Consider the following 115,343-nt stretch of genomic DNA (forward strand, 5'->3'; position numbering starts at 1 on the left):
GGCGGGGTGCCCCGGCGGTGCGACCCCCCCCCGGTCACCCGGCCGCCTTGTGGGCCGCCGGGGGGGGGCCCCCCCGCGGGGGGCCCCCCGGGGGGGGGCCCCCCCCCCCGGGGGGGGGGGCCCCGCCGCGCCCGACGCGCGCTCAGGTCACCGGCGTGCCCTGCTGCGGTCCAGTGCCGCGATCCCCAGCGCCGCCAGGGCGATCTGGATGAACCACTCGATCCAGTCCGGACCCTTGGTGTCGGCCACGCCGAAGCCCGCCGCGAGCGCGGAACCCAGCAGCGCCGCCACGATGCCGACGACGATGGTCCACAGAACGCCGACGTGCTGGCGGCCGGGGACGACCAGGCGCCCCAGCACACCGATGATGAGTCCGATGACGATGGCGCTGATGATGCCCGAGATCTCCATGTCCGCCCCTCTTCGTCTGTACTCCGCTGCTGTCCAATCTGCCCGCTGAATCCGGCGGCAGTCCCGTCCGGTTGTTACAGCGGTTTTCTGTTCACCGACCAGACATGCCATGTACCTTTCAATGAGTTGACGCGTGTAGAAATCTCAAGCACGTTCTACGCGCGCAGAGTTGGCGCCCGCACCGCCTCTACCCCACCCCCTCACGGAGGTTCGCCGGATGCTTGGATCCAGCAGATCCCGCCACAGACTCACCACCGCCCTCGCCGGGTTCGGGCTGCTCGTCACGGGAGCCGCCCTCCAGGTGGGCACCGCGGCCGCCCCCGCCCACGCGGCCACCACCTACCGCGTCCTGTTCGACGACGGCCACGCCGAGGAGGCCGGCAACGCGGACTGGATCATCTCCACCAGCAAGCCCGACCCGCTCGCCCAGGACTCCTCCCCGTCCTCGGAGACCGACTGGACCGGCGCGCTCTCCTCGTGGGGCGTGGCCCTCCAGAAGACCGGCAGCTACAGCATGAAGACGGCGACCAGCGCGCTCACCTACGGCGGTTCGTCGACGACCGACCTGTCGAACTTCGACGCGCTGGTGCTGCCCGAGCCGAACACGCTGTTCACGACCGCCGAGAAGACGGCGATCATGAACTTCGTGAAGAACGGCGGCGGTCTCTTCATGGTCTCGGACCACACCGGGGCCGACCGCAACAGCGACGGTGAGGACGCCGTCGAGATCCTCAACGACCTGATGACGAACAACAGCGTGGACTCGACCGACCCGTTCGGGTTCTCGATCGACTCGCTCGACATCAGCTCCGGCTACCCGGCCGCGATCAGCGACAGCAGCGACCCCGTGCTGAACGGCTCCTTCGGCACCGTCACCAAGAGCCTGATCGCCGACGGCACCACCGCGACGCTCAAGCCCTCGGACAACTCGGCCGTCAAGGGCCTGGTCTACCGCAGCGGCTACTCCGGGAACACCGGCGCCTTCTTCGCCACCAGCACCTTCGGCAGCGGCCGGGTCGCGTTCTGGGGCGACAGCTCCCCGATCGACGACGGCACCGGCCAGTCCGGCAACACGCTGTACGACGGCTGGAACGACACCGGCGCCACCAACGCCGCCCTCGCCCTCAACGCCACCGCCTGGCTCACCGGCGCCAGCAGCGGCAGCAGTGGTGGCGGAGGAGGGGGCGGCGGTGGCACCTGCACCTCCGCCCAGCTCCTCGGCAACCCCGGCTTCGAGTCCGGCAACACCACCTGGACCGCCAGCAGCGGAGTCATCACCAACTCCAGCAGCGAGGCGGCCCGCACCGGCTCCTACAAGGCCTGGCTCGACGGCTACGGCTCCGCCCACACCGACACGCTGTCCCAGTCGGTGACCATTCCGTCCGGCTGCTCCGCGACGCTCAGCTTCTATCTGCACATCGACACCGCGGAAACCACCACCAGCACCGCCTACGACAAGCTGACGGTCACCGCCGGATCCACCACCCTGGCCACGTACTCCAACCTCAACGCGGCCTCCGGATACGTCCTCAAGAGCTTCGACGTCTCCTCCCTGGCCGGCACCACGGCCACCATCAAGTTCTCCGGTGTCGAGGGTTCGACCCTCCAGACGTCCTTCGTCGTCGACGACACCGCGCTCAACGTGAGCTGAGCGGGACGGACGGTTCCGGCAGCCCCGCCGGAACCGTCCGCTCCACCGCGTTCCAGCCGGATACCCGCACCTGGGGCGTGGAGCCGTCCAGGTCGGCGGTCCGGTAGGTGACCGTCAGGGTCGCCGACTCGCCCGGCCACAGACTGACCTCGTTGTCCGACCACCGCACCGGCAGCACGGGCCTGCCGTTCGCGTCGACCAGATGGACGTCCGTCAGCAGGGACGGGGTCTTCCCGGTGCCCGTGTTGCGGACGGTGACCGTGGTGGTCGACGTGCCGTCGGCGTCCGTCGTCGACGCCGTCGCGGTGACCGGGACCTGGGCCATGGAGGAGAGTCCGGTCAGGTCGGCGTAGCCCGTCGTCGGCGTGTGCCACCAGTCGGTCTTCGCCCAGTCGAGGGTGTCGGACCTGGCGGAGAGCCAGTAGACGTTGCGGCTCACCTCCTTGCCGTCGGCGTCGGTGAGGACCAGCCGGGCCAGGTAGGTGGACGACAGCCCGGACACCGATGACGGCAGGGTGAGCGCGGTGCTGTGTGCGCCGTCGCCCTGGACCGAGACACCGGTGACGGTCTTGTCGTACTTCTGGGTGCCGTCGGGGTTGAAGAGGGTGGCCCGTACGGTGAGTCCCGAGGCCGGCGTGTGCCGGTTGTTCAGTACGGCGACCGAGCGGTCGTCGTAGGAGTACTGGACGTGCAGCGGCTCGTTGGCCTTCTTCGCGCCGAAGTAGGCGCCGCCCTGGTCGAGGTAACGGTCCATGAGCTGCCAGTGAAGGGACGTCCAGCCGCTGTTGAACATCCAGTACACGACCCCGGTGGACGGCTTCGAGGCGTCGGTCTGGTTGCGTTCGTACGCCTCGTACTGGGCGCGGACGTTCTCGTACTGGGCGAGCTGGGCCTTCCTGACGTAGTCGGTGAGGCTCTTCGGGGCGCCGTAGCGGCCGGTGAGGGCGGCGTCGTAGACCTTCAGGGTGCCGAAGGTGGCGGACGGTGAGCGGTGGTACTGCTTGGCGTCCGGGTCCTTCCAGAGGGTGTCGAGTTCGGCCGGGGGCATCATCCGGCGCAGGGTGTCGAGGGTGGGGATGTCCGGGCCGGCGCTGGTCTCCGAGTTGAAGCCGGTGGCACCGCCCTCGCGCTTGGCGTACCAGTAGCCCGGCGGGACCCAGTCGTAGGGGCCGGTCATCTTCATGCCCGAACTGCCCAGCTGGGGAGCCGACTTGTCCGAGGCGGCGGGCACCACCGGGACCGCCCAGTCGGCGGCGTCCAGGGCGTCCAGATAGTTCTTCTCGATCGTCGCGTCGGGCGCGGCGTCGCTGCCGATCAGGAAGGAGACCACGCTCGGGTGGTCCCGCAGCCGGGCGGCCTCGGCGGCCATCGAGGCCTGGGCGACCTGGTAGTCGGCAGCGGTCCACTTCTCACCGCTCTCGCCGGGGTTGGTCTGCCCCTCCCACTTGTCGCAGCACTCCCAGCCGGGCAGCGTGAGGACGCCGAGGCGGTCGGCGAGGCCGAAGAACTCGTCGGGCTCGATGTGGCCTTCCAGCCGGATCGCGTTGAGGCCCAGGTCGAGGGCGTACTTCAGGCGGTCCTCGGCATAGGTGCGGTCCCAGCGCAGGAACTCGTCCGGTGACCAGCCGCCGCCCTTGATCAGCAGCCGGCGGCCGTTGACCGAGTACTGGCGGGCGCCGTCGGAGTTCAGCGGAGCCTTGACGTCCCGGATGCCGAAGGTCTCGTGCGCGGTGTCCGAGGCCGTGCCGCCGACGGCGGCGGTGAGGTCGAGGTCGTAGAGCGGCTGGCCGCCCATGCCCGCGGGCCACCACACCTCGGGGGAGGTGAGGTGCAGACCGGGGGTGTCGGCGGGGGAGAAGGTCACGGTCCTGGTCTGGTGGGCCGCCAGCTCGACCGACCTGGTGAGGGTCACCCCGGCGACGGTGCCGGAGACCTCGGCGGTGACCGGAGCGTCCGAGTCGTTGCGGGCCTGTGCCTTCACCGTCAGGTCGGCCGTCGCGAGCGACGGCACCGCGAGCTTCGTGACCACGTGTGCGTCGCGCAGCGCGACCGGGCCGCCGCGCCGGACCAGGACGTCACGGACGATGCCCATGTTCTGGTCGGGTGGCGGCTGGAGCCAGTCGAGCCAGCCCATGGTGAGGTTCTTGTTCGGGTTGTTGGGCTGGATGCGGAAGGCGACCGTGTTCGTGCCGGCCGTCACGAGCGAGGTGACGTCCAGTTCGTGCCGGGTGTAGGCGCCGGTGACGTCGGCGGCGGTCGCGACCTGACGCCCGTTCACGTACACGTCGGCCGCCGAGATCACCCCGCTGAAGTCCAGGTAGGTGCGGTGCGAGGGGTCGGCCACCGTGAAGTCGCTGCGGTACCACCAGGGCACCTGGAAGGGCGACTTGGGGATCTTCTGGAGGTTGGTGGAGACGAACGGGTCGTCGTGGACACCGTCGGCGAGGAGTGCGGCCAGGACCGTGGAGCGGGGCCCCGCCGGATACCAGCCCTGCGTCGGGTAGCCGGGGGAGGAGACCGCCGCCGCGGAGTCGGCCACGTCCGCCGTCGACCGGATCGCGTAGCCCGACAGCGGGGTCTCGGACCCGGCGGCGGACGGCACACGGGTGATCCGGCCGGGCCCGTGGGCCGGGTCGCGGGCCCCGGCCCAGGCGCTGGTGTTGAGTGAGCAGAGCAGTCCCAGGGCCACGGCGGCCGTGGCGAGGCGGTGTCCGGGGGCGCGGCGAGGGAACACGATGGTCTCCAGGCTCGTAAAGTTAGGAAACTTTACTAACCCGGCTCAAGCTAGGGTGCCACGGAGGCGGTGTCAATCACCGTGGGGCCCGCGCGAGTTGGCGCCGCCGCGGTCAGGAAGCGCCCGACCGGCGCTCGAACACCAGGTCACGGGCGGTGCCCAGGGCGGTCGCCACCGCGCCGAGCAGCACCGCGTCCTCGCCGAGCCCGCTGGGTGCCAGCTTCGGGCGCAGCGGGGTGAGTGTGCGCAGGTGGTCCCGTACGGGGCGCAGCAGGAGGTCGACGCTGTGGCCGACGCCGCCGCCGAGCACCACCAGGTCGGGGTCGAGGACGGCCGCGGCCGCCGCCACCGTGTGCGCGATCCGCTCGCCCTCCAGGCGTACGGCCTCCACCGCGGCCGGATCGCCCTGGCGGGCCGCGTCGAACACGGACTTCGCGGTGAGCTGCCCGGTCATCCCCAGCCGTCGCGCCGTCTCCACCACGGCCACCCCCGACACCGCGTCCTCCAGCCGCTCCGGCCCCCGCTGCTGCCCCGGCCAGGGCAGGAACCCTATCTCCCCGGCCAGCCCGTGCGCCCCGGTGAACAGCCGCCCCTCGCTGACCACGCCCATCCCGAGGCCGGTGCCGATCATGATGTACGCGAACAGCCGGCTGCCCGCCCCGACGCCGTACGTGTACTCGCCGAGGGCCGCCAGGTTGGCGTCGTTGTGCACCTCCAGCGGGACGCCCAGCTCCTCGCGCATCCGGTCGAACAGGCCCGCGCGCCCCCATCCGGGCAGATGCATCGCGTACCGCACCCGGCGCTGCCGCTCGTCGTAGACGCCGGGCGTGCCCACCACCCCGTGCACCACCTCGGCCGGATCCACCCCGGAGTTGGCGACCACCTGCCGGGCGGTGGCGACCAGCAGGTCGGCCATCGCGCCCGAACCCCGGGCCCGGTTGCGCACGTCGGAGCGGGCGACCAGGGTGCCGTCGAGATCGGCGACCGCCACCCGCAGCCAGCTCCGGCCCACGTCGATGCCGAGCGCGAACCCGGCCGCCGGGTCCGGTGCGTACAGGACGGCCGTGCGGCCGCGCTCCGGCACGTGGGTGCCGACCTCGTGGACCAGGCCCGCCGACTCCAGCGCGGCCAGCGCGCTGGACACCGTCGGCTTGGACAGGCCGGTCTCGCGGGCCAGTTGGGCGCGCGAGGCGGAACCGAGCAGGCGCAGCCGGTCCAGCAGCAGCCGCTCGTTGGCGCTGCGCAGGCGCCGCCGGCTCCAGGGCTGCTCCTGCTCCTCTACGACGTCGCTGGCGGCCATCGCACCATTCTCACCGATTCCCGACGCATACTTGACGCATCTAGTAAGGCTCCTTAACTTTATCGGCCATCCGCCGAGTCGGCACCCGCCCGTCGTACGCGCCCCCGCCCGCCTCCCCGTGTCTCGCTCAGGAGCCCTCATGTCTGCAGGTCCCGGTAGTCCCCCCGTCTCGGGCAGTGCGCCGCCGGACGGCGGTTTCGTCCGCCGCGTCGGCCTGTTCCAGGCCACCGCCATCAACATGAGCCAGATGTGCGGCATCGGTCCGTTCGTGACCATCCCGCTCATGGTCGCCGCGTTCGGCGGCCCGCAGGCCGTCATCGGCTTCGTCGCGGGCGCGGTGCTCGCGCTCTGCGACGGCCTCGTCTGGGCCGAACTCGGCGCCGCGATGCCCGGCTCCGGCGGCAGTTACGTCTATCTGCGCCAGGCCTTCCAGTACCGCACCGGACGCCTGATGCCGTTCCTGTTCGTGTGGACGGCGATGCTCTTCATCCCGCTGATCATGTCCACCGGCGTGGTCGGCTTCGTCCAGTACCTGGGCTACCTCGCCCCCGGCCTCGGCCAGACCTCCGGCGACCTGATCGGGCTCGGCGTCATCGCCCTGGTGGTGCTGCTGCTCTGGCGGGGCATCGAGCACATCGCCCGGATCACCGCCGTCATGTGGACGGTGATGATCGCCTCGGTGCTGCTGGTGATCGTCGCCGCGGCGACCGACTTCAGCCCGCACCTGGCCTTCACCTACCCGGCGCACGCCTTCGACCTGACCAGCGACCACTTCTGGCTCGGCTTCGCCGCGGGCCTGACCATCGGCATCTACGACTACCTCGGCTACAACACGACCGCGTACATGGGCGCCGAGATCAAGGAACCGGGCCGCGTCCTGCCGCGCTCCATCCTCTTCTCGATCCTCGGCATCATGGCGATCTACCTGCTGCTCCAGATCGGCACGCTCGGCGTCGTCGACTGGCACCGCATGACGAACCCGGACGACATCGCCTCGACCTCCGTGGCCTCGGCGGTTCTCGAGAAGACCTGGGGCAAGGGGGCCGCCGACACGGTGACCGTGCTGATCCTCATCACGGCCTTCGCCTCGGTCTTCACCGGCCTGCTCGGCGGCTCCCGGGTGCCCTACGACGCGGCCCGCGACCGCGTCTTCTTCCGCCCCTACGGGAAGCTGCACCCCAAGCACCGCTTCCCGATGCTGGGGCTCGCCACCATGGGCGTGATCACCGCCATCGGCTTCCTGATCGGCCGGCACACCGACCTGGCGACCCTGATCCAGCTGCTCACCACCGTGATGGTGATCGTCCAGGCGCTGGCCCAGATCGTGGCGCTCACCGTGCTGCGCCGCCGCCAGCCGGCCCTGAAACGGCCGTACCGCATGTGGCTCTACCCGCTGCCGAGCATCGTCGCCTTCGCCGGCTGGTGCGTGATCTACGGCTACGCCGACCGGAACTCCCCGGGCCGCCACCCCATCGAGTGGTCCCTGGCCTGGCTGGCCCTCGGCTGTGTGGCGTTCGTGGTCTGGGCCCGGCTGGAGAAGGTGTGGCCGTTCGGCGCGAAGGAGGTCAGCGAGGAGTACCTGACGCCGGAGGAGCCGGCCGTGGTGTAGTGTGCCGATCACACGTCAGCCTCACCCGGCGGTCAACAGCCGCCGGATGAGGCTTTTTTCATGACCGAACCCACTGCTGCGGACGTCGTCGTCCGTCCCGCCGTTCCCGAGGACCGGCCCGTCGTCGACCGTCTGTGGCTGATGTTCCGCCACGACCTGTCCGAGTTCCGTGGACTCCTGCCGAGGCCCGACGGCTCGTTCCGCGACGAGCGCGTCGCGGACGCGTTCTCCGCCCCCGGCTGGGCGCCCTACCTCTTCGTCCGGGGCGGGCACCCGGTCGGCTTCGCCTTCGTCCGCGCGCTGGATACGCCCGTGCGGGTGCTCAACAGCTTCTTCGTGGTGCGCGGCGCGCGGCGGACCGGCATCGGGCGGGCCGCCGTCCGCGAGGTCCTCGCCCGTCATCCGGGCCGCTGGGAGATCGCCTTCCAGTACGAGAACCCGGGTGCCGTCGCCTTCTGGCGGCGGGTCGCGGCCGGTGCCGCCGGCGACGCCTGGACGGAGGAGTCCCGGCCGGTGCCGGGCATGCCGGACCTGTCGCCGGACGTGTGGATCTCGTTCGGCACGACTCCCTGAACCGCACCGCACCGGCGGCCCGCGTTGACATGCAGGCAATCGACTGCATAACTTTGGGTAGTGCGATCAGAGGACGACACCGGGATGGACCAGGTCTTCAAGGCGCTGGCCGACGACACCCGCAGACGGCTGCTGGACCGGCTGCACGAGCAGAACGGCCAGACCCTGGGCGAGCTGTGCGAGCGCATCGCGATGACCCGGCAGTCGGTGACCCAGCACCTGGCCGTCCTGGAGGCGGCCAATCTGATCAGCACCGTGCGCAGGGGGCGGGAGAAGCTGCACTACCTCAACCCGGTGCCGCTCCACGAGATCCAGGAGCGGTGGATCGACAAGTTCGAGCGCCCGCGCCTGCGCGCGCTCGGCGACCTGAAGCGAAGAGCCGAGGAAGCCATGAGCGACCAGCCCAGCTATGTCTACGTCACCTACATCGCCAGCACCCCCGAGAAGGTCTGGGACGCCCTCACGGACGCCGACCTGACAGCCGTCTACTGGGGACACTCCAACGTCTCCGACTGGCGCCCGGGATCCCGCTGGGAGCACGTCCGCACCGACGGCTCCGGCGTCGCCGACGTGGTCGGCACCGTCGTCGAGAGCGACCGCCCGACCCGGCTGGTCACCACCTGGGCAGCGCCCGCGGACGAGGGCGACCGGGGCCGGCACTCCCGGGTCACCTTCGACATCCACCCGCACGCCGACATCGTCAAGCTCACCGTCACCCACGAGGACCTCAACGACGAGGGCGAACTCCGGGGCATCTCGGCCGGCTGGCCGGCCGTGCTCTCGAACCTGAAGTCCCTCATCGAGACCGGCAGCCCGCTCCCGCAGCAGCCCTGGCTGGTCCCCGGGCACTGAGCGGGCGCGCGGCGGGGCCGGTCCGCCGTCATCGGACCGGCCCCGCGTCCTCCCTTCCAGGGGATGTCCGGTGTGCCTAGGTCACAGGCGTCCGCTTGGCCGCCGAAGCGGCGCACACCAGCCCGAGGCAGAGGGCCAGTGCGCCGATGATGACGTTGTTGATGATGACGCCCTTGTCCGGGCTGCTGCCGACCACCCAGGGGGCGATGATCATCCAGATGCCCAGCGCGCACATGGCCCAGCTGAGGCCGTACATGCGCTCCGGCGCCCTGGTGAAGCCCAGTGCCAGCAGACCTATCGCTATGCCCATGATCAGGTTGTGGGTCACGAGCGCGGGCTGGCTGGCCGTGTAGTGGAGGATCCACGGCGACGCCGCGCAGTACAGACCGAGCAGGAACACCGGTCCGTCCACGAGCGCCACATCACGGCCGCCGAGCATGCGGGCGTAGCGCTCCCGCATCTCGGAGACATCGGGGTGGCTGGATATGTCACTTCTGCCGTGCGAGACGTTGGCCATGACTCGTCTCCTTCTCGACTAACAGGCCTGACCGCGTCTGGTGCGTGCGGTATACGCCGCTAGATAGCATTCTGCTCTTATTTCTTCTTTATGTGTAGTTATGGGCTCCGTCGCGCTCCCGCGCCTGCCGGAACCGGGCGAGACCGTCCGCCAGATCGACGATCGGCTCCGGGTAGCCGAGCGCCGCCCGGTCGGGGCCGCCCCGCTTCCCCGGCTCGTGCACCTTCGCCCCCGGCAGCCCCGCCAACTCCGGCACCCAGCGCCGTACGTACGCGCCGTCGGGGTCGTAACGCTTCGCCTGGGTCACCGGGTTGAGGACCCGGTTGGGGCGGGTGTCGGTGCCGGTGCCCGCCACCCACTGCCAGTTGAGCTGGTTGTTCGCCACGTCCCCGTCGACCAGCAGCTCCAGGAAGTGCCGGGCGCCCACCCGCCAGTCGACGTACAGCGTCTTGGCCAGGAAACTCGCCGCCAGCAGCCGTCCCCGGTTGTGCATCCAGCCCTCGTGGCGCAGCTGGCGCATCGCCGCGTCGACGACCGGGTAGCCGGTGCGGCCCGCCCGCCACGCCTCGGCGTCCTCGTCCGCGGCGCGCCCGGTGCGCCAACGGTCGTGTCTCGTGCGGTAGTCGGCCGTGGCCGCGGCGGGCCGCGCGGCCAGCACCTGCCGGTGGAAGTCCCGCCAGGCGAGCTGCCGTACGAATGCCTCGGCGCCCGGCCCGCCCGCCTTCCGGGCCCGGTGGACCAGCTCGACGGGGGAGAGCGTCCCGAAGTGGAGATGCGGCGACAGCCGGGAGGTCGCGTCGCCCGCCAGGTCGTCGTGCCGGTCCTCGTACGACCCGATGCCCGTACGCAGCCAGGCCGCCAGCCGTCTGCGGGCCGCCGCCTCGCCACCGGCGGCCAGGCCCTCCGACACGCCGGACAGCCGGTCGCGGCGCGGCAGCGGCTCCGATCCGAGCCCGTCCGGGACCCGCAGCAGGCGTGGCGCGGCCACGGCCGTCCGCAGCGGCTGCCGCGACCACTGCCGGAAGTACGGCGTGAACACCGCGTAGTGCGCCGAACCGGCCGGGGTCACCGCACCGGCCGGGACCGCCGAGGCCACCGCGTCGTGGACGTGCAGCCGCCGGCCGTCCGCCGCCAGGGCGCGGCGCAGCCGCTCCTCCCGGCGCTGCGCATACCCGCTGACGTCGGCCGCGAGGTGCACCGTGGCGGCGTCCGCCTCGGCCGCCGCCTTGCACACCTCCTCGACGAGGTCACCCGAACGCACCACCAGTCGGCCGCCGCGCTCACGCAGCCCCGCGTCCAGATCGCCGAGGCAGTCGGCGAGGAACGCCAGCCGGTTGGGCACCGCGAACCCGGCCCTGTCCACCGCGCGGTCCCGCACGAACAGCGGCACGACCTCGTCCGAGCCGTCCAGGGCGGCCCGCAGCGGCGGATGGTCGTGCAGGCGCAGGTCGGCGGTGAACAGGACGACCGAGACGGTCACGGGGCGGCTCCGGGGCGGTGCGGCGGCAGGCTGCGACGGCCCCACGCTCCCACCTCCCCGGGCTCGCGCGACGGACCGGCGGCCGCCCTTCCGGCGTTTCCGGCATGTCCGCGTCGATCGGGGGCAGCCGCAGGGAAAGGCGAAGACCGACTCGGGAGGTGCAGGACCACTATGAGCGCGAGGGTGCTGGAGCGATTTCCCGCCGGGGCTCCCCGGGGTTCGTGGCCGGCCGAGGAGTACGCGGCACGGTGCCGGGCCGAGGGCGGGCGGGCGACCGTGGTGATGGACCTCGGCTCGGACGCCTTCCTGGTCGTCGTGCCCGGCCCGGACGACGACCGGCCACCGTCCGCGGCGCGCGCGTCAGCCGGGAAGTGACTGCTCGGCCCAGATGGTCTTGCCGCGCGGGTTGTACCGCGTCCCCCAGTTCTGGGCGAGCTGGGTGATGAGGTAGAGGCCGCGGCCGCCCTCGTCGGTGTCCCGGGCATGCCGCACATGGGGCGTGGTGCTGCTGCCGTCCGAGACCTCGCAGATCAGGCTCCGGTCCCGGATCAGGCGCAGCGCGATCGGCGCACCGCCGTACCGCAGCGCGTTCGTCACCAGCTCGCTCACGATGAGCTCGGTGGTGAACGACTCCTCCGCCAGCCCCCACCGCGCCAGCTGACGTGCGGTCAGCTCCCGTGCCCGGCCGACCATCTGCTCCTGTGCCTCGATCGCCCAGGTGACATGGGCGTCCGGGGCCAGACCGCTCATCCGGGCCACCAGTACCGCCACGTCGTCCTGGTGGCCCGGCGGCAGCAGCTCACCGACCAGCGTGTCGCACACGTCCTGCGGAGCGGCCGACGCGGGGGTGCGGGAGAGTGCGGCGCGCAACCGGCGCAGCCCGGTGTCGAGGTCCTGCGCACGCGACTCCAGCAGCCCGTCCGTGTAGAGGACCAGGAGGTCCCCGTCGGTGAGGGCGATCTCGCGCTCCTCGAACACCACGCCGCCGAGCCCGAGGGGCGGCCCGCCGGGCAGGTCCACCAGGTCGACGGCGCCGTCCGCCGAGACGACCGCCGGGGGCGGATGACCGGCGCGCGCCAGCTGGCACAGCCGTGTCACCGGGTCGTACACCGCGTACAGGCAGGTAGCCCCGGTCACCAGGGAGGCCTCGTCGCCGCGCTCGTCGAGGAACCGGTTCATCTGGTCGTCCAGGTGGGCGAGGAGCTCCGCGGGGGACAGGTCGAGATCCGCCAGGGTGCGGACGGCACCGCGCAGCCGGCCCATGGTCACCGCCGACTGCAGACCGTGCCCGACCACGTCGCCCACCACGAGCGCCACCCGGGCCCCGGACAGCGGGATCACGTCGAACCAGTCCCCGCCCAGCCCGGTGTGCTCGCTGGCCGGCAGGTAGCGGGAGGCCGTCCGCACCGCCGACGGCGACGGCAGCCGCTGGGGGAGCAGACTGCGCCGCAGGGTCCTGGCCGTCGTCCGCTCCCGGTGGTAGCGGCTGGCGTTGTCGACGCACACCGCGGTGCGGGTCACGATCTGCTCGGCGAGCAGCACGTCCTCGGGCTCGAACCGGCGGTGGCTGCGCGAGCGCATGAAGAGGGCGGTGCCGAGTGCGACACCCCGCGCGAGCATGGGCACGAGCAGCCAGGAGTGCACGTCCGGTCCGGCGCCCGGTGCCCGCAGGGGGTCCGCGGCGGCGGGGCGCAGCTGCTCGTCCGCGAGAAGCACGGACTCGCCCTTCGCCAGGGCGTCGAGGAACGGCGAGCCGGGTGCCGTCGCCACCGTGTCGAGGTCGCCCACCCGCACCGCCCGGACCCCGTCGGTGCCCGGGTCCGCGGTGGTCACTCCGTCGGACGCGGCCCGGCGAAGCAACGGGTGGCGGGGCCGCGCGTCGTCGGCAGGCTCCCGGCCGTCCGCGTCGAGGCTGTCGGAGAAGACGGAGTCCAGCAGGTCGACGTGGCAGGCGTCGGCGAACCGCGGCACCGCGACCTCGGCCAGCTCCCGGGCCGTCTGCCACAGGTCCAGGGAGGTGCCGATCCGGGTGCCCGCATCGTTGGCCAGGACCAGCCGCTCGCGCGAGCGGACCCGGTGGGTCACGTCGGAGATCACATGGGCCAGCGCGATCACCGTCCCGGACGGGTCCCTGAGCGGCAGGATCGACTCCGACCAGACGTAGTCGTCGGGCGAACCTGGCACGGGGTGACCGACGACCTCGGTGTCGAGCAGCGCCTCGCCGGTCTCCAGCACCCGCCGCTGCCGCTCCTCCAGCGCGTCGATGTCCAGCAGGCCCGGCGGGGCCATCTCGCGCATCGTGTGCCCGGAGTACTCGGCGTCCCGGAACACCCCGGCGCGCCGCTGCGCGAGGTTCTGGGCGATGAACCGCTGCCGTGTGTCGAAGAGGTCGATGTGGAAGGGGATGTCGGTGAACAGTCCCTGCAACAGGGCCCGGCCGAACTCGAACGTGCGGTACGACTGCGCGCCGGCCGCCTGGACGAGCCACCGCTGCGCGCCGTCCGCGGCGGTGAGGGAACGCACCCAGACCTGGACCTCGACCGGTTCCCCGCCGCGCCGCCGCAGCACCAGCGGCCCCTCGCGGACCCCCTCCGCCCAGCGCCGGACCAGGTGCGCGGCCTCGGCGGGGTCGTGCAGCAGGCCGTCCGCGCGCCGCCCGAGCACCTCCCGCGCCGGGTGACCGAGCAGTTTCTCGGCGCCCGCGCCCCAGGCCGCCACCCGGCCCCGTGCGTCCAGCAGCGCCTCCGCCTCGCCCCCGGGCTCCGGGAGCTCGTCGCGGTCGTCGAAGGTGATGTCGCGCATCCTCACCTCGGGCACATCCGTGCCGGACTCGGGATGTGGGGGTTTGTGGTGTTTGCGGAATAAATGATACCTGCGGGTGCGCTGCCGGCCCCCGGGCGCGCGGAGGAGGCCTGTGCGGGCCAGGCGCGGAGCCGCCGACGGATTCTTGACCCGCGGTTCGGCCTCCGCGATGCTGTGTTGCGAAACATGAGATGTGTGCCGTATTGAGCAACATCTCGCCACCTCTTTCAGTCGAGGAGCGGCCATGTCCCAGCAGGTCCGTGCCGTCGTCGCGCGGAGCAAGGGCGCCCCCGTCAGCCTGGAGACCATCGTCGTGCCCGACCCCGGTCCGGGGGAGGCGCTGGTCGGGATCGAGGCCTGCGGGGTCTGCCATACCGATCTGCACTACCGCGAGGGCGGCATCAGCGACGACTTCCCCTTCCTGCTCGGCCACGAGGCGGCGGGGGTCGTCGAGGCGGTCGGCGACGACGTCACCGACGTGGCACCCGGTGACTTCGTGATCCTCAACTGGCGTGCCGTGTGCGGCCAGTGCCGGGCCTGTCTGCGCGGGCGGCCCTGGTACTGCTTCAACACCCACAACGCGAAGCAGAAGATGACCCTCGCCTCGACCGGCCAGGAGCTCTCCCCGGCCCTCGGCATCGGCGCCTTCGCCGAGAAGACGCTGGTGGCGGCGGGGCAGTGCACCAAGGTCGACCGGCGCGCGTCGGCGGCGGCCGCCGGGCTGCTGGGCTGCGGCGTGATGGCGGGCCTCGGTGCCGCACTCAACACGGGCTGCGTCGGCCGCGGCGACAGTGTCGCCGTGATCGGCTGCGGAGGTGTCGGGGCGGCAGCCGTCCTCGGCGCGGACCTGGCCGGCGCGGCACGCGTCATCGCCGTGGACGTCGACGACCGCAAGCTGGACACCGCGCGCGGGCTGGGTGCCACCCACACGGTCAACTCCAAGGAGACCGACGCCGTCGCGGCGGTGCGCGAGCTGACCGGCGGCTTCGGTGCCGACGTCGTCATCGAGGCGGTCGGGCGCCCGGAGACGTACCGGCAGGCCTTCTATGCCCGCGACCTCGCCGGCACCGTCGTCCTGGTCGGCGTGCCCACCCCCGAGATGAAGCTGGAACTGCCGCTCCTGGACGTCTTCGGCCGCGGCGGCGCGCTCAAGTCGTCCTGGTACGGGGACTGTCTGCCCTCCCGCGACTTCCCGATGCTCATCGACCTCTACCTGCAGGGCCGCCTCGACCTGGACGCCTTCGTCACCGGGACCGTCCGGCTCGACGAGATCGAGAAGGCCTTCGAGCGCATGCACCACGGCGACGTGCTGCGCTCGGTGGTGCTCCTGTGACGCGCGACCGCGGTCTCTGACCGGCCGCCGGCGAAGCGGCCCTGCCCCGGTGACGGCACCGGGGCAGGGCCGTACCCGCACCTCGTGCAGGGCCCGTTCACCCTGCTCACGCCTGCTTTGGAGGGCGCTGTGGCGGGTGCGGGGGCCACTGCCGAGACCGGTGCGAACCGGCGCGTGAACTCCTTGACAACGCTTCGCGGCGGCCCCCAGACTGACGTTGCGCTAACCGCAATCCGTTTCGCTATACGCACCGAGGTGTCATGATGATTCCCGCGTGCCGTCTCGCGGATCTGCCGCGAGGCGAGGCCCACCGGCTCGACATCGACCCGCCCGTCTCGGTGTTCCACACCGATGACGGCGAGCTCTTCGCCATCGACGACACCTGCACCCACCAGGACGCCTCGCTCGCCGACGGCTGGCTGGAGGGCTGCGAGGTCGAATGCCCCCTGCACGCCTCCAAGTTCGACCTGCGCACGGGCGCCGTGGACGCACCCCCGGCCAAGCGCCCGGTCCGCACCCACGAGGTCGTCGTGGAGGACGGAACGGTCTACGTCCGGCTCTCCGCCGACGCGCCCAACCTGCCGCCGTGCGTCACCGCCCGCCTGGCCGGGGACGCGGCGTGAGGACCGTCGCCGTGGTGGGCGCCTCGCTGGCCGGACTGTCGGCCGCGCGCTCGCTGCGGCAGCGGGGGTACGACGGCCGGCTGGTCGTCGTCGGCGACGAGCCCCACCGCCCGTACGACAGGCCGCCGTTGTCCAAGGAGTTCCTGGCCGGCGCCCTCGGCGAGGCGGACCTGGCACTGGAGCGCGCCGACGAGGACCTCGGGGCGCAGTGGCTGCTCGGCTCCCGGGCCGTCGGTCTCGACCGCACCCGGCGGGCGGTCCGTCTCGCCGACGGCCGGGAGGTCCGGGCCGACGGCCTGGTCCTCGCCACCGGCGCCGCCGCCCGTACCCTGCCCGGCACCGCGGGCCTCGCCGGTGTCCACACGCTGCGCACCCTCGACGACGCCCGCGCGCTGCGGGCGGACCTCGCCCGGGGCGGCCGTCTGGTGGTGATCGGCGGCGGGTTCGTCGGCGCCGAGGTCGCCTCCACCGCGTACGCCCTCGGCCTCGACGTCACCGTGATCGAGGCGGCCCCGACCCCGCTGGCCGCACCGCTCGGCGCGGCCATGGGCGCCGTCGTCTCCGCGCTCCACGCCGACCACGGGGTACGGCTGCTGTGCGGGGTGGGGGTCAAGGGGCTGAGCGGCGAGCGACAGGTCGAGGGCGTGCTCCTGGCGGACGGGCGCAGCGTGCCCGCCGACACCGTCGTCGTCGGCGTCGGGGCCCGTCCCTGCGTCGAGTGGCTGCAGGACTCCGGCGTCGTCCTCGACGACGGCGTCAAGTGCGGCGCCGACGGCCGCACCAGCGTGGCCGGAGTGGTCGCCGTCGGCGACTGCGCCAACTGGTACGACCCGCACACCGGCACCCACCGCAGGATCGAGCACTGGACCGGCGCGCTGGAACGGCCGGACACCGCCGTCGCCACGCTGCTCGCGCACGGTGCACGGGAACCGGGCACACCCCGGCCGCCGTACTTCTGGTCCGACCAGTACGGCGTGAAGATCCAGTTCGTCGGCCACGCCGCCGGGGCCGACAGCGTCACGGTCGAGGAGGGCTCGACCGACGACCGCAGCTTCCTCGCCGTGTACCGGCGCGCGGGCCGGCCGGTCGCCGTGCTCGGGATGAACCAGCCGCGGCTGTTCACCCGGGCCCGCAAGCAGTTCGGCACCGCCGCGTCCTGACCCGGCGCCCGCGCCATCCCCCCGATCCACGACGTCCTCCGAGGAGTGCACCGTGACCTCGACCAGCCTGCCGGACAGCCTGATCGCCACCCTCCCCGGCGCCGCCTACACCGACCCCGGGATCTTCGCCCAGGAACAGGAGCGCATCTTCGAGACGATGTGGTTCTGCGTGGCCCGCGCGGCCGACCTGCCGAAGCCCGGCGCGTTCCGTACCGTCGAGGTGGGCCGCGAGTCCATCCTCGTCACCCGGGCCCGGGACCGGTCGATCCGCGCCTACTTCAACGTCTGCCGGCACCGGGGCGCCAAGCTCTGCACCGAGGAGGCCGGCGAGGTCGCGCGGGCCTTCCAGTGCCCGTACCACGCCTGGACCTACGGCCTCGACGGCAAGCTGGTCGCCGCGCCCAACCTCACCAAGATGCCCGACGTCGGCCGTACCGAGTTCGGCCTGGTGAACGTGGCCGTCCGGGAGTGGCTCGGCTATGTGTGGGTGTGCCTCGCGGAGCACCCGCCGTCCTTCGAGGAGGACGTGATCGGGGCGGCGGTCGAGCGGCTGGGCGACGTCGAGTCGATCGAGCGCTACGGCGTCGAGGAGCTCGCCGTCGGACGGCGGATCGTCTACGACGTGAAGGCCAACTGGAAGCTCATCATCGAGAACTTCATGGAGTGCTACCACTGCGCCACCATCCACCCCGAACTCACCGAGGTGCTGCCCGAGTTCGCCGACGGCTACGCGGCCCAGTACTACGTCGGGCACGGCGCCGAGTTCGGCGCGGACGTCCAGGGCTTCACCGTCGACGGCTCCGAGGGACTCGACCGCATTCCGGGGGTCTCGTCAGACCAGGACCGGCGGTACTACGCGATCACCGTCAAGCCGCAGGTGTTCATCAACCTGGTCCCGGACCATGTGATATTCCACCGGATGTACCCGGTGGCCGTGGACCGCACGATCGTCGAGTGCGACTGGCTCTACCTCCCGCACGTCGTCGAGACCGGCAAGGACGTCAGCCGGTCCGTGGAGCTCTTCGACCGGGTCAACCGCCAGGACTTCGAGGCCTGCGAGCGCACGCAGCCCGGCATGAGCTCACGGCTCTACGCCAAGGGCGGGGTGCTGGTGCCCAGCGAGCACCACATCGGCGCCTTCCACGACTGGGTCCAGGGGCGGCTCGGCGCGCGGCAGCCGGGGTGACGCCGTGGCCCGCGCGCGAGGGGCGGACGCGGGCCCCACGACGGTCGGCCGGCGGGTGTTCAGCCCAGGAAGCCCATGCGGTGGCTGATCTCCTCCGCGCCCTTCACCAGCACCGGAGCCAGCTCGTGCATGCGTTCCTCGGTGAACCGGTAGGACGGCCCGGAGGCGCTGATCGAGGCGATGACCACCCCGTCCCGGTCCCGGATCGGCGCGGCCATCGCGTGCAGCCCGATCTCCAGCTCCTCCAGCGTCCAGGCGTAACCGCGCTCCCGGGCCTCGGCGAGGTTCTTCTCCAGCTTCGCCTTCGAGGAGATGGTGTGCGGGGTCAGCTTCTTCAGGCCCCCGTCCGAGATCAGTGCGGCGCGCTCCGCGGCGGGGCGATGGGCGAGCATGACCTTGCCGCTGGAGGTGGCGTGCAACGGGGTCAGCTGGCCGACCCAGTTGTGCGCGCTGACGGCGGCTGCGCCGCGCACCTGGTAGAGGTTGATCGCGTAGTGCTCCTGCATCACCGCGATGTTGACCGTCTCGCCGATCTCCTCGGCCAGCCGCTCGCACACCGCCCGGCCCTGCTGGGTGACGTCGATGCGTCCCGTCACGGCACCGGCCAGGCGTACGATGCCGAAGCCGAGCGAGTACTTGCCCCGCTCGCCCGACTGCTCCACGAGACCGCGCGCCTCCAGGGCGCCGAGCAGCCGGAACGCGGTCGACTTGTGAACATCGATCTCGGCGGCCACCTCGCTCACCCCCGCCTCGCCGCGCTGGGCCAGGATCTCCAGGACGCTGATGGCGCGGTCGACGGACTGCACGCCCCCGGACGATGAGCCGTTCGTTTCGGTATCCGGACTGAAGTTGCTCATAGCGAAACTATACGCGCAGTAAACAACGCACTCCAAGTAACGCGATGTGAACAAAGATCTTACAAGTTGCGTTGTTCGCAACCTGGTGCGTATAGCGATACCCGTACTAGCATGCCGCGCAATCGACGGCGCGAGCGAGACGAGGCACCATGGCTCCCTTGCAGTACGACTTCGTCATCGTCGGCGGCGGCTCGGCCGGCAGCGCGCTGGCGAACCGGCTCTCGGCCGACCCCGGCAACCGGGTGCTCGTCCTGGAGGCGGGCCGCCCCGACTACCCGTGGGACGTGTTCATCCACATGCCCGCGGCGCTGACCTACCCCATCGGCAGCCGCTTCTACGACTGGAAGTACGAGTCCGAGCCGGAGCCGAACATGGGCGGCCGCCGGATCTACCACGCCCGCGGCAAGGTGCTCGGCGGCTCCAGCAGCATCAACGGGATGATCTTCCAGCGCGGCAACCCCATGGACTACGAGCGCTGGGCCGCCGACCCCGGCATGGAGAACTGGGACTACGCGCACTGCCTGCCGTACTTCCGCCGGATGGAGAACTGCCTCGCCGCCGACCCGGACGACGAGTTCCGCGGCCACGACGGCCCGCTGGTCCTGGAGCGCGGCCCGGCCACCAACCCGCTCTTCTCCGCCTTCCTCGAGGCCACCGAGGAGGCGGGTCACGCGCCCACCGACGACGTCAACGGCTACCGGCAGGAGGGCTTCGCCAAGTTCGACCGCAACGTGCACCGCGGCCGGCGGCTGTCCGCGTCGAAGGCGTACCTCAAGCCCGCCAGGAAGCGCCCCAACCTCACCGTGCAGACCCGCGCCCTGGTCACCCGCGTCCTCTTCGAGGGCAGGAAGGCCGTCGGCGTCGAGTACCGGCGCGGCAAGGGCGCCCTCCAGCAGGTCCGCGCCAAGGAGGTCGTCCTCTGCGGCGGCGCGATCAACTCCCCGCAGCTGCTCCAGCTCTCCGGCATCGGCAACGCGAAGGAACTCACCGCCCTCGGCATCGACGTCGTCCACGACCTGCCCGGCGTCGGCGAGAACCTCCAGGACCACCTGGAGGTGTACATCCAGTACGCCTGCAAGCAGCCCGTCTCCATGCAGCCTTACCTCGCGAAGTGGCGGGCCCCCCTCATCGGCCTGCAGTGGCTCTTCCGCAAGGGCCCGGCCGCCACCAACCACTTCGAGGCCGGCGGCTTCTGCCGCAGCAACGACGACGTGGACTACCCCAACCTGATGTTCCACTTCCTGCCCGTCGCGGTCCGCTACGACGGCTCGGTGCCGGCCGGCGGCCACGGCTACCAGGTCCACGTCGGCCCCATGTACTCCGACGCCCTCGGCTCGGTGAAGATCAGGAGCAAGGACCCCGGCGAACACCCGGCCCTGCGCTTCAACTACCTCTCCACCGAACAGGACCGGCGCGAGTGGGTCGAGGCGGTGAGGGTCGCCCGCAACCTCCTCAACCAGCCCGCCCTCGCCCCCTACAACGACGGGGAGATCTCACCCGGCCCGTCCGTGGCGACCGACGAGGAGATCCTCGACTGGGTCGCCAAGGACGGCGAGACCGCCCTGCACCCGTCCTGCACCTGCAAGATGGGCACCGACGAGATGTCCGTCGTCGACCCGAACAGCCTGCGGGTGCACGGCGTGGACGGGCTGCGCGTGGTGGACGCCTCGGTGATGCCGTACGTCACCAACGGCAACATCTACGCCCCGGTGATGATGATCGCCGAGAAGGCGGCCGACCTCATCCTCGGCAAGGAGCCCCTGCCGCCCTCCGAGGCCGTGTACTACCGGCTCCGCGACGCCCAGAAGCAGGCCGGGTAGACCGCCGTGGGCGCCGAGGCGCTGCGGGCGCTGCTCGCCCGTGTCCGCTACGAGGTGCTGCCGGCGCGGGCGACCGAGGAGAAGGTCCTCGCCCACGTACCCCGGGACGTTGTGGTCACGGTCACGGCGTCGCCGGTCAAGGGCCTGGAACCGACCCTCGGCCTCACCGAGCGGCTCGCGGCGCACGGCTACCGGGTCGTCCCGCACGTCCCGGGGCGCCTGCTCCGCGACGACACGCATCTCAAGGACGTCACCGAGCGGCTGCGCGCGGCCGGCGTCGACGACCTCTTCGTCCCGGCGGGCGACGCCGATCCGCCCGCCGGGACGTACGAGGGAGCCCTGCCGGTGCTGCGCCGGCTCACCGAGACGGGCAGACCCTTCGCGGAGACGGGGATCACCGGCTACCCGGAGAGCCATCCCCTCATCCACGACGACCTCACCATCCAGGCGATGTGGGACAAGCGGGCGCACGCCACCTACATCGTCAGCAACCTCTGCTTCGACCCGCGCGTGCTCGGCGACTGGCTCACCCGCATCCGGCGCCGTGACGTCACCCTGCCCGTGTACCTCGGGGTGGCCGGACCGGTCCAGCGGGCTGGACTGCTGACGATGGCCACGAAGATCGGGGTGGGGGAGTCGACCCGCTTCCTCACCCGGCACGCCTCCTGGTTCCTGCGCCTCGCCGCACCCGGCGGATACGACCCGGAGCGGCTGCTCGCCCGCGGTGCGGAGGCGTTCACCGCGCCGTCGGCGGGCGTGGCGGGCCTCCACCTGTTCACCTTCAACCAGGTTGCCGAGACCGAGCGGTGGCGCCGTGCGCTGCTGGACCGGCTGGGCGGCTGACCCGCCCCCGAGGACGCCGTTTTCGCGGCCGAATCGGGATACGCGGAGACCTTGACGGGTGTCGGCACATTCGGTCAGGGTGTTCCACCAAAAGCAATCCAATGCACAATGCGCAACGAATTCGGGCTCGAAGGGCGCGGCCGTGGCAGATCTGTATGTGGGTGGGAAATGGCGCGCGGCGGTGGCCGGCGGCCACCGCGAGATCCGCTGTCCGGCGGACGGCACCCTCGTCGCGACGGTCTCCGAGGCGACCCGCCCCGACACGGAGGCCGCGATCGCCGCCGCCCGCCGTGCGTTCGACGAGGGCCCCTGGCCGCGCACCCCCGAACGCGAGCGCGGCACCCTGCTGCTCCGCACCGCGGACATCATCGAGCGCGATGCCAAGGAGTTCGCCCGCGCCGAGTCCCTGGACACCGGCAAACGCCTGGTGGAGAGCGAGTACGACATCGCCGACGTCGTCTCCTGCCTGCGCTACTACGGCGGCATCGCCGGCACCGGAGCGGGACGCGTGATCGACACCGGACGCGAGGACGCCGTCAGCCGTGTGGTCTACGAGCCGGTGGGCGTGTGCGGGCTGATCACCCCCTGGAACTACCCGCTGCTGCAGGCAAGCTGGAAGGTCGCGCCGGCCCTGGTCGCGGGCAACACGTTCGTCCTGAAGCCCAGCGAGCTCACCCCCTCCACGGCGGTCCTGCTGCTGAAGGCGCTGGAGGAGGCGGGACTGCCGCCCGGCGTCGGCAACCTCGTGCTCGGCGCCGGGCCCGCGGCGGGCGCCGCGCTCGCCGAGGACCCCGCGGTCGACATGGTGTCCTTCACCGGCGGCCTGGAGACCGGCAAGCGGATCATGGCCACCGCCGCGGCGACCGTGAAGAAGGTCGCCCTCGAACTCGGCGGCAAGAACCCCAACGTGGTCTTCGCCGACGCCGACTTCGACACCGCGGTCGACTTCGCGCTCACCGCCGTCTTCCTGCACTCGGGCCAGGTCTGCTCGGCCGGGGCGCGGCTGATCGTCGAGGACTCGGTCCACGACGCCTTCGTGGACGAGGTCGTGCGCCGCGCCCGGCTCATCCGGCTCGGCGGCCCCTTCGACCCCGGGGCCGAGACCGGCGCGCTGATCTCCGCGCAGCACCGCGAGAAGGTCGAGGCGTACGTCGCCACCGGCCTCGCCGAGGGCGCCGTACTGCGCTGCGGCGGCACCCGCCCCGACGACCCCGCGCTCGCGAACGGCTTCTACTACCCGCCCACCGTCCTCGACGAGTGCCGCCAGGACATGCGCGTGGTGCACGAGGAGTCCTTCGGACCCGTGCTCACCGTGGAGCGCTTCCGGGACGAGGACGACGCCGTCCGCATCGCCAACGACACGGAGTACGGCCTCGCGGGGGCCGTCTGGACGCAGGACGCGGGCAGGGCCCAGCGGGTCGCCCGCCGGCTGCGTCACGGCACCGTGTGGATCAACGACTACCACCCCTATGTGCCGCAGGCGGAATGGGGTGGCTTCGGGCACTCGGGCGTGGGCCGCGAGCTGGGACCGACCGGCCTGGACGAGTACCGAGAGCCCAAGCACGTCTGGCAGAACATCCAACCCCGGCCGCAGCACTGGTTCCGCGGCTGACGCCGAAGAGAGGTCCCCACCATGCCCCCAGCCCAGACCGAGGCGTCGCAGCGGCGCGACACGTCCGAGGAACCCCGGGACCGCACCCCGGTCATCTCCGTGCGCCGGCTGTGGAAGGTGTTCGGGCCGAAGGCCGACGAGGTGCCGGGCTCCGAGGAGCTGTGCGGCCTCACCCGCCGCGAGCTGATGGACCGCACCGGCTGCACCGCGGCCGTCCGGGACGTCAGCTTCGAGGTGTCGCCCGGCGAGGTCTTCGTCGTCATGGGCCTGTCCGGGTCCGGCAAGTCGACCCTGGTGCGATGTCTGACCCGGCTGATCGAACCCACCGCCGGCGAGATCGTCTTCGAGGGCGAGGACATCCGGGACGCCGACGCCCGGCGCCTGCGCGAGCTGCGGCGCAGCAAGTTCTCCATGGTCTTCCAGCACTTCGGCCTGCTGCCGCACCGCAAGGTCGTCGACAACGTGGCGTTCGGCCTGGAGATCCGGGGCATGAGCAGGGCCGAACGCGTGAAACGCGCGATGGAGACCGTCGAACTCGTCGGCCTCGCCGGCTACGAGAACTCCTACCCCGACCAGCTCTCCGGCGGAATGCAGCAACGGGTGGGCCTGGCCCGGGCGTTGGCCGGCGACCCGGACGTCCTCCTCTTCGACGAGCCGTTCTCCGCACTCGACCCGCTGATCCGCCGTGACATGCAGAGCGAGGTCATCCGCCTGCACCACGAGGTCGGCAAGACCATGGTGTTCATCACCCACGACCTCTCCGAGGCGCTGAAGCTCGGCGACCGCATCCTGATCATGCGGGACGGCAGAACGGTCCAGTGCGGCACCGGCGACGAACTCGTCGGCGCCCCGGCCGACGACTACGTGCGGGACTTCGTCAAGGACGTGCCGCGCGGCGACGTCCTCACCCTGCGCTGGATCATGCGGCCCGCAGAACCCGAGGACGCGCTCGACGGACCGGAGCTGGGCCCGGACGTCGTCGTCCGCGAGGCCACCCGGGCCGTCCTCGCCGCCGAGAAGCCGGTCAAGGTCGTCGAGAACGGCAAGCTGCTGGGCATCGTCGGCGACGAGGAGATCCTCGCCGTGGTCGCCGGGCAGGACGGCGGCGCCTGATGGCCGCCGTCGCCGACGCGACCGCGCCGGTCGCGACGCTGCGCGAGAAGGTCACCCGGCCGATGGTGGTGGCGGCGATCCTGGTCCTCTGGCTGGTGCTCTTCGCCGCCTTCCGGGGCCGCCAGACGCTGACCCTGGCCGCCGCCGACCTCACCGGCCTGCACCGCTGGCTGAACGACGTCAACGACAGCATCGGCGCGAACCGCAACTCCAACCCGGTCTTCCTCTACTTCTTCAACGAGATCCGGCTGGCCATCGACAACCTGGTCACCTTCGTCCAGTCGCTGATCTCCCAGCCCGCCGGCGGCCGCCCGGTCCCGCAGATCGGCTGGCTCGGCGTCGTCGGCATCGCCGGCTACGTCTCCTGGGCCGTGGGCAACTGGCGGGTCGCGCTGCTGGCCGTCGCCGGGTTCACGTTCTTCGGGCTCCAGGGCCTGTGGCAGGAGAGCATGGACACCCTGGCGCTGACCCTGTCGGCGGTCCTGGTGGCCCTGCTCATCGGCATCCCGCTCGGCGTGTGGGCGGGGCTCTCCGACCGGGTCAACCGGATCATGACGCCCTTCCTGGACTTCATGCAGACGATGCCGACCTTCGTCTACCTCGCCCCGCTGACCCTGATCTTCCTCATCGGCGGCGCCTCCGCCGTGATCACCACGGTGATCTACGCGGCCCCGCCCGCCATCCGCATCACCGCGCACGCCATCCGCTCCGTCCCCGAGACCACGGTCGAGGCCGCCGACTCGATGGGCACCACCCGCACCCAGCAACTGGTGAAGGTGCTGCTGCCGATGTCGAAGCGCACCGTCGTCATGGGCGTCAACCAGACCATCATGGCCGCCCTGGCCATGGTCACCATCGCCGCCCTGATCGACGCGCCCGGCCTCGGCAAGACCGTCGTCCAGGCCCTCCAGTCGCTCGACGTCGGCACCGCCTTCAACGCGGGACTCGCCATCGTCGTCATGGCGATCGTGCTCGACCGGGTCACCACGGCGGCCGCCGTCCGCACCGAGACCCGGCGCACGGACGGGCGGTTCGCGAGGTGGCGCCGCCCGCTGCTCGGGGCGGGCGGGATCGCGGCCGTCGTCCTGGTCTACCTCTCCCACACCTACGTGTGGGCGGCCGAGTTCCCCGGCGACGGCACGGTCGGCAGCCACATCGCGAGCGCCGCCGACACCGCGACCACCTGGCTGCAGGACCACCTCTCCGGCCTCACCAACGCCCTGCGGGACGCTCTGACCAACGGCCTGCTCAACCCGTTCCAGACCCTGCTCACCGACTCCCCCTGGTGGCTGGTCGGCGCCGTCCTGGTCGCGCTCGGCGCGGTCCTGGGCGGCCGGTGGGCCGGGGCGACGGCCGCCGTGTGCGTCGGGCTGCTGGTCGGCACGGGCCTGTGGTCGGACAGCATGACCACCCTCGCCTCGACCGCCGTGGCCACCGTCCTGGTGATGCTGGTCGGCGTCGTCTTCGGCGTGTGGATGGGCCGCAGCATGCTGGTGGACCGGCTGATCCGGCCCACCCTGGACGCGGCACAGGTCATGCCGCCGTTCGTCTACCTGGTGCCGTTCCTGGCGCTCTTCGGCGCCACCCGCTTCACGGCGATCGTCGCGGCCGTCGTCTACGCGGCACCCGTCGCCGTCAAGATCATCGCGGACGGGGTGCGGAACGTCTCCGCGTCCACCGTGGAGGCGGCGACCTCCGCCGGGTGCAACACCTGGCAGATCATCACCAAGGTCCAGCTGCCGATGGCACGCAGCGCCCTGACCCTCGCGACCAACCAGGGTCTGATCTACGTGCTGTCGATGGTTGTGGTGGGCGGCCTGGTAGGGGCCGGCGCCCTCGGCTACGACGTCGTGGCCGGTTTCTCGCAGGGCGAGCTGTACGGCAAGGGGCTGGCGGCAGGGCTCGCCATCGTACTGCTCGGAGTCATGTTCGACCGGATCACTCAGGCTGCGGCACGACGCACCAGGGCATAAGGAGCTCGACACCATGGCACAACACTGGCGAGCCGGCGCGGCCGGCCTGGCCGTCCTCGGACTCACCCTCACGGCCTGCGGCGGCGCGAAGGTCGGCGAGAGCAGTTCCGCCGGCTCGACGTCCTCGGGCGGCAAGTGCGGCACCTTCAACCTGGCCGTCAACCCCTGGGTGGGCTACGAGGCGGACGCCGCGGTCGTCGCGTACGTCGCGCAGCACGACCTCGGCTGTACGGTCGACAAGAAGGACCTGAAGGAGGAGATCGCCTGGCAGGGCTTCGGGACCGGCGAGGTCGACGCCGTCCTGGAGAACTGGGGCCACGACGATCTGAAGAAGAAGTACATCACCGGACAGAAGACGGCCGTCGAGGCCGGCTCCACCGGCAACAAAGGCATCATCGGCTGGTACGTGCCGCCGTGGCTGGCCAAGGCGCACCCCGACATCCTCGACTGGAAGAACCTCAACAAGTACGCGTCCCAGTTCAAGACCTCCGAGTCCGGCGGCAAGGGCCAACTGCTCGACGGCGACCCGTCGTACGTCACCAACGACGCCGCCCTGGTGACGAACCTGAAGCTGGACTTCAAGGTGGTGTACGCGGGCAGCGAGACCGCGCTCATCCAGGCCTTCAGAACGGCCGAGAAGAACAAGCAGTGGCTGATCGGCTACTTCTACGAACCGCAGTGGTTCCTGTCCGAGGTGCCGCTGAAGAAGGTCTCCCTGCCGAAGTACACGACGGGCTGCGACGCCGACGCGGCGAAGGTCGCCTGCGACTACCCCGTCTACGACCTCGACAAGATCGTCAGCGCGAGCTTCGCCAAGTCGGGCAGCCCGGCGTACGACCTGGTGAAGAAGTTCAACTGGACCAACGACGACCAGAACACCGTGGCCAAGTACATCGCCGTGGACAAGATGTCGGACGACGCGGCGGCCAAGAAGTGGGTCGACGCCAACCCCGAGAAGGTCAAGGCCTGGCTGAAGTAGCGCAGGCCGCGAGAGCAGTCGTTCCGGGACGCCCGGCGGGCGGTGCGCAGCTGTGCGCACCGCCCGCCGGGCGTTGCCGTTTTCCGTCCGCGACCCGGCTGTTCCGGGAGCTGTTCCGCCGGGTCGCCGCCCCCTTGACACCCCTCCTCGGCGGCGGGCACATTGAGTTGCGCAGCCTGAATCACGTTGCGCACAAAGCAACTGCACCGGTCTCAAGTTCGGAGGTTGGGCGATGGCGGGACCCCGAGTGGTCATCATCGGAGCGGGCGTCGTGGGGGCGGCCCTCGCGGACGAGATCTCCGCACGCGGCTGGACCGAGGTGACCGTGGTCGACCAGGGCCCCCTCCCGGCCACCGGCGGCTCCTCCTCACACGCTCCCGGCCTGGTGTTCCAGACGAACCCCTCGAAGACCATGACGGAGCTGGCCCGCTACACCGTCGAGAAGTTCTGCTCCCTCGACGTCGACGGCAAGCCCTGCTTCCTCCAGGTCGGCGGCCTCGAAGTGGCCACCACCCCCGAGCGCCTCGCCGAACTCCACCGCCGGCACGGCTGGATCACCGCCTGGGGCATCGAGGCGCGGATCCTCACGCCCGAGGAGTGCGTCGCACAGCACCCGCTGGTCAACCCCGACCGGGTCCTCGGCGGCCTCCTCGTCCCCACCGACGGCCTCGCCAAGGCCGTCCTCGCCGTCGAGGCCCAGATCCGCCGCGCCAGCGAACGCGGCGTCCGCTTCCTCGCCCGCCACGAGGTCCTCGACGTGAGCCGGAGCGAAGGCGCCGTCACCGCCGTGGTGACCGACCAGGGCGAGATCCCCGCCGACATCGTCGTCTGCTGCGCCGGCATCTGGGGCCCGAGGATCGCCCGCATGGTCGGCATGAACCTCCCGCTCACCCCGCTCGGCCACCAGCTCGCCTGGACCGGCCCGGTCCCCGCCCTGGCCGGCCAGACCGAGGAGGCGGTCCGCCCGATCCTGCGCCACCAGGACGCCGACCTCTACTACCGCGACCGCTTCGACACCCTCGGCATCGGCTCCTACGGCCACCGCCCGATGCCGGTCTCCGCCGACGACATCCTCTCCGTCGACGAGGCCGACCAGATGCCCTCCGTCATGGAGTTCACCGAGGAGGACTTCGAGGACGCCTGGACCGAGACCCGTTCCCTCCTCCCCGCGACCCGCGAGGCCAAGATCGAGGAGGGCATCAACGGGCTCTTCTCCTTCACCACCGACGGCTACCCGCTGCTCGGCGAGTCCCCGGACGTCAAGGGCTTCTGGGTCGCCGAGGCCGTCTGGGTCACCCACTCCGCGGGCGTCGGCCGCGCGGTCGCCGAATGGCTGGTCGACGGCCACTGCTCGTCCTTCGACCTGCACGAGTGCGACGTCAACCGCTTCGAGCCGCACCAACTCGCCCCCGAGTACGTGCTGGCCCGCGACTGCCAGAACTTCGTCGAGGTCTACGACATCCTCCACCCCCTCCAGCCGTCCGGGAAGCCGCGCCCCATCCGCACCAGCCCCTTCCACGCCCGCCAGCAGGAGCACGGCGCGTTCTTCCTGGAGGCGAACGGCTGGGAGCGCCCCCAGTGGTACGAGGCCAACGCGGGCCTGCTCGAAGGCCGTTCGATCCCCACCCCCAACGACTGGGCCGCCCGCTACTGGTCCCCCATCGTCGGCGCCGAAGCCCAGGCCACCCGCGAGACCGTCGCCATGTACGACATGACGGCCCTCAAGCGCCTGGAGGTCAGCGGCCCCGGCGCCGCCGACTTCCTGGAGGGCCTGGTCACCGGCAAGGTCGCCAAGTCCGTCGGCTCGGTGACGTACACGCTGCTCCTCGACCACGACGGCGGCATCCGCAGCGACATCACCGTGGCCCGCCTCGCCCCCGACCTCTTCCAGGTCGGCGCCAACGGCAACCTCGACCTCGACTGGTTCGCGCGGCGCCTGCCTGCCGACGGCACGGTCCAGGTCCGCGACATCACCCCCGGCACCTGCTGCATCGGCCTGTGGGGCCCCCTCGCCCGCGAGGTCCTCCAGCCGCTCACCGACGAGGACTTCTCGGGCGACGGCCTCAAGTACTTCCGCGCCAAGCGCGCCTACATCGGCTCGGTGCCGGTCACCGCGATGCGGCTGTCGTACGTCGGCGAACTCGGCTGGGAGCTGTACACGACCGCCGACCAGGGCCTGAAACTCTGGGACACCCTCTGGCAGGCGGCCGAGCCGCTCGGCGGGATCATCGCGGGCCGCGGCGCCTTCAACAGCCTCCGGCTGGAGAAGGGTTACCGCTCCTTCGGCACCGACATGACCTACGAGCACGACCCCTACGAGGCCGGCGTCGGCTTCGCCGTCAAGCCCGACAAGGGCGACTTCGTCGGGAAGGCCGCGCTGGAGCGGCGCAAGGCGGACGTGCGGCGCCGGCTCAGCTGCCTCACGATCGAGGACCCGGCCGCCGTGGTGATGGGCAAGGAGCCGGTGTACGACGGTGAGCGGGCCGTCGGGTACGTGACCAGCGCGGCGTACGGCTACACGATCGGCAAGGGGATCGCGTACGCGTGGCTGCCGGCGGAGCTGGCGGTGCCCGGGACCGGGGTGCAGATCGGGTACTTCGACCAGCGCGTGGAGGCTGTGGTGGCCGAGGAGCCGTTGTTCGATCCGGGGATGAGTCGTCTTCGTGGGTGACAGATCCGGGTGGCGTCGTGGTTCGGCTGCGGGTGCGTTGTGGCTGGTCGCGCAGTTCCTCCCCCAGCCTTCGGCCGGGGGTACCCCCAGCGCCCCTTACGGGGCGCCTCGCCAAGGTCGTTGAAAGGATCAGGAAGCCCCTATGAACGCGCTGAACACGCCCCTGGCCGAGCTCGACCCCGAGGTTCATGCCGCGCTGCGTGCCGAGCTGGACCGGCAGCAGTCCACGCTGGAGATGATCGCCTCCGAGAACTTCGCGCCCGTCGCCGTGATGGAGGCGCAGGGATCGGTCGCGACCAACAAGTACGCCGAGGGGTACCCCGGCCGTCGCTACTACGGCGGCTGCGAACACGTCGACGTCACCGAGCGGTTGGCGATCGAGCGGGTCAAGTCGCTCTTCGGGGCCGGATTCGCCAACGTGCAGCCGCACTCGGGCGCGCAGGCCAACACGGCTGTCTTCTTCGCCCTGCTGAAGCCCGGCGACACGGTCCTCGGCCTCGATCTCGCGCACGGCGGCCACCTCACCCACGGCATGCGCCTCAACTACAGCGGCAAGATGCTGAACGTCGTGCCGTACCACGTCTCCGAGACCGACAACCTCGTGGACCTGGACGAGGTGGAGCGGCTCGCCAAGGAACACCGGCCGAAGATGATCATCGCGGGCTGGTCGGCGTACCCGAGGCAGCTCGACTTCGCGGCCTTCCGCCGGATCGCCGACGAGGTGGGCGCCCTCCTCATGGTCGACATGGCGCACTTCGCGGGCCTGGTGGCGGCGGGGCTGCACCCGAGCCCGGTCCCGCACGCCCATGTGGTCACCACGACCACGCACAAGACCCTCGGCGGACCGCGCGGCGGCGTCGTCCTCACCAACGACGCCGACCTGGCCAAGAAGATCAACTCGGCGGTGTTCCCCGGCATGCAGGGCGGCCCGCTGGAGCACGTCATCGCCGCGAAGGCCGTCTCCTTCAAGGTCGCGGCCACCCCCGAGTTCGCCGAGCGCCAGACCCGCACCCTGGCCGGCGCCCGCATCCTCGCGGAGCGGCTGACGCAGCCCGACGCGGCCGCGGCCGGGGTGAAGGTGCTGACCGGCGGCACCGACGTCCACCTCGTCCTGGTCGACCTGCGCGACTCACCCCTCGACGGCCGCCAGGCCGAGGACCTCCTCCACACCATCGGCATCACCGTCAACCGCAACGCCGTCCCCTTCGACCCGCGCCCGCCCATGGTCACCTCCGGCCTGCGCATCGGCACCCCGGCCCTGGCCACCAGGGGCTTCACGGCCGAGGACTTCGCCGAGGCGGCCGACGTCATCGCCCTCGCCCTCCAGCCCGGACCGGACGTACCCGCGCTGCGCGCCCGCACCGAGGCCCTGGCCGCACGGCACCCGCTCTACCCCCACCTCTCGCACGCCCACTCGCCCGACGGAGCCGTCCGATGAGCCCCCGCACCCCAGGCGCCGACCTCCCCGACCACCCGGACTTCCTCTGGCGCACCCCCGAGCCCCGGCGGTCGTACGACGTCGTCGTCGTCGGCGGCGGCGGGCACGGCCTGGCCACCGCCCACTACCTGGCCAGGAACCACGGCATCACCAACGTGGCCGTCCTGGAGAAGGGCTGGCTCGCCGGCGGCAACATGGCCCGCAACACCACGATCATCCGCTCCAACTACCTCTGGGACGAGAGCGCCGGCATCTACGAACACGCGCTGAAACTCTGGGAGGGCCTGGAGGAGGAACTGGACTACCCGATCCTCTTCTCCCAGCGCGGCGTCCTGAACCTCGCCCACAGCCCCCAGGACGTCCGCGACAGCGTGCGCCGGGTCGAGGCCAACCGCCTCAACGGCGTCGACGCCGAGTGGCTCGACGCGGACGGCGTCAAAGAGGTCTGCCCGATCGTCAACACCTCACCCGACGTGCGCTACCCGGTCCTCGGCGGCACCTACCAGCCCCGTGCCGGCATCGCCAAGCACGACTACGTCGCCTGGGGCTTCGCCCGCTCCGCGGACGCGGCGGGCATCGACATCATCCAGAACTGCGAGGTCACCGGGCTGGACGTGGTGGGCGGCCGGGTCGTCGGCGTCCGGACCACCCTCGGCCCGATCGCGGCCGGCAAGGTGGCCCTGTGCTCGGCCGGTCACACCTCCGTCCTGGCCGCGATGGCCGGCATCGAACTCCCCCTCCAGAGCCACCCCTTGCAGGCCCTCGTGTCGGAGTTGCTGGAGCCCGTCCACCCCACCGTCGTCATGTCCAACGCGGTGCACGTCTACGTCAGCCAGGCGCACAAGGGCGAGCTGGTGATGGGTGCCGGCATCGACGCGTACAACTCCTACACCCAGCGCGGCGCGTTCCACATCATCGAGGAGCAGATGGCCGCCGCCCTCGAACTCTTCCCGGTCTTCGCCCGCGCCCACGTACTGCGCACCTGGGGCGGCATCGTCGACGTCAGCCCCGACGCCTCACCGATCGTCGGCCGCACCCCGGTGGCCGGCCTCTACCTCAACTGCGGCTGGGGAACCGGCGGTTTCAAGGCCACCCCGGGCGTCGGCTGGGTCTACGCCCACACCATCGCCCACGACAGCCCCCACCACCTCAACGCCCCCTTCTCGCTCGACCGTTTCACCACCGGCGCGCTCGTCGACGAGCACGGCGCGGCCGCGGTGGCCCACTAGGGAGCCCCACCATGCTGCTCATCCCCTGCCCGTGGTGCGGGCCCCGCGACGAGGCCGAGTTCCACTACGGCGGCCAGGCCCACGTGCCGTACCCGGAGAACCCGGCCGCCCTCACCGACGAGGAGTGGGCACGGTACCTGTTCTTCCGCGACAACCCCAAGGGCCCGTTCGCAGAGCGCTGGAGCCACGCGGCAGGCTGCCGGAGGTGGTTCAACGCGGTCCGCGACACGTCGACCAACGAGTTCCTGACGGTGTACAGGACGGGCGAGCCGCGGCCCGTGACCGTCGAGTCCCGTCCACCCGGTCCAGCCCGTCCGGCGGGGCCTTCTCGGCCGACGCCGCTGTATTCAGCCCGTCCGGCGATTGAGGACGAGGCCGTTCAGGCCGAAGGGGGGTCCGGGGGCGCAGCCCCCGGCGGGGTGGAAGGGGCGGCGCCCCTTCAGGACGGGACGGGCAGGGGCGGCGGGGGCGACCATCCCCACCGCACCCCCACCGGCGGCCGCATCGACCGCACCACCCCCCTCACCTTCACTTTCGACGGCACCGAGTACCAGGGCTACCGAGGCGACACCCTCGCCTCCGCCCTCCTCGCCAACGGCGTCATCCAGACCGCCACCAGCATCAGGCTCGGCCGCCCCCGCGGCATCTTCTCCGCCGGCGCCGAAGAACCCAACGCGGTCGTCCAGATCGAGGCCCCGTTCCCCGAGCCCATGCTCCCCGCCACCACCGTCGAACTCCACGACGGCCTGGTGGCGAGCAGCCTCCCCGGCCAGGGCCGCCTCGCCACCACCCCCGACCCGGCCCGCTACGACGCCGTACACGCCCACTGCGACCTGCTGATCGTCGGCGCCGGCCCGGCCGGCCTCGCGGCGGCAGCGGCCGCAGCCACCACCGGCGCCCGTGTCATCCTCGCCGACGACCAGCCGGAACCCGGCGGCAGCCTGCTCGGCACCGGCGAGCACCTCGACTGGGTCGCCGCGACCCGCGCCCGCCTCGAAGCCGCCCCCGAGACACGGTTCCTGCCCCGCACCACCGTCTTCGGCCATTACGACGACAACCACCTCCTCGCCGTGGAGCGCCGCACCCAGCACCTCGGCGCAGACGCCCCACCGCACGTCTCCCGCGAACGCGTCTGGCGGATCCGCGCCCGGCACGTCGTCCTCGCCACCGGCGCCCACGAACGCTCCGTCGCCTTCGGCGACAACGACCGCCCCGGCGTGATGCTGGCCGCCTCGGCCCGCACCTACCTGCACCGCTACGCCGTGCTGCCCGGCCGCCGGGCCGTCGTGTTCACCACCAACGACACCGCCTACGCCGCCGCCCTCGACCTCGCCGCGGCCGGTGTGACCCTCGCGGCGATCGTCGACACGCGCCCCGAACCGGGGGAGTGGGCCGCCCGCGCCCGGTCCGCGGGCATCGAGGTACTGGCCGGCCACGCGGTCACCGGCACGGAAGGCGCGGAGCGGCTCACCGCCGTCACGGTCGCCCCCTGCGAAGGCACGGTCCCCCGACGCGAGTTCGCCGCCGACCTCCTCCTCGTCTCCGGCGGCTGGAACCCGGTCGCGCACCTGTTCAGCCAGGCGGGCGGCCGGCTCCGGCACGACGAGGCGCTCGGCACGTTCGTGCCCGACGGCTGCCGCCAGGCGGTGGCGGTCGCGGGCGCCGCGAACGGGGCGTTCGACCTCGCCACGGCCCTCGTGCAGGGCACGGCCGCCGGCACCCGCGCCGTGGCGGCTGAGGGCTACACCGCCGAGATGCCCGCCCTCCCCGCCGTCGCCGCACAGCCGTACACCCCGCCCATGCCGGTCTTCACCGTTCCCGGCGAGGGCCCCCGCTTCGTCGACCTCCAACGCGACGTCACGGTGGCCGACCTGACCCGCGCGACCGGCGCTGGCCTGCGTTCGGTGGAGCACACCAAGCGCTACACCACGGCCGGCACCGCCAACGACCAGGGCAAGACCGGCGGCCTCCTGGCGAGCGGTGTCGTCGCCGAACTCCTCGGCGTGGACGTCTCGGCGCTCGGCCTGCCGACCTTCCGGCCGCCGTACACCCCTGTCTCCTTCGCCGCCCTCGCCGGGCGCGACCGGGGTGCGCTGCACGACCCGGTGCGCACCACCGCGCTGCACGGCCTGCACGTCGAACACGGCGCGCTGTTCGAGAACGTCGGGCAGTGGAAGCGGCCCTGGTACTACCCGCGGGACGGCGAGGACATGGCGGCCGCGGTGCTCCGCGAGTGCCGTGCCGCCCGCGAGGGTGTGGCCTTCATGGACGCCTCCACGCTCGGCAAGATCGACGTGCAGGGCCCGGATGCCGCGCGCTTCCTGGACCTGCTCTACACGAACATGATGAGCACTCTGAAGGTCGGCATGATCCGCTACGGCGTGATGTGCCGCCCGGACGGGATGGTCTTCGACGACGGCACGGTCATCCGGCTCGCCCCCGACCGGTTCCTGGTCACCACCACGACCGGCAACGCGGCGGCCGTCCTGGACTGGATGGAGGAGTGGCTGCAGACCGAGTGGCCCGACCTGCGGGTGCACTGCACCTCGGTCACCGAGCACTGGGCGACCGTCGCCCTGGTCGGCCCCGACTCCCGCGCGGTCCTCGGCTCGCTCGCGCCCGAACTGGCCGTGTCCAACGACGACTTCCCGTTCATGGCCTGGCGGGAGACCTCAGTCGCCGGCATCGACGCCCGCGTGTGCCGGATCAGCTTCTCCGGCGAACTCGCCTACGAGATCAACGTGTCGCCGTGGCAGGCGGTCGCGCTCTGGGAGGCGCTGATGGAGGCGGGCGCCCCGTACGGCATCACCCCGTACGGCACCGAGACCATGCACGTACTGCGCGCCGAGAAGGGGTACCCGATCGTCGGCCAGGACACCGACGGCACCGTCACCCCGCAGGACCTCGGCATGGGCTGGGCGGTCTCGAAGAAGAAGCCCGACTTCATCGGCAAGCGCTCCTACGCGCGTGCCGACACCGTCCGCCCCGACCGCAAGCATCTCGTCGCCCTGCTCACCGACGACCCCGCCGCCTTCCTCCCGGAGGGCACGCAGCTGGTCGCCGACAGCGAACTGCCGGCCCCGCCCGTGCCGATGCTCGGCCATGTCACCTCCAGCTACCGCAGCGCCGCGCTCGGCCGGACCTTCGCCCTCGCCCTGGTCAAGGGCGGCCGGGACCGCATCGGAGAACGCCTCTACGCCCCCGTCGGCGGACAGCTCCTGCCGGTGACCGTCGCAAGCCCCGTCCTCTACGACCCCGAGGGAGCCCGCCGCGATGGCTGACATCGCCCCGACCGCATCCCGGCGCAGCCCCCTGGCCGACGCCGCACCCCGCCTGGCCGCGGTGACCCGTTCCTCCAAGGGCGCGCTCCGCCTCGCCGAACTCCCCTTCCTGGCCCAGGTGAACATCCGCCTCGACGCCAAGAGCCCGGCGGCGGGCGCCGTCGGACTGGTCCTGGGACTGCAGCTGCCCCTGGAACCCGACACCGTGGTGCACGCGGGGGAGGTGACCGCGGTCTGGCTCGGCCCCGACGAATGGCTGGTGGTGGGCCGGCCGGGCACCGAGCGGGACCTGGAGGGCCGGATCCGCACGGCCGCCGGGGACGCTCCGGGCGCCGTTTCCGTCACGGACGTCTCCGCCCAGCGCACCACCCTCCTCGTCGGCGGCCCGCGCGCCCGCGACCTGCTCGCCCACGGCTGCGCCCTGGACCTGCACCCCCGCGCCTTCGGGCCCGGCCGCTGCGCCCAGACCACGCTGGCCCGCACCCAGGTGGTCCTGGTCGCACGGGACGAGGCCAGGGCGGGCTTCTGGGTCCTGGTGCGCTCCTCCTTCGCCGGCTACCTGGCGGACTGGCTGCTGGACGCGGCCGTCGAACACGCGTGAGGCAGCACCGGGAGCGGGCCGTCACCTTCCGGGTGGCGGCCCGCTCCCGGTGGCCGGTGTCAGCGGAAGACCACCGTGCAGCGGCCGTTGACCAGGACCCGGCTCTCGCTGTGCCAGCGCACGGCTCGGGCGAGCACCTGGGCCTCCACGTCACGGCCGAGTGCGACCAGCTCGTCCGGGGCGTGCGCATGGCTCACCCGGACGACGTCCTGCTCGATGATCGGGCCCTCGTCCAGGTCGGGTGTCACGTAGTGCGCGGTGGCGCCCACCAGCTTGACGCCGCGCCGGTGCGCCTGGACGTAGGGCCTGGCCCCCTTGAAGCTCGGCAGGAAGGAGTGGTGGATGTTGATCGCCCGGCCGTCCAACTGCTTGCACAGGTCGTCGGAGAGGACCTGCATGTAGCGGGCGAGCACCACCAGGTCGACGTCCAGCTCGCCGACGAGCCGCAGCAGCCGGGCCTCGGCCTCCGCCTTGGTGTCGGGTGTCACCGGGATGTGGTGGAAGGGGATGCCGTAGGTCCGGGCCAGTGGCTCGAAGTCGCGGTGGTTGGAGACGATCGCCGGGATCTCGATGTTGAGGGCGCCCGTGGACCTGCGGAACAGCAGGTCGTTCAGGCAGTGGCCGAACTTCGACACCATGATGAGGGTGCGGGTCGGGGTCGACGCGTCGGTCAGCCGCCAGGTGATGCGGTGCTCCTCGGCGACCGCGACGAAGCCGGTGCGCAGCGCCTCCAGGGAGACGGCCTCGTCCGGGACGTCGAAGTGCACCCGCATGAAGAAGCGGTCCTGCAGCCGGTCGTCGAACTGCTGGCTCTCCAGGATGTTGCCGCCGTGGCCGACCAGGAACCCGGTGACGGCGTGGACCAGACCGGCCCGGTCGGGACAGGACAGGGTGAGGACGAACTCGCGGCCGGGCTGCGGGCGAGGAGACATGACACCCTCCTGATGCGCATCGCGCAACGACATGAGTGATGCGCAACATCGTCCAGCCAAGGAGGGTGACGGGTCAAGAGGTCGCGTTCTATTTGGCGCACCGCATTGTGCGATGCGCAACACGCGTGCGGGCTGGTCCGATGTGGCGCGCGGGGACGCCCTCCTGGCCGACGCGCTCGGCGGCGGGGGAGCGGAGGCCGTCGGCGAGTTCCCGGGCGCGGGCGACGAGCGGATGCGCGGCGACGGCCAGGGAGAAGATTCCCTCGGTTCCGCGGTGCGCGGTGTCGATCCGGCGGCCTGCCGTTCGTGTAGAAGGCGAACACACCCCGCGGAACACCGCACGACGACCGAGGAGAAGGTCATGAAGCACTACCTGCTGAGCGTGGTCCAGCCGGCCGACGCCACCCCGCCCTCCCCCGACGCGCTCGCCGCGATCATGCGCGACGTCGAGGCCTTCAACGACGAACTGCGCGCGGCCGGCGCCTGGGTCTTCGCGGGCGGGCTGCACGGTCCGGAGACGGCCACGATGCTGCGGCCCGAGGGCGGGGACGTCCTGATCACCGACGGGCCGTACGCCGAGGGCAAGGAGTACCTGGGCGGCCTCTGCCTGATCCGCGCCGAGGATCTCGACGCCGCCCTGGAGTGGGGCCGCAGGGCCGCTCTCGCCACCACCCTCCCCATCGAGGTACGGCCCTTCGTGGACCAGCACTGATGGCGGAGCCCGCCGACGTCGAGGCCGTGTTCCGTACCGAGTACGGGCGCGCGGTCTCGGTTCTGGTCCGCTTCCTCGGCGACATCGACCTCGCCGAGGAGGCGGTCCAGGACGCCTTCACCACCGCGCTGGACAGCTGGCCGCGCACCGGGGTGCCGCCGAGCCCGGCCGGCTGGATCATCACCACCGCCCGCAACCGTGCGATCGACCGGCTGCGCCGCGAGTCCTCCCGGGCCGCCCGGCACGCCGAGGCCGCCCGCCTGCACGCGCCCGACGCACCGGCCGAGGAGGGCCCCGTGCGCGACGAACGGCTCCGGCTGATCTTCACCTGCTGCCACCCCGCCCTCGCCCTCCAGTCCCGGGTGGCCCTGACCCTGCGCCTGCTCTGCGGTCTCAGCACGGCCCGGATCGCCCGCGCCTTCCTGGTCCCCGAGCCCACCCTCGCCCAGCGCGTGGTGCGCGCCAAGGCCAAGATCCGCGACGCGGGCATCCCCTACCGGGTGCCGAAGGACGCCGACCTCCCCGACCGGCTGAACGGGGTGCTGGCCGTCGTCTACCTCGTCTTCAACGAGGGCTACGGCGGCGATCCCGCGCTGTGCGCCGAAGCCGTACGCCTGGGCCGGCTGCTGCACGGACTGATGCCGGACGAGCCGGAGGTGGCCGGACTCCTCGGGCTCATGCTGCTCGTGGAGGCCCGGCGGCCCGCCCGGGAGCCGGCGGCCGGAGAACTGGTGCCGCTGCCCGAGCAGGACCGCGGGCGCTGGGACCGGCAGCTGATCGCGGAGGGTCAGGACCTCGTCCGGCGCTGCCTGCGGCGCAACCGACCCGGGCCGTACCAGATCCAGGCCGCGATCAACGCCGTGCACAGCGACGCGCCGAGCGCAGGCGCCACCGACTGGCGTCAGATCCTGGCCCTGTACGACCAGCTCATGGCCATCGCCCCGAGTCCGGTGGTGGCCCTGAACCGGGCGGTCGCGGTGGCCGAGGTCCAGGGGCCCGGCGCGGCGCTGGAGCAGGTCGACGCCCTCGACCTGCCCGGATACCACGTGCTGCACGCCGTCCGCGCCGACCTGTTGCGCCGGCTCGGCCGGGGCCGCGAGGCGGTGGCGGAGTACGACGCGGCCATCGCGCTCACCGGCAGCCTGCCCGAACGGGCACACCTCGCACGGCGGCGGGACGGACTCACCGGCTGACCAGGTGTGACCTTTGTCAAGAGCAGTAGTTTCGGGGCGCCGGAATTTACTTCGGAGCATGAATGGTTGCAGAGTACATCTGACCGTTCGAGACCGTAGCCGGGCCCCGAGGCCCATGCGCACCACCAGCGAGGCATCCGTGAACCAGCCCACCCCCGAGCAGCCCGCCGAGATCGTGGCCCGGCTGCGCGCCACGTTCCGCACCGGCCGCACCAGGCCCCTCGAGTGGCGCACCGGCCGGCTCCGCCGGCTGCGCGCCATGCTCACGGAGCGCGGCGACGAGATCGCCGCGGCCCTCCACGCGGACCTGGGCAAGAGCACGCGCGAGGCCTACGGCTCGGAGATCGACTTCACCGTCCGGGAGATCGACCACACCCTCGACCACCTGGCGGAGTGGCTGCGCCCCGAGTCCGCGCCGGTCCCCGAGCACCTCGGCGACGACGCGACCGCCTGGACGCAGTTCGACCCGCTCGGCGTCGTCCTCGTCATCGCCCCGTGGAACTACCCGGCCCAGCTGCTCCTGGCCCCCGTGGCCGGCGCCCTCGCCGCCGGCAACGCGGTCGTCGCCAAGCCCAGCGAACTCGCCCCAGCGACCTCGGCCACCCTGGCCCGGCTGCTCCCGGCCTACCTCGACACCGAGGCGGTCGCCGTCGTCGAGGGCGGCATCCCCGAGACCACGGCGCTGCTCGCCGAGCGCTTCGACCACATCTTCTACACCGGCAACGGCATGGTCGGCCGTGTCGTCATGCGCGCCGCCGCCGAGCACCTCACCCCGGTGGCCCTCGAACTCGGCGGCAAGTCCCCGGCGTTCGTCGACCGCGGCACCGACCTCACCGTGGTCGCGCAGCGGCTGGCGCGCGGCAAGTTCCTCAACGCCGGGCAGACCTGCGTGGCCCCCGACTACGTCCTGACCGACCCCGAGACGGCCGCGGCTCTGGAGCCCGCCCTCGCCGAGGCCGTCCGGGGCCTGTTCGGCAGCGAGCCCAAGGAGTCCGGCGAGTACGGCCGGATCGTCAACGAGCGTCACTTCGACCGGCTCAGCGCACTGCTCGGCTCGGGCCGGGTGGCGGTCGGCGGCGGCACCGACCGGGCCGCCAGGTACATCGCGCCCACCGTGCTCGCCGACGTCGACCCGGACTCCCCCGTGATGCAGGAGGAGATCTTCGGCCCGATCCTGCCCATCGTGACCGTCCCGGACCTCGACAGCGCGATCGGGTTCGTCAACGACCGCGACAAGCCCCTCGCGCTCTACGTGTTCAGTGAGTCCGACGCCACCCGGCAGCGGATCGCCGCCGAGACGTCCTCCGGCGCCCTCGGCCACGGCCTGCCGCTCGCCCATCTCACCGTCTCCGACCTGCCGTTCGGCGGGGTGGGGGAGAGCGGCATGGGCAGCTACCACGGCCGCTACTCCATCGAGACGTTCAGCCACCGCAAGGCGGTCCTCGCCAAGCCCCTGCGCTGACTCTCCACCACCCTCCGGGCCCGACCGCACCGCAGCGGCCGGGCCCGGCCGCTGCCGTGACTCCGTGCACGACGGCGCCGGTTGACTGGTCTACACCCTTGACTGGTACAGACCAAGGCAGTTGAGTGTGCCTCACACCCCCCACCGCGGCCGCACCCCCTTCGAGGGGCGCGGCCGTGCTCCGCAAAGGAGTTGATCCGTGTCGAGGCGACGTATCGCTGCACTCCTGACCTCACTGGCCATAGGCGGCTCCGCCCTGGTGCTCCAGGCGGCCCCCTCGGCCTCCGCCGCCGGCTTCGTCGTCAGCGAGGCCCAGTTCAACCAGATGTTCCCGAGCCGGAATTCGTTCTACAGCTACAGCGGCCTCACCGCCGCCCTCAGTGCCTACCCGGCCTTCGCCAACACCGGCAGCGACACCGTCAAGAAGCAGGAGGCGGCCGCCTTCCTCGCCAACGTCAGCCACGAGACCGGCGGACTCGTCTACATCGTCGAGCAGAACACCGCCAACTACTCGCACTACTGCGACAGGAGCCAGTCGTACGGCTGCCCCGCGGGCCAGTCCGCCTACTACGGGCGCGGCCCCATCCAGCTCAGCTGGAACTTCAACTACAAGGCCGCGGGTGACGCGCTCGGCATCGACCTCCTCAACAACCCCTGGCAGGTCCAGAACAACTCGGCCGTCGCCTGGAAGACCGGGCTGTGGTACTGGAACACCCAGAAGGGCCCCGGCACCATGACCGGCCACAACGCCATGGTCAACGGTGCCGGCTTCGGCCAGACCATCCGCTCCATCAACGGCTCCCTGGAGTGCGACGGCAAGAACCCGGCGCAGGTGCAGAGCCGGGTCAGCGCCTACCAGAAGTTCACCCAGATCCTCGGCGTCCCGGCCGGCGGCAACCTCTACTGCTGACCCCGCCGTCAGGAGCACCGTCAGGTTCGTGTGCCAGACTCCGTCGATGACCTCCGAAACGATCACCGCGGACGCCTCCGGCACCTGGCGACTCGGCGACCTGCCCGTCCACCGCCTCGGCTTCGGCGCGATGCGGCTGACGGGCAGTGCCGCCTTCCACCACGGCGCCCCGAGCGACCGCGACCGCTCGATCGCCGTCCTGCGCAAGGCCGTCGAACTCGGCGTGAACCACATCGACACGGCCGCCTTCTACTTCTCCGCCCTGCGCTCCGCCAACGAACTCATCAACACCGCCCTCTCCCCGTACCCCGACGACCTGGTCATCGTCACCAAGGTCGGCCCCTACCGCGACTACTCCGGGGAGTGGGCCACCTCCGCCCGCCCCGACCAGCTGCGCGGGCACGTCGAGGAGAACCTGCGCCAGCTCGGCCGCGACCACCTCGACGTCGTCAACCTCCGCCGGATGCGCCAGGAGTCGATCGCCGAGCACTTCGGCGCCCTCGCCGAACTGCGCGAGGCCGGGCTGATCCGGCACCTCGGCGTCTCCGACGTCGAACCGCGCCATCTCGACGAGGCGCTGGCCATCGCCCCCGTGGTGTGCGTGCAGAACCGCTGGGGGCTCGACGCGGCGAACCCGGCCACCGAGGAGGTCGTGCGCGTCTGCGGCGAGCGGGGCATCGCCTTCGTGCCGTTCTTCGCCGTGGCCGGAGACGCCGGGGCGCTCGGCGCCACCGAGAGCCACGACGACGAGGTCCTCGCCGTCGCCCGCGCCCACGACGCCACCCCCGCCCAGATCCGCCTCGCCTGGACCCTGCACCAGGGCCCGCACGTGCTCGCCATCCCCGGCACCGGAAACCCGGACCACCTGGCCGAGAACGTGGCGGCCGGCGCCGTCCGGCTCACCGAGGACGAGCTGACCCGGCTGAACGCCGTGCACGCCAAGGCGGGCTGACCCGCCGGCTCGGAGCGCCCGCACCCCGTCCCGCACCGGCTGCCGCCGCGCAGCTCGTGCTCCCCGTGCCCGGCCTGCTCCGCGATCACCCGGCCGGTGACGGAACCTCTCCCGCGAGGGGCTTCGCATAATGGGTTCACGGGTACCGGCCGCCGCCGGGCTGACTACACTGCCGTAGACGGTCTGCTGGCCGAGGACGAGTGAGGGGTGAGGGACCTTCCATGGCCGACGGGAAGGACGAACGCCGGCCCGCCGGCGAACTGGAGGCGAGTGTCATGGCGGCTCTGTGGGCCGCGGGGGCGCCCCAGACCCCCGGACAGGTGCAGCGGAGCCTCGCCACCGACCTGGCCCGCACGACGGTGACCACGATCCTGACCCGGCTGCACGACAAGGGCGTGGTCGAACGGCACCGCCAGGGGCGCGGCTACGCCTACGTCCCCGTCCAGGACGCGCAGGGCCTCACCGCGAAGCGGATGCACACCGAACTCGACCGGGACAGCGACCGGGAGACCGTGCTCGCCCGGTTCGTCGCCCAGCTGAGCCCCGACGACGAGCGCGTGCTGCGGACCCTGCTCGAATCCGGCGAACAAGCCGCTCCGTCATGACCGCGCTGCTGCTCCTGCCCCTGCTGGTGCCGTTCGCGCTGCCGGCCCTGTCGCGGCGGGCCCTGGACCGGCTGGCGCCCGGCACCGCGCTGTGGGTGATCACCGCCTCGGCCGTGGCCCTCGCGGCCTGCTGCCTGGCCGCCCTCGGCGCGTTCTTCCTCGCCGGACTCCTCAGGCTGCCGTTCTTCGCCGCGCTCGGTGAGCTGGTCCGGCCCCTGCACACCGCCTCCGACCGGTTCGTGCTGCCGCTCGCGGCCCTCTCGGCCGGCGGCCTCGCCGGGTGTGCCTGGACCCTCGCGCGGTCGGCGCTCCGGCAGGCGCGCGCCTTCCGCGCGGCCCGCACGGAGGCGGGGCGCCTGCCTGCCGCGGGCGACCTGTGCGTGGTCGACTCGCCGTGCCCGGACGCGTACGCGCTGCCCGGACGTCCGCACCGGATCGTCGTCACCACCGGAATGCTGCGCAGCCTCGACGGAGCCGAGCGGGAGGCACTGTTCGCCCACGAACGGGCGCACAACACCGGCGGCCACCACTTCTTCCTCGCCGCGGCGGAGCTCGCCGCGCACTGCCACCCGGCGCTGCGGCGGGTCCGGTCCGTCGTCCGGCTGGCCGTGGAGCGGGCCGCCGACGAGGCCGCGGCGGGCGCGGTCGGGGACCGCCGGCTGACCGCCCGCGCGATCGCCCGCGCCGCGCTGGCGGGGCAGGGCGCCGTCGTCGAGCGGCCGGCGTTCGTGTCGGGCGCCGCGTCCGGGCCGGTGCCGCAGCGGGTCGAGGCGCTGCTGGCGCCGCGGGGGCGGCGGCGGGCCGGCGGATGGGTCGCGGTGCTGCTGGTGGCCTGCGCCGGGTTGTCGTGCGTCGCCTCGGCGACCGGAGTGGTCGATTTCCATCATCGGGTGGAGGTCGCGCAGGGAGAGGCGGAGTAGGGGGCGGCCGGTCCTGGCCTGCGGGTCGGTTGCCGCTGGTCGCGCAGTTCCTCTCCCCGGCCGAGGGCCGGGGGTACCCCCGGCGCCCCGAAAGGAGCGCTTCGGTCCCCCCTCGGTCACCCTCGGAAAAGGTGACTGGCATCCCGCGAGTTTTACGTATAACCTCTCCCGCTAAACGCTCCACCGAAAGGCCCCCATGCGACGCGTCGCCCTGGTCACCCTTGTCGTCGGCGACTACGACGAGGCCATCCGCTTCTACACCGAGGCCCTCGGCTTCCGGCTCGTCGAGGACACGCCCCGGCCGGACGGCTCCCGCTGGGTCGTCGTGGCGCCCGGCGCGGCGGGGGACGGCACCGGGCTGCTGCTCGCCCGCGCCAAGGACGAGGACCAGCGCGCCCGCGTCGGCGACCAGACGGGCGGCCGGGTCGGCTTCTTCCTGCACACCGACGACTTCGCCCGCGACCACGCCCGGATGACCGCCGCCGGCGTGACCTTCCTGGAGGAGCCGCGGCACGAGCCGTACGGCAGCGTCGCCGTCTTCGAGGACCTCTACGGAAACCGCTGGGACCTGCTCCAGCCCGCCGCCTGACCGACCACTCCGAACCACCTGCCGAGGACAGCTCCACCATGACTGCTACGCGCGTAGACACAGATGTGATCCGTCGCCTCCCCAAGGCCGTCCTGCACGACCACCTCGACGGCGGCCTGCGCCCCGCCACCCTCGTCGAGCTCGCGGCCGAGGTCGGTCACACCCTGCCCGCCACCGACCCCGACGAGCTGGCCGCCTGGTACTTCGAGGCCGCCAACTCCGGCGACCTGGTCCGCTACATAGCCACCTTCGAGCACACCCTCGCCGTCCTGCAGACCAAGGAGGGGCTGCGCCGGGTCGCCGAGGAGTACGTCCTGGACCTGGCCGCCGACGGTGTCGTCTACGGCGAGGTGCGCTACGCGCCGGAGCTGAACGTCACGGGCGGGCTCACGCTGAACGAGGTGGTCGAGAGCGTGCAGGAGGGGCTCGCCGCCGGTATGGCCAAGGCCGCCGCAGCCGGTGCGCCCGTCCGCGTCGGCACCCTGCTCTGCGGGATGCGGATGTTCGACCGGGTCCGCGAGGCCGCCGAAGCGGCCGTCGCCTACCGGGACGCCGGTGTCGTCGGCTTCGACATCGCCGGTGCCGAGGCCGGCTTCCCGGCCGCCGACCACCTGGACGCCTTCCGGTACCTGCGCGACGAGAGCGTGCCCTTCACCATCCACGCCGGTGAGGCCTTCGGTCTGCCCAGCATCCACCAGGCGGTCCAGGCGTGCGGTGCCCAGCGCATCGGGCACGGCGTGCGCATCACCGAGGACATCGTGGACGGCAAGCTCGGCCGCCTCGCCGGCTGGGTGCGCGACCGCCGGATCGCCCTGGAGATGTGCCCCACCTCCAACCTCCAGACCGGCTGCGCCACCTCCATCGCCGAGCACCCGATCACCGTGCTGAAGGAGCTGGGCTTCCGGGTCACCCTCAACACCGACAACCGGCTGGTCTCGGGGACGACGATGACCCGGGAGATGTCGCTGCTGGTCGAGGAGGCGGGCTGGACCGTCGAGGACCTGCGCACGGTCACGGTGAACGCCCTCAAGAGCGCGTTCATCCCGTTCGACGAGCGCAGGGCCCTCATCGAGGACGTCGTCCTGCCGGGTTACGCCTCCGTGCTCTGAAGCAGCCCCCGCAGATAGGCGGCCTGTCCGACGTGCTGAAGGTCGTCGGACAGGACGCTCACCAGCCGCACGCCCAGCGTGACCGGCGGATCGAAGCGGGTGTCCACGATCCGTTCCAGGTCCTTGGCCGGGAGCTCGCGCAGCACCCCCAGGGTCTGCTCGTGCACCGCGTCGTAGTAGCCGGTCAGCAGGTCGGCGGAGTCCACCGTGACCTTCGCGACGTCGGCGGGCGTATGGCCGTACCCGTGGTCACCGGGCGGCAGGCCGAGGCCGAAACGCTTCTCCCAGCCCTGGGCCGGCCACACCTGGTCGAGGTCGAAGGCGCCGGCGATGTGGTCGTCCTGGATCCGGGTGAGGTGCCAGACCAGCCAGGTGATGGAGTTGGCGTCGGGTGCGGGGAGCCTGTTGAGCAGGTCGGGGTCGGCGCCGTCGAGGGCGGCATGGACTTCTTCCTGGATGCGGCCGAAGCCGTCGATGAGGATGTCCCTTGCATGCATGCGACCACGATCGCGCATCGCCGGTCGTCATGCGTCCGGAATCCAGCTTCCGTGAAAGCCCAGCGGTACCCGGCCCGGCAGGTGCACCCGGGCCAGCGGCTCGCCGGTGAAGTCCTGCGCGGCGAGGATCAGCAGGTCGGCGGCGCCCCGGTCCGGATTGTGGACGTAGGCGATCGCGTACCCGTCGTCCTCCCGCCGTCCGTGTCCGCCCGGCACGAACACCGCCTCGCCCGCCGCCGCGCCCCTCGGCAGCCGGTGCACCTCGGCCGTGCCGCGCGCGAGGTCGTGCTTGAAGAGGGCGTCGGAGAAGGCACGGTCCGGTGGGTTGCCGTCGCCGGCCAGATAGGCGACGGACATCTCGGCGGCCGCCGCCGAGTAGCCGTAGCGGTGCCTGCGGGACACCAGCTCCTCGTTGACGCGCGGGAATTCCTGCGGCCGGTCGTCGAGCGTGCGCCTGCGGACCTGTCCGCGGTGCAGGTCGACGGTCCAGCGCTCCAGCCTGGCGGTGCCCACCGCGTGCGGTCCGTCGGTGGTGCGGCCCGCGACGTCGAACGGTGCCGGATAGGTCGTCAGGTCGATCACCACGGACCCGCCCTCGTCGTACGCGTTGAGGGTGTGCGAGTAGAAGACCGGGTCCACGCCGAACCACCGGACGGCGCCCCCGGACCGGGGCAGCACGCCAACCCGCGCCGGGTGCTCACGGTTCCAGACGTACGGCACCGGCGCGCCCGCCCCGGCGGCCGCCGCGTCGAAGGTGACCGGGACGTCGAAGACGACCACGTGCTTCTCGGTGAGCGCGAAGTCGTGCATCATCGGCGCGTCCTCGACCGGGATCCGGGTGGTGCGGGCGAGCCGGCCGGCCGGGCCCACGACCAGGTGCCGGACGTGGTCCCAGGTCGGGTAGTAGGCGATCGCGTGCAACTCGTCCGCGTGCGCGTCGTACTTGGTGTGCGCGGTGAACGCGCCCTCCAGGGAGCCCCGGAAGTCGTAGGCGCCCACGGTGTTGAGTTCGCCGTCGAGTTCGTACGGCAGCGGGCCGCTCTCCTGGAGCGCGAGGATCCGCCCCCGGTAGGGGATGACGTGGGTGTTGCAGGCGAAGTCGTCCGGCGGGACCGGCCCCGGGTACGTCTCGCCGAGCTCCGCCGTCACCTGTGCGGACCGCACCCAGCGGTTGCGGTACCACTCGGCGCGGCCGTCGCGCAGCCGTACCCCGTGCACCATGCCCGCGCCCAGCATCCAGTGGTGGGCGCGCGGATCCTCCAGACCGAGCACGTTGGGGCCGTTGCGCAGGTAACGGCCGTTCAGGTCGTCCGGGACACGGCCGGTGACCGGCAGGTCGAAGGCCGTCAGTTCCTCGGTGACCGGGGCGAACGCGCCCTCCAGGAAGGGATACCGGCGATCCGCCGGATCCGGTGCTGCCGCCGCCGGACGGCTCCCCGCTCCCGTCAGCGCGCCCGCCACCGCGATGCCCGCCGCCCCGCGCAGCACCGTACGCCGTGTGTGTTCCGCCATCTCCGCACTCCCCGTCGTCGTCGTGGACGTTCACGAGTCTGCGGCGGCGGGCAGCCGGGGTCAGGAGGGGCAGGGCCCGTCCGGGGGTGTTGCCAGGCCCCCTGTTTCGAGGAGGGTGATCAGCGCCCTGGCCGCCGGACTGGTGGCCGTCTCGGGCGGCAGCAGGGCGACCGTCTCGTACGCGGTCTCGTCCGTGTCCTTGAGCGCGAGCGCGGTCAGCGTGGGGCGCTTGTGGCGGAAGTGGCGGGGTACGACGGCGATGCCGAGGTTCTCGTCGACGAGGTCGAGGAGGCTGTGCACGTCGTTGACCTCAAGGGCGACCGTGCGCCGCACGCCCGCCCCGGCGAAGGCCGCGTCGGTCGAGCGGCGCGGCCCCCAGTCCGGGTGGAAGTCGACGAACACCTCCCCGCCGAGGTCCTCCGGGGTCACGGCCGGGCCGGCCGTCGCCAGCCGGTGACTGGGGTGGCACAGCACGGTCATCGGCTCGGCGGTCAGGGACACCGAGCGCAGCTGGTCGGTGTCGTCCTGGGTGCGGTAGGCGAAGGCCAGGTCGAGCCGGCCCGCCGCCACCTCCTCGGCGAGCGCGCCCGAGCCGGCCTGCCGCAGCCGGATCTCCACGTCCGGGTGGCGGCGCCGGAACGCGGCGAGCAGCCCCGCCACGTGCACCCCGGCGATGCACTGCTCGGTGCCCAGCGCCAGCGTCCCCCGGAGCACGCCCTGCACCGCGGCCACCGCCTCGTGCGCGGAGCGCACCTGGGCGAGGATCCGCTCCGCCTCGCCGAGCAGCGCCCGGCCCGCCTCGGTCAGCGTCACCCGGCGGGTCGTGCGCACGAACAGCGGCGCCCGCAGCTCCCGCTCCAGGGCCCGGATGGAGGCCGACAGACCGGACTGGGACACCATCAGCCGTTCGGCGGCCCGGGTGAAGTGCTGGTCCTCGGCGACGGCGACGAAGTGCTGGAGGTGGCGCAGTTCCATGATTGAGCAGCTTAGTCGCACAATTCCATCGGATTCTCCTGTTGGACCACTGCCCGCGGCGCGGGAAAGAGTGGCATCGGTAGATCCTGTGCCCACCCCTCTGGAGTCGCGTTGTACACCGCACACCCCGACCGCTACGCCGACATGCCGTACCGCCGCAGCGGCCGCAGCGGCCTGAAGCTTCCCGCGCTGTCGCTCGGCCTGTGGCACAACTTCGGGCCCGACCGGCCCGTGACGACCCAGCGCGCCATCCTGCGCCGCGCCTTCGACCTCGGCGTCACCCACTTCGACCTCGCCAACAACTACGGCCCGCCGCCCGGCGCCGCCGAGTCCGCGTTCGGCGAGGCGCTCCGGGCGGACTTCGCGAGCTACCGGGACGAGCTGGTCGTCTCCACCAAGGCGGGCTACCTGATGTGGCCCGGCCCGTACGGCGAGTGGGGTTCGCGCAAGTACCTGCTGTCCTCGCTGGACCAGTCCCTGACCCGGATGGGCCTGGACTACGTCGACATCTTCTACTCGCACCGCCCGGACCCGGAGACTCCCCTGGAGGAGACGATGGGCGCCCTGCACTCCGCGGTCCAGCAGGGCAAGGCGCTCTACGTCGGCATCTCCAACTACTCGGCGGAGCAGACCCGCGAGGCCGCCCGGATCCTCGGCGAGCTCGGCACCCCGCTCCTCATCCACCAGCCGCGCTACTCGATGCTCGACCGGCGCCCGGAGACCGGGGGCCTGCTGGACGCCCTCGACGAGCTCCAGGTCGGCTCCATCGTCTTCTCCCCGCTGGAGCAGGGCCTGCTCACCGGCCGCTACCTCGACGGCATCCCGGAGGGGTCGCGGGCCGCGAGCGACAGCCCCTTCCTGAACTCGGACGCCGTCACCGCGGACCTGGTCGCCCAGCTGCGCGACCTCGACGACGTGGCCAAGGGCCGCGGCCAGACCCTGGCCCAGCTCGCCCTGTCCTGGGTGCTGCGCGGCGGCCGGGTGACCTCCGCGCTGATCGGCGCGAGCAGCCCGCAGCAGGTCGAGGACTGCGTCGGCGCCATCGGGAACCTCGACTTCGACGCGGAGGAGCTGGTGCGGATCGACGCGATCATCAACCGCTGAGCCGCCCGGTCGTCGCCCGGTGACCGACCCGAATCGGCACCCGGCGACCGAGCCGACCCGTCGCCGGGCGATCGACCCGAATCGTCGCCCGGCGACCTGCACGCCAGTCGGCCGGTCATCGCGGGCGCCGGCTCACGCCCCGGCCGGAACCCGGTCCAGGAAACCCAGTACCCGGAGGATCCGGCCGTCCTCACTGAGCGTGACCACGTCAAAACCGGCCACCGGAGCCGAGCCCTCCGCCTCGTTCACCAGCTCCCAGCCGAAGCGGGCCGTGTCGTGGTGGCCGTCGACGGCCCCGAGCGGACGGAAGACGAAACCGGGGAACTGCTCGTGCGCCGCCGCGATCACGGCCGTGATCTGCGCATGCCCGGAGACATCCGCGAGCGGGTCGGTGTAACTGCCCTCCGGCGCCCAGGCCTCGGCGACGGCCTTGCCCAGCGCCGCCGGCTCGGTGGCGTTCCAGGCCTCGAAGTAGCGGGCGGCGGCGGTCTGGTAACGGTCGGTGTTCACGGACATGGTGAATCAGCCTCCATCGAGGTCGTCACTGCTGGTCAGGGGCTGGATCGCGGTGTGCGGCGATCCGTTGGCACCACCATGCCCCGGTCCGTGCGGCGGGTCGATTACCCCTCGGGTAATGAAGGCCGGCCGGTGCAGCTCGCGCATTTCGGCCAATTCGCAGGGGGAATATGCCAAGAGACTGGCCGGAAAGGTGTGGTGACAGTGTTTCGAAAGTGAACATACTCGAATGTCAGGAGCACTTCACCGCACAGGAGCCGCACGGAAACCCGGCCGCGACGGCACACCGGCGAGCTACGGGGGAGTGATCGTGCACGACGAATTCCTGTGCCATGTCACGGCATACGGCATGTGCGGCGGGCAACGCATCGGCGTTCCGCTCGGCACCTACCGTGCGCCGACCCTGGCACTGGCGCTGTGGTGGTTACGGGACCGGGCCTCCTGGATCGCGGAACGCCTCGACCCCTTACCCGAGAACCCCAGATTCCCGCAGGGGTCGCTGGTCCCGGTCGCCGGGACCGTCTCCGACATACCCGGCCTGCTGCGCGCCTGGTGCGCCGACGCGGCCCGGCAGGAACTGGTCGCCGACGAGCTGGCCGGCGGGCGGCTGGTGCGGATCGCGCTCCAGGACGACACCACGGAGTACGAACTGCTCGCCGAGTCCATCGACGCCCTGCGGATGCAGCGCACCATCCCGGCCCTCGTCGTCCCCGTCGCCTGACCCGTGACGGCCGCCGCCCGGCGGCCCTGACCAGGCACAGAAGTGGGCGGATCGGTAGAATTCTCGCCATGGCGGAGTGGCCGGTCGCCTCGACGGCGCCCGAACTCGTCCTGGAGACGGACACGGGATCCACGGTGATGAGCCCGGGCCGCGACTACCACGTCGGGCGGGACCCGTTGAGCGACATCGTCATCGACGATGCCCGGGTCTCGTGGCACCACGCGGTGCTGCGGCCCGACGACGGCCACTGGACGCTGGAGGACGAGCAGAGCACCAACGGCACCTACGCCGACGGCCGCCGCATCCGGGAGTGGGAGGTCGGACCGGGCACGGTGATCCGCTTCGGCAGCCCCGCCGACGGGCCGTCCGCCGTCCTGAGCGGTCGCCCGGCACCCGCCGCGGACCGCCCCTCGGCCGTCTCCATGCCCGCCAGGACCGGCACCTTCCGGCAGCCCTCCTCGGTACGGCGGCTCCCGGCCCGCACGGTCCGCATCGGCCGTGCCACCGACAACGACATCGTCGTCGACGACCTGATCGTCTCCCGCCACCACGCCGAACTGCGCAGCAACCCCGACGGCAGCCACGAGATCGTCGACCTCGACAGCCACAACGGCACCTACCTCAACGGCAGCGCCGTCACCCGCGCTCCACTCGGCCCCCGGGACGTCGTCGGCATCGGCCACTCCGCCTTCTGCCTGGTCGACGGCGAGCTGCAGGAGTACGTCGACACCGGCGAGGTCTCCCTCGACGTCCAGGAACTGACCGTCGCCGTCGACCACGGCCGCAAGATCCTCCTCGACCACGTCTCCTTCCCGGTCGGCGAGAAGTGCCTGCTGGCGGTGGTCGGACCGAGCGGCGCCGGCAAGTCCACCCTGCTCGGCGCGCTCACCGGCCAGCGCCCCGCCGAGCACGGCACCGTCCTCTACGACGGCCGCGACCTCTACCGCGACTACGCCGAGCTGCGCCAGCGCATCGGACTGGTCCCGCAGGACGACATCCTGCACGTCCAGCTGACCGTGCGCAGCGCCCTCACCTACGCCGCCGAGCTGCGCTTCCCCCAGGACACCGCGAAGACCGAGCGCCGGCAGCGGGTGGACGAGGTCATCCGGGAACTGGGCCTTCAACAGCGCGCCGAGCAGCCCGTGCACAGCCTCTCCGGCGGGCAGCGCAAGAGGGTCAGCGTCGCCCTGGAGCTGCTGACGAAACCGTCCCTGCTCTTCCTGGACGAGCCGACCTCCGGACTCGACCCCGGGATGGACCGCTCGGTGATGAACATGCTGCGCGGCCTCGCCGACGACGGCCGCACCGTCATCGTCGTCACCCACAGCGTGCTGAGCCTCGACGTCTGCGACCGCCTGCTCGTCCTGGCACCGGGCGGCCGGACGGCCTACTTCGGGCCGCCCGGCGACGCCCTCGGCTTCTTCGGGTTCGACGAGTGGCCCGAGGCGTTCGAGGCGTTCGAGCGGGACACCGGCCGGGACTGGGCGGGGGAGTACCGCGCCTCGTCGTACCACCGGAAGTACATCGTGAACTCCAGCGCACAGCCGGTGGTGCCGCGCTCCGGGCCGGTGACCGCGGCCCCGCCGCCCAGACCGCGCAGCTGGGGCGCCCAGTTCTCGACGCTGGTGCGCCGCTACACGGCCGCGCTCGCCGCCGACCGGACCTTCCTCGCCATCATGATCGGGCTGCCGTTCGTCATGGGCGCGATGGCCCGCGCCGTGGCCGGCAACAGGCTCACCTTCGACACCGCGACCAACGCCCTGCTCACCCTGTGCGTGGGCGGCGTGCTGACCGGCGCGGCCAACGCCGTGCGCGAACTGGTCAAGGAGCGGGTCATCTACCAGCGCGAGAGAGCCGTGGGCCTGCCCAGATCGGCGTACGTGATGTCGAAGATCGTCGTCCTCGGCGCCATCACCGTGCTCCAGGCGATCGTGCTCACCCAGGTCGGCCTGGCCGGCGTCGCCCTCAACGCGCCCGGCGGCGACGGGGTGCTGATGCCGCCGCTGCTGGAGATCACCGTCGCGGTGGCCGTGCTCTCCTTCACCGCGATGATGCTCGGCCTGCTGATCTCCGCGCTGGTCCGCAAGGAGGAGGTGACGATGCCGCTCCTTGTGCTGCTCACCGTCGTCCAGGTCGTCTTCTGCGGGACCCTGCTGAAGCTGGACGGCGTGCCCGGCCTCGAACAGGTCGCCTGGCTGGTGCCGTCGCGCTGGGCGCTCGGCGCGATGGCCGGCACCGTCGAACTGCACCGGATCGTGCCCGGCACCCTCACCGCCGACCCCTTCTTCCGGCACTCGGCGGGCGTCTGGCTGCGGAACATGGTCATGCTGGTGGTGCTGTCGGTGGTCTTCGGCTGTGTGCTCTCCCGGCTGCTGCGCCGGCACGAACCGGCCGTGATGCGGAAGTAGGCGACCGATGACGACGACGCCAGGATTCCGGCCCACCCATGTCGTCCCCGGCGACGGCATGCCCGCCTGGGAGGCCCCCGACCCGGCCCGGCCCACCGTGCCCCTCGACCCGCTGCTGCCGGTCCAGCTCGTCGAACGGCACGGCGACTGGGCGCACATCGGCTGCGCCAACGGCTGGTCCGCCTGGGTCGACGGCCGCTACCTCGTCGCCGTGCCCCAGGACCCGCCGGTCACCGGCGGCCCGCCCACCGAGGCAACCGACCCGCGCCCCCTCCTGGCCCGCGCCGCCGAGGCGCTCACCGACTACCGGGCCGCGGTCGAGGAACTGGCCGCCGGCGGCCTCGACGGGGAGTCGTTCCGCGGCCGCACGCACGGGCTGCGCATCGGCGTGGTGGTCGACGGGGAGTCGGTGTGGCTGTACGACCCGGCCGGGGGACGCTGGCTGTACGGCGACGGCCGGCGGCTGTCCACGTACGTCACCGACCGCACCGGCCCGGGGCGCGACGGTCCCGGCCGCGAACCGACCCGGGTGGTCGCCCCCGGCGGTGACCTCTGACGGCGGGCTGCGCTCAGGCCGCCACCTCGCCGCGCCGGTGCACCGGACGGGCCAGCAGCGCGCCCAGGAACCCGGCGAGCAGACCCCAGAGCGCGCCCAGGCCCAGCGCCGGCCAGAGCACGGGCTCCAGCAGCAGTTCCCCGGACAGGTTGCCGCCCAGGTCGCCGATGCCGAGCAGGGAGAGGCCGTAGTGGGCGGAGATCCGCCCGGTCAGGCACAGCGTGAGCATGGTCAGCGCGAGGGCGACCGCCAGGTGCAGGGCGTGCTGCCAGGCGCGGATCCGGGCCGGGGAGCGGGCGGCCATCAGGAACGCGGCGGCCAGCAGCAGCACGGCGGCCACCGAGGCCAGCCACCACCAGCGGCCGTCGTGGGCGGTGACCGTGCGCAGGTTCAGCGTCGAGACGTCCGGTGTGCGCAGCACCTCGGCGAGCACCTTCGGCACCGGCAGCCCGAACGGCCCGTCGACCCTGCCCTTCCAGGTGGCGCCCAGGCCGAGCGTGAGGGCCGTCCAGGCCAGGTTGGGCAGCCCGAGCAGGATCACCGCGAGCGTCTCCCTGGCGTGCCCGCGGGTCACCATCGTGGCCAGGGCGATCACCAGGGCCAGCGCGACGTAGGCCAGCAGCAGCACGACCATCGCGTGGGCCGCCGGGCGCACCGAGGCCTGGAAGCGCAGCAGGCGCCCCGGCAGCGGCGCCCCGCGTGAGACCAGCAGCGCCAGCAGCAGGACGCCTGCCAGCCAGAGCAGCCCGAACCCGGCCGTCTGCGGCACATCGCCCGTGAAGCCGGCCTCTGGTGCGGCGCCGAGCGCGCCGGTGATATCGCTGAGGGTGCCGCTGCCCACGTCCACCGCGAAGGTGTGCCGGGCCCCGGCCGCGAGCCCGACCAGCGCGAGCAGCCACAGCACCGCGATCCGCGCCGCCCACCCGGCCAGTTCCGCGGCCCCGGCCACCGCCCGGTGCCGCAGCGGCCGCAGGAAGCCCCCGGCGGCGACCAGCGCCCCGACCAGCGTCACCGACAGCGGAACGACCGTGAGCCCGGCGTTCGTGCGGGCCAGGTCGCTCGCGTTCCCCGACAGCTCGACGGCGCCGCCGACCGCCGTCACCACGGCCGCGAGCACCACCGGCAGGAACGCGCCCCTCGGCAGGTCCGCCGCGCCCGCCGCCCACAGCCCCACCGCGGCCACCACGAGCATCGCGACCGACGCGGCCAGCACCACGGCCAGGGCCGGCACCCAGCCGTGCCGCGGCACGGGCCGGCCGGGCGGCGCGGCCACCGGCCGCTCGGAGACGATGGGGGGACGCACGCTGTCACGCTAGGCAACCCCCGCACCCGCCGCCCGCCGGGTGGTCCGTCCGCGTCGGCTTGCGGGCGGTGCCGCACCGGCGCACATTGGCCTCGATATGCCCCGAATGAGGCATTTTTCGCCCATGCTGTTTACCGCACTGGGGAGATGAGCGCGTGAGTGTCGAACCGCCGTCGTCCGGCCGCCCCACAGGACCCCCCTCCGGCCCCCTGTCCGGGCCCCCGGGGCCACCTCCCGGACCCCCCTCGCAGCCGACCGGCGGCGACGGCCGGGGCGACGAGCCGCACCGGCCGTGGTGGCGGTCGGCACCTCGGGTCGCGACGCTCACCACCGCTGTGCTGGTCGCCGCGGCCCTGGCCGTGGTCCTCACCCGTTCGGGCGACAGCTCCGGCCGGCGCGGCGAGGTCTTCCTGCAGGCCGCCAACAGCTCCGGCCAGGACCCGTTCACCGAGTCGACCGCCGCGAAGAGCTCAGCCGCGCAGGTGTCCGCCGCCCCGGTCGCCTCCGCCGCGTCGGCCAACGAGGTGCGCGGCGTGAGCGGCGGGGCGCCCGGCCTCTACAGCGGCACGAAGAACAGCACCAGCTGCGACGTCGAACAGCAGATCAGGTACTTCCAGGCTGCGCCCTCCCGCAACAGGGCGTTCGCCTCGCAGGTCGGCGTCCGGCCCGCCGCGGTCCCCGCCTACCTGCGCTCCCTCACCCCCGTACAGCTGCGCGCGGACACCCGGGTCACCGCCCACGGCTACCGCGACGGCAGGACGACCACCTACCAGTCCGTCCTCCAGGCGGGCACCGCCGTCCTGGTCGACGGGCACGGCGTGCCCCGGCTGCGGTGCGCCTGCGGCAACCCGCTCGCCCCGCCGGTCGCACAGCCGACCACCCCGAGGACCGTCGGCACCGCCTGGGCCGCCTACCGGCCCGCGAACGTGGTCGTCGTCGCACCCGCCGCGCAGGTCGTCAAGGTGTTCGTCGTCTTCGACCACGAGCACGACGACTGGTTCGGCCGCCACCGCGGCGACCACACCGGCCACGACGACCGCCCGGCCAGGCCCCCGGCCGACCCGGACCCCATGAACCCGCCGCCGCACCACGGCTGCCCGCCCGCGTCCGGCAGACCCGGGTCGGCCGGCACCACCCCGTGCCCGCCGGCCTCGTCCGGCCCGTCGACGCCGGCGAGCCCGGGGAACGGCTCCAGGCCCCCGTCGTCGAAGCCGCCGTCCCCGAACTCCCCGTCGCCGAACTCCCCGTCCGCGCAGTCGCCGGGGTCGAAGCCGCCCTCGTCCGAACCGCCGTCCTCGAAGCCGCCGTCCTCCGAACCGCCCTCCTCGGCGCCTCCGAGGAGCGAGTCACCGAAGACCGAGTCGCCCCGTACGGAGTCCCCGCAGTCCCAGAACCAGTCCCCACGCACGGAGTCCCCGAAGACCGAGTCGCCGGCGTCACAGCCGCCGAAGTCGCAGGGACCGGCCTCCGAGCCGCCGTCCTCCGCGCAGCCGCTCGCCCCGCAGTCCGCGCAGTCCGCGGCGTCGCCGGCGTCGCACGGTCCCGGGGCCGCCGTGTCGTCCGCCGCCCCGGCGTCCTCGGCCCGGCAGGTACCGTCCGGCTCGGCCGGCCCCGGTTCGCCGGGGCTGTGACCAGCGCGACGTGAGATGTGCGCGGTCGGCGAACAGCGCCGGGGACTGTCGGGGCGCACTCGGGGTACGAGCATGGATGCAACAGCGACGGGCCGGGCCGGCCTCCTGGAGAGACACGCATGATCGAAAACCTGGGCGGGGCAGTGATACCCACTGGCTTCGACGTACCCGTGGAGCCGCTGCGACGCGCGGCGCACTACACCGGTGAGCCCGGCTGCATCGCCGAGGCGCGCGACTTCGCGGCCGGCTTCCTGGAGCAGCTCAGGACCGAGTGGTGCGCCGCGATCGATCCCCGGGCCGACGGTGAGCTGCTGCTCGTGGTGAGTGAGCTGGTGACCAACGCGGACCGGCACAGCAACGGCCCGTACATCCTCGAACTGGAGGGCACGGACAGCGCGGTCCTGGTCTCCGTGTACGACAGCAGCGCCGCCCTGCCCCGGCGCTTCCCCAGGGACCCCGAGCGGGTCGGCCGGCACGGGCTGGAGATCGTCCATGCCCTGGCCGCGGAGGTGGTCGCAGAGCGGGTGCCGGTCGGCAAGCGGGTACGCGCGCTGGTGCGCTTCCCCGGGTGAAGCACGTGAACCTCCGGTCACCAGGTGAACCCCCGGTGACCAGGTGAACCCGGTGACCGTCACCACGGGCGCCGCCCCACGCGCCGGTGCGGGGCAGCGCCCGTGGATCTGCCGTCAGGCGCAGCCGAGCTCGCCCAGCATCCCCTGACGCAGCCGGGTGATGATCCGCTTGATCAGGCGGGAGACATGCATCTGGGAGCAGCCGAGCCGTTCACCGATCTCGGCCTGGGTGGCCTCCTCCACGAACCGCAGATGGATGATCTCCCGGTCCCGTTCGCTCAGCTCGGCCATGAGCGGGGCCAGCGACTGGAAGTCCTCCACGAGCCGCAGGCCTTCCTCCTCCACCCCGATGAAGTCGGCCAGTACCGCCTCGCCGTCCTCCGGGCCGTCCCCGGTCAGCGCGGCGTCCAGGGAGGAGGAGTTGTAGCCGTTGGCGGCCAGCTGGCCCTCGACCACCTCGTCCTCGGACAGGTTCATGAGCGTGGCGAGCTCGGCGACCGTCGGTTCCCGGTCCAGGCGGCTGGAGAGCTCCTCGCGCGCCTTGGCCAGCTCCACACGCAGCTCCTGGAGCCGGCGCGGCACGTGAACCGCCCAGGTGGTGTCCCGGAAGAACCGCTTGATCTCGCCCACGATGTACGGCAGCGCGAAGGAGGTGAACTCGACCTCGCGCGACAGCTCGAACCGGTCGATGGCCTTGATCAGGCCGATCATCCCGGTCTGGACGATGTCCTCCATGTCGTCGCCGCGGTTGCGGAACCGCCCGGCCGCGAACCGGACCAGCGACATGTTCATCTCGATGAGCGTGTTGCGGGCGTACTGGTACTCGTGCGTGCCCTCCTCCAGCTCCCCGATCCGGTGGAAGAACTGGCGGGAAAGCTCGCGTGCGTCACGCGGGGCGACGGTCTTCGGGTCCTCGATTCCTGGCAGTGCCCCCTCCGGCGTCCACGCCTCGACGGGGTGAGCGGTGTTCACTGCTTCCGACCGGATCCCGGCGGTGTTCATTGACTCTCCCAGGTCACTCACATTGCGGCGGCTGCCTCTTCGGCCGGGTGTCGTCCCGGCCCTGTCCAGGTGGCTCCCAGCCCCGGGTACCCGGAACCGGACGTCTCATGCGTGCCTCGAAGCTCGGGTACCCGGGGTGACGCGACGCATGCGCCCCGTTTCCCGCCCTGGCGGAAAACCGCCGGTGGCGGGCTGTGGACAAGGCGGCTACGGCCCGCCGCGTACGGCTGTGACCAGCTCGTGCCAGTACCGCTTGGTGACGGCACCGCCGTACCGGGAGTCGATCAGCTCGCGGATGCCCGCGAGCAGCCCGTCCCGGGCGGCCTGCGGGAGTGCGCGGTGGTTGGAGTAGGTGAGCAGCACGTCCAGGTACTGCTCGGTGGTGTACGTGATCTCCTGGGCGTGGCCCTGCACGGCGACGTCGGTGACGTACGGGGACCCGGTGAACTCGGCCGTGTCGGTCGCGAGGTCCGCCTCGCGGGTCTGGCGCAGGCCGGGCGGGGTGGCCGGATCCCATCGCTCGTAGCACTCCTGGACCTCGGCGAAGAAGTCCTCGGTGCCGCCCGCCACGTGGTGGGTGGTGACGATGCCGAGGACGCCGCCAGGGCGCAGTGCCCGGGCCGCCTTCGGCAGCCGCACCGCCGGGTCGAGCCAGTGGAAGGCGGTCGCGCAGACCACCGCGTCGAACGGCTCCGGCGGCAGCTCCCACTGTTCGAAGGCCGACACCACCACGTCCACCCGGGGGAACGGCGCCAGCTGACGGCGGGCCACGGCGGCCATGCTCGGGCCGATCTCCACGGCGGTGATCGAACAGCCGGACCGCGCCACGTCGGCGGTGAGCTTTCCGGTGCCCGCGGCGATCTCCAGCACCCGGACGCCCGGCCCGGCCCCCGTGACCCGGACCAGCTCCTCGACCAGCGTGGCGGGGTAGCGGGGCCGGGCCCGTTCGTACCGTTCGGCGTCCTGGTCGAAGATGTCCCGCAGCCCGGGGTCCTTCACCCTGAATTCCAGTGCGTCCACAGTGGGCAGGATGCCCCTGCCCCTGCCCCGGGGCCAGCGCTTTTCGGCGGCCGCACGCCCCGCCATGCTCCCGCAGCCGCCGGCAGAACGCCCGGACGTCGCCCGCCGGCGGATCCGGCTCCTCCTTCGCCGCTCAGCGATGAGTTTCTCGGCGATCGGGGGTCGGTAGACATGACCGCGTTCGCCGCTCCCAGGAGGTGTTCATGACCACCGACGGATTCACCACGTGTCTCTGGTTCGACGGGCAGGCCGAGGAGGCCGCCCACTACTACGTGTCGATCTTCAAGAACTCCAGCATCGGGAAGGTCGGCCGGTACAACGAGGCCGGGCCGGGGGAGGCGGGGTCGGTGCTCGCCGTCGACTTCACGGCCAACGGGCAGAAGTTCGTCGCCATCAACGGCGGCCCGCAGTTCAGGTTCACCGAGGCGATCTCCTTCCAGATCTACTGCGACGGCCAGGAGGAGGTCGACCACTACTGGGCCAAGCTCACCGAGAACGGCGGAGAGCCCGGTCCCTGCGGCTGGCTCAAGGACAGGTACGGCGTGTCCTGGCAGGTGATCCCGGACGGGCTCATCGAGATGATCGGCGACGCCGACCCGGAGAAGGCGGCGCGCACCACCCGCGCCATGTACGCGATGGGCAAGCTCGACATCGCCGCGCTGCAGAAGGCCTACGCGGGCGAGTGAGCCGGACGGGGAAGGGGGCGGTGCCCGCGGACACCGCCCCCTCGTGGAACCGCCGTCGGGTCAGATCCGGTCGGCCACGATCAGCAGGTACTGGAAGCTGCCGTTCTTGTACGCGGTGAGGAACGCGTCCTCGATCCCCGTCACCAGGTGGTCGGCCTGCTTGCGCAGTTCCCAGTACGGGATCGTCGCCGCGGTGAGGTCCTCCACATGGACCGGCACCAGGCGGTTGGCGGCCATCGCCCGGAAGTACTCCGACCGCGGGTGGATGTCGCAGATGTAGTGCGCGTTGATCAGGGACACCTCGCGGGACGCCTGCCCGTAGGCGTTGTTGTAGCAGCCGGTGATCGTCACGTAGCGGCCGCCGCGGCGCAGCAGCCGGGCGTGCTCGGCGAACAGCAGCTCCAGTTCGACGTACATCGTGGACTCGTTGTTCCACGAGGCCGCGTACGCGCCCGTCTCGAAGCCGGTGTCCAGCATGTTGCGGTGGTGGTAGCGGACCTTGTCGCCGACCTCCCGCTTGCGGGCCATCTCGTTGGCGAAGTCGGCCTGCTTGGCGGAGATGGTCACCCCGTCGGAGTGGCAGCCGTAGCGCAGGTTCGCCACGACGCTGCCGCCGCCGCGGCCGCAGCCCGCGTCGAAGACCCGGTCGGCCGGCGTGAGGGCGCCGAGGTGCGAGGCGAGCAGCTCGGCCTGGGCGTGCTCCAGGCGGTGCAGCTCGGCGGTGACGCGCTCCTTGCGCAGCGCGGGGTCGGTCTCGTCGAGCACCGACCAGTCGGCCTCACCGATGCCGTAGTGATGGTGGTAGAGGTCGTCGATCTTTCCGAGTTCGAGGTTGACCGGGTTCTCCTCGGCGTTCCAGTACTCCGCGACGCTGTTCTGGTACCTGGACTGGGTCGGCACCGGGGCTGACGTGGTGGTCTTCCGAGCGACAGGGGCGGTGGTCAACAGGTTCTCCTCGACGTGTTTCTGACGGTGTTTCGGATGGAGTTCGGGGCTACCAGTAGTCGGGCAGGTGGTAGCGGCTGGAGTTGGTGGCGTGCCACTCGTGGTTGCCGGAGACCCAGGCGGCGAGCCCCTCGGCGTAACGGGCGACCAGCGCAGAAGTGGCGGACACGGCGGCCGACTCCTCCTCGAAGGCGTCCATGACCCGGTTGTGGATGTCGACGGACTTCAGGTACGCGGCCTTCAGCCCGCGCCGGTCGTTCGCGGCCACCACCTGGGGCAGGTTCAGGTGGTCCGGGTCGCTCGCCAGCTCCTTCGTGAAGGAGTACAGATCGTTGACGATGGTGGTGGCGTTGCAGGCCAGGGCCGTGATCCGCTGGATCTCCGGGCGGGCGTAGAGCTGCTCGGGCAGTTCGTATCCGTCCACCGCGTCGACGATCGACAGGCACGGCCGGAAGTTGTTGAACTGCCGCATCACCAGGTACTCCCAGACCCGCGGCACATACCCGGTCTCCATCCACGCGGCCTCGCCGAGGTAGCCGAGGTGCAGCCGGGCGATGTCGTGGACGAACCGGTCGGTCTGGCTGGGCGTGGCGAAGGCCGCGAAGTCCGTGAGGGCGAAGTGGTACGACCGCAGGGGGCCGGTGGCCCGGATGCCCTCGCGCCACTCCTCCTCCAGCTCCGGGATGCCGTGGAAGGGGTCGAGCGCCGACTGGGCGATGATCAGCGGGCCGCCGAGGCCCCGCCGGGAACCGCCCCGCCCCTCGTCCTCCTCGCAGTAGCAGGAGTCCACGATGTTCTCGGCGAGCAGCAGCTTGCCGGCGGCGGTGAGCCGGTCGAGGTCGAGGCCCCCCGGGTGCTGGAGGGCGACGGCCCGGCCGAACTGGAAGTCGGAGAAGTCCCCCTTCCAGGCCGCGGGGAACAGGTCGAGCTCGCGCGCCCAGGCCTCCAGCCTGCGGTCGAGTTCGGCGGCCTTCTCCGGGTCGGCGGGCACGGCCGGCCGGTAGTGCAGTCCGGGGACCGCCCCGGTGCGCCTGGCCGGGCGCAGCCGCTCCGCGATGTTCGGCGGCCCCGGCAGGGCGTAGGAGGTGGTGGATGTGCTCATGGATGTGCTCCAGGCCGTCAGTCGGCGGTGCGGCCGAGCTGGACGTTCTCCAGGATCCCGGCCGCGTCGGGGACCAGGACGGCGAGCGAGTAGTAGGCGGTGACCAGGTAGTTGACGACCGCCTGTTCGTTGACGCCCATGAAGCGGACGTTGAGTCCGGGCTGGAACTCCTCGGGGATACCGGTCTGGTAGAGGCCGATGACCCCCTGGTCGGCCTCGCCGGTGCGGAGCGCGATGATGCTGGTGGTGTGGTCGTCGCCGATCGGGATCTTGCTGCACGGGTAGATCGGGACCCCGCGCCAGGCCGGGATCTCGTGCCCGTCGACGTTCGTGGACGGGGGGACGAGGCCGCGCCGGTTGCACTGCCGGAAGAAGGCCGCGATCGCCTTGGGGTGCGCCAGGATGACCTTGGTCTTGCGGCGCATGGAGATCAGCTCGTCCATGTCGTCCGGGGTCGGCGGCCCCGTGAAGGAGCTGATCCGCTGCCCGTAGTCGATGTTGTGCAGGAGCCCGAACTCCCGGTTGTTGACCAGCTCCCACTCCTGGCGCTCGCGGATCTCCTCGACCGTGAGGCGCAGCTGCTGCTGGGTCTGGTCCATCGGGTGGTTGTAGAGGTCGGCGACCCGCGAGTGCACCCGCAGCACGGTCTGGGTGAGCGACAACTCGTACTCGCGCGGCGCGAGTTCGTAGTCCACGAAGCCGCCCTGCAGGGTCGGCTCGCCGGTGTGGCCGGCCTGCACCGGCACCTCGGCCTCACCCTTGCGGTTCATCGGAAGCCGCTGCCGGTCCACGTAGGCCTGCAGATGGGCGCCGAGCGACGGCACCCGGTCCATGATCTCCTCGGCGACCGCCCAGGGCAGTGCCAGGACCACGCCCGCGGTCTCCGCCCGCACCGAGGTGAGCCAGAGCGGATCGGTCTGGCCGACCGCCTCGTCGCCCATCTGGTCGCCGTCGGTGACGACCCCGACGACCTCCTCCTCGCCGTACTTGCCGGCCGCGTACCGGATGAACCGGCCGTGCACCACCAGGTAGGTCTCGGTGACCGGCTGCCCGGCCTCGAACAGCACCTGCCCGGCGCGCACCTCGCGGGGCTGGAACCGGTCCGCGAGCTGGGTCAGCGCCTCCTGGTCGTCGTAACCGCGCAGGATCGGCAGCTCGGTCAGGGTTCCCGGGATGACCCGGATGTCGTCCCCGCCGTTGTGCTCGAAGCTCACCCGGCCCCGTCCGGTGCGCAGTTGGAGGCGCCGGTTGACCCGGTAGGTGCCGCCCTTGACGTCCACCCACGGCAGTGTCTTCAGCAGCCACCGGGAGGTGATGGCCTGCATCTGCGGTTCGGACTTGGTGGTCGTGGCGAGCTGGCGTGCCGCCCGGGTGCTCAGGCTGGTGAGCTGTCCGTCGGCGGTCGGATCCGGCTCGGGTTCGTCGACGGCGGAGCCGATGACGCTGTCCGGTGTGGACACATTCCCTCCAGCAGAGAGGTGAACAACGGTGACCCGGAGGGTCGGTGGTGTGCGAGGTGGTGGTGCGCACGGACAAGCCAAACAGCCCTGGTGATCTACGGATACGGCGCGAAAGGGGCGGTTGCATGCCTTAGTTGCGCAAACCTGGAGTTCGGGGTGGAAAGGGTTGCGTTTCCCGCTCGTGCGCCGGTGGCCCGCTCTCGTGCCCGGGGCGGCCGGGGGTTGGACTCAGGAAAGGTCGTTGACCAGCACCGCGGCCCCGTCGAAACGCCCGGCCTTCAGGTCCCGCAGGGCCCGCGGGGCCTCCGACAGCGGGTAGGCGTGCGTGGTGGCGTGCACGCCGTGCCGCTCGGCGAGGGCGAGGAACTCCCGCCCGTCGGCACGGGTGTTGGAGGTGACGCTGCGCAGCTCCCGCTCGTAGAACAGCTCCCGCTCGTAGTTCAGCGACGGCACGTCACTGAGGTGGATGCCCGCGACCGCCAGCACCCCGCCGCGGTCCAGGGCACGCAGCACGACCGGTACCAGGTCGCCGACCGGCGCGAACAGGATCGCGCTGTCCAGCGGCTCGGGCGGCGCCTCGTAGGCGTCCCGCGCCGAGGCCGCGCCCAGCTCCACGGCCAGCCGCCGCGCCTCGGCACCCCGGGTGAGCACATGCACCCGCGCGCCCTCGGCGAGCGCCACCTGCGCGCACAGGTGGGCGCTGCCCCCGAAGCCGTACAGGCCGAGCCGGCCGCCCGCCGGGAGCGACGCCCGGCGCAGCGCGCGGTGGCCGATGATCCCGGCGCACAGCAGCGGCGCGAGCGCGACGTCGTCGAGGACGCCGGGCAGCCGGTAGGCGAAAGCGGCAGGCACGGTCGTGTACTCCGCGTAGCCGCCGTCGGCGTCCCAGCCGGTGTACTCCGAGTGCGGGCACAGGTTCTCGGCGCCCCGCAGGCAGTAGGCGCATGTCCCGTCCGTGCGCCGCAGCCAGGCGACCCCGACCCGGTCGCCGGCCGCGAAGTCCGTCACCCCGGCGCCCGTGCCCGCGACCGTGCCGACGACCTCGTGGCCCGGAGTCACCCCGGTCCGGTGCACCGGCAGATCACCCTCGGTGACATGAAGGTCGGTGCGGCACACCCCGCAGGCCCGCACCCGCACCAGCAGCTCGTCCGCCCCCGGCACCGGCACCGGCCGCTCCACCAGCCGCAGCGGATCCGCCTCGACCGGTCCGGGCCGCTCCACCGACCACGCCCGCATCACGTCCGCCATACCGCGCCCCGTCCGCCGAAGGCCGCCGACTCCCTTCCCAGTGTCCGCCGGAGTCCGGCGTTCGGCGCGCGGGCGGTCGGCCCGGTGGCTAGCGTGAGGAACCGGGAGAACCCGCTCGATCGGAAGGGCCGCGGCGATGGCGGTACAACCTGAAGGAACCCCCTGTTGGGCCGACGCGATGTTCGGCGACCTGGAGGGGGCCAAGAGCTTCTACGGCGAGGTGCTCGGCTGGACGTTCGGCGAGTCGTCCTCGGAGTACGGCAACTACACGCAGGCCTACGCGGACGGCAAGGCCGTCGCCGCCGTCGTACCGCCCATGCCCGGTCAGGAGGGGCAGTCGCAGTGGTGCCTTTACTTCGCCTCGCCGGACGCCGCGGCCGCCGCCGGACGGATCCGGGCGAACGGCGGCGAGGTGCTGATGGAGCCCATGCAGGTCGGCGAGTTCGGCACCATGTGCCTGGCCCGTGAGCCCAGCGGCGCGGTGTTCGGGATCTGGCAGGGCGGCGTCCACGAGGGCTTCGAGGCCACGGCCGTGCCCGGCGCCTACTGCTGGGCGGAGGTCTTCACCCGCGAGCCGGAGAAGGCCGACCCCTTCCTCGCGGCCGTGTTCCCGTACACGGTCCGGCAGATCAAGGACGACAACGTCGACTTCCGCACGTTCCACCTCGGCGAGCAGCCCGTCCTCGGCCGGATGCGGATGACCGACGACTTCCCGCCCGAGGTGCCCTCGTACGTGAACGTGTACTTCACCGTCGCCGACTGCGACGAGGCCGTCGCCAAGGCGACCAAGCTGGGCGCTGCCCTCCGGTTCGGGCCGATGACCAGCCCCTTCGGACGCATGGCTGCGCTCACCGACCCGCAGGGCGCGAACTTCTCGGTGATCGACGTCACGACCACCGAAGGCGAGATGCCGTCCGCCGCGGAGGTCTGACCAGGGCGGACATCCCGGGCCACGGCCGGGCGCCGTCCCCGGCCGTGGCATGATCGGGGCCATGCGTGAACGAGTGGTGGCCGCGTGCGACGGGGCTTCTAAGGGAAACCCGGGACCGGCCGGCTGGGCCTGGGTGGTGTCCGACGACGCGGCGACTCCCGCCCGCTGGGAGGCCGGGCCGCTCGGCAGGGCCACCAACAACGTGGCGGAACTGACCGCCCTGGAACAGCTGCTGGCGGCCACCGACCCGGACGTGCCGCTGGAAGTGCGGATGGACTCGCAGTACGCGATGAAGGCCGTCACCACCTGGCTGCCCGGCTGGAAGCGCAACGGGTGGAAGACCTCCGCGGGCAAGCCGGTCGCCAACCAGGAGCTGGTCGTCCGCATCGACGAACTCCTCGACGGCCGCACGGTCGACTTCCGGTACGTGCCCGCCCACCAGGTCGACGGCGACCCGCTGAACGACTTCGCCGACCGCGCGGCCAGCCAGGCGGCCACGGTCCAGGAGGCCGCGGGCAGCGCCCTCGGCTCCGCGGCACCGCCGCCGTCACAGGCGCCCGCCGACTCGGCCGCGGCCCCGCGCCGCAAGGCGGCTCAGCGCAAGAGCGCGGCGGGCGGCGGCTCCTCGTCCCGGACCATCAAGGCGAAGTTCCCCGGCCGCTGCCTGTGCGGCCGTTCCTACGCGGCCGGCGAGCCGATCGCCAAGAACGCACAGGGCTGGGGCCACCCGGAGTGCCGTACGGCCGAGGCCTGACGGAGCGGCGGCCCGATCAGGCCTCCAGGGTGTCGAACGTGTAGAACCGCGTGTGGTCGAGCAGGTCCGCCGGCCGCACGTCGTTCCACGGCTTCATGGTCTCGTCCAGGTCCACCACGTCCGGCGTGCCGCCGCCCGGCACGTAGGCCGCCTCCGGGTGCCGGCGCTGCCAGCGGGCCCACAGCTTGTCGATGAAGGCGTGGTGCAGCCAGAACACCGGGTCGTTGGGGGAGACCCCGGTGGCCATCTGCCCGCCGACCCAGACGTGGACCCTGTTGTGCAGGTTGACCCCGCGCCAGCCCTCCAGATGGTTCCGGAAGCCGTCCGAGGCGCTGTTCCAGGGTGCCATGTCGTACGTGGCCATGGACAGGACCGAGTCGACCTCGGACCGGGTCGGCAGCTCGCGCACGCCTGTCCCGAGCGACCTGCGCAGATAAGTACGGCCGTCCACACGGACGTTGACCGGCCAGTTCCCGCCGGTGGCGGCGAACGGCCCGTCCGTCACGCGTCCGTCGGAGCTGCGCCCGGTACCGCCGAGGAAGTCCGGTGCCCACAGCGAGGCACGGACGGTCCGGTCGGTGCTCCAGTCCCAGTAGGGGAGCGCGACGGATGCGTCCACGGACTGCAGGGCCTGCTCGAAGTCGAGCAGGAATCTGCGGTGCCAGGGCAGGAACGACGGCGAACGGTGGCCGGTGCGCTCCGAGTCGTCGGTGTCGGACATGATGAAGGCGTTGTGCGTGCGCACGAAGTCGTCGTAACGCCCGCTGCGCTTCAGCTCGATGACGGCGGCGACGAACCGCCGCTTCTCGTCGGTGGTCAGGGCGGCCTGGTTCTTGCGAACGGTCATGTTCGGGGAAACTCCTTGTGCGGGCGTCAGTTGGCGGGGAACGGCAGCAGCGCGGCGCCCTGCAGCTCGTCGACCGCGGCGCGGGCGGCGGCGCGCGGGCCGGCGACCGGGGCGTAGTGGCTGACCACGCTGATCCAGCTGCCGTCGGCGTTCCGCATCACGTGCAGTTCGACCCCGTCCACGAACACCGCGTAACCGGTGCCGTGTCCGTGGTGGTGACCGCCGCCCGTCGCCTGCATCCCGCCCATGTCGTCCATGCCGGCCGGCCGGCCCTGTATTCGGCGGCCCTTGTAGACCTCGTCGAAGGGTTCGAGCGATCCCTCGTGCGAGTGGCCGGCGGCCGAGGCGCCGGGCGCGAGGAGGGACTGGGCACCGGCCGCGGCGGCGAGGGCGGCCGCCGCGGTGAGGGCGCGACGGCGGGTGAGTTCGGGCATACGGATGCTCCTGTGACGGGTGCGGATGATGTCTCCGTATGCCTATCCGCCCGCTCCGGAGCGGGTGAAATCGCCCGGATCGGGTTGGCTGCGATCAGGACAATTAGTCACATGTCATACAAGATTGAACAAAGATGATCTTGCTGCGGCGATGGCGCCGCCGGACCCGGAACGGGTAATTCCTTGCGCGGGTGCGCGGCTTGCCGGTGATCTTTCTCCGTGGTCCGCCGTCCGGGTGGTGTGGCTCACGGCGTCAATCTGGCGCGATTCGCAAACCCGGCCGGGTGGCCTCGCGCTGCTACCCTGCGGTGCCAATTGACCACGTTCGGTGAAATTCAGGGGTGTGTGAGTGAAGGTCGTCTGCGTCGGAGGCGGGCCCGCCGGCCTGTATCTCGCGATCCTGCTCAAGCGGCAGAACCCGTCCCACGACATCGCCGTCCACGAACGCAACCCCGAGGGCTCCACCTACGGGTGGGGCGTCACCTACTGGCGGGCCCTGCTCGACCGGCTGCACACCTGCGACCCCGAGTCGGCCCGCGCCATCGAGGCGAGCTCGGTGCGCTGGACCCAGGGCGTCGCCCACGTCCGCGGCCAGGTGGCCCGGCAGCCCGGCGACGCCGGCCACGGCATCGGCCGCCACCGCCTCCTGGAGATCCTCGCCGAGCGCGCCCGGGACCTCGGCGTCCGGCTGGAGTTCGAGGCCGAGATCACCCCCGGCGACCTCCCCGAGGCCGACCTGGTCGTCGCCGCCGACGGCATCCACAGCGCCCTGCGCACCCGGCACGCCGGCCACTTCGGCACCGAGGCCACCGAGGGCCGCAACCACTACGTGTGGCTGGGCACCACCCGGGTCTTCGACTCCTTCACCTTCGCCTTCGCCGAGACCGGGCACGGCTGGGTCTGGTGCTACGGCTACCCGTACGACGACGGGCACAGCACCTGCGTCATCGAGTGCGCCCCGGACACCCTCACCGGCCTCGGCCTCGACGCGCTGGACGAGGCCGGCCAACTGGCCCTGCTGGAGAAGCTGTTCGCCGGCATCCTCGACGGCCACCCGCTGACCGGGGGCTCCTCGGCGGCCTGGCCGGCCTTCCGCACCCTCACCAACCGCACCTGGCACCACGGCAACCTCGTCCTGCTCGGCGACGCCGCCCACACCACCCACTACTCCATCGGCGCCGGCACCACCCTCGCCCTGGAGGACGCGATGTGCCTGGCCGACGCCCTGCGCGAGCACGCCGTCCTGCCCGAGGCCCTCGCCTCCTACGAGCGCCGGCGCAGGGCCGAACTGGTCTCCGCCCAGAGCGCGGCCCGCCTCAGCGCCCAGTGGTACGAGAACCTGCCCCGCTACATCGGCCTGCCCCCGCACCGCATGTTCGCCCTGCTCGGCCAACGGCACTCGCCCCTGCTGCCGTACGTCCCGCCACAGCTCTACTACGGCCTCGACAGGGCCGCCGGGCGGCTGGAGGTACTGCGCAGGTTCAAGCGGTGGTTCGGGCCGCGGGCGGCGCGCGCCCTGCACGCCCGGTCGTAGGCGGTATACGGCCACGGCGCGATTGGGTGAAAGGTAATTCACCCGATAGGGTGAATTCGTATTCACCTCTTCATTCGCGTCGCCCGCAGGAGTGCCGATGGACCAGCCCGCCCCGACAGCAGGTCACCCGGGACCGACCGCCGCCCCGCCCCCGCTGCGGCAGCGGCTGACCATCCCGGTGCTGGCCTTCGGCGGGATCCTCATGGCTGTCATGCAGACGGTCGTCGTCCCCCTCCTGCCGGACCTGCCCCGGCTCACCCACTCCTCGGCCGGCACCGTCTCCTGGACGGTCACCGCCACCCTGCTCGCCGGGGCCGTCCTCACCCCGGTGCTCGGCCGGGCCGGTGACATGTACGGCAAGCGCCGGGTGCTCACCGGGGCGCTCGCGCTGATGACCGTGGGCTCCGTGATGTGCGCCCTGTCCTCGGACATCACCGTGCTCATCGTCGCCCGCGCCCTGCAGGGCGCCGCCGCCTCCGTCGTACCGCTCTCGATCAGCATCCTGCGCGACGAACTCCCGCCCGAGCGCCGGGGATCGGCGGTGGCGCTGATGAGCTCCACCGTAGGTATCGGCGCCGCGCTGGGCCTGCCGCTGGCCGCGCTGGTCGTGCAGTACTACGACTGGCACACCATGTTCTGGCTGACCAGCCTCCTCGGCGCGCTGGGCGTCGCGGGCGTCTGGTGGGCGGTGCGGGAGTCGCCGGTGCGCGAGAGCGGCCGGTTCGACGTCCTCGGGGCGCTCGGGCTGGCCGTCGGTCTGACCTGCCTGCTGCTCGGCGTCTCGCAGGGCGGCCAGTGGGGCTGGGGCAGCCCCCGCGTCCTCGGGCTCTTCGCCGCCACCGTCGTCGTGCTGGCCCTGTGGTGGTGGCAGCAGCTGCGGACCGAGGAGCCCCTGGTCGACCTGCACCTCGTGACCCGGCCGCGGGTCGGCCTCTCGCACGTCGCCGCCCTGCTCACCGGGTTCGCCTTCTACGCCAACTCCCTCGTCACCGCCCAGCTGGTGCAGGCGCCGAAGGCCACCGGATACGGCCTCGGCCTGTCGATCGTGGCCACCGGCCTGTGCCTGCTCCCCGGCGGCGTGACCATGCTGCTCTTCTCACCGCTCTCCGCCCGGATCTCCGCCAACCGCGGCCCGCGCATCACCCTGGCCCTCGGTGCCGCCGTCATCGCCTGCGGATACGTGGTCCGCATCGCCGACAGCCGCGACCTGTGGATGATCATCCTGGGCGCCACCGTCGTCGCCACCGGCACCACCCTCGCCTACTCCGCGCTGCCCACCCTGATCCTGCGGGCCGTACCGGCGAACCAGACCGCCTCCGCCAACGGCGTCAACGTCCTCATGCGCACCATCGGCCAGGCCACCTCCAGCGCCGCCGTCGCCGCCGTCCTCACCCACCACACCAGCCTCGTCGGCGGCGCCCCGATCGCCACGCTCCACGGCTACCTGCTGGCCTTCGCGATGGCCTGCGTCGTCGCCCTCGCGGCCGGTGCCGCCGCCCTCTCCATACCCGGCGACAAGGCGCCCGACGACACCCCGCGGGCCCCGAGCCGTGCCGAGAGTGCCAGGGACGAGGCGCTGGAGGGAGCATGAGTGCTGTGAACACCCGCCCCGGCACCCCTGCCGCACCCGCCCCGGCCCCCGCCCGCCGGGACGCCGAGGCCACCAAGGCCGTCATCCTCAGGGCCGCCCGGTACCTGCTGGCCCGGCACGCGCACGCCGACATCACCCTCAAGGACGTCGCCGAACGCGCCGGGGTCAGCGCGCCGCTGATCCTCAAGTACTTCGGCAACAAGGACAGCCTGTTCGCCCGCGTCATGTCCTTCGACACCGACGCGGCCGCCCTGCTGGACGCGCCCCTGGAGGACCTCGGCCGGCACATGGTGCGGCACGTCCTGGAGAGCCAGCGCGACCGCGGCGCCGACCCGCTGCTGCGCATCGCCTTCGCACCCCTGCACGGCGACCACGGCGAGGTGCTGCGCGCCAACTTCCGCGCCCACGTGGTCGACGCCCTCGCCGCCCGGCTCACCGGACCCGACCCGGACCTGCGCGCCGAACTCGCCGTCGCCCAGCTCATCGGCCTGGGCGTGATGTACGGCATCGCCCGCGGTCCGCGGCTGCGCGAGTCGGCGGCCACCGACATCGGCGACATCGCCGACCGCTACGGTCCCGCCGTCCAGGTCCAGTTGACGCCCTGAGCGCCCAGCCGGACGTGCCGCGGCGCGGCGCCGTCCGGCCGCGGCGCCGTCCCGGCCGGTCGCGCGGTTCCTCCGCCGGCCTTCGGCCGGGAGCACCCCCCGGTGCCCCTCCGGGACGCTGCCGAACACCAGCGGACTCCACCCGGCCTGCTCAGCCCGGCTCCGGACCCCTCAACAGCGCCTCGGCCGACCTGCGGAAGGCGGCCGTCAGCCGGTGGCCGTCCCCGGCGCGGGTCGCGAGCACCACGTGGCTCGGCTCGACGCCGTGCAGCGGGACCGCGGTGAGGTCGGGGCGGATGGCCGCGCCGGGCACCAGGGGCACGATCGCCACCGCCTGCCCGGCGGCGACGTGCTCGAACTTGTCCTCCACCGCCCCGATCAGCGGGCCGTCGGGCGCAGGGCTGCCGTCCGGCCGGGGATCGACCCGCCAGAACGCGTTCCAGAGCGGATCCCGGCCGCGGGGCAGCGGCTCGTCGGCGATGTCGTCGAGCGTGACCGACTCCTTCCCGGCCAGCCGGTGGTCCAGCGGGACCACCAGGACGCGCGGCTCGTCGTAGAGCACCGTCACCCGCAGGCCGTCGGTGGCCAGCGGCAGCCGGGTCACGACCGCGTCCACCCGCCCCGTCAGCAGGGCCTCGCGCGGCTCGCCCCAGTCGAGGTGCAGGGTCCGCACGTCGGCGTCCGGGAAACGGCGGCGCAGATCGCGTACGGCGGGGGTGACGAAGATCCCGTTGATGTACCCGACGGTGATCCGGCTCGGCTCGGCGGCGGCCCGGGTGACGGCGGCCGCCTCGCCCGCGGCCCGCAGCAACCCCTCGGCCCGTGACAGGAACACCTCGCCGGCCTCGGTGAGCCGGGCCCCCTGCGGGGTGCGGTCGAAGAGCCGCGCCCCCAGCACCTGCTCCAGCCGCTGGATCTGCCTGCTCAGCGCCGGCTGCGTGACGTGCAGGGCGTCCGCGGCCCGCCCGAAGTGCCGCTGCTTGGCCACGACGGTGAAGTACCGGACGAGCCGCAGATCCAGGTCGGGGACGGAAGCGGGATCAGCCATGTCCCCAGAGTACGACCGGTGACCTGCACTCATGCCTGAAACGCATTGCGTCTTGCGAAAGAGGCTTTGGACGTCCGCCGCCCGCCGGCCGAACGATGGAAACCCGATCCCCCTCTCTCGAAGGAGCACCCACCATGCGGGTATTCGTCACCGGCGGCAGCGGATTCATCGGCTCCGCCGTCATTCCCGAACTCCTCGGCGCGGGCCACCGGGTCCTCGCCCTCGCCCGTTCGGAGAAGTCGGCCGGGGCCTTGCGGGCGGCGGGCGCCGAGGTGCACCGCGGCAGCCTCGACGACCCCGGGGACCTGGCCCGCGCGGCGGCCGCTACGGACGGCGTGATCCACCTGGCCTTCAACCACGACGACTTCCCCGACCTCACCCGCGCGGCGGAGGGCGACCTGCGGGTGGTCGAGGCGATCGGCACCGCGCTGGAGGGCTCGGACCGGCCCTTCGTGGTCACCTCGGGAACCATGATGCTCGCCTCGGTCGACGGAGTGGCGACGGAGCAGGACACCCCGGTACCGGGCACCTACCGGGCCGACCCCGACCTCGCGGCGCTCGCCCTGGCCGGGCGCGGCGTGCGCAGCGCGGTGGTGCGGCTGGCCCCCTCGGTGCACGGCCGCGGCGACCAGGGCTTCCTGCCCCGGCTGATCGACGTCGCCCGGGAGAAGGGCGTCGCCGCCTACGTCGGCGACGGCGCCAACCGCTGGCCTGCCGTCCACCGCCTGGACGCGGCCCGCCTGTTCCGCCTGGCCATGGAGTCGGCCCCGGCCGGCACCGGCCTGCACGGCGCGGCCGACGAGGGGATCCCCTTCAGGGACATCGCGGCGGCGATAGGCAGCGGCCTCGGCGTCCCGGTGCAGAGCATCCCGGCGGACGCGGCCGGGGCCCACTTCGGCTGGCTGGGCATGGCGGCGGCCGTCGACAACGCGACAGCGAGTGAGCGGACCAGGAACCTCCTGGGCTGGAAGCCGGAACAGCCGGGGCTGATCGCCGATCTGGCAGCGGGGCACTACTTCGGCGCCCCGTAGGGGGCGCGGGGCTGCAGCGATCCGCGGCTCCGCCGCGTGGGCGCGACCAGCCCCGCCCACCCGCGGCGATCAACGACGCACGAGCACCCGGTCCAGGAACCCGTTGCTGAAAACCCGGTGCGGGTCAAGGCGGTCCAGGACCTCGACCGCCGCGTCCCACACCGCACCCCCGAACGACTCCGGAACCCTCGTCCCGAGCACCGCCTCGTCACTCCACACACCGGACTCCGTATAGCCCCACCCCTTCGACCACTCGACCCGGGTCCCCTCGAACCTCCCGAACAGAAACTCCTCCAACTCCCGCAGGAACGCCTCCGCATGAGGCGTCCCGGGCAGCGTTAGCACGTCCAGCCACACGGCGGTGTCGGCCCCCTCCCGGGGCCGCACCGCCGACAGCGCCGGCACCTGCGCCCCGGCCACCCCGGCGTCGGACGACTCGTCCAGCCCCGTCACCCGGATCTCCACCGACCCGTTGACCGGGAACCGCCCCGACGCGGCGTACGCGGTGAGCCGTTCCCGGTAGAACGAGGTGAACTCGTGCACCACCCGCTGCACGTCGGCACGCCGCGTCAGCACCGCGTACCCGTTCGCGCCGACCCGCAGTGTGGTCGGCCTGATGTACAGCAGCGTGTTCTTCGACGGCCCCCAGATGTCCGAGGACAGCGTCGCCGTCAACCCCAGTGCCGCCACGTCCAGTTGCGCGTTCCCGAGCACCGGCGCCAGATACCAGGCCGCGTCGGAGACCATCCGCCCCACCAGGTCGGCGACCACGGTCGGCACGTTGTCGGAGAAGGGGTAGTTGTACGGCGAGGTGACGTGCCGCGAGGCGAGCGGCCTGACCGGGGCGATGCTCCACTCCTTCAGCCACGGGTACTCGGTGAAGGCGAACCAGATCGCCTCCACCCGTCCCGAGCGACTCAGGAAGCCGTCGAGGGTCCGGCCGCCCGAACCGGGCGCGGCGAACAGTTCGGCGGCAGGGACGTCGGTCCGGCTGACGCACCGCAGACTGCGGTCCGCCCCCACCCGCAGCACGACCTCGGTGACCAGCGCGCGGCCCAGATGCGTCAGCAGGGCCGCGCAGTCCGCCTCGTCGCGCCGGAACGTCCGCAGGACATACCCCCCGGAGCCGCCGTCCCACACCACCGCGGTCAGCGACAGCACCAGATTGCTGAGCGAGCCGTAGGTGTGCCCGGGTACCGGTTCCTCGCCGTCGGCCGGTACGGCGGTGCCGTGGGCGTCGATCGCGAGGGCGCCGCCGAGCGTCAGGTCGCCCGGCGCGGGGGCGGCGGCGAGCCCGAGGCCATGGCCTTCCAGGAAGGTCAGCAGGGCCTCCAGAGTGACCCCGGTGCCCGCCCGGACCGCGGAGTCGGAGTCCAGGGAGAGCCCGGTGAGACGGCTCGCGGTGTCGACGAGCAGGACACGGTCGTCCGCTCCGGTCCCCTCCGTGATCGTCAGGGGCGACCAGCCGTGCGAGGAGCCACGCGCGCGTACCCGCCACCCGTTGCGCCAGGCCCAGTCGACGACCGCGAGCACCTGGCCGGCGTCGGCCGGGGCACAGGCCCACAGCCCGTCGGCGGTGATCTCGCCCACCCAGTTGCGGTACGCGGAACGGTACGGCTCGACCTCCGCCGGGAAGCCGGGCAGTTCGGCGGCGGCCACGGCCGGATCCGCGGCGAGCAGCACCGGAACGGCGGCCAGCGCGGCGGCGGACCGCAGGAAACCCCGACGGCTCCAGCCGTCCGCGGAGGGTGAGTTGTTCGGTGAATGGTCAACCATGTCGTCACGCTAGGCGGCGATTGACACACCTCAGGTTTCCGTCCACCACAATCACCCGTGTGAGTGAAGGATTCACAGGTGGGCGGGGGTGAACCGGCCCGTGACAGCGTTGTCGTCGACGGATGACACACTGGCGCCATGGACGAACGTGTAATCGGCAGGTCGGGACAGCGGGCATCGGTCGTCGGCCTCGGCACATGGCAGCTCGGCGCCGACTGGGGCGAGGTGGACGACAAGGAGGCGCTCGCCGTTCTGGAGACGGCGGCCGAGTCGGGCGTGACCTTCTTCGACACCGCCGACGTGTACGGCGACGGGCGCAGCGAGCAGACCATCGCCGCCTTCCTGCGCGGCAGGCCGGACCTGGACGTGCTGGTGGCCACCAAGATGGGCCGCCGGGTCGAACAGGTCCCGGAGAACTACGTCCTGGACAACTTCCGCGCGTGGAACGACCGATCGCGCCGCAACCTCGGCGTGGACCGCCTGGACCTGGTGCAGCTGCACTGCCCGCCGACCCCGGTCTACTCCTCGGACGCGGTGTACGACGCCCTCGACACCCTGGTCGAGGAGGAGCGCATCGCCGCCTACGGCGTCAGCGTCGAGACCAGCGCGGAGGCCCTCACCGCGATCGCCCGGCCGGGCGTGGCCAGCGTGCAGATCATCCTCAACCCGTTCCGCATGAAGCCCCTGTACCAGGTGCTCCCGGCCGCCCTGGAGGCCGGCGTCGGCATCATCGCGCGCGTGCCGCTCGCCTCCGGGCTGCTGTCCGGCAAGTACACCAAGGACACCGTCTTCGCGGCCGACGACCACCGCACCTACAACCGGCACGGCGAGGCCTTCGACCAGGGCGAGACCTTCTCCGGCGTGGACTACGCGACGGGCGTCGAGGCCGCCGCCGAGTTCGCCGCCCTCGCTCCCGAGGGGTACACCCCGGCCCAGCTCGCCCTGCGCTGGATCATCGACCAGCCCGGCGTGACCACGGTGATCCCGGGCGCCCGCAACCCGGAGCAGGCCCGCGCCAACGCGGCCGCCGCGCGGCTCCCGCAGCTGTCCGGGGAGACGGTCGCCGCGATCCGCGAACTGTACGACCGCCGGATCAAGGAGCAGGTGGAGAGCCGCTGGTAGTACCGGTACGGCCGGGAGCGGCGCCCTGCCGCACCCGGCCCACCGTTTGGGGGACCGGCCCGGCGGTTACCCGTAGTCCATGACCGACCAGGACCGGCGGACCGGGCGCGACGAGACGGACGAGGAGCGCGCCGACCGGATGTGGAGCGAGCTCATCCAGGAAGTGCGCGTCGCCCAGACCGGGGTGCAGATCCTGTTCGGCTTCCTGCTCACCGTCGTCTTCCAGCAGAAGTACGCCCAGCTGTCCGACGTGGACAGGACGATCTACATCGTGACCGTCGTCCTCGGTGCGTCCGCCACGGGCGCCCTCATCGGCCCGGTGTCGCTGCACCGGCTGGTCGCCGGCCGCAGGGTGAAGCCGCAGGCGGTGCGGATGGCGTCCCGGCTCACCTCGGTCGGCCTCTTCCTGCTGCTGGCCACCATGACCGCCTCCCTGGTGCTGATCCTCCGGGTGGCCACCGACGGCAGCCCTGTGACCTGGGCGGTGGTGGCCGTCGTCGTCTGGTACCTGGTGTGCTGGTACGGCCTGCCGCTGTGGTCCCGGCACCGTCACACGACGCGCTGAGCCGGGCAGGTGCGCCGAACACGGCGGCTCAGCCGGTGGCGAGGATCTCCGCGAGCACGTCGTCCACCGGGACCTCCTCGCGGCCGGGCGGCACGGCCATGTAGGTGTCGCTCAGGAAGGAGGCCAGCGCGGGCGCCCACGCGAACACCACCGCGTGGTGGCGGCTGCCGCCGGGCAGCGGGTCGCCGAGGAAATCCATGCGCACTTCCCTCCAGCGCCCCTGCCGCACGGGACGCAGCCGGACGTCCCCGACCCCGACCGGTTCTCTCAGGCCGTCGTTCAGCATCTCGCGGTCCAGCCGCCACCGGGCGAGCACCCGGCCGTCCAGGGTGAACACCGCGGTGACCGCGAACGGGTCACCGGGGTCGTACGACAGATGGGCGAGGACGGGACAGCGGGCCGTCCCGTCCGCCCGGAGCTGTACCACCAGGGTCCTGTGCACGATGGGGTTCACGCGAGTGGCCTCCGAGAACGATCGGCTGGTGCCCTCTAGTACCCCTCTGACGGGAAAAACGCTCAATCGCGAGCGGAATTGCCCTCCGGGTCCTGCGTGCCGTTCGTGCCGCGCAGTGCGGCCAGGCAGGAGCCGATGGCCTGCTGGAGGTCCTCCAGGCGCTGGACCATGTCGTCCTCGTAGAAGTCCTGGGCGTCGTCGAAGGTCAGCTCCTCGAACGCCTTGGTCGCCTTCTGGAGGCTGTTGTAGAACTTGGTGCGCTTCTCCTGGACCCGCAGCTCCGGGTCGGCCTCCACCGCCTCCACGACGAGGTTCTTCATGGTGTCGTAGGCCTCGGTCGCCCACTCGCCGGTGTCCTCGTCGTCGTCCAGTTCGTCGAGGAGCGACAGATGGCGCTCGGCCTCCTGGCGCAGCTCCGACGGCGCGTCGACGGTCTGCCCCGCCGGGGTCTTGATCTGGCCGGACTCGGCGATCTGCCGGACGTAGCCGATCCGGTCGGCCGAGCGGCTCTCGGTGGCGACGGCCTTCTTCAGGTCGGCGGTGCGGACCACGTCGCGGGCCAGCACGGTCTGCAGGTCCGGGTCCTCCTTGATGCGGTCGAGGAGGGCCGAGCGGGCGGCGCGGGCGGTGGACGGGTCGGCGAGGATCGCCGCGCGCAGCGCGGTGGGGTTCTCGGCGACCTCCAGGGCCTTGGTGGGCCGGATGCCCTCGGCCTCGGCGGCCTCCGCAATGGCCGTGCCGCGCTCGGAGGTGGCACTGCTGCGGGCGACGTAGTAGTCCAACCAGACGTCCGAGTCCGGGAGTTGCACCTCCTGGCCCGGCGCGAGGGCCTCGAAGTGCGGGACCAGACCGTCGTCGGCGGCCTTGTCCCAGGCCTTGTAGTAGCGCATGACGCGCTCCGCGGAGCAGCCCGCCAGCTCTGCGAACTCCTTCGCCGACACCTTCGGCGTCTCGTCCGCCCCCTGACCTCCCGGCCGCACGCTCCGGGCCACCATCAGCCCGAACGCCCAGCCTCCGGTCCGCACATACGCGCCGAACTCACGGGCGTCCCGCGCCACCAGGTCGGAAAGGGGCGCCGGGGACGCGCCGGACGTCTCGGACGGGTCGATCGCTAGGGTCACGGAGGACACTCCTGAAGGCTGCCGAACTGCATACGTACCGACGGGCAGCCTATATGGACCCATTGGCCGGGGTTCTGCCGGACGGGGGGGGCGACGATCGGCCGGGGACGCCGCGCCGCACCCGGCCGATCAGCTCACGGAGGTGCGGAACGTCGCCAGGAAGGTCTTCATGGCGAGCTGGTCCGCGGCGTCGTCCCAGGCGGCGGCCGGTGCTGTGATGCGGAGCGAGAAGCTGCGGCCGCCGCCGAGCAGGAAGCCGCGGCCGAAGGTGTGCACCCGGTCGGCGCCCGTGCCGGACAGCCACTCCATGTCCGCGGCCTTGTGGCCCTGGTAGGTGGTCGCCTCGATCTCGCCGACCCGTTGGTAGCCGTCCAGCTTCTCCAGTCCCGGCTCCACGTCGTCCCGCCAGATCGCGACCGGATCCGGGCCCGCCTGGGTGCTGTAGGTGACCGCCAGGGTGCGCGGGTCGTCGCCGCCCGGGCCGAAGGTGACGCGGTAGGCGGCGTCGTCCCGGGCGGTGTCGAGGCGCTTCCAGCCCTGCGGGAGTGCCACGGAGAACCCCTCCGGGGCGGTGTAGCGGCGGAAACCGGCCGGCAGAGCGCCCGCCGAGGCCGAAGCCGAGGCCGAGGCGGGCGGGGAGGCCGAGGCGGAGGCGGACGGGGTGGGGGAGGCGGACGCCGTCCGTGCGGGGGAGGGGCTGGGGGCGTTGCCGTCCGTGCGGTTGGGCGGGTCGCCTGCCGTCGCGGAGGCGCTCGGGGCCGAGCCCGCGGTGGAGGCGCCGGGCAGGCCCTGGGTCGCGGCCAGCACCGCGACCGACACCGTGATCACGGCCAGCGCGGTCCCGCCGATCATGGTGGTTCTGCTCCACCCGGAGGACCGGGCCGCCACGTAGGCGCCGCGCAGCCGGGAGACGGGCGCGGGCTGTGCGACCGTTTCGGGGTCCTCCTCCAGGACACGTGTCAGTGCCTGACGCACCACTGCCCGGCCGAGCCGTTCCCGGGAGTTCTTCCGCAGCAGCCCCTGCACCACCTGGGTCAGCGGGCCGGCCCGCAGCGGGGTGCGCAACGGCAGCCGGTCCACGCCCTTGAGGGTGGCGTCGGCCTTGCCCCGGTCCCGGAACGGCGGCCGCCCCTCGACCATCGTGTAGAGGATCGCGCCGAGCGCCCACAGGTCGGCGGCGGGGCCGATGCGCTCGTCGCGGGCCTGCTCCGGCGAGGCGTACGACGGCGCGGTGACCCGGGGCGACAGCGTCGCGCCGGCCAGGCCGAACCCGGTGACGACCACCGGGCCCCGGTCGCGGACGAAGATCTGACCGGGGCTGAGCTCACCGTGCGTGTAGCCGTCGGCGTGCGCGGCCTCCAGCACGTCGAGCACTTCCAGACCGATGCGGGCGGCCCGCACGTAGTTGAACGTGGACTGCTGGGCGAGCAGTTCACTGAGCGGCGTGCCGTCGATCACCTCCGTCACCGTCCACAGCGCGCCCGCCTCCTCGAAGGCGTCGATCACCATGGCGACCCGGCCCGGCCGCAGCGCGCTCATCACCTCGGAGGAACGCAGGATGCGGGCGGTGGCCCGGCGCACGGTGTCCTCGGTGGGCGCCTCGGGCAACGCGATCTCGGTCACCAGACGCGGTCGCTCGGCCTGCACGTCCTCCGCGTACCAACTGACGCGGTTCGGCTCGCGGTCGGCGACCTCGAGGAGCCGGTACCTTCCTGCGACCATTTCCTGTGCGGAGACATGCGCCTTGACCATCGTCATCCCTCGCTGAAACCCCTGCCTCGTCATTGACCACAAGTACGCGGGACCAGCCGGGGTTTGTTCAAAGAATCTGCAACTCGGGGACCGTTCTTGCCTTTTATTCAAGTGGCGGTACCGGCCGGGCACTTGGGGAAAACAATGAATGACCGGGCTTCGACCTGCGGGTAACCGACGGTAAAAGACCGGCTGCGATCCGCTGGTCAGTCCAGTCCGAAGCGCTCCGTCCACCCCGCGATCTCCTGGTGTGTCACGTTGCCCCCGCACACCACGAGGCCGATCCGCGCCCCGGCGCCGACCCGGTCGCGCACCTGCCGGGCGGCGGGCAGCAGACAGCCGGCGGCCGGTTCGGTCCACACCTTGGCGTGCTCGGCGAGCTCCAGACTGCCCCGCACCGCCTCCCGGTCCGGCACCACCAGCACCTCCTGCACCAGCGCCACCGCGTGGTCGTACGTCAGCCGGGACACGGACGGCGCGCTGAGCGTCGTCACGATCGACGACACCGGGACCGGGACCGGACCGCCCGCCGCGAGAGCCTCGGACATCGCCTGCGCGCCCGCCGTCTCCACGCCCCACACCCGCACCCCGGGGCGGCGGGCGCGCAGGGCCGCCGCGACGCCCGCGATCAGGCCCCCGCCGCCGATGCTGACGATCACGTCGGTGAGGTCGTCGTCGGCGTCCTCGGCGAGTTCCAGGCCCACCGTGCCCTGCCCGGCGATCACCACCGGGTCGTCGAAGGGGTGGACCAGGGTGAGCCCCTCGTCCCGCAGCCGCGGCACCAGTTCGAACGCCGAGGCCATGCCGTCCGTGAGCCGCACCGACGCCCCGGCCGCCTCGGCCAGCCGGATCGACCGTGCGGGCGCCGTCCGCGGCATCACCACCGTCGCCTTCACGTCGAGGGCCGCGGCCATCACCGCGAGGGCGATGCCGTGGTTGCCGCCGCTGACCGCCACCACACCGGCCGCCCGCTCGGCCTCGCTCAGGGAGAGCAGCTTGGCCGCGGCACCGCGCGCCTTGAAGGAGCCGGTGCGCTGGAGGAGTTCTAGCTTGGCGGTGACCGGGACGCCGAGCAGCTCCGACAGGCCGGGGCTGGGCACGGTGGGGGTGCGTACGACGTGTCCTTCGACGAGCCGGGCCGCGGCTTCGACGTCCGCGATGCCGATGATGCCGTTCAAGGCGGTTCACCCTTCCGGCGCGGGGCGACGGTCCGCGCCGTTCGCACCCTCACCCGGCCGGACCGCCCTGGTCAACCCGGGCCGGCCGGCGCGGCCGGGCCACTCGGACCAGGGCACCCGGGCGTCAGTGCTGCTGCGCCTTCTGCGGGGTCGCCTCGCTGGGCCGGACCACGACATGGCCCTCGCCCTGGAGCACCAGCTGGACCGTTTCGCCGGAACCGCCGCGCAGCATCGAACCGATGGACTGCGAGCGGTGCAGCGAGGTCAGCAGGTGCGCGGTCCAGCCCACCACGGCGTCCGTGTCGACGTACACCGGGGCCTGCGGCGAGACCGGGATCACCAGCGGGTTGCCGTCGCAGATCAGGCCGAGCCTGCCGTGTCCGGAGAACACGCTGTTGAACAGGCCGCCGCCGGCGATGCCGGACCCCTTCACCGTCCTGATCTCGTACGACAACGTGGCGTCGAAGCACAGCACGTTGCGGCCGTTCACGGTGAACTGGTCGCCCGGCTCGATCTCCACGATGAAACAGTTCTGCGCCTCGTGCGCGAACCAGGCCTCGCCCTGGCCCTGGACGGACATCAGCGGCAGCCCCTCGCCGGTGACCGCGCGCTTGAGCATGCCGCCCACGCCCTGGCCCTTGCGCTCGAACCTGAGGCCGCCGCGGTGCGCGATCATCGCGCCCTGGCGGGCGTACATCTCGCCGTTGACCGCGTACCGGAGGCACTTCGCGTTCTCGACCGTCATGCCCGGCTCGGTCGCCGGTGCCACCATGTGCTGACTTGAAAAGAGATCACCCTTCATGCCGTGCATGGTGTCCCGGACGGAGTCGTTCCGCCAAGATCACGGACGGTACCGGTTCAGGCACCGAACAGCTGGGTCCAGTAGGTGCCGGCCCGGCCGCCCCCGGCGAAGCCGATGCCTATGTGGGTGAAGTCCGGTTTGAGGATGTTGGCCCGGTGACCCGGGCTGTTCATCCAGCCCTCCACCACCTCGGCCGCGGAACGCTGGCCGCAGGCGATGTTCTCGCCGATGGTGCGCCGCCGGGAGCCCGCGGCGGCGGCCCGGTCCCAGGGCTGGGTGCCCTCCGGGGAGGTGTGCGAGTAGAAGTCGCGGGTCGCCATGTCCGTGCTGTACGCCTGCGCGGCCGCCGCGAGCTGCGGATCCGCCGCGAGCGGCCGCAGCCCGGCCCGGGTGCGCTCCCGGTTGGTGAGGTCGACGACCTCGGCGCGGGTGCGCGTCAGTTCGGCCTGGGTGAGGGGTCTGGCCCACAGCGCCGTCCAGTAGGTGTCCCCGTCCCGGGAGCCGCGGGCATGGGCCAGGCCCGCGTGGGTGAACGCCGGGTCGAGCAGGGTGCGCCGGGCGTCCTCGGTGCGCAGGCAGTAGTCGACGAACTCGGCCGGGGTGCGGGGGCCGGAGACCAGGTGTTCGCCGACCGTGACATAGGCGAATCCGGTGCGGCTGATCCGCTGGTGGACGGAGACGCCGTCGGGGCCTTCGCCGGCCAGCCGGCCGGCGTCGGCCATCGCGGTGGCGTGGGCGAGGGCGGCCGAGGTCAGCCGGGCGTCCGGGGCCACCGGCGGCCGGCCGGCCTGGGCGCGGGCGGAGTTGACCAGGCCCAGCAGACCGTCCGGATCGGGGAGCGCGGCCGTCGAGGGGCGGGCCGGCGAGGACGCCGTGCGCTGGGCCGGGATGGTGGCGCGGGAGCCGGGGGAGGGCTGCCGGTCCTCGACCACGTCGACCCCGAAGTCCCGGGCGAGCCCCGCCAGCCCGTCCGCGTACCCCTGGCCGATGGCGCGCAGCTTCCAGCCGGTGCCCCGGCGGTATATCTCGGAGAGCAGCAGCAGGGTCTCCGTCTGCGGGCGCGGCGGTGCGAAGCGGGCCACCGTACGGCCGAGGCGGTCGGTCACGTGCAGGGTGGCGGCGGGCAGCCGGCCGAGCGGGGTGCCGGGCTCGGCGGCGGTGACCGTGAGGGTGACACGCTGGGCGCCGGCCCGGAGCAGGCCCGTCTCGACGGTCAGCGTGTCACCGCGCAGCCGGACGCCGGGCGCGTCCGGCTGGTTGTAGAAGACGAAGTCGGCGTCCCCGCCGACCTTGCCGCTCTCGCCGGTGATCAGCGCCGACACGTCGAAGGGGCCGGGCACCCGCAGGGTCAGCGCGCCGCCCGGAAGGGGCAGATTGCCCCCGGGCACCAGCTCGCTCATCGCGCCGCCTCTACGCGGTCGGGGGCCGAACGTCGCGCCCGGTGGGGGAGTCGCCGGTTGAACGTCCGGCCCGGGCGCGAGGTTCCCCGGCAGCCGGGGCGCTACTGCTCGCGCGGCGCGGCCGGTGCCACGTCCTCGCGTTCGAGCGGCACGGCGGTGCTGCGCGGGGACTTCTGCTTTCCGCAGAACACCGGCTCCAGCGTGGCCGCCAGCGTGTTGAGCACGTCGGAGCTGTTGGAGGCGTTGGCGAGCGCGGTGACGCTGCGCTTGCCGTCCTTGCTGGTGAAGGCGTACGTGTAGTAGCCCTGCACGGCGCCCGTGTGGCCGTACACCGAGACCCCGCAGGACAGGTCGCGGCGGCGCAGCCCGAGGCCGTAGGAGGTGTTGGAGTTGACGCGGGTGAAGCGCTCCATCTCCGCGAGGCGGGCGGCCGAGGTGAGCTTTCCGCGCACCAGCGCCGAGTAGAACGTGTCGAGGTCGCGGGCGCTGGAGATGATGGCGCCGGCGCTCTGCGCCCAGGAGACCGTCTGGTCGGTGGCGTCGACGGGCGCGGCGCCCGCCCGGTCCGCGGTGAGGTAGCCGTTGGCGTGCTGCCCCGGGATATTCGTGTCGGGGTGGACGTAGAAGGTGTCGTTCAGCTGCAGGGGCTTGAAGATGCGGTTGGTGTACTCCGTGCGCACGCTGTGCCCGGTGAGCTTCTCGATCAGCATGCCGGCGACCACGAAGTTGGTGTTGGAGTACGAGTAGGCGGCGCCCGGCGCGTTGGTGCGCGCCTTCTTCAGGGACAGGTCCACCAGCTGGCGGTAGGTGAACACCTTGTCGCGCACGGCCTCGAAGCCGGACACGCTGTCGGCGAACATGTCGTTGGTGTAGTCGTACAGGCCGCTGCGGTGGCTCAGCACGTGCCGCACGGTGATGCGGTCGTCCGGCAGCAGCCCCGGCAGGTAGCGGTTGACCGGCGCGTCCAGGGCGAGCCTGCCCTCGTCCACCAGCTGCAGCAGGACCACCGTCGAGAACGTCTTGGTGACGCTGCCCACCCGGAAGCGGTCGGAGGTGGTGAGGGCCCGCCGGGTCGCGCGGTCGGCGATGCCCTGCGCGGACCGGTAGACCCGGGTGCCGTCGTCGATGCGGGCCATCGCGCCGGGCGCGCCCTTCGCCACCACCGAGCGGAGCACCGCGGCCAGCCCCGCGGTGTCGGGCGCCGGGAGGGTGGCGGCCGACCGGGCCTTCGCCGCCGTCTTCAGGGGCGCCGCCTGGGCCGGGACCGCGAGCAGTGACAGCGTCACCGCCCCCAGCACCGCACTTCTGCACACCATTGCCGAGACCATTCGGACCTGTTCCTCTCTGAGCTGTCTTCGATTCTGAGCTGCCTTCGATGCGAGATGAGTCACATCCGGCTCGGGGAACCCTCTCGCGTCCCGTCACATCTCCACAGCCGACGCACAGTTGGTCACTCGCTGATCACCGGCGGTGCGGATTCGTCAAGTATTGCCACGAAATGCAAGAAAAGCGACGAATTGCGCTTTACATGGACATGATTCATCCGGAAGGGTTGCGGCCCGGGGCCCGACCAGCCCCCTCGGCGCCCAACAGCGCTCTGCCGCAAGGCGGTTGACGACCACGACCGCCTTCGAACGAAGGAACCCTGATCAGTGCGTAGCGCGCACATACGCAGCATGGCGGTCGCCGTCGCCGTGACGACGGCCGCCACGGGCCTGGCCGGTACGGCCTTCGCCGGTCCCGTGACGGGGGAACGACAGCCGGCCGCGGCGGCCTCCGCCACGACGGCCGCACAGGTGGTGGCGGCGGCCCGGACCGCGGCCTTCGCCCATGCCGAGGCGACCGGTGTCGGCGCCGGCGACGAGCTCCGGCCGCAGGACGTGATGATCGACCCCGAGGGGGCGCGCCATGTCCGCTTCGTCCGCACCCACCGGGGGATGCCGGTGCTCGGCGGCGACCTCGTCGTCCATCTTTCCCGCCGGTTGGCCTACACCGGCGTCACCCGGGCGGCCGACCACGGCGTCGGGCCCGCCGCCACCGAGGCGAAGCTGACCGCCCGCCAGGCCGAGGAGAAGGCCGCCGCGGCCGCCGACGGCGACGCCGGCCCCGCCCGGCTGGTGGTGGACGCCCGCGACGGCGCCGCCGCCCTCGCCTACCAGGTGTCCGTCGACGGCGCGAACGGCTCCAGCACGGTCGTCGTCGACGCCCTCACCGGCAAGGTGCGCAGCAACACGCCGGACAGCGACGAGTTCCTCTCGCCCAGGCTGCTGGACACCCTCCGCCGCCACGGCGAGACCCTCGACCCGGCCACCGGCACCGGACGGCAGACCGGGGTCCTGGCCGGCGCGTCCGCCTCCGCCGCCGCCCGCTACCCGGCGACCGCCCACGGCTCCGGCAGGTCCCTCTTCGTCGGCAAGGTCCCGCTCACCACCACGCAGACCGCCCGCAAGAGCTTCCTGCTCAAGGACCCCACCCGCTACGGCACCGAGACCCGGGACGCCAAGGGCAAGGAGACCGAGAGCTTCGGCCAGGGCACCAGGTTCACCAGCACCACCGACAGCTGGGGCAACGGCACCACCAGCAGCCGGGGCAGCGCCGCCGCCGACGCCCAGTACGGCATCACCGAGACCCTGGACTTCTACCGGAAGACCTTCGGCCGCAAGGGCATAGCGAACAACTCCAGGCCCGCCCGCGCCATGGTCCACTGGGGCAAGCAGGTCGGTAACGCCTTCTGGGACTCCACCTGCGGCTGCATGCTGTACGGCGACGGGGACGGCGACGAGATCAAGAAGCCGCTGGTCGTCCTCGACGTCACCGGCCACGAGCTGACCCACGGCGTGGTGGACGCCACCGCCAAGCTCGAACCGACCTACGTCGACAACGACGGCAACCAGTTCGGCGAACCGGGCGCGCTGAACGAGTCGCTGGCCGACATCTTCGGCTCCGGCGTGGAGTTCTTCGCCAACAACCCGAAGAACCCGCCGAACTACCTGCTGGGCGAGAAGCTGGGCCTGCGCCAGAAGTTCCTGCGCCGCCTCGACCACCCCTCGCTGGACCGCCTCGAAGGCACCGTCGACTACTGGTCGCCCGAGGTGGCGAACGCCGAGGTGCACGCCGGCTCCGGCGTCTCCTCGCACGCCTTCTACCTGCTGGCGGAGGGCAGCGGCCGCAAGAAGATCGGCGCCACCACCTACGACTCGCCGACCTACGACGGGTCCACGGTCACCGGCATCGGCCGCGCCAAGGCCACGGCGATCTTCTACCGTGCCCTGACCCGTTACATGGTCTCCTCGACCGACTTCCACGACGCGCGGATCGCGACGCTGAAGGCGGCCAAGGACCTCTACGGCGCGAGTGGCGTCGAGTACCGCACCGTCGACCAGGCCTGGGCGGCGGTCGACGTCACCGAGGCCGACACGCCGGGCGCCCGTCACTGACGAGCGCGACACGCCGTCGGGTCCGGGTGCCCTGCCGGGGGGCTGGGCACCCGGACCCGCGTCCGTCCGGACCCGCCGCTACCGGGTGGGAGCGAACACCCGCTGCGCCGCGACCGCGGCGCCGCCGCGCGCCCACTCCTCGAACGGCAGGGGGCGGACCAGGAGATCGCAGTCCACCGCGGCGCCGAACGCCTGGTCCACGAACGCCTGCCGGATGTGGTCCGCGAACAGGTCGTAGGAGGCCACGCCCTCGCCGGAGATGATGATGCGTTCCGGTCCGATGAGGTTGGCCACGCACGCCAGGGCCAGACCCACGGCGCGGCCGGCACGGGCGAAGACCGCGCGGACGGTGGGGTCCCCGGCGTGCGCCAGGCGCACCGCGTCGTCCATGGTCAGCTTCGGGTCCCCGGTGGCCTGCCGGGCCTGCTCGGCGATGGCGTGGGTGGAGGCGACCGCCTCGACGCAACCGGTGTTGCCGCAGGTGCAGATCCGTTCGACGCCGGTCACCGGCAGATGCCCGATCTCGCCCGCCACGCCGTGCGCGCCGGAGACCACCCGGCCGCCGATGGAGAGTCCGGCGCCGATGCCCGCGCCGACCGTGACCAGGGCGAAGATCGACACGCCGACACCGGCGCCGAACCACTGCTCGGCCACGGTCAGGGCCCGCACGTCGTTCTCGATGACCGTGGGCGTGCCGGTGGCCTCCTCGACCAGCTGGGCCAGCGGCACCCGGCGCCAGTTGAGGAAGGGCGAGTACTGGACGGTCCCCAGCCGGCTGTCGACATCGCCTGAGATGGTGACTCCGATGCCGTGCAGGGCGTCCTCGCCCGCCAGGTCCGCCGCCGCCCGCAGCCGGTCCACAAGGCGGGCGATGGCCAGCACCACCGTCCCCACGTCCCGCGAGTCCAGCGCGACCCGGTGGGAGGCCAGCGGCCTCGCGGTCAGGTCGGCCAGCACACCGATGAGCTCCTCCCCGGTGACCTTCACGCCGGCGAACAGCGCGCGTTCGGCCCGCACCTCGACCAGCGTCGCCGGGCGGCCGTTCGTGCGCTCCGTGGTGGGCCGGCCGCCCTCGGTGATCCAGGCGTCGGCCATCAGCGAGGCGGCCGCCTTGGTGACGGCGCCCGGCGTCAGTCCGGTCCGCCGCCCGAGCTCGGCGCGGCTCAGCGGACCGTGCTGGAGCAGGGTCTGGAAGACGAGTGCGGCCGCGGGTGGCTGGTCGGCGAGGGTCATGGGACGACATTACCTTTCCCTAGGAAAGTAATTCAAGGGCCAAACATCCGCTCTCTTGGCTGAAAACTCGCAGGTCATGTAAGGGCGGCTGGCTGAAACCTCGACGCCGTTTCCCTAAAGGTCGGAGTTCTCTGCCCTGCCGACTATGTTGACGTTGGAAGGAAACTGCGCCTACATTCGCCGCACTCCTCGTCGGGGCGGACGGGACGGTCAGGCACCGGTGAGGAGCGTGGCCCCCACCCACGTGCCCGTTGGTCCCAGCGAACCCCTCGGTGAAGTCCCGGGACGACCGCGCCGAGAGGCTCCCCGCACCACCACACCTCAGGCGGAAGCCCGCCTGCAGCCGCGCCCAGACGGAGTACATCCATGGCTCGTCCAGCTCTGCCCACACGTCTGAGAACCATCACCTGCCTCTCCGCGCTCGTGGCGGCGCTCGTCGTGCCCGCCTCGGCGCGGGCCGCGAGCACCGCGGACGCCGCGGGGGCCCCGGCGTCCGGCGCCACGGCCTCGCCCGTCGTGGCCGCCAAGCCGTACATGGGCTACAGCACCTGGAGCGTCGAATCCACCAACTTCGGCGGCTACGGCGGTGACTGGCTCACCGAGTCGCACGTCCTCCAGCAGGCCGGCGTGCTCTCCTCGAAGCTGAAGTCCCACGGCTACGACTACGTCAACGTCGACGCCGGCTGGAACGACCCCAAGGGCGACGCCTACGCCCGGCCGACCCCGAACCTGACCAAGTTCCCGCACGGCATGAAGTACCTTGCGAACCAACTCCACAGCAAGGGACTGAAGTTCGGCCTCTACCTCGCGGTCGGTCTCTACCAGCAGGCGTACAACGACGGCAAGACGCCCATCTACAACGCCCCGGGCTGCACCACCAAGGACATCGTCTACCCGGACCTGCGCAAGACCAGCGGCTGGGACGACGTCTCCTACCAGCTGAACTTCTCCAGCCCCTGCACCACCAAGTACATCCAGTCCGAGGCCGACCAGCTGGCGTCCTGGGGCGTGGACTTCCTCAAGATCGACGGAGTGGGCCCCGGCTCCAACCAGGGCGACGACGCGCACAACAACGTCCCCGACATCCAGGCGTGGCACACCGCGCTGAAGAACACCGGCCGCCCCATCGAGTTCGTGCTGTCCTGGTCGCTCAGCCACAACAAGGCCGACGTCTGGAAGGCCAACTCCAACGGCTGGCGCGTCGACACGGACGTCGAGTGCTACTGCGACACGCTGGTCACGTGGAACAACTCCGTGAAGGCGCGCTGGAACGACGTCGTGCCGTGGATCGACGACGCGGGACCGGGCCACTGGAACAACCTCGACTCGCTCGACGTCGGCTCCGACGTGATGGACGGCATCAACCACACCGAGCGCCAGAGCTACATGACGCTGTGGGCCATCGAGTCGGCGCCGCTGTACATCGGCGACGACCTCACCAAGCTCGACAAGTACGGCCTGAAGCTGCTCACCAACGACGAGGTCATCGCCGTCGACCAGGCCGGCAACCCCGCCCGGCCGGTCAGCCAGAAGACCCCCCAGCAGGTCTGGTACGCCCGCAACGCCGACGGCAGCTACACCGTCGCCCTGTTCAACCTGGGCAAGGGCTACTCCGACGTGACCGCCGACTTCACCGACCTCGGCATCAGCGGCAAGGCCAAGGTCCGCGACCTGTGGAGCCACAAGAACCTCGGCTCGGCCGGCGGCAGCTTCAAGGCCAACCTGGCCCCGCACGGCTCCCGCCTGCTGCGCATCACGCCCGCCGCCACCGGCACCCACCCCGGCGTCCCGCTCAACGTGCACGGCACCGCCTCGGCCGCCGACAGCGTCTCGCTCGCCTGGACCAAGGTGAACACCGGTACGAAGACCACCGGTTACGACGTCTACGCGAACGGCACGAAGGCGGCCACCGTCACCGGCACCACCGCCACCGTGACCGGTCTGAAGGCCGGCACCGGCTACTCCTTCACCGTGGTCGCCCACGACGCGAAGGGGCGCAGGTCCCCGGCGAGCAAGGCGGTCCCCGTCACCACACCCGCGGCCGGCGGACCGGTCTCCCACGAGGCCGAGGCCTCCGAGAACACCCTCACCGGGAACGCCTCCGTCAACGACTGCTCCGCGTGCTCGGGCGGCAAGAAGGTCGGCAACCTCGGCGGCACCGGAACCGTGGCGGTCAACCACGTCACCGCACCCCGGGACGGCACGTACCTGATGAAGGTCGACTACACCGACGGATCCACCGGCCGCACGATGATCATCACCACCGGGGGCACCTCCTTCCAGCAGTTCCTGCCGGGCAGCAACGACAACAACTGGGGTCAGCCGAGTTCCGTCACCGTGCCCGTTCAGCTGAAGGCCGGCGACAACACGATCACCTTCGGCAACGCCTCGGACTACGCCTCCGACGTGGACCGGATCGTCCTCTGACGCTCCGTCGGAGCCTGTCCCCGACCGACGTTCCATCCGCCTGACATCCGAGGAGAGTGCCGTGGTGGTCACATCACAGGGCAAGCCCGAGCGGCCGGCCGCACCGCCGTCAGCCGCGGTGACCACCACGGCCACCGCCTCCGGCCCGGCCCCGCACGTCCGCAAGACCCGTACGCCCCGCAGGCCGGGCCGCTCCACACCGACCAGGTCCGCGGCGGCCCGCCGCCACGACCTGCCGGTCGCCCTCCTGCTGATCATCCCCTCCGTCGTCGGGTTCGCGGTCTTCTACGCCTATCCGACCCTGCGCGGCATCTACCTCAGCTTCACCGACTTCCACGTCCTGACCCCGCCGAACTGGGTGGGACTGGCCAACTTCCACGAGATGTTCGGCGACGACGTCTTCTGGCACTCCCTGCTCGTCACCGTCTACTTCGTGGTCCTGGCCGTCGTCTTCGGCACCCTGGCCTCGCTGGTGACGGCGGTGGTGCTGCACCGGGTGACCAAGTCGTCGACGCTGCGCGGCGTCATCCTGCTGCCGTTCCTGATCTCCAACGTCATCGCCGCCCTGGTCTGGCAGTGGATGCTCGACCCCTCCCTCGGCGTCATCAGCCTCGTCCTCCAGCACCTGACGGGCCACTCCATCCTCTTCTTCGGCAGCAGCGGCTGGGCGATCCCGTCCCTCGCCGCGATCAGCATCTGGAAGTGGATGGGCTACTACGCCCTGCTGATCTTCGCCGGACTGCAGACCATCCCGGCCACCATCTACGAGGCCGGCCGCGTCGACGGCGCGAGCGAGGTGCAGATGTTCCGCCGGCTCACCGTGCCGCTGCTGCGGCCCATCCTCGTCATGGTCGTCGTCCTCACGGTGATCAACTCGTTCCAGGTGTTCGACATCGTGCAGGTCACCACCCAGGGCGGCCCGGCCAACGCCTCGAACGTCCTGCAGATGTACATCTACAGCAAGGCCTTCCGGCAGTTCGACTTCGGCTACGCCGCGACCCTCTCGCTGGCCCTGTTCGCCCTGCTCATCACGGTCACCTTCACCCAGCTGCGGCTCGCCCGCGCGAGCGAATCCGACCTGAGCTGAAGGAGCCCGTCATGGCAGTCACCCTCGCCCCCGGCCGGACCGCCACCGCACAGCCCCGGCCCCCGAAGAACCCCCGCCGCCTCTCGCCCGGCCGGATCGTCGCCTGGACCTACCTCGGCATCGTCGTCCTCGTCACGCTCTTCCCGTTCTACTGGATCCTGCGCACCGCGCTGTCCAACAACTACGAACTGGCGACGCACCCCTCCTCGCCGCTGCCGGTCGGCTTCACCTGGGGCGCCTTCGAACGCGTCCTCGGAACGGCCTCCACCGCCGAAGCACAGGCCCAGGGCGGCTCCGGCGCCGCCATCGACATCGCGCTCTACCTGCGCAACTCGCTGATCTACGCGTCCGTGCAGACGGTGCTGATCGTGCTGTTCTCCGCGGCCGGCGCCTACGCGTTCTCCCGGCTGCACTGGCGCGGCCGCAACCTGGTCTTCAACATCCTCATCACCGCGCTGATGGTGCCCAGCGTGTTCACGCTGCTGCCCAACTTCGTCCTCGTCAAAGACCTCGGACTGACCAACACCTTCGCCGGACTGATCCTGCCCGGAGCGCTCTTCCAGGCGTTCACGCTGTTCTTCCTGCGGCAGTTCATGCTCGGCCTGAGCACCGAGGTCGAGGAGGCCGCCATCCTCGACGGCGCCGGACCGCTGCGGATCTTCTTCCGGATCGTCCTGCCGATGTCCTCCGCCCCCATCGCGACCGTGTCGCTCCTGATGTTCGTCAACGCCTGGAACGACTACTTCTGGCCGCTGCTGATCACCAACAGCCAGGACGTGCAGCCGCTGACCCTCGCGCTCGGCGTCTTCAAGCAGTCCTCGCCGCAGGCCGCCCCCGACTGGGCGGGGCTGATGGCCGCCGCCCTGGTCGCGGCGCTGCCGATGCTGCTGCTGTTCGTCGCCTTCGGCAAGCGCATCGTCAACTCCATCGGTTTCTCCGGCCTCAAGTGAGCGCCCGCACACCGCGATTGGACGACACCGTCATGCACTCCAGCGACCTGGTGCTGAGCTGGCCCGCGCCCGCGGCCGACTGGACCGAGGCCGCTCCCGTCGGCAACGGCAGGATCGGCGCGATGTTCTTCGGCGGCGCCGGCCGGTCCCGGATCCAGATCAACGACTCCACCGTCTGGTCCGGCACCCCCGGCGGGCCGGCCGCCGCCCTCGCCGCGCTCCGCGCCCAGGGGGCCGGCCCGGGGCGGCTCGAAGAGGTCCGCGCCGCACTCCGCGCCGGCGACCAGGACACGGCCGAGTCGCTGCTGATGACCTTCGAGGGGCCCTACACCCAGGAGTACCTCCCCTACGCCGACCTGCACCTGACCGTGCCGGGCGGCGAGCGGGCCGCCTACCACGGCAGGACGCTCGACCTGGACACCGCCGTGGCCGAGGACGGCTTCGGCCTCGACGGGACCGCCGTCCGGCGCCGGGTCTGGGCCGACGCCGTCACCGGCGCCCTGTGCACGACACTGGACGCGGCCGGCGGCACCGTGGACCTGTCCGTCGAACTGTCCACCCCCCTGCGCGAGGTACTGCGCACGGTCGCCGTCGACGGCATCACCCTCGGCATCGGGATACCGGCGGACGGCGCCCCCGCCCACGAGCCCGAGGTCGCCGAGCCGCTGTACTACGCGGACGGTCCCGTCGACGGCTACGACCCCTTCGGTGCCCTCGCGCTCACCCTGCACACCGACGGCACCACGGCCCTGGACGACGAGGGCGGCCTGCTGGTCACCGGCGCCACCCACGTCCTGCTCACCCTCGCCAGCTCCACCGCCGCCGACCGGCACTGGCGCGGGGCCGCGGCCGTCGGCCGCGCCGCCCACCTGGCCGCGGCCGGGGCCGCCGCCGCGCGGGCCGCCGCCCAGGGCGCCGACCGCCTCCTCAAGGACCACGAGGCCGACGTACGCGCCCTGCTCGGCGCCACCAGCCTGCGCATCGGACCGCGCCGCTCCGGCACCTACGACGTCGCCCGCGACATCCTCGACGGCGGCGACGAACTCCTCACCGCCACCGTGCTGTTCCAGCTCGGCCGGCACCTGCTGGCCACCGCCTCCCGCCCGCACACCGGCCCCCCGGCCAACCTCCAGGGCATCTGGAACGCCGACCTGCGCCCCGCCTGGTCCTCCAACTACACGATCAACATCAACACCCAGATGAACTACTGGGGCGCGGAGGCGGTGGGCCTCGGCGCCTGCCACCAGCCCCTGTTCGACCTGCTCGACCGGGTGGCCGCCCAGGGCGCGCAGGTGGCACGGCAGTTGTACGGTGCGCGGGGCTGGGTCGCACATCACAACACCGACCCGTGGGGCTGGGCACTGCCGGTCGGCATGGGACACGGCAACCCCTCCTGGGCGCTGTGGATGATGGGCGGCGCCTGGCTGTCCCAGCACCTGTGGGACCACTACGACTTCACCCGCGACCCGGACTTCCTGCGCGAGCGGGCCTGGCCGCTGCTCAGCGGATGCGCCGAGTTCCTCCTCGACTGGCTCGTCGACGACGGCGCCGGCCGGCTGGACACCCTGCCGTCCACCTCGCCGGAGAACCTCTTCCTGGCCGACGGCACCCCGAGGTCCCTGACCCGGTCCGCCACCATGGACCTGGCGCTGATCCGGGCCACCTTCGAACGAACCCTCGAGGCGGCCGAGCTGCTGGGCCTGGACACCCCGCTGACCGGCGAGATACGCGCCGCGCTGCCCCGGCTGCGCCCGCTGCAGGTCTCGGCCGCGGGCCGGCTCCAGGAGTGGGCCGAGGACCACACCGAGGCCGACCCGCACCACCGTCACCTCTCGCACCTGATCGCCGTCCACCCGCTCGGCCTGGTCGGCCCCGACACGGCCCCCGAACTGGCCGCCGCGGCTCGCAGGTCGATGGACCGCCGCGGCCCCGGCGCGATGGGCTGGTCCTGGTCCTGGAAGATCGTCCTGCGGGCCTGGCTGCGCGACGCCGCGACCGCCCGCTCGCTGTTCCTCGAAGCCGCCCGCCCGCTCGACGGCGACTTCGCGGTCGACGCCCCCGTGGACGGCTCCCGCTGGGGCGGCCTGCTGCCCAACCTCTTCTCCACCCACCCGCCGTTCCAGATCGACGGCAACTACGGACTCATGGCGGCCATCGCCGAGATGGTGCTGCAGAGCCACACCGGCGCCCTCCACCTGCTGCCCGCCCTGCCCGCACAGTGGGCCGACGGCGAGGCCCGGGACCTGCGCTGCCGCGGCGGCCTCGCCGTCGACTTCGCCTGGACCGAGGGCGAGTTGACCGGCGCCACCGTGCGCAGGCTGACCGGCGACGCGACCGCGACCGTACGGATCCGGCACCGGGACGACGAGAGCGCACTGCTGCTCCCGGCCGGTCACCAGGTCGAACTGGACGCCCGGCTGCGCCCCCGAGGGGAGCCGGTGCCGTGCTGACCGAACAGGACGTCCCCGAACTGTTCGCCTACCGCAGCGCCTACCGGGAACCGGAGGACTTCGACACCTTCTGGAAGGGCACCCTCGCCGAGGCCCGCGCCGAGCGGGAGCCCGTACTGGAACTCACCGAGGTCCCCGCCGGCCTGGAGACGGTCGACGTCTTCGATGCCGTCCTGCCCGGCTTCGGCGCCCACCCCGTCCGCGCCTGGCTCCGGATGCCCCGCCACCGCCGCGGACCGCTGCCCGCGGTCGTCCAGTTCCACGGCTACGGCAGCGGGCGCGGCACCCCCCTCGACGACCTGCTGTGGGCGTCCGCCGGGTACGCCCACCTGCTGGTCGACGCCCGCGGCCAGGGCGGCGCCTGGGCTGGCGGGGGAGCGACCCCCGACCCGGTCGGCAGCGGCCCCGCCCACCCCGGCTTCCTCACCCGCGGGATCGAGGACAAGGACACCTACGTCTACCGCCGGGTGTTCACCGACGCCGTCCGCGCCGTCGACGCCCTGCGCGCCCGCACCGACCTCGTGGACCCGGACCGGGTCGCCCTCGTCGGCCCCAGCCAGGGCGGCGGCATCGCCCTCGCGGTGGCCGGACTCGTACCCGCACTGGCCGCCGCCCACTTCCAGGCGCCGTTCCTCTGCGACATCCGGCAGGCCACCCGGCTCACCTCCGCCGAACCCTACGCCGAGATCGTCGGCTACCTGGCTGCCCGCCGGGACCGGGTGGAACAGACCTTCGGCACCCTCGGCTACTTCGACGGCCTCGCCTTCGCCCGCCGCGCGAGCGCCCCGGCCTGGTTCTCCGCCGGACTGCGCGACGAGGTGTGCCCCCCGGTCACCGCGGTCGCCGCCTACCACGCCTACGCCGGCCCCAAGGAGCTGCGGCTGTGGGAGTTCAACGGCCACGACGCCGGCGGACCCGACGACCTGGCCGTCGCCCTCGGCGCGTTCGGCGCGCTCCTCAAGACGTCGTCCCACCCCGCGGTGCTGCCGTCCCCAGCACCCACCGCGTCCTCCCGAAAGAAGGAACGATGAGAAGAGACACGAGACTTCGCAGGACGGTCGCCCTGGGCGCCACGCTCACCCTGGCCGCCGTGCTCTCCGCCTGCTCGAACGGCTCGTCCTCCGCCGGCGGCTCCAAGACCGTCAACTGGTGGACCTGGGACGACAAGCAGGCCGCCGCGTACAAGGTGTGCGCCACGGACTTCGAGAAGGCCAACCCCGGCACCACGGTGAAGATCACGCAGTACAACGTCAACGACTACTTCACCAAGCTGACCGCCGGGTTCGTGGCCGGCACCGCGCCCGACGCCTTCCAGAACAGCGTCCAGTTCTTCCAGGCGTACGCCTCCCAGCACCAGCTGCTGGCGATGGACGACTACATCGCCAAGGACAAGTTCGACCTGTCCCGGTTCTCGGTCGGTGTGGACGCCTGGAAGTACACCGACGGCAAGCAGTACGCGCTGCCGCTGGACTGGGCGGCGTCCGGCGTCTACTTCAACGAGGACGCCGTCAAGAAGGCCGGGTACACCGACCAGGACGTCAAGGCGCTGAACTGGAACCCCGACGACGGCGGCACCCTGGGCAAGATGATCGCCCACCTGACGATCGACACCAAGGGACGCCGGGGCGACGAGAAGGGCTTCGACAAGTCCCACATCAGGACCTACGGCTACGGGCAGGTCGCGTCGAAGGACTTCATCGGCCAGTTCACCTGGAACCCGCTGGTCAGCACCACGGGCTGGCGGCTGGGCGACAAGACCACCTGGCCGACGGTGTTCAACTACGCCGACCCGCGGTTCGTGAAGACCATGGACTGGATCCGCTCCCTGACCGACAAGGGTTACGCGCCCAGGATCGGGCAGTTCAACGACAGCGTCAGCGACGTCGACCTGCTCTCCTCCGGCAAGGTCGCCATGGAGACCGGCGGTTCGTGGGAGGCCTCCACCTTCGTGAAGATCCCCGGTATCAAGGTCGGGATCGCCCCCACCCCCTACGGCCCCGACGGCACGACCAGGTCCGTGCTCAGCAACTCCAACGGGAACAACATCTGGGCCGGCACCAAGAACCCCGACCTGGCCTGGAAGTGGGTCTCGTACATGGGCAGCGAGGCCTGCCAGTCCAAGGCCTCCCTGACCGGTACCTTCTTCCCGTCGATCCCGGCGTCCATGGACGCCTCGGCCAAGGCGCTGGCCAAGACGGGCGTGGACCTGTCCGTCTTCACGGACATGATCAAGGACAAGGTCCTCTACCCGTCCCCGGTCTACGGCAACGGCGCCGCCCTGCAGGACGCGTTCCAGCCGCTGTTCCAGGCCTACTTCGCCGGCCAGAAGAACGACTCCGTCTTCACGGACATGCAGGACCAGAGCAAGCAACTGCTCGCCAAGAAGTGACCCTGCCCCCGCCCAGCCACCGTCCGGCCGCCGGACGGGCCCGCCTGAACCGGGCCCGTCCGGCGGCCGGGCGACCCGAAAGGACTCTGCATGTCGGACAGCACGGCGCGGATCCACATCCTGCGCGCGGCGGGCACCGCCCTCGTCGTGGAGCTCACGGAACCGGTGCCCAGGGTCCTGCACTGGGGGGCAGACCTCGGTGACCTGTCGCAGGACGCCCTGACCGCGCTCGCCCTGACCGGTGAACCCGCCGTGCTCAACAACTCCATCGACATCCCGCGCCGGTTCACCGTCTGGCCCACCGAGGCGGACGGCTGGTCCGGCACCCCGGCCCACGAGGGCCATCTCGCCGGCGCCTTCACCGCGCCCCGGCTGACCCTGGCGGACAGCTCGTACCGCCCGGACCCGGCGGGCGGCGAACTGGCCCTGCACCTCACCGACCCCGGCGCCGGACTCGACGCCACCGTCACCTACCGGCTGGAGCCCTCGGGCGTGCTCGGGGTGCGCACCACGCTCACCCGCCGCCCGGACGCCGGCCCGGAGTCGTACGACCTGGCGCAGGTCACGACCCTGCTGCCGCTGCCCCGGCGGGCCGCGGAGATCCTCGACTTCACCGGCAAGTGGAGCCGGGAGCGCTCCCCCCAGCGGCGGCCGCTGGGCTTCGGCACCCACAGCCGGGAGATCCGGCGCGGCAAACCCGGCCTGGACTCGCCGTACCTGATGGCGGTCGGCGTGCCCGGATTCGGCTTCGGCGCCGGGGAGGTCTGGGCCGTCCACGTGGCCTGGAGCGGCGACCAGCGGTATCTGGCCGAGCAGTTGCCGGAGGGCGCGGGTACCCATGCCGGGGTGCTCGGCGGCGGCGAACTCCTGCGGGCGGGGGAGATCCGGCTCGCCCCCGGCGACACGTACACCGCCCCGGTCTGCCACTTCGCCTGGTCCGACCAGGGACTGGACGGACTCGCCGACCGCTTCCACACCCTGCTGCGGGCCCGTCCGGCCCATCCGCGCGGGCCCCGCCCGGTGATCCTCAACAGCTGGGAGGCGGTGTACTTCGACCACGACCTGGACCGGCTGCTGCGGCTGGCCGACAAGGCCGCCGAGGTCGGCGTCGAACGGTTCGTGCTGGACGACGGCTGGTTCCGGGGCCGTCGTTCGGACGACGCGGGACTCGGCGACTGGACCGTCGACCCCGTGGTGTGGCCGGAGGGGCTGACCCCGCTGGTGGACCATGTGCGCTCGCTCGGCATGGAGTTCGGGCTGTGGGTGGAGCCGGAGATGGTCAACCTCGACTCCGACCTGGCCCGCGAGCACCCCGGCTGGGTGCTCGGCCCGGCCCGCGGGGTCGGCCCGTCCGCCCGCCACCAGCACGTACTGGACCTCTCCAACCCCGACGCCTGGCAGTACCTGCTCGACTCGCTGGACGCCCTGGTGGAGAAGTACGGCATCGCCTACCTCAAGTGGGACCACAACCGCGAACTCCACGAGAGCGTGCACGGCACCGCCGAGCGTCCCGTGGCACACGCCCAGGTGACGGCTCTCTACCGGCTGGTCGACGCGCTCCGCGAGCGGCACCCCGCGCTGGAGATCGAGAGCTGCGCCGCCGGCGGCGGCCGGATCGACCTCGGCATCCTGGAGCGTACCGACCGGGTCTGGGCCTCGGACTGCAACGATCCCGTGGAACGCCAGGCCATCCAGCGCTGGACCGGGCAGCTGCTGCCCCCCGAACTGGTCGGCACCCACGTCGGCCCGCGCACCAGCCACACCACCGAGCGGGTCGGCTCCGACCCGCTGCGGCTGGCCACCGCGCTGTTCGGGCACGCCGGCATCGAACAGGACCTCACCCGCTGCGCACCGGAGGAACTCGCCCGCCTCACCGCCTGGACCGCGCTCCACCGCGAGCTGCGCCCGCTGCTGCACGGCGGCCGCACGGTCCGCGCCGACCTCGCCGACGACTCGACGCTGCTGCACGGGGTGGTGGCGTACGACGGTTCGGCCGCCCTCTACTGCTGGGCGAGGCTCGCGACCTCTCCGGAGGGCCAGTACGGGCGGGTGCGGCTGCCCGGCCTCGCTCCGGGGGAGGCCTACCGGGTGCGGGTGCGCACCGAGCTGGGCCTGCCGTCCTTCCACCAGGTGGCGGGGCCCGCCTGGCTGTCCGCGGCCCTCGGCGACGGGCTGACCCTGCCCGGTTCCGTTCTCACGGTCGCGGGGCTGCCGCTGCCGAACCTCAACCCCGGGCAGGCCCTGCTGCTCGACCTCGCGAGGGTCACGCCCGCGTGATCCGGCGGCAACGGCCGTGCCTCGCCCGTGATTCGAAGGTCTCAACAACCTCACAGAGAATCTTCAGGTCATTCCTGTTTCTTTTATTGACAGCGGAAATTAAGGGCCATAGGTTCCCGGCCATGCGCTCGACCACCCGTGGCGAAACGTTTCCGGTGTCCACGCCGGCCGCCTCGCAGATCTTCACCACGGTCCTGTCCCACGGCCCCCTCACCCGGCTGGAGGCGGCCCGCCGGGCCGGGCTGTCCCCGGCCGCCGTGACGAAGGCGGTCCGGCCGCTGCTCGCGGCCGGATACCTGGCCGAGGACGCCGGCGACGGGGGCAGGCCCGCGCTCGGACGGCCCGCGAACCTGGTGCGGGTCGACGGCGGGCGCGCCCTGTTCATCGGCGTCAAGGTGACCGGCGACGCGGTCATCGCCGTCCTCACCGACCTGTGCTGCCGGATCCGGCTGGCCCGGCGGCTGCCCGTCACCGACCGCGCGGTGCGGGCCGTCCTCGCCTCCGTCGCCGAACTCACCCACGAACTGCGCGCCGAGGCGGCGGACTTCGGCGCCCCGGTCCTCGGCCTCGGGATCGCGGTCTCCGGAGACGTGGACCGGGCCGAAGGGGTGGCGCGCTACTCGCCGTTCCTGGACTGGCGGGGTGTTCCCCTCGCCGAACTCGCCGCCCTGACCACGGGGTTGCCGGTCGTCGTCGAGAACGACGTGCGGGCGCTCACCGTCGCCGAGCAGTGGTTCGGCGCCGGCGCCGGGCTCTCGGACTTCGCGGTGGTCACCGTCGGGGCGGGCATCGGCTGCGGACTGGTGGTCCACGGCCGGCTGGTCGCCGGTGCCCACGGCGTGGCCGGCGAGATCGGGCACGTGGCGATCGACCCGGCCGGACCGCTCTGCCACTGCGGCAACCGCGGCTGCGTGGAGGCGATCGCGGGGGACGCCGCGATCGTCGCCCGCGTCCGGCAGGTGACGGGACGTGAGGTCGCCGGCCCGGCCGAGGCCGCGGCCCTCGCCCACGCGGGCGTCGCCGGGGCCCGGGAGGCGTACGCCCGGGCCGGCGAGGCCATCGGCCGGGGCATCGCCACCGTGGCCAACCTGTTCGGCCCCGAGCGCGTGATCATCTCCGGCGAGGGCCTGGCCGCCCACGACCTGTTCGCTGGGCACATCCGGGACGCGTTCACCGCGGCCGCCTTCGGCTCCGCCGCGCGGTGCGACGTCCGGACCCGCCCGCTCCCGTTCGAGGAGTGGGCCCGCGGAGCCGCGGCCACCGCGATCCATTCCTTCGTCACCCCCACTCCCCAGGGCTGAGCCGCCCACGACCCCCGAACCCAGGAAGCAGGGCCCATGAGGTCACCGTCGTACCCCCATCTGCCCGCACGCGGGCTGAGAGCCGTCCTCGTGCTCGCGCTCACCGCGGCCTTCGCCGCCGCCGTGCCCGCCGCCGAGGCCCAGACCCCCGCCCCGATCGCCGCCAAGCCCTACATGGGCTGGTCCAGTTGGAGCATGCAGTCGTCCAAGTATCCCGGCCTCAACGACCAGGGCGACTACAGCTACCTCACCGAGGCGAACGTCCTCAAGCAGACCGACGCCCTGGCGAGCAAGCTGAAGAAGTACGGCTACGACTACGTCAACATCGACGCCGGCTGGTGGATGGACTGGAACTGGAAGCAGGGCTACGACCAGTACGGCCGCCAGAAGGCCGACCCCGCCCGCTTCCCCAGCGGCATGAAGGCCGTCGCCGACCACATCCACGCCAAGGGCCTCAAGGCCGGGATCTACCTCCCCGCGGGCCTGGAGAAGGGCGCGTACGGCGACGGGAAGACACCGGTCTGGAACGCCGAGGGCTGCACCACCGCCGACATCGTCTATCCCGACCTGCGCACCACCAACGGCTGGGACAGCTCGTACAAGCTCGACTTCGACAGGCCGTGCGCGCAGAAGTACATAGACTCCCAGGCCCAGCTGATCGCCGGCTGGGGCTACGACTTCCTCAAGCTCGACGGCGTCGGCCCCGGCTCCGGCAAGAGCGGCGACCAGTACGACAACGTCGCCGACGTCGCCGCCTGGCACCGGGCGATCGCCGACACCGGCCGCCCGATCCACCTGGAAGGCTCCTGGTCCCTGGACTACGGGCACGCGGCCGACTGGCAGAAGTACACCAACGGCTGGCGCATCGACACCGACGTCGAGTGCTACTGCAACACCCTGGTCAGCTGGGAGAACTCCGTCGACGACCGCTGGGACGACACCCCCGCCTGGACCGGCAAGGCAGGCCCCGGCGGCTGGAACGACCTCGACTCCCTCGACGTCGGCAACGGCGCGATGGACGGCCTCACCAAGGCCGAACGGCAGAGCTACGCGACACTGTGGGCCATCGCCAAGTCACCCCTGTTCACCGGCGACGACATCACCAGGCTCGACGACTACGGCCTCTCCCTGCTGACCAACCGCGAGGTCATCGGCGTCGACCAGAGCGACAACCCGCCGGCCCGGCCGGTCACCCCGTCCGACCCGCAGCAGGTCTGGGCCGCGAAGAACGCCGACGGCACGTACACGGTCGCCCTCTTCAACCTCGGGTCCTCGCCCGCCGCGGTAACCGCCGACTGGACGGCGCTCGGCTTCACCGGCAGGGCGTCGGTGCGGGACCTGTGGAACCACGAGGACCTCGGCAGCTTCCAGAACAAGATCACCGAGGCGCTGCCCGCGCACGGCTCCCGCCTGTTCACCGTGACGCCGAAGGGCAGCGCGCTCGCCTCCACCGGGTACGAGGCCGAGGCGAGCGGCAACACCCTGAGCGGCAACGCCTCCGTGGCCGGCTGCGACGCGTGCTCCGGCGCGAAGAAGGTCGGCAACCTCTACCTCGGCGGCAAGCTGACCTTCAACAACGTCGTCGTCGACAAGGCCGGCACCTACCTGGTCAAGGTCGCCTACGTCAGCGGCGACTCCCGGCCGGCCACCGTCTCGGCCGACGCCGGGGGCGGCACCGGCCACAAGTTCCCGTCCACCGGGGACTGGGGGACGGTGGCGAGCGTGAGCGTGCCGGTGACGCTGAAGGCCGGGACGAACACCATCAGCTTCGACAGCGGGTCGGGGTACGCGCCGGACATCGACCGGATCGACGTTCCCACGTCACCCCGGTAAGCCGCCCCGGTACGTGCGCCGTCGGGAACTGCGCTCCGGTGGGGGCCGGTCGCGCAGTTCCCGCGCCCCCTGACGGGGCGCCCCCCTCACGGACGTTGGATTGGAACCCCATGGACAACCACCCCAGCCGCCGCGGTTTCCTCGCTCTGGCCGCCGCCACCGGAGCCCTCGCCGGGCTCCCCGCCTTCACCGCCTCCGCCGCCCCGGTGCGGTCCACCGCGCCGCTCGCCGCTCCCCGGCACCAGCTCTGGTGGCAGGCGCCCGCCGACGACGGTTCGATGATCACGCAAGGCCTTCCCGTCGGGAACGGCCGGCTCGGTGCGCTCGCGAGCAACGACTCCGGCCGTGAGCTCCTCCTGGTCACCGACGCCACGTTGTGGACCGGCGGGCTCAACGACACCCTCGACTCCGACGGCCAGTTCCCCTACGGCCGCGCCGACTTCGGCTCCCTCACCCTCCTCGCCCGGCTCACCGTCGAGATACCCGACCACGACCTGGGCGCCGTCTCCGGCTACCGCCGCACCCTCGACCTCGACAACGGCGTGGTGACGGCCTCCTACGTCCGCTCCGGAGTGACGTACCGGCGGCAGATCTTCGCCAGCCGCCCGGACGACGTGATCGTGCTGCACTTCGGCCAGGACGGCGGCGGGCGCTACACCGGCACCATCACGCTGGAAGGCACCCACGGGGAGACCGGCGGCACGGCCGAGTCGTTCGCCGGGTCCTTCGCCAACGGACTGGAGTACGGGGCCGCCGTCAAGGCGTACGGCAGCGGCGGCAGCGTGCGGGTGAGCGGCTCGCACATCACCTTCACCGACTGCCGCGAGCTGACCGTCGTCCTCAGCGGCGGCACCGACTACGCACCGGACGCCGCCGCCCACTACCGTGACCCCTCCGTGAACCCGCAGGCGCTCGCCCGCACCAAGGTCAAGGCGGCCGCCCGGCACTCGGCGGACTCGCTGCTGCGCACCCACGCCGCCGACCACCGGGCGCTGTTCGGGCAGTTCGACCTCTCGCTCGGCACCTCGACGGCCGAGCAGCGCGAGCTCGACACCTGGGCGCGCATCCAGGCGCGCGCCGACACCGGCGACCCCGACCCGGAACTGGAGGCCGCCTACGCCCAGTTCGGCCGCTACCTGATGATCGCCGGCTCGCGTGACAGCCTGCCGATGGGTCTGCAGGGCATCTGGCTGGACGGCAACGACCCGGACTGGATGGGCGACTACCACACCGACATCAACATCCAGATGAACTACTGGATGTCCGACCGGCTGGGCCTGTCCCAGTGCTTCGACGCCTACACCGACTACTGCGTCGACCAGCTCCCCTCCTGGACCGACCTCACCCGGCGGCTCTTCCAGGACTCCCGCAACCGCTACCGCAACTCCAGCGGCAAGGTCGCCGGCTGGACCGTCGCCATCTCCACCAACCCCTTCGGCGGAGGCGGCTGGTGGTGGCACCCGGCGGGCAACGCCTGGCTGTGCCAGAGCCTCTGGGAGCACTACGAGTTCACCCGGTCCCGCGCCCACCTGGAGAAGATCTACCCCCTCCTCAAGGGTGCCTGCGAGTTCTGGGAGGCGCGACTGCTCACCACCACCCTGGACGACGGCAAGGAGGTGCTGATCGCCGACAGCGACTGGTCACCGGAGCAGGGGCCGCTGGACGCCAAGGGCATCACCTATGCTCAGGAACAGGTGTGGATGCTGTTCGGCAACTTCCGGACTGCGGCCGCCGAGCTGAAGAGGGATGCTGGATACGCGGGCACCATCGGCGAGCTCCGCGACCGCCTCTACCTGCCGGTGGTGAGCCCCAAGACCGGCTGGCTGGAGGAGTGGATGTCCCCGGACAACCTCGGCGAGACCACCCACCGCCACCTCTCGCCGCTGATCAACCTCTTCCCCGGCGACCGGATCCGCCCCGACGGCTCGACCCCCGCCGACATCGTCAAGGGCGCCACCGCACTGCTCACCGCACGCGGCATGGACAGCTTCGGCTGGGCCAACGCCTGGCGCTCGCTGTGCTGGTCCCGGCTGAAGGACGCCGACAAGGCCTACCAGCTCGTCGTCCGCAACCTCCGGCCCTCCGCCAACGGCAGCAACGGCACGTCACCGAACCTCTTCGACATCTACCAGGTCGAGGAAGGCCGGGGCATCTTCCAGATCGAGGCCAACTTCGGCACGCCGGCCGCCATCGCCGAGATGCTGCTGTACTCGCGGCCGGGGCACCTGGAACTGCTGCCCGCCCTGCCCGACGCCTGGGCCGCCGCCGGTTCGGTCACCGGAGCGGGCGCCCGTGGCGGCTTCGTGGTGGACCTGGACTGGCGGGACGGCAAGCCCACCCGGGCCCGGATCCGCAGCGTCGGCGGCCGCACCACGACGGTCGCCTACGGCGGGACGTCCCGGACGGTGACGCTCAAGCCCGGCCAGTCCGTCACGCTGAGGGACCTGGTGCGGTGACCGGCGGGCTCGCACGGGCGGGTGGCCGACTGGCCGCCTTACTGATGGTCGGGGCCGTCTGCCAGACCGGGTCCGCCGGTGCCACCGGCCCCGGCCCCGGCCCGATCGCGCCCGCCCAGGGGGCCGCCGTCCAGGCGGCCCCCGCCCGGCCGGACATCGTCACCTGGGGGGCGAGCGCCGACCGGATGGGACAGGGCACCCCCGACCGCGGCTACCGGCTGGTCGTGCACACCAGCGCAGCCGGCACCGGTCTGCGGGTCCGCGTCTCCAACGCCTTCGGCGACCGGCCGCTGACCCTGGACAGCGTCTACGCCGGAATCCAGCGCGCGGGCGCCGCCCTCGAGCCGGGCAGCAACAGGCGGCTGGCCTTCGACGGCGCCCGCACGGTCAGCGTGCCGGCCGGCGCCACCGCGTGGAGCGACCCGCTGCCCGGCACCCTGCCCGCCGGCAGCAACCTGGTCGTCAGCCTGCACAGCCCGGACGCGGCCGGCCCCGCCACCGGCCACGGCATGGCCATGCAGACCTCGTACGTCACCCAGGGCGACCACACCGCCGAGGAGAGCGCCGCCGGCTGGACCGACACCACCGGCTCCTGGTGGTACCTGGACTCGGTCGCGGTACGGCCGAAGAACCGGGACACCGGGGCGGTCGCGGCGCTCGGCGACTCCATCACCGACGGCTGGGCGTCCAGCGGCGACCAGAACCGGCGCTGGCCCGACTACCTCGCCCGCCGCCTCCAGAAGGCCGGCACCGAGGTCAAGGGCGTGGCCGACGAGGGGATCTCCGGCAACATGGTGCTCGCCGACGGCGCCGGCCAGGCGGCACTGAACCGGCTGGACCGCGACGTCCTCAGCCAGCCGGGCCTCCGTACCGTCTTCCTCTTCGAAGGGGTCAACGACATCAAGGCCCACACCGGGGTCACCGCCGCCGACCTGATCACCGGGTACCGGGAGATCGTCCGGCGCGCGCACGCGGCCGGGAAGTGCGTGGTCGCCTCGACCGTCGGGCCGTTCGAGGGCTGGCCGGAGTGGGACCGGGCGGGCGAGGCGGTACGCGGGCAGGTCAACCAGTACATCCGCACCAGCGGCGAGTTCGACGCCGTCGCCGACTTCGACCGGATCCTGCGCAGCCCCTACGACCAGGCGCGGCTGCTGCCGTTCCTGGACAGCGGCGACCACCTCCACCCCAACGACAAGGGCATGCAGGCCATGGCCGACTCCGTCGACCTGGCGAGCCTCGACTGCGACCGCTGAAACCCCTGGACCATCCCCGTCCGATCACCCCCGGGCCGTCGGCTCGGGGGTGATCAGGCGCTCCCGGTAGGCGATCGCCACCGCCTCCGTACGGCTCGCCGCGCCCAGCTTGGCGAGGATGTTGGAGACGTGCACGCTCGCGGTCTTGCCGCTGATGAACAGCTCCTCGCCGATCTGCCGGTTGCTGCGGCCCAGCGCCAGCAGCCGCAGCACGTCCTGCTCGCGAGCGGTCAGCGGCGAGACCGGCGTGTCCGCCGGCGCCGACCGGCGCAGCAGCGCGTCGGCGCGCGCCAGCAGCGGCCCGGCCGCGAGCGCCGCCGCCGTCTCCCGGGCCGCCCGTGCCTGCTCCGCGGCCTCCGCATGCCGCCCGACGCCCGCCAGGGCCTCGGCGTACCGCAGCCGCACCCGGGCCGCCTCGTACACATCGCCGTACGCGAACGCGGCCACCGCCTGCTCCCAGGCCGCCACGTCCGGCCCGGACACGGCTCGGGCCCACTCCGCCTCGGCCCGCGCCAGCCAGGCCTGCCCCTCCGGACCCTGCCCCGCGGCCGTCGCCCGAGCCAGTTCCAGCAGTTCACCGGCGACCTGGGCCCAGCGGTCCGCGCTCCCGTCGCCGCGCCGTTCGGCCGCCGCCCGGTCCGGGAGCGCCCCCAGCGCGAGCGCGGCGAGCCGGACCGTCACGTGCGGCGCCCGCCCCAATGCGTCGGAGAGCACCGCGACCGCGTCCCGCGCCCGGGTCACGGCCTCCTCCGGATCACCCCGCAGCGCGGCCGCGTCCGTCAGCACGATTCCCCCGACGAACGTGCCCATCCAGTCGAACGGCTCCCCGAGCAGCGCCGTTGCCCGCTCCACGACATCCGGTTCGCCCCGGGCCAGCGCTATGTACAGGACGGCCGCCTCGGCGAAGCCGGGCGCCGGATCCGCGCGGGCCACCCGCACACACTCGTCCCACTGCCCCAGCGTGAACAGGACCAGCAGCCGCAGGTACCGCATCTCCAGCGCGTACGGCGAGGACAGCAGCCCCGACCGCCGGGCCCGGTCGAGCCCCTCGGTGATCCACGGCAGGCACTCGCGCAGCTCACCCGACTCGAAGCAGCTGATGGCCAGGCTGAACAGCGCCCGGATCTCCACCGGCGTGTCCCCGGCCGACCTGGCCAGCTCCCGCGCCTCCCGGAGCCGCTCCCGCCCCTGCGGGCCGCGGCGCCCGCCGCCCTCCAGCCGGGCCAGGGAGATCAGCAGGTCGGCCCGGGCGGCGGTTGCACCGATCCGCTCGGCGACCTCCAGGGCCTGCCGCGCGACCCGCAACGCGGTCGCGTCGTCCCCGACCTGCCGGGCCGCCATCACATGCGTGGCCGCGGCCCACACCCAGGTCCTGGAGGGCGGTTCGGCGGGGATCATCGCCAGCGCCTCGCTGCTGTAGGCGAACGCGGCGGTGAGGTTGTCGACGGTGATGAGGTTCCCGGCGAGCGTGTAGCGCACCCGGGCGGCGAGTTCGGGATCCGCGTCCTGGCCGGCGCCGGCCAGTGCGGCCCGGGTCAGCGACACGGCCCGGTGCGCGTCCCCGGAGTGCGCGGCCGCCGCCGAAGCCCGCAGCGTCAGACTCACCGGGTCCAGCCCCTCGCCTGCGGGCCGCGCCTCGCACGGCACGGCCGGCCACAGGTCCAGGGCCGCCTCCAGATGCCGCAGCTCCTCCGCCGGGGCACCCATCCGCCGGGCGTGACCGGCGGCTTCCACGGACGCGGCCAGCGCCTCGGGCAGATCGTGACTCTCCCGGTAGTGGTGTGCCCGCTCGGCGGCCGTCGCCGCCCCGCCCCCGCGTGCGGCGAGCAGCCTGGCATACGTGCCGTGCAGCCGCGCCCGCTGCCCGGGCAGCAGATCGCCGTAGACGGCCTCGCGCGCCAGGGCGTGCCGGAAGGCGTACGTGTCCCCGTCCCCGGCGACGAGCAACTGCCGTCCCACCGCCTCCCGCAGGGCGGCCTCCAGCTCCTCCTCCGGAAGCCCGGCCGCGTCCAGCAGCAGATCGTGCCCGACCCGGCGCCCGGCCACCGCGGCCGTCCGCAGCACCTGCTGGGCCGTCTCCGACAACTGCTCGACCCGGATCAGCAGCAGATCGGCGAGCCCGGTCGGCATCCCGTCCGCGTCGGCGGCGGCCACCAGCTCCTCGGTGTAGAAGGCGTTGCCCTCGGCCCGCTCCACGATGTCGCGCACCGTCGCCTCGGACAGCGGCCGGTCCTCCAGCGCCCGCACCAGCCGCGCCACCTCGCCGTCCGCCAGCCGCCGCACCTCCAGCCGCTCCACCCCGGGCAGCCGCACCAGCTCGGCGAGCAGCGGTCGCAGCGGATGCCGCCGATGGAGATCGTCGGCACGGTAGGAGGCCAGCACCGCGAGCCGCCGCGGGAGCACACCCCGGCTCAGCAGAAACCGCAGCAGGTCCCGGGAGGACTGGTCGGCCCAGTGCAGATCCTCCAGGATCAGCAGCAGCGGCGCGGCGGCCGCCAGCTCGGCGAACAGCCCGGCGACGCCCTCGAAGAGCCGCAGCCGCGCATCCGCGTCGCGGGAGGAGTCCGACCCGGCCCCGAGCAGCCGCTCCACGACAGGATGCGCGGCGAGCACCCCACCGAAGCGCTCGTCACCCGCCAGCACCCCGAGAATCTCGGTGAACGGCAGATACGGCAGCCCCACGGCCCCGAGATCGACACAGTGCCCGGTGACGACACGGGCCCCGCCTCCGGCCGCCCGAGCCGCCACCTCATCGAGCAGCCGCGTCTTGCCGACCCCCGCGTCCCCGGAGACCAGCACGGCCTGCCCACGCCCGTCGCGGGCTCGCTCAAGCACTTCGCCGAGGCGAAGCAGTTCCTCGTCCCGCCCGATCAGAGGGCTACCGAAAGATCTCTGCGACACACCCTCATCCTGACAAAGGCCCGGCGGAGAGACCAGGGGCGCTGGGGGTACCCCCGGCCGAAGGCCGGGGGAGGAACTGCGCGACCGGCCACGACGAACCCGCAGCCGCCGTCACCACAGCACCCCCACCCCCCTGGGCGCTCAGCCCCGCAGCACCCGCGCCCAGTCCTCCGGGACCCGCTCCGCCGGCCCCGGCACGGACTGCTCCGCAGGATGACTCACCGGCGGCGCCAACTCCGGCCCGGCCTCGAACAATTCCTCCGACTCGTAGTTCCAGAACCAGCCCTCGCCCGGCTCGTAACTACGGATCACCGGATGCCCGGACTCGTGGAAGTGCGCCGTCGCATGCTTCGCGGGCGAGTCGTCGCAGCACCCGATGTGCCCGCACTGGGCGCACCGCCGCAGATGGAACCACCAACCCCCCGCCGCGTCGCACTCCACGCACCCGGCGCCGCTCGGCGGAACGTCCGGGGCTATCGCGGTGTCGCCACTCATACTGCCTCCACAGGTGTCTCGGATTCCTCGGGCGCCTCGGCGGTCAGCGGGAGCAGCACCTGGAACCGGGTGTCGCCGGGCTCCGACTCCACCCGCATGCTGCCGTGATGCTTGTTCACGACGATCCGCCAGGAGATGTCCAGACCGAGCCCCGTGCCCTGCCCCACGGGCTTGGTCGTGAAGAAGGGGTCGAAGATCCGGTTCTTGATCTCCGGCGCGATCCCGGTCCCGGTGTCCCGGAACTCGACCAGCAGCTGTTCGTGGTCGAGCGCGGTCCGCACGGTCAGCGTGCCGTGTCCGCCGCCCGCGCCGCCGCCGTCCCTCATCGCGCAGACCGCGTTGTCGATGAGGTTGGTCCACACCTGGTTGAGCTCGGCGGGGTAGGCGGGAACCGGCGGGACCGTACGGTCGTACTCCTTGACCACCCGGATGTCCTGCCCGATCTTCGCGGACAGCATCAGCAGGGTGCTGTCGAGGAGTTCGTGCACGTCCACCTCCCGGTACGGCGCCCGGTCCAGCTGGCTGTACTGCTTGGCCGCGTCGACGAGGTTCGAGATCCGGGTGGTCGAGTCCTCGATCTCGTTCATCAACAGCTCGGTCTCGATGGTGTAGTTGAGCCAGCCGATCGAGTTCGGCAGGATCTCCTCGTCCACGGCCACCGCGACCTGGTCCAGCCAGTCGACGTCGAGACCGGCCTGTACGAAGGTCGGCGCGATCTGCCAGGCGTTGTCGCAGCCGTGGTCCTCCAGCCAGTCGGTGAGCGTGTCCTCGCGGTCGGAGGCCTCCAGCGGACTGAGCGCCGGCGCCTTGGCGACGCGCTCGGCGGTGCGCTCCTGGATCTCGATCAGCCCGGCCAGCTGCTCCCGCGAGAAGGGACTCCCGGCGATGATCGCGAGCTTGTGCCGCATCTTCGCCACCCGCTCGCGCAGCGTCGACGTGGCCCGCACGGCCGCCGCGGCCGGGTTGTTGAGCTCGTGGGTGAGCCCGGCGGACAACGAGCCGAGCGCCAGCAGCCGTTCGCGCTGCCCGATCGCCGCCTGGGTGTTCTTCGAACCGAAGAACAGGCCCTCCAGGAGGTGCACGGCCATCGGGAACCACTCGCGCATGATGTCCGCGAACGTGTCGGCCGGCAGCACGAAGAACCGGGTCGGCTCGGTCACCCGCATCGAGTTGTTGTACGCCTGCCGCACCCGGTCCCCGAGGTAGGCCTGCATGGCGCCCGCGTACACGCCGGACTGCGAGGTCCGGGTGACCTCGACGTCGTCCCCGCCGACCTGCCGGGAGAGCACCACCGTGCCCTCGACCATCACGTAGAAGCAGGTGGCCGGATCACCCTCGGTGTAGACCGGGCCCGGCTGGAACAGCTCCACCCGGCCCGCCGCGCACAGCCGCCCGAGCTGCTCCGGCTCCAGCTTCTCGAACAGGAACAGCGCGCCGATCTCCTTCGGGCTGCACGGCATCAGCTGCCCGCTCATGACTGCTCCAGGTACCGGTGGACGAGCATCACTGCCATGGCTCCTTCTCCGACGGCGGACGCGACACGCTTGGCGGACTCGGCGCGTGCGTCGCCCGCCACGAACACGCCGGGAATGCTGGTCTCCAGGTGGTACGGCGGCCGGTCCAGCTCCCAGCCGGCCGGTGGCCGTCCGTCGACGGTCAGGTCCGGCCCGGCCAGGATGAACCCGCGTTCGTCCCGCAGCACCGTGTCACCGAGCCAGCCGGTGAGCGGTGCCGCCCCGATGAAGACGAACATCCACTGGGCGTCGACCTGTTCCCGGTCCCCGCTCTGCACATGGCGCAGGGTGAGCTGCTCCAGCCGCTCGACGCCGTGCGCGGCGTCCACCACGGTATGACTGCGCACGGCGATGTTCGGGGCCTCGTTGATCTGCTGGATCAGGTAGTACGACATCGACGCCGACAGGTCGGCCCCGCGGACCAGCAGGGTCACCGACTTCGCGAACCGGGACAGGTACATCGCCGCCTGGCCGGCCGAGTTGGCGCCGCCGACGATGTACACGTCCTGGCCCTGGCAGGAGGTCGCCTCGGTGAGCGCGGAGCCGTAGAACACCCCGCAGCCGGTCAGGTCGATGCAGCCCTCGGCCTCCAGCTGCCGGTACTGCACCCCGGTCGCCAGGATCACGCTGTGCGCCGCGACCGCCGAGCCGTCCGCGAACCGCACCACCCGGGCGGCGCCGTTGATCTCCAGCCCCGTGACCTCGCGGGCGGTCAGGATCTCCGCGCCGAACTTGGTGGCCTGCCGCCGGGCCCGGCCGGTGAGCTGGGCCCCCGACACGCCGTCGGGGAAGCCCAGGTAGTTCTCGATCCGCGAGCTCTGCCCGGCCTGCCCGCCGGTCGCCGACCGCTCCACGAGCACGGTCCGCAGCCCCTCCGACGCCCCGTACACGGCCGAGCCGAGCCCGGCCGGGCCGCCGCCGATCACCACCAGGTCGTAGAAGTCCGCCGTCGGGGTCGTCGCCAGGCCCACGCGCGCGGCCAGCTCGGGTGCCTCCGGCTCCACCAGGGGCGTGCCGTCCGGTGTGATCACCAGCGGCAGCCGCGTCCCGTCGGCATCCGCCGCGGCCAGCAGCCGCTGCCCCTCCGGCTCCTCCACCGAGTACCAGCGGTACGGCACCTGGTTGCGCGCCAGGAACTCCCGCACGTCCGAGGAGCGCGCCGACCACCGGTGCCCGACGACCTTGGTGGCCGGCACCGGCTTGTAGTCGCTGGCCCGCCAGGCGTCCAGCAGGTCGTCGAGGACCGGGTAGAGCTTCTCCTCCGGGGGATCCCAGGGCTTGAGCAGGTAGTGGTCCAGATCCACGACGTTGATCGCGTCGATCGCCGCGTTGGTGTCCGCGTACGCGGTCAGCAGCACCCGCCGCGCGCCCGGGTACACGTCCAGGGCCTGCTCCAGGAACTCGATGCCGTTCATCTGCGGCATCCGGTAGTCGGCCAGGATCACCGCCACCAGGTCACCGCGCAGCTTCAGCTCCCGCAGCGCGTCCAGCGCCGAATCCCCGGACTCGGCGCGCACGATGCGGTACGAGGCACCGTAACGGCGCCGCAGGTCCCGGGCGACGGCACGGGAGACCCCCGGGTCGTCGTCCACGGTCATGATGACGGTCCGTGCTGCGTCGGCAGCCTGTGCCATACGTCTCCCACCCCGAGCCGTTGGTTCCACGGGACGGCGGAACCCTCCCTGAGGAGCGCGACCGCCGCACCGGTTCCCGCCCATCGTATGTTCGATCGTCGGCCTTCGCTCTTGTACGACGGTGTACAGCGGGCACCCGCCGGTGCGGAAGACTGATCACGCGGAAGCGGAACGACGAGGAGGCCTGCGCATGACACGCCCGATCACGGCAGGGGTCGACGGTACGGAGGAGAGCCTCGCCGCTCTCGACTGGGCGGCCCGGGAGGCGGTGCGCCGGGGGCTGCCGCTGCGGGTGGTGCACGCCTGGCGGTACGAGGAGCACGAGGCGCTCGGTGGTGACCGGGAGGCCCAGCTGGGGTGGGTGTCCGACGCGGTCGCCGAGTCGGTGCGGACCGTCACCGGGCGGTGTCCGGAGCTCGCGGTGCGCGTCGACGTGGTGGAGGGCGGCCCGGTCGAGGTGCTCACCGACGCGGCGGCCGGGGCCGAACTGCTGGCGCTGGGTTCGCGCGGGCACGGCCGGGTCGTCGGGTTCCTGCTGGGCTCCGTCGGACAGCAGGTGATCGCCGGGGCGGCACGCCCGGTCGTCCTGGTGCGCGCCGGTGACCGGCCCGCCGCCGAGGCCGCCGGACGGGAGGTCGTCGTGGGCCAGCAGGGCGGCCCGCAGGACAGCGCGGCCGCGCTGGAGTTCGCGTTCGAGACGGCGGCGGCCCGCGGCGCGACGGTCCGGGCCGTGCGGGCCTGGACCCTGCCGCCGGTCTTCGCCTACAGCCCCGGCTCGCTGAAACTGCTGGACGAGTCCGGAGGCATGGAGCCCTACGAGCAGAAGGCGCTGTCCGAGGCCCTGCGGCCGCTGCGCGAGCGGTTCCCGGACGTGCCGGTCGCCGAGCAGGTGGAGATGGGCAGCGCCGGGCAGGTGCTGCTCTCGGTGGCCGGACGCGCCCAGCTGATGGTCGTCGGGCGGCGCGCCCACCGCACCGCGGCCGGCGCCCGCGTCGGCTCGGTCGCGCACGGCGTGCTGCACCACGCCGACTGCCCGGTGGCCGTCGTCCCGCACGACTGACCAGAGGTCCGGCCCGGCGGGGTCACTCCGGGGTGACCGGCTCCAGGGTCTCCCGCGCCTTGGGCAGCACGTTCTCGATGTAGTCCTCGACCGCGTTGTCCAGGCCTATGTCGTGCTGCGCCCGCTCGGACAGGTACCAGCGGTGTTCGAGCAGCTCGTGGTAGATCTCCGCCGGGTCCATCGAGCCGCGCAGTTCGAGGGGCACGGCCCGCACGGTGGGGCGGAAGACGTCCCGCACCCACCGGTGGGCCAGCACCTCGGGGCGGGCGGCGAGGGGGTCGCCGGGGGCGTAGTCGTCCTGGGTGGCCATCCAGCTCTCCAGGTCGTTCAGCAGCCGCCGCGCCTGGTTCTCCTCGGCGTCCAGGCCGGTCAGCCGCAGCAGCTGGCGCTGGTGGTGGCCGGCGTCGACGA

Annotated in this window: 92 protein-coding genes and 1 pseudogene (1 of these 93 running past the window's edge); 57 read left to right on the forward strand and 36 right to left on the reverse strand. The window is 72.2% G+C overall.

All coding sequences use genetic code 11. The annotated features are described in order from the left end of the window. Positions 1-147: 147 nt before the first annotated feature. The gene (locus ACIQVL_RS36485) at positions 148-411 is read right to left on the reverse strand and encodes a GlsB/YeaQ/YmgE family stress response membrane protein (protein WP_403437496.1); all 264 of its coding nucleotides are present in this window, start codon (positions 409-411) and stop codon (positions 148-150) included. 217 nt (positions 412-628) lie between these two features. Here ACIQVL_RS36485 and ACIQVL_RS36490 point away from each other — a divergent pair, with 217 nt between their 5' ends. Further along, positions 629-2,062, forward strand: coding sequence for a hydrolase (locus ACIQVL_RS36490; protein ID WP_403437497.1), 1,434 nt, complete (start codon positions 629-631; stop codon positions 2,060-2,062). Here ACIQVL_RS36490 and ACIQVL_RS36495 read toward each other — a convergent pair. Next, positions 2,049-4,796, reverse strand: a complete 2,748-nt coding sequence (locus tag ACIQVL_RS36495; RefSeq protein ID WP_403477476.1) for a glycosyl hydrolase 2 galactose-binding domain-containing protein — start codon at positions 4,794-4,796, stop codon at positions 2,049-2,051. The two genes, ACIQVL_RS36490 and ACIQVL_RS36495, sit on opposite strands and share 14 nt — an antisense overlap. A 112-nt stretch (positions 4,797-4,908) precedes the next feature. After that, on the reverse strand, positions 4,909-6,096 hold the full coding sequence (locus ACIQVL_RS36500) for an ROK family protein (protein ID WP_403477477.1): 1,188 nt from the start codon (positions 6,094-6,096) through the stop codon (positions 4,909-4,911). 139 nt (positions 6,097-6,235) lie between these two features. On the opposite strand from ACIQVL_RS36500, the gene ACIQVL_RS36505 reads away from it, so the two are divergent. The 3 genes from ACIQVL_RS36505 to ACIQVL_RS36515 all read left to right on the forward strand — a co-directional run bounded on the left by ACIQVL_RS36505 (position 6,236) and on the right by ACIQVL_RS36515 (position 9,130). After that, positions 6,236-7,705, forward strand: coding sequence for an APC family permease (locus tag ACIQVL_RS36505; protein WP_403437501.1), 1,470 nt, complete (start codon positions 6,236-6,238; stop codon positions 7,703-7,705). A 60-nt stretch (positions 7,706-7,765) separates the two neighbouring features. Continuing rightward, complete coding sequence (locus tag ACIQVL_RS36510; RefSeq protein WP_403477478.1) at positions 7,766-8,278, forward strand: GNAT family N-acetyltransferase; 513 nt, start codon at positions 7,766-7,768, stop codon at positions 8,276-8,278. A gap of 84 nt (positions 8,279-8,362) precedes the next feature. Continuing rightward, positions 8,363-9,130, forward strand: a complete 768-nt coding sequence (locus ACIQVL_RS36515) for an ArsR/SmtB family transcription factor (RefSeq protein ID WP_403437643.1) — start codon at positions 8,363-8,365, stop codon at positions 9,128-9,130. A gap of 76 nt (positions 9,131-9,206) precedes the next feature. On the opposite strand, the gene ACIQVL_RS36520 is transcribed toward ACIQVL_RS36515, so the two are convergent. Next, complete coding sequence (locus tag ACIQVL_RS36520) at positions 9,207-9,647, reverse strand: SPW repeat protein (protein WP_403437503.1); 441 nt, start codon at positions 9,645-9,647, stop codon at positions 9,207-9,209. Positions 9,648-9,735: 88 nt separating this feature from the next. Beyond that, positions 9,736-11,127 (reverse strand): cryptochrome/photolyase family protein, encoded by a 1,392-nt coding sequence (locus ACIQVL_RS36525; RefSeq protein ID WP_403437504.1) that lies wholly within the window; start codon positions 11,125-11,127, stop codon positions 9,736-9,738. Positions 11,128-11,298: 171 nt separating this feature from the next. On the opposite strand from ACIQVL_RS36525, the gene ACIQVL_RS36530 reads away from it, so the two are divergent. Next, a complete protein-coding gene (locus ACIQVL_RS36530) occupies positions 11,299-11,502 on the forward strand; it encodes a hypothetical protein (protein WP_403437505.1) in 204 nt (67 codons plus the stop codon). Here ACIQVL_RS36530 and ACIQVL_RS36535 read toward each other — a convergent pair. Next, the gene (locus ACIQVL_RS36535) at positions 11,488-13,929 is read right to left on the reverse strand and encodes a SpoIIE family protein phosphatase (protein ID WP_403477479.1); all 2,442 of its coding nucleotides are present in this window, start codon (positions 13,927-13,929) and stop codon (positions 11,488-11,490) included. The two genes, ACIQVL_RS36530 and ACIQVL_RS36535, sit on opposite strands and share 15 nt — an antisense overlap. A gap of 244 nt (positions 13,930-14,173) precedes the next feature. Here ACIQVL_RS36535 and ACIQVL_RS36540 point away from each other — a divergent pair, with 244 nt between their 5' ends. The 4 genes from ACIQVL_RS36540 to ACIQVL_RS36555 all read left to right on the forward strand — a co-directional run bounded on the left by ACIQVL_RS36540 (position 14,174) and on the right by ACIQVL_RS36555 (position 18,231). After that, complete coding sequence (locus tag ACIQVL_RS36540) at positions 14,174-15,262, forward strand: S-(hydroxymethyl)mycothiol dehydrogenase (RefSeq protein ID WP_403437508.1); 1,089 nt, start codon at positions 14,174-14,176, stop codon at positions 15,260-15,262. A 260-nt stretch (positions 15,263-15,522) separates the two neighbouring features. Next, on the forward strand, positions 15,523-15,885 hold the full coding sequence (locus tag ACIQVL_RS36545; protein ID WP_403437509.1) for a bifunctional 3-phenylpropionate/cinnamic acid dioxygenase ferredoxin subunit: 363 nt from the start codon (positions 15,523-15,525) through the stop codon (positions 15,883-15,885). After that, positions 15,882-17,045 carry an NAD(P)/FAD-dependent oxidoreductase gene (locus ACIQVL_RS36550; protein ID WP_403477480.1) on the forward strand — a complete coding sequence of 388 codons (1,164 nt, stop codon included), beginning with the start codon at positions 15,882-15,884 and terminating at the stop codon, positions 17,043-17,045. The genes ACIQVL_RS36545 and ACIQVL_RS36550 overlap by 4 nt, the downstream gene beginning before the upstream one ends. A gap of 52 nt (positions 17,046-17,097) precedes the next feature. Then, positions 17,098-18,231, forward strand: a complete 1,134-nt coding sequence (locus ACIQVL_RS36555) for an aromatic ring-hydroxylating dioxygenase subunit alpha (RefSeq protein WP_403477481.1) — start codon at positions 17,098-17,100, stop codon at positions 18,229-18,231. 59 nt (positions 18,232-18,290) lie between these two features. On the opposite strand, the gene ACIQVL_RS36560 is transcribed toward ACIQVL_RS36555, so the two are convergent. Continuing rightward, positions 18,291-19,088: an IclR family transcriptional regulator gene (locus tag ACIQVL_RS36560; RefSeq protein ID WP_403437513.1), complete on the reverse strand. Its 798-nt coding sequence runs from the start codon at positions 19,086-19,088 to the stop codon at positions 18,291-18,293. Positions 19,089-19,237: 149 nt separating this feature from the next. Between ACIQVL_RS36560 and betA the strand changes: the two genes are divergently transcribed. The 11 genes from betA to ACIQVL_RS36615 all read left to right on the forward strand — a co-directional run bounded on the left by betA (position 19,238) and on the right by ACIQVL_RS36615 (position 36,648). Further along, positions 19,238-20,908: a choline dehydrogenase gene (gene betA, locus ACIQVL_RS36565; protein ID WP_403477482.1), complete on the forward strand. Its 1,671-nt coding sequence runs from the start codon at positions 19,238-19,240 to the stop codon at positions 20,906-20,908. Between the two features lie 6 nt (positions 20,909-20,914). Continuing rightward, positions 20,915-21,751: a 5,10-methylenetetrahydrofolate reductase gene (locus ACIQVL_RS36570; protein ID WP_403477483.1), complete on the forward strand. Its 837-nt coding sequence runs from the start codon at positions 20,915-20,917 to the stop codon at positions 21,749-21,751. Between the two features lie 142 nt (positions 21,752-21,893). Further along, positions 21,894-23,363 (forward strand): aldehyde dehydrogenase family protein, encoded by a 1,470-nt coding sequence (locus ACIQVL_RS36575; RefSeq protein WP_403477484.1) that lies wholly within the window; start codon positions 21,894-21,896, stop codon positions 23,361-23,363. Between the two features lie 21 nt (positions 23,364-23,384). Continuing rightward, positions 23,385-24,476, forward strand: coding sequence for a glycine betaine/L-proline ABC transporter ATP-binding protein (locus ACIQVL_RS36580; protein ID WP_403437518.1), 1,092 nt, complete (start codon positions 23,385-23,387; stop codon positions 24,474-24,476). Next, positions 24,476-26,449, forward strand: a complete 1,974-nt coding sequence (locus ACIQVL_RS36585; RefSeq protein WP_403477485.1) for an ABC transporter permease — start codon at positions 24,476-24,478, stop codon at positions 26,447-26,449. The genes ACIQVL_RS36580 and ACIQVL_RS36585 overlap by 1 nt, the downstream gene beginning before the upstream one ends. Before the next feature lie 13 nt (positions 26,450-26,462). Beyond that, the gene (locus ACIQVL_RS36590; RefSeq protein ID WP_403437521.1) at positions 26,463-27,428 is read left to right on the forward strand and encodes an ABC transporter substrate-binding protein; all 966 of its coding nucleotides are present in this window, start codon (positions 26,463-26,465) and stop codon (positions 27,426-27,428) included. Positions 27,429-27,660: 232 nt separating this feature from the next. Then, on the forward strand, positions 27,661-30,099 hold the full coding sequence (locus tag ACIQVL_RS36595) for an FAD-dependent oxidoreductase (RefSeq protein WP_403477486.1): 2,439 nt from the start codon (positions 27,661-27,663) through the stop codon (positions 30,097-30,099). A gap of 142 nt (positions 30,100-30,241) precedes the next feature. Beyond that, positions 30,242-31,537: a serine hydroxymethyltransferase gene (glyA, locus tag ACIQVL_RS36600; RefSeq protein ID WP_403477487.1), complete on the forward strand. Its 1,296-nt coding sequence runs from the start codon at positions 30,242-30,244 to the stop codon at positions 31,535-31,537. Next, a complete protein-coding gene (locus ACIQVL_RS36605) occupies positions 31,534-32,766 on the forward strand; it encodes a sarcosine oxidase subunit beta family protein (protein ID WP_403477488.1) in 1,233 nt (410 codons plus the stop codon). The genes glyA and ACIQVL_RS36605 overlap by 4 nt, the downstream gene beginning before the upstream one ends. Before the next feature lie 11 nt (positions 32,767-32,777). Continuing rightward, positions 32,778-36,047, forward strand: coding sequence for a sarcosine oxidase subunit delta family protein (locus tag ACIQVL_RS36610; RefSeq protein ID WP_403477489.1), 3,270 nt, complete (start codon positions 32,778-32,780; stop codon positions 36,045-36,047). Then, a complete protein-coding gene (locus ACIQVL_RS36615; RefSeq protein ID WP_403477490.1) occupies positions 36,040-36,648 on the forward strand; it encodes a sarcosine oxidase subunit gamma in 609 nt (202 codons plus the stop codon). Before ACIQVL_RS36610 ends, ACIQVL_RS36615 begins: the two co-directional genes overlap by 8 nt. A gap of 59 nt (positions 36,649-36,707) precedes the next feature. Here the strand turns inward: ACIQVL_RS36615 and purU are convergent, their stop codons facing one another. After that, complete coding sequence (gene purU, locus ACIQVL_RS36620; protein WP_403437529.1) at positions 36,708-37,580, reverse strand: formyltetrahydrofolate deformylase; 873 nt, start codon at positions 37,578-37,580, stop codon at positions 36,708-36,710. Positions 37,581-37,941: 361 nt separating this feature from the next. Between purU and ACIQVL_RS36625 the strand changes: the two genes are divergently transcribed. From ACIQVL_RS36625 to ACIQVL_RS36665, 9 genes are all read left to right on the forward strand, one after another. Next, positions 37,942-38,292: a YciI family protein gene (locus tag ACIQVL_RS36625; protein ID WP_403477531.1), complete on the forward strand. Its 351-nt coding sequence runs from the start codon at positions 37,942-37,944 to the stop codon at positions 38,290-38,292. Further along, the gene (locus tag ACIQVL_RS36630) at positions 38,292-39,485 is read left to right on the forward strand and encodes an RNA polymerase sigma factor (protein WP_403477491.1); all 1,194 of its coding nucleotides are present in this window, start codon (positions 38,292-38,294) and stop codon (positions 39,483-39,485) included. The genes ACIQVL_RS36625 and ACIQVL_RS36630 overlap by 1 nt, the downstream gene beginning before the upstream one ends. Positions 39,486-39,600: 115 nt before the next feature. Then, the gene (locus ACIQVL_RS36635) at positions 39,601-40,947 is read left to right on the forward strand and encodes an aldehyde dehydrogenase family protein (protein WP_403437531.1); all 1,347 of its coding nucleotides are present in this window, start codon (positions 39,601-39,603) and stop codon (positions 40,945-40,947) included. 199 nt (positions 40,948-41,146) lie between these two features. Then, positions 41,147-41,857: a chitinase gene (locus tag ACIQVL_RS36640; protein WP_403437533.1), complete on the forward strand. Its 711-nt coding sequence runs from the start codon at positions 41,147-41,149 to the stop codon at positions 41,855-41,857. A 46-nt stretch (positions 41,858-41,903) separates the two neighbouring features. After that, complete coding sequence (locus ACIQVL_RS36645) at positions 41,904-42,809, forward strand: oxidoreductase (RefSeq protein WP_403437535.1); 906 nt, start codon at positions 41,904-41,906, stop codon at positions 42,807-42,809. A 221-nt stretch (positions 42,810-43,030) separates the two neighbouring features. After that, a complete protein-coding gene (locus ACIQVL_RS36650; protein ID WP_403437536.1) occupies positions 43,031-43,414 on the forward strand; it encodes a BlaI/MecI/CopY family transcriptional regulator in 384 nt (127 codons plus the stop codon). Next, positions 43,411-44,334, forward strand: coding sequence for a M48 family metalloprotease (locus tag ACIQVL_RS36655; protein ID WP_403437538.1), 924 nt, complete (start codon positions 43,411-43,413; stop codon positions 44,332-44,334). Before ACIQVL_RS36650 ends, ACIQVL_RS36655 begins: the two co-directional genes overlap by 4 nt. Positions 44,335-44,530: 196 nt before the next feature. Next, positions 44,531-44,923: a VOC family protein gene (locus tag ACIQVL_RS36660; protein ID WP_403477492.1), complete on the forward strand. Its 393-nt coding sequence runs from the start codon at positions 44,531-44,533 to the stop codon at positions 44,921-44,923. 38 nt (positions 44,924-44,961) lie between these two features. Continuing rightward, on the forward strand, positions 44,962-46,032 hold the full coding sequence (locus ACIQVL_RS36665; protein ID WP_403437542.1) for an adenosine deaminase: 1,071 nt from the start codon (positions 44,962-44,964) through the stop codon (positions 46,030-46,032). On the opposite strand, the gene ACIQVL_RS36670 is transcribed toward ACIQVL_RS36665, so the two are convergent. Genes ACIQVL_RS36670 through ACIQVL_RS36680 form a run of 3 tightly spaced genes read right to left on the reverse strand, consistent with a single transcriptional unit; the run spans position 46,014 to position 49,016 of the window. After that, the gene (locus tag ACIQVL_RS36670; protein ID WP_403437543.1) at positions 46,014-46,529 is read right to left on the reverse strand and encodes a DinB family protein; all 516 of its coding nucleotides are present in this window, start codon (positions 46,527-46,529) and stop codon (positions 46,014-46,016) included. The two genes, ACIQVL_RS36665 and ACIQVL_RS36670, sit on opposite strands and share 19 nt — an antisense overlap. Positions 46,530-46,556: 27 nt before the next feature. Then, the gene (locus ACIQVL_RS36675; RefSeq protein WP_403477493.1) at positions 46,557-48,041 is read right to left on the reverse strand and encodes a carotenoid oxygenase family protein; all 1,485 of its coding nucleotides are present in this window, start codon (positions 48,039-48,041) and stop codon (positions 46,557-46,559) included. A gap of 60 nt (positions 48,042-48,101) precedes the next feature. After that, positions 48,102-49,016, reverse strand: a complete 915-nt coding sequence (locus ACIQVL_RS36680; protein ID WP_403477494.1) for a LysR family transcriptional regulator — start codon at positions 49,014-49,016, stop codon at positions 48,102-48,104. A gap of 111 nt (positions 49,017-49,127) precedes the next feature. Here ACIQVL_RS36680 and mgrA point away from each other — a divergent pair, with 111 nt between their 5' ends. Next, positions 49,128-50,120, forward strand: a complete 993-nt coding sequence (gene mgrA / locus ACIQVL_RS36685; RefSeq protein WP_403437548.1) for an L-glyceraldehyde 3-phosphate reductase — start codon at positions 49,128-49,130, stop codon at positions 50,118-50,120. 132 nt (positions 50,121-50,252) lie between these two features. On the opposite strand, the gene ACIQVL_RS36690 is transcribed toward mgrA, so the two are convergent. Further along, positions 50,253-50,636 carry a nuclear transport factor 2 family protein gene (locus tag ACIQVL_RS36690; RefSeq protein WP_403477495.1) on the reverse strand — a complete coding sequence of 128 codons (384 nt, stop codon included), beginning with the start codon at positions 50,634-50,636 and terminating at the stop codon, positions 50,253-50,255. Between the two features lie 310 nt (positions 50,637-50,946). On the opposite strand from ACIQVL_RS36690, the gene ACIQVL_RS36695 reads away from it, so the two are divergent. The 3 genes from ACIQVL_RS36695 to ACIQVL_RS36705 all read left to right on the forward strand — a co-directional run bounded on the left by ACIQVL_RS36695 (position 50,947) and on the right by ACIQVL_RS36705 (position 54,321). Further along, entirely contained in the window at positions 50,947-51,357 is a 411-nt protein-coding gene (locus ACIQVL_RS36695; protein ID WP_403477496.1) for a hypothetical protein, read from the forward strand. Between the two features lie 68 nt (positions 51,358-51,425). Then, the gene (locus tag ACIQVL_RS36700) at positions 51,426-53,765 is read left to right on the forward strand and encodes an FHA domain-containing protein (RefSeq protein WP_403477497.1); all 2,340 of its coding nucleotides are present in this window, start codon (positions 51,426-51,428) and stop codon (positions 53,763-53,765) included. 7 nt (positions 53,766-53,772) lie between these two features. Further along, positions 53,773-54,321 (forward strand): hypothetical protein, encoded by a 549-nt coding sequence (locus ACIQVL_RS36705; protein WP_403437553.1) that lies wholly within the window; start codon positions 53,773-53,775, stop codon positions 54,319-54,321. 13 nt (positions 54,322-54,334) lie between these two features. On the opposite strand, the gene ACIQVL_RS36710 is transcribed toward ACIQVL_RS36705, so the two are convergent. Continuing rightward, entirely contained in the window at positions 54,335-55,513 is a 1,179-nt protein-coding gene (locus ACIQVL_RS36710) for a streptophobe family protein (protein ID WP_403437645.1), read from the reverse strand. 266 nt (positions 55,514-55,779) lie between these two features. Here ACIQVL_RS36710 and ACIQVL_RS36715 point away from each other — a divergent pair. Then, a pseudogene (locus tag ACIQVL_RS36715) lies at positions 55,780-57,033 on the forward strand (DUF6777 domain-containing protein); the annotation flags it as partial. A gap of 341 nt (positions 57,034-57,374) precedes the next feature. Next, positions 57,375-57,827 (forward strand): ATP-binding protein, encoded by a 453-nt coding sequence (locus ACIQVL_RS36720; RefSeq protein ID WP_403437554.1) that lies wholly within the window; start codon positions 57,375-57,377, stop codon positions 57,825-57,827. 114 nt (positions 57,828-57,941) lie between these two features. Here ACIQVL_RS36720 and ACIQVL_RS36725 read toward each other — a convergent pair whose 3' ends face one another. Next, on the reverse strand, positions 57,942-58,829 hold the full coding sequence (locus ACIQVL_RS36725; RefSeq protein ID WP_403437555.1) for an RNA polymerase sigma factor SigF: 888 nt from the start codon (positions 58,827-58,829) through the stop codon (positions 57,942-57,944). A 207-nt stretch (positions 58,830-59,036) separates the two neighbouring features. Continuing rightward, positions 59,037-59,858 carry a methyltransferase domain-containing protein gene (locus tag ACIQVL_RS36730; protein ID WP_403437646.1) on the reverse strand — a complete coding sequence of 274 codons (822 nt, stop codon included), beginning with the start codon at positions 59,856-59,858 and terminating at the stop codon, positions 59,037-59,039. A gap of 194 nt (positions 59,859-60,052) precedes the next feature. Between ACIQVL_RS36730 and ACIQVL_RS36735 the strand changes: the two genes are divergently transcribed. Beyond that, positions 60,053-60,535, forward strand: a complete 483-nt coding sequence (locus ACIQVL_RS36735) for a VOC family protein (protein WP_403477498.1) — start codon at positions 60,053-60,055, stop codon at positions 60,533-60,535. 60 nt (positions 60,536-60,595) lie between these two features. Here the strand turns inward: ACIQVL_RS36735 and ACIQVL_RS36740 are convergent, their stop codons facing one another. From ACIQVL_RS36740 to ACIQVL_RS36755, 4 genes are all read right to left on the reverse strand, one after another. After that, positions 60,596-61,480, reverse strand: coding sequence for a geranyl diphosphate 2-C-methyltransferase (locus ACIQVL_RS36740; protein WP_403437557.1), 885 nt, complete (start codon positions 61,478-61,480; stop codon positions 60,596-60,598). Between the two features lie 49 nt (positions 61,481-61,529). Beyond that, the gene (locus tag ACIQVL_RS36745) at positions 61,530-62,582 is read right to left on the reverse strand and encodes a family 2 encapsulin nanocompartment cargo protein terpene cyclase (RefSeq protein WP_403437558.1); all 1,053 of its coding nucleotides are present in this window, start codon (positions 62,580-62,582) and stop codon (positions 61,530-61,532) included. A gap of 17 nt (positions 62,583-62,599) precedes the next feature. Continuing rightward, positions 62,600-64,042: a family 2B encapsulin nanocompartment shell protein gene (locus ACIQVL_RS36750; RefSeq protein ID WP_403477499.1), complete on the reverse strand. Its 1,443-nt coding sequence runs from the start codon at positions 64,040-64,042 to the stop codon at positions 62,600-62,602. 228 nt (positions 64,043-64,270) lie between these two features. Beyond that, on the reverse strand, positions 64,271-65,278 hold the full coding sequence (locus ACIQVL_RS36755) for a zinc-binding alcohol dehydrogenase family protein (RefSeq protein WP_403437647.1): 1,008 nt from the start codon (positions 65,276-65,278) through the stop codon (positions 64,271-64,273). Between the two features lie 148 nt (positions 65,279-65,426). Here ACIQVL_RS36755 and ACIQVL_RS36760 point away from each other — a divergent pair, with 148 nt between their 5' ends. Together ACIQVL_RS36760 and ACIQVL_RS36765 are read left to right on the forward strand one after the other, a co-directional pair. Next, positions 65,427-66,221, forward strand: a complete 795-nt coding sequence (locus ACIQVL_RS36760) for a VOC family protein (RefSeq protein ID WP_403437560.1) — start codon at positions 65,427-65,429, stop codon at positions 66,219-66,221. Positions 66,222-66,270: 49 nt separating this feature from the next. Continuing rightward, the gene (locus ACIQVL_RS36765; RefSeq protein WP_403437562.1) at positions 66,271-66,975 is read left to right on the forward strand and encodes a ribonuclease H; all 705 of its coding nucleotides are present in this window, start codon (positions 66,271-66,273) and stop codon (positions 66,973-66,975) included. Positions 66,976-66,991: 16 nt separating this feature from the next. Here ACIQVL_RS36765 and ACIQVL_RS36770 read toward each other — a convergent pair whose 3' ends face one another. Further along, complete coding sequence (locus ACIQVL_RS36770) at positions 66,992-67,822, reverse strand: tyrosinase family protein (protein WP_403437563.1); 831 nt, start codon at positions 67,820-67,822, stop codon at positions 66,992-66,994. 26 nt (positions 67,823-67,848) lie between these two features. Then, positions 67,849-68,256 (reverse strand): tyrosinase cofactor, encoded by a 408-nt coding sequence (locus ACIQVL_RS36775; protein WP_403477500.1) that lies wholly within the window; start codon positions 68,254-68,256, stop codon positions 67,849-67,851. A gap of 349 nt (positions 68,257-68,605) precedes the next feature. Here ACIQVL_RS36775 and ACIQVL_RS36780 point away from each other — a divergent pair, with 349 nt between their 5' ends. From ACIQVL_RS36780 to ACIQVL_RS36790, 3 genes are all read left to right on the forward strand, one after another. Further along, the gene (locus ACIQVL_RS36780; protein WP_403437567.1) at positions 68,606-69,790 is read left to right on the forward strand and encodes an FAD-dependent monooxygenase; all 1,185 of its coding nucleotides are present in this window, start codon (positions 68,606-68,608) and stop codon (positions 69,788-69,790) included. 97 nt (positions 69,791-69,887) lie between these two features. After that, positions 69,888-71,381 (forward strand): MFS transporter, encoded by a 1,494-nt coding sequence (locus ACIQVL_RS36785; protein ID WP_403477501.1) that lies wholly within the window; start codon positions 69,888-69,890, stop codon positions 71,379-71,381. After that, positions 71,378-71,986 carry a TetR family transcriptional regulator gene (locus tag ACIQVL_RS36790; protein ID WP_403437570.1) on the forward strand — a complete coding sequence of 203 codons (609 nt, stop codon included), beginning with the start codon at positions 71,378-71,380 and terminating at the stop codon, positions 71,984-71,986. Before ACIQVL_RS36785 ends, ACIQVL_RS36790 begins: the two co-directional genes overlap by 4 nt. 151 nt (positions 71,987-72,137) lie before the next feature. Here the strand turns inward: ACIQVL_RS36790 and ACIQVL_RS36795 are convergent, their stop codons facing one another. Further along, positions 72,138-73,034, reverse strand: a complete 897-nt coding sequence (locus tag ACIQVL_RS36795) for a LysR family transcriptional regulator (RefSeq protein ID WP_403437571.1) — start codon at positions 73,032-73,034, stop codon at positions 72,138-72,140. 134 nt (positions 73,035-73,168) lie between these two features. On the opposite strand from ACIQVL_RS36795, the gene ACIQVL_RS36800 reads away from it, so the two are divergent. Further along, a complete protein-coding gene (locus ACIQVL_RS36800; RefSeq protein WP_403477502.1) occupies positions 73,169-74,065 on the forward strand; it encodes an SDR family oxidoreductase in 897 nt (298 codons plus the stop codon). A 69-nt stretch (positions 74,066-74,134) separates the two neighbouring features. Here the strand turns inward: ACIQVL_RS36800 and ACIQVL_RS36805 are convergent, their stop codons facing one another. Then, positions 74,135-75,841 (reverse strand): cholesterol oxidase substrate-binding domain-containing protein, encoded by a 1,707-nt coding sequence (locus ACIQVL_RS36805; protein WP_403477503.1) that lies wholly within the window; start codon positions 75,839-75,841, stop codon positions 74,135-74,137. A 138-nt stretch (positions 75,842-75,979) separates the two neighbouring features. Here ACIQVL_RS36805 and ACIQVL_RS36810 point away from each other — a divergent pair, with 138 nt between their 5' ends. Continuing rightward, on the forward strand, positions 75,980-76,963 hold the full coding sequence (locus ACIQVL_RS36810) for an aldo/keto reductase (protein WP_403437575.1): 984 nt from the start codon (positions 75,980-75,982) through the stop codon (positions 76,961-76,963). 79 nt (positions 76,964-77,042) lie between these two features. Then, positions 77,043-77,528 (forward strand): DUF6328 family protein, encoded by a 486-nt coding sequence (locus ACIQVL_RS36815; RefSeq protein ID WP_403477504.1) that lies wholly within the window; start codon positions 77,043-77,045, stop codon positions 77,526-77,528. Between the two features lie 28 nt (positions 77,529-77,556). Here the strand turns inward: ACIQVL_RS36815 and ACIQVL_RS36820 are convergent, their stop codons facing one another. The 7 genes from ACIQVL_RS36820 to ACIQVL_RS36850 form a co-directional block, all read right to left on the reverse strand. Continuing rightward, complete coding sequence (locus tag ACIQVL_RS36820; RefSeq protein WP_403437578.1) at positions 77,557-77,982, reverse strand: SsgA family sporulation/cell division regulator; 426 nt, start codon at positions 77,980-77,982, stop codon at positions 77,557-77,559. A gap of 62 nt (positions 77,983-78,044) precedes the next feature. Next, on the reverse strand, positions 78,045-79,103 hold the full coding sequence (locus ACIQVL_RS36825) for a hypothetical protein (protein ID WP_403477505.1): 1,059 nt from the start codon (positions 79,101-79,103) through the stop codon (positions 78,045-78,047). 129 nt (positions 79,104-79,232) lie between these two features. Beyond that, entirely contained in the window at positions 79,233-80,861 is a 1,629-nt protein-coding gene (locus ACIQVL_RS36830; protein WP_403477506.1) for a serine/threonine protein kinase, read from the reverse strand. A gap of 200 nt (positions 80,862-81,061) precedes the next feature. Next, positions 81,062-82,024: a threonine/serine dehydratase gene (locus ACIQVL_RS36835; protein ID WP_403477532.1), complete on the reverse strand. Its 963-nt coding sequence runs from the start codon at positions 82,022-82,024 to the stop codon at positions 81,062-81,064. A 133-nt stretch (positions 82,025-82,157) separates the two neighbouring features. After that, a complete protein-coding gene (locus tag ACIQVL_RS36840) occupies positions 82,158-82,835 on the reverse strand; it encodes an AIM24 family protein (protein ID WP_403477507.1) in 678 nt (225 codons plus the stop codon). 56 nt (positions 82,836-82,891) lie between these two features. Beyond that, positions 82,892-84,235 carry a CAP domain-containing protein gene (locus ACIQVL_RS36845; RefSeq protein WP_403437583.1) on the reverse strand — a complete coding sequence of 448 codons (1,344 nt, stop codon included), beginning with the start codon at positions 84,233-84,235 and terminating at the stop codon, positions 82,892-82,894. Positions 84,236-84,336: 101 nt separating this feature from the next. Further along, the gene (locus ACIQVL_RS36850; protein WP_403477508.1) at positions 84,337-85,563 is read right to left on the reverse strand and encodes a serine hydrolase domain-containing protein; all 1,227 of its coding nucleotides are present in this window, start codon (positions 85,561-85,563) and stop codon (positions 84,337-84,339) included. Between the two features lie 348 nt (positions 85,564-85,911). Between ACIQVL_RS36850 and ACIQVL_RS36855 the strand changes: the two genes are divergently transcribed. Further along, a complete protein-coding gene (locus ACIQVL_RS36855; RefSeq protein ID WP_403477533.1) occupies positions 85,912-87,672 on the forward strand; it encodes a M4 family metallopeptidase in 1,761 nt (586 codons plus the stop codon). 78 nt (positions 87,673-87,750) lie between these two features. Here the strand turns inward: ACIQVL_RS36855 and ACIQVL_RS36860 are convergent, their stop codons facing one another. Continuing rightward, entirely contained in the window at positions 87,751-88,905 is a 1,155-nt protein-coding gene (locus tag ACIQVL_RS36860; protein WP_403437587.1) for an ROK family protein, read from the reverse strand. A gap of 366 nt (positions 88,906-89,271) precedes the next feature. Here ACIQVL_RS36860 and ACIQVL_RS36865 point away from each other — a divergent pair, with 366 nt between their 5' ends. From ACIQVL_RS36865 to ACIQVL_RS36915, 11 genes are all read left to right on the forward strand, one after another. Further along, positions 89,272-91,332: a fibronectin type III domain-containing protein gene (locus ACIQVL_RS36865; protein WP_403437589.1), complete on the forward strand. Its 2,061-nt coding sequence runs from the start codon at positions 89,272-89,274 to the stop codon at positions 91,330-91,332. A gap of 61 nt (positions 91,333-91,393) precedes the next feature. Next, positions 91,394-92,419, forward strand: coding sequence for a carbohydrate ABC transporter permease (locus tag ACIQVL_RS36870; protein ID WP_403437591.1), 1,026 nt, complete (start codon positions 91,394-91,396; stop codon positions 92,417-92,419). Between the two features lie 11 nt (positions 92,420-92,430). After that, positions 92,431-93,369: a carbohydrate ABC transporter permease gene (locus ACIQVL_RS36875; RefSeq protein ID WP_403477509.1), complete on the forward strand. Its 939-nt coding sequence runs from the start codon at positions 92,431-92,433 to the stop codon at positions 93,367-93,369. Between the two features lie 32 nt (positions 93,370-93,401). Continuing rightward, positions 93,402-95,819, forward strand: coding sequence for a glycosyl hydrolase family 95 catalytic domain-containing protein (locus ACIQVL_RS36880; protein WP_403477510.1), 2,418 nt, complete (start codon positions 93,402-93,404; stop codon positions 95,817-95,819). After that, the gene (locus ACIQVL_RS36885; RefSeq protein ID WP_403437595.1) at positions 95,813-96,850 is read left to right on the forward strand and encodes an acetylxylan esterase; all 1,038 of its coding nucleotides are present in this window, start codon (positions 95,813-95,815) and stop codon (positions 96,848-96,850) included. Before ACIQVL_RS36880 ends, ACIQVL_RS36885 begins: the two co-directional genes overlap by 7 nt. Then, positions 96,847-98,208: an ABC transporter substrate-binding protein gene (locus ACIQVL_RS36890; protein ID WP_403477511.1), complete on the forward strand. Its 1,362-nt coding sequence runs from the start codon at positions 96,847-96,849 to the stop codon at positions 98,206-98,208. The genes ACIQVL_RS36885 and ACIQVL_RS36890 overlap by 4 nt, the downstream gene beginning before the upstream one ends. Positions 98,209-98,298: 90 nt before the next feature. Further along, positions 98,299-100,485: an alpha-galactosidase gene (locus ACIQVL_RS36895; protein ID WP_403477512.1), complete on the forward strand. Its 2,187-nt coding sequence runs from the start codon at positions 98,299-98,301 to the stop codon at positions 100,483-100,485. Between the two features lie 122 nt (positions 100,486-100,607). Further along, positions 100,608-101,786: an ROK family protein gene (locus ACIQVL_RS36900; protein WP_403477513.1), complete on the forward strand. Its 1,179-nt coding sequence runs from the start codon at positions 100,608-100,610 to the stop codon at positions 101,784-101,786. 36 nt (positions 101,787-101,822) lie between these two features. Beyond that, complete coding sequence (locus ACIQVL_RS36905) at positions 101,823-103,619, forward strand: alpha-galactosidase D (protein ID WP_403477514.1); 1,797 nt, start codon at positions 101,823-101,825, stop codon at positions 103,617-103,619. A gap of 110 nt (positions 103,620-103,729) precedes the next feature. Continuing rightward, positions 103,730-106,075 (forward strand): glycosyl hydrolase family 95 catalytic domain-containing protein, encoded by a 2,346-nt coding sequence (locus ACIQVL_RS36910; protein ID WP_403477515.1) that lies wholly within the window; start codon positions 103,730-103,732, stop codon positions 106,073-106,075. Further along, on the forward strand, positions 106,072-107,328 hold the full coding sequence (locus ACIQVL_RS36915) for an SGNH/GDSL hydrolase family protein (protein ID WP_403477516.1): 1,257 nt from the start codon (positions 106,072-106,074) through the stop codon (positions 107,326-107,328). Before ACIQVL_RS36910 ends, ACIQVL_RS36915 begins: the two co-directional genes overlap by 4 nt. 24 nt (positions 107,329-107,352) lie before the next feature. Here the strand turns inward: ACIQVL_RS36915 and ACIQVL_RS36920 are convergent, their stop codons facing one another. The 4 genes from ACIQVL_RS36920 to ACIQVL_RS36935 form a co-directional block, all read right to left on the reverse strand. After that, positions 107,353-110,229, reverse strand: coding sequence for an AAA family ATPase (locus ACIQVL_RS36920; RefSeq protein ID WP_403477517.1), 2,877 nt, complete (start codon positions 110,227-110,229; stop codon positions 107,353-107,355). Between the two features lie 141 nt (positions 110,230-110,370). Beyond that, a complete protein-coding gene (locus ACIQVL_RS36925; RefSeq protein WP_403437604.1) occupies positions 110,371-110,724 on the reverse strand; it encodes a UBP-type zinc finger domain-containing protein in 354 nt (117 codons plus the stop codon). Next, positions 110,721-112,199 (reverse strand): ATP-binding protein, encoded by a 1,479-nt coding sequence (locus tag ACIQVL_RS36930; protein WP_403477518.1) that lies wholly within the window; start codon positions 112,197-112,199, stop codon positions 110,721-110,723. The genes ACIQVL_RS36925 and ACIQVL_RS36930 overlap by 4 nt, the downstream gene beginning before the upstream one ends. Next, positions 112,196-113,872, reverse strand: coding sequence for an FAD-dependent oxidoreductase (locus tag ACIQVL_RS36935; RefSeq protein ID WP_403437606.1), 1,677 nt, complete (start codon positions 113,870-113,872; stop codon positions 112,196-112,198). The genes ACIQVL_RS36930 and ACIQVL_RS36935 overlap by 4 nt, the downstream gene beginning before the upstream one ends. 190 nt (positions 113,873-114,062) lie before the next feature. On the opposite strand from ACIQVL_RS36935, the gene ACIQVL_RS36940 reads away from it, so the two are divergent. Further along, positions 114,063-114,932, forward strand: a complete 870-nt coding sequence (locus ACIQVL_RS36940) for a universal stress protein (protein ID WP_403477519.1) — start codon at positions 114,063-114,065, stop codon at positions 114,930-114,932. 22 nt (positions 114,933-114,954) lie between these two features. On the opposite strand, the gene ACIQVL_RS36945 is transcribed toward ACIQVL_RS36940, so the two are convergent. Then, on the reverse strand, positions 114,955-115,343 hold the final stretch of the coding sequence (locus ACIQVL_RS36945) for a DUF4032 domain-containing protein (RefSeq protein ID WP_403437609.1). Its footprint extends 847 nt past the window's final position; only the last 389 of its 1,236 coding nucleotides appear in the window; its start codon lies off the right edge, out of view — the gene reads right to left on this strand; it ends in the stop codon at positions 114,955-114,957.

The sequence above is a fragment of the Streptomyces sp. NPDC090499 genome (assembly GCF_044769305.1).
Classification (GTDB): Bacteria; Actinomycetota; Actinomycetes; order Streptomycetales; family Streptomycetaceae; genus Streptomyces.

Bases quoted from the DNA above. Each gene is read 5' to 3' on its own strand.
- ACIQVL_RS36485 (WP_403437496.1), bottom strand. From the start codon at position 411: ATGGAGATCTCGGGCATCATCAGCGCCATCGTCATCGGACTCATCATC.
- ACIQVL_RS36490 (WP_403437497.1), top strand. From the start codon at position 629: ATGCTTGGATCCAGCAGATCCCGCCACAGACTCACCACCGCCCTCGCC.
- ACIQVL_RS36500 (WP_403477477.1), bottom strand. From the start codon at position 6,096: ATGGCCGCCAGCGACGTCGTAGAGGAGCAGGAGCAGCCCTGGAGCCGG.
- ACIQVL_RS36505 (WP_403437501.1), top strand. From the start codon at position 6,236: ATGTCTGCAGGTCCCGGTAGTCCCCCCGTCTCGGGCAGTGCGCCGCCG.
- ACIQVL_RS36510 (WP_403477478.1), top strand. From the start codon at position 7,766: ATGACCGAACCCACTGCTGCGGACGTCGTCGTCCGTCCCGCCGTTCCC.
- ACIQVL_RS36515 (WP_403437643.1), top strand. From the start codon at position 8,363: ATGGACCAGGTCTTCAAGGCGCTGGCCGACGACACCCGCAGACGGCTG.
- ACIQVL_RS36520 (WP_403437503.1), bottom strand. From the start codon at position 9,647: ATGGCCAACGTCTCGCACGGCAGAAGTGACATATCCAGCCACCCCGAT.
- ACIQVL_RS36530 (WP_403437505.1), top strand. From the start codon at position 11,299: ATGAGCGCGAGGGTGCTGGAGCGATTTCCCGCCGGGGCTCCCCGGGGT.
- ACIQVL_RS36535 (WP_403477479.1), bottom strand. From the start codon at position 13,929: ATGCGCGACATCACCTTCGACGACCGCGACGAGCTCCCGGAGCCCGGG.
- ACIQVL_RS36540 (WP_403437508.1), top strand. From the start codon at position 14,174: ATGTCCCAGCAGGTCCGTGCCGTCGTCGCGCGGAGCAAGGGCGCCCCC.
- ACIQVL_RS36545 (WP_403437509.1), top strand. From the start codon at position 15,523: ATGATGATTCCCGCGTGCCGTCTCGCGGATCTGCCGCGAGGCGAGGCC.
- ACIQVL_RS36560 (WP_403437513.1), bottom strand. From the start codon at position 19,088: ATGAGCAACTTCAGTCCGGATACCGAAACGAACGGCTCATCGTCCGGG.
- betA (WP_403477482.1), top strand. From the start codon at position 19,238: ATGGCTCCCTTGCAGTACGACTTCGTCATCGTCGGCGGCGGCTCGGCC.
- ACIQVL_RS36580 (WP_403437518.1), top strand. From the start codon at position 23,385: ATGCCCCCAGCCCAGACCGAGGCGTCGCAGCGGCGCGACACGTCCGAG.
- ACIQVL_RS36585 (WP_403477485.1), top strand. From the start codon at position 24,476: ATGGCCGCCGTCGCCGACGCGACCGCGCCGGTCGCGACGCTGCGCGAG.
- ACIQVL_RS36590 (WP_403437521.1), top strand. From the start codon at position 26,463: ATGGCACAACACTGGCGAGCCGGCGCGGCCGGCCTGGCCGTCCTCGGA.
- ACIQVL_RS36595 (WP_403477486.1), top strand. From the start codon at position 27,661: ATGGCGGGACCCCGAGTGGTCATCATCGGAGCGGGCGTCGTGGGGGCG.
- glyA (WP_403477487.1), top strand. From the start codon at position 30,242: ATGAACGCGCTGAACACGCCCCTGGCCGAGCTCGACCCCGAGGTTCAT.
- ACIQVL_RS36605 (WP_403477488.1), top strand. From the start codon at position 31,534: ATGAGCCCCCGCACCCCAGGCGCCGACCTCCCCGACCACCCGGACTTC.
- ACIQVL_RS36610 (WP_403477489.1), top strand. From the start codon at position 32,778: ATGCTGCTCATCCCCTGCCCGTGGTGCGGGCCCCGCGACGAGGCCGAG.
- ACIQVL_RS36615 (WP_403477490.1), top strand. From the start codon at position 36,040: ATGGCTGACATCGCCCCGACCGCATCCCGGCGCAGCCCCCTGGCCGAC.
- purU (WP_403437529.1), bottom strand. From the start codon at position 37,580: ATGTCTCCTCGCCCGCAGCCCGGCCGCGAGTTCGTCCTCACCCTGTCC.
- ACIQVL_RS36625 (WP_403477531.1), top strand. From the start codon at position 37,942: ATGAAGCACTACCTGCTGAGCGTGGTCCAGCCGGCCGACGCCACCCCG.
- ACIQVL_RS36630 (WP_403477491.1), top strand. From the start codon at position 38,292: ATGGCGGAGCCCGCCGACGTCGAGGCCGTGTTCCGTACCGAGTACGGG.
- ACIQVL_RS36635 (WP_403437531.1), top strand. From the start codon at position 39,601: ATGCGCACCACCAGCGAGGCATCCGTGAACCAGCCCACCCCCGAGCAG.
- ACIQVL_RS36645 (WP_403437535.1), top strand. From the start codon at position 41,904: ATGACCTCCGAAACGATCACCGCGGACGCCTCCGGCACCTGGCGACTC.
- ACIQVL_RS36650 (WP_403437536.1), top strand. From the start codon at position 43,031: ATGGCCGACGGGAAGGACGAACGCCGGCCCGCCGGCGAACTGGAGGCG.
- ACIQVL_RS36655 (WP_403437538.1), top strand. From the start codon at position 43,411: ATGACCGCGCTGCTGCTCCTGCCCCTGCTGGTGCCGTTCGCGCTGCCG.
- ACIQVL_RS36660 (WP_403477492.1), top strand. From the start codon at position 44,531: ATGCGACGCGTCGCCCTGGTCACCCTTGTCGTCGGCGACTACGACGAG.
- ACIQVL_RS36665 (WP_403437542.1), top strand. From the start codon at position 44,962: ATGACTGCTACGCGCGTAGACACAGATGTGATCCGTCGCCTCCCCAAG.
- ACIQVL_RS36670 (WP_403437543.1), bottom strand. From the start codon at position 46,529: ATGCATGCAAGGGACATCCTCATCGACGGCTTCGGCCGCATCCAGGAA.
- ACIQVL_RS36675 (WP_403477493.1), bottom strand. From the start codon at position 48,041: ATGGCGGAACACACACGGCGTACGGTGCTGCGCGGGGCGGCGGGCATC.
- ACIQVL_RS36680 (WP_403477494.1), bottom strand. From the start codon at position 49,016: ATGGAACTGCGCCACCTCCAGCACTTCGTCGCCGTCGCCGAGGACCAG.
- ACIQVL_RS36690 (WP_403477495.1), bottom strand. From the start codon at position 50,636: ATGTCCGTGAACACCGACCGTTACCAGACCGCCGCCGCCCGCTACTTC.
- ACIQVL_RS36700 (WP_403477497.1), top strand. From the start codon at position 51,426: ATGGCGGAGTGGCCGGTCGCCTCGACGGCGCCCGAACTCGTCCTGGAG.
- ACIQVL_RS36705 (WP_403437553.1), top strand. From the start codon at position 53,773: ATGACGACGACGCCAGGATTCCGGCCCACCCATGTCGTCCCCGGCGAC.
- ACIQVL_RS36710 (WP_403437645.1), bottom strand. From the start codon at position 55,513: ATGCTCGTGGTGGCCGCGGTGGGGCTGTGGGCGGCGGGCGCGGCGGAC.
- ACIQVL_RS36720 (WP_403437554.1), top strand. From the start codon at position 57,375: ATGATCGAAAACCTGGGCGGGGCAGTGATACCCACTGGCTTCGACGTA.
- ACIQVL_RS36725 (WP_403437555.1), bottom strand. From the start codon at position 58,829: ATGAACACCGCCGGGATCCGGTCGGAAGCAGTGAACACCGCTCACCCC.
- ACIQVL_RS36735 (WP_403477498.1), top strand. From the start codon at position 60,053: ATGACCACCGACGGATTCACCACGTGTCTCTGGTTCGACGGGCAGGCC.
- ACIQVL_RS36745 (WP_403437558.1), bottom strand. From the start codon at position 62,582: ATGAGCACATCCACCACCTCCTACGCCCTGCCGGGGCCGCCGAACATC.
- ACIQVL_RS36755 (WP_403437647.1), bottom strand. From the start codon at position 65,278: ATGCGGGCGTGGTCGGTGGAGCGGCCCGGACCGGTCGAGGCGGATCCG.
- ACIQVL_RS36760 (WP_403437560.1), top strand. From the start codon at position 65,427: ATGGCGGTACAACCTGAAGGAACCCCCTGTTGGGCCGACGCGATGTTC.
- ACIQVL_RS36765 (WP_403437562.1), top strand. From the start codon at position 66,271: ATGATCGGGGCCATGCGTGAACGAGTGGTGGCCGCGTGCGACGGGGCT.
- ACIQVL_RS36770 (WP_403437563.1), bottom strand. From the start codon at position 67,822: ATGACCGTTCGCAAGAACCAGGCCGCCCTGACCACCGACGAGAAGCGG.
- ACIQVL_RS36775 (WP_403477500.1), bottom strand. From the start codon at position 68,256: ATGCCCGAACTCACCCGCCGTCGCGCCCTCACCGCGGCGGCCGCCCTC.
- ACIQVL_RS36785 (WP_403477501.1), top strand. From the start codon at position 69,888: ATGGACCAGCCCGCCCCGACAGCAGGTCACCCGGGACCGACCGCCGCC.
- ACIQVL_RS36790 (WP_403437570.1), top strand. From the start codon at position 71,378: ATGAGTGCTGTGAACACCCGCCCCGGCACCCCTGCCGCACCCGCCCCG.
- ACIQVL_RS36795 (WP_403437571.1), bottom strand. From the start codon at position 73,034: ATGGCTGATCCCGCTTCCGTCCCCGACCTGGATCTGCGGCTCGTCCGG.
- ACIQVL_RS36800 (WP_403477502.1), top strand. From the start codon at position 73,169: ATGCGGGTATTCGTCACCGGCGGCAGCGGATTCATCGGCTCCGCCGTC.
- ACIQVL_RS36805 (WP_403477503.1), bottom strand. From the start codon at position 75,841: ATGGTTGACCATTCACCGAACAACTCACCCTCCGCGGACGGCTGGAGC.
- ACIQVL_RS36810 (WP_403437575.1), top strand. From the start codon at position 75,980: ATGGACGAACGTGTAATCGGCAGGTCGGGACAGCGGGCATCGGTCGTC.
- ACIQVL_RS36815 (WP_403477504.1), top strand. From the start codon at position 77,043: ATGACCGACCAGGACCGGCGGACCGGGCGCGACGAGACGGACGAGGAG.
- ACIQVL_RS36830 (WP_403477506.1), bottom strand. From the start codon at position 80,861: ATGACGATGGTCAAGGCGCATGTCTCCGCACAGGAAATGGTCGCAGGA.
- ACIQVL_RS36840 (WP_403477507.1), bottom strand. From the start codon at position 82,835: ATGAAGGGTGATCTCTTTTCAAGTCAGCACATGGTGGCACCGGCGACC.
- ACIQVL_RS36845 (WP_403437583.1), bottom strand. From the start codon at position 84,235: ATGAGCGAGCTGGTGCCCGGGGGCAATCTGCCCCTTCCGGGCGGCGCG.
- ACIQVL_RS36850 (WP_403477508.1), bottom strand. From the start codon at position 85,563: ATGGTCTCGGCAATGGTGTGCAGAAGTGCGGTGCTGGGGGCGGTGACG.
- ACIQVL_RS36855 (WP_403477533.1), top strand. From the start codon at position 85,912: ATGGCGGTCGCCGTCGCCGTGACGACGGCCGCCACGGGCCTGGCCGGT.
- ACIQVL_RS36860 (WP_403437587.1), bottom strand. From the start codon at position 88,905: ATGACCCTCGCCGACCAGCCACCCGCGGCCGCACTCGTCTTCCAGACC.
- ACIQVL_RS36865 (WP_403437589.1), top strand. From the start codon at position 89,272: ATGGCTCGTCCAGCTCTGCCCACACGTCTGAGAACCATCACCTGCCTC.
- ACIQVL_RS36875 (WP_403477509.1), top strand. From the start codon at position 92,431: ATGGCAGTCACCCTCGCCCCCGGCCGGACCGCCACCGCACAGCCCCGG.
- ACIQVL_RS36880 (WP_403477510.1), top strand. From the start codon at position 93,402: ATGCACTCCAGCGACCTGGTGCTGAGCTGGCCCGCGCCCGCGGCCGAC.
- ACIQVL_RS36890 (WP_403477511.1), top strand. From the start codon at position 96,847: ATGAGAAGAGACACGAGACTTCGCAGGACGGTCGCCCTGGGCGCCACG.
- ACIQVL_RS36895 (WP_403477512.1), top strand. From the start codon at position 98,299: ATGTCGGACAGCACGGCGCGGATCCACATCCTGCGCGCGGCGGGCACC.
- ACIQVL_RS36900 (WP_403477513.1), top strand. From the start codon at position 100,608: ATGCGCTCGACCACCCGTGGCGAAACGTTTCCGGTGTCCACGCCGGCC.
- ACIQVL_RS36905 (WP_403477514.1), top strand. From the start codon at position 101,823: ATGAGGTCACCGTCGTACCCCCATCTGCCCGCACGCGGGCTGAGAGCC.
- ACIQVL_RS36910 (WP_403477515.1), top strand. From the start codon at position 103,730: ATGGACAACCACCCCAGCCGCCGCGGTTTCCTCGCTCTGGCCGCCGCC.
- ACIQVL_RS36925 (WP_403437604.1), bottom strand. From the start codon at position 110,724: ATGAGTGGCGACACCGCGATAGCCCCGGACGTTCCGCCGAGCGGCGCC.
- ACIQVL_RS36930 (WP_403477518.1), bottom strand. From the start codon at position 112,199: ATGAGCGGGCAGCTGATGCCGTGCAGCCCGAAGGAGATCGGCGCGCTG.
- ACIQVL_RS36935 (WP_403437606.1), bottom strand. From the start codon at position 113,872: ATGGCACAGGCTGCCGACGCAGCACGGACCGTCATCATGACCGTGGAC.
- ACIQVL_RS36940 (WP_403477519.1), top strand. From the start codon at position 114,063: ATGACACGCCCGATCACGGCAGGGGTCGACGGTACGGAGGAGAGCCTC.